We start from the raw sequence: 113,437 nt of genomic DNA on the forward strand, positions 1-113,437 counted from the left end.
TGCCGGTCGCGGGCGAGGCAGGGGCCAGCCTCGGCCCGGAGTGGGGCCGCTTCGACGACCCCAACTCCCAGTGCGCCGTCGGCAAGGTGCACGCGAAGACCGGCACGCTCACCGGTGCCATCGCCCTGAGCGGGGTCACGCAGACCGACGACGGCGACTGGCGCATCTTCTCCTTCATCGAGAACAACTCGACGGCCGACCCGAGCGACATCAAGGACGCCATGGACGGCCTCGCCGCGACCGTGAACGGCTGCTGGGCCTGACGCGTCGCACGTGACGGGGCGTGGAGATCTGGTGAAGGCCCCCGAGGGCAGACGGGTGTGCCCCGTCAGTCCGCCGGGACGACGCACTCGAACCACACGACCTTGCCGGGTCCCCGCTCCGTCACGCCCCACTTGTCCGCCAGCTCCGACACCAGCAGCAGCCCGCGCCCGCCCTCGTCCGACCCGTGGGACTCCAGGGGCACGGCCGGCACACCGTCCCCGCTGTCGTGGACCTCGACGCGTACGCCGTCCCGGCCGGGCAGCAGCCCGAGTTTCAGCAGGAAGCCCCGGCCGGGCGGTACGCCGTGCAGCAGGGCGTTGGTCGCCAGTTCGCTGACGCACAGCACCACGTCGTCCGCGCGTGCGCGCAGTCCCCAGTCGTCGAGCGCCTCCCTCGCGAACGCCCGCGCGGCGGGGACGGACCGGCGCTCGCGGCGGTAGAAACGCTCACGTGGGGACGGGGGTGGAGTTTCGTTGTTCACGTGACGAGGGTCACGCTCCGTGGTCATGATGGGACAGTGCGCATGGCCGTACAGCCGGTCTGTACGGGTGCGCGTTGGTGAACGTACGCGCATGGGTGGGGAGTTCGACCTCATGGCCACGACGACACGGAGGAACGCCTCCGCGATGAAGATGGTGGGCGCGCTGCTCGCCCTCTACCGGCAGGCGGCGGGACACACCCAGCGGTCCCTGGGCGAGCGCTTCGTCATCGGCGAGCAGCAGATCGCCTCGATCGAACAGGGCCGACGGCCACTGAAACCGGACCTCGCCGAGCAGCTCGACGAACTCCTCGGCACCAAGGGGGCGTTGTCGATCGCGCTGAGCAAGATGCCGGAGGTGGATCTGGTCCCGTTGTGGGCGGAGGAGTTCCTGGACCGGGAGCGGGAGGCCATCGCCATCTCCTCGTACGAGAACCAGGTGCTGCCGGGTCTGCTTCAGACGGAGGCGTACGCGTGGGCGGTGTTCCGCAGTCGCGTGCCCTTCTACGACGAGGACACGATCGCCCGACTGGCGGCGGCACGCATCGAGCGGCAGGGGATCCTCCAGGGCAAGGAGCCGCCGATCACGTGCTTCGTGGTCTGGGAGCCCGTCGTTCGGGCACCGATCGGCGGACGGACCGTGTGGCGCGAGCAGCTGCGGCACCTGCGCGCGTGCTCGGAACTGCCGGGGCTCATGCTCCAGGTGCTGCCCTTGGACCGCGCCAGTCACGCGTCCCTGGACGGCCCGTTCGTCCTGCTCGAAACCCCAGAACACCAGCGGCTTGCCTACACGGAGAACCAGCGCGGCAGTCAACTCATCGCCGACCCCGATGAGGTGGCGATCCTCACGCAGAAATGTGCGATGCTGCGGTCTCAGGCCCTCACCCCCGAGGACACGAGGGATCTGCTGGACCGTCTCCTGGGAGAGCAATGAGCAGCACCGCACTTCGGTGGTTCAAGTCGAGCTACAGCGGCAGCGAGGGCGGCAACTGCGTGGAAGTAGCTCACGAGTGGCACAAGTCGACCTACAGCGGCAGCGAAGGCGGCCAGTGCGTAGAGGTCGCCCAAGAACCCACCGCCATCCACATCCGCGACTCCAAAGCCCCGCAGGGACACGTCACCGTCGGACCAGGCGCCTGGGCCGCGTTCCTCGGGGCGTTCGGGGCTCGCTGACGTCGGCCTTCCACAGGTCGTACTCGGCGTCGAGCGGGCCGTGGACCGTGTGCGGGTCGCCGTCGCCGAAGACCCGGACGGGGTGCGTGGCGTCCCAGGGCGCCCAGCCGGGGTCGCCGGACTCCACGAACCGGACCCACGCCCCGTGCATCGCGTCGGCCAACTCCTGCGGAGCGCCCTCGCCCGCGAGCCTGCGCGCGTCGGGGCCGTCGCCGGAGTCGAAGACGAAGCCCAGTTCCAGGGCGTGGCAGGCGCCGAGGTCGGGCAGGTTGGACGGCCAGGCGAACTCGTAGACGTGCGCGGAGGCGGGCCGCGCGTCGGCCAGGCGGTGCATCGGGATGCGCAGCAGGTGGTCGGTGACGAGCTGGCCCACGGTCTCGGCGGCTCCCGCGCCGGGGCGCAGCGCGCGGTAACCGCGTACCACCTCGTTGCCGCAGTGGCAGCGGGCGCGGGCGCCCGCGAGGGCCACGGCGCCCAGCCGGTCGACGCGTTCGACGAGCCCGCCGGGGACCAGCCAGAGCCGGTATTCGTCGCGGGTCCAGCCCATCATGAGGTCGACGCCCGGTGCCGCGTCGCCGTCGACGAGCGCCTCCAGCGGATCGCGGGGCAGCACGTCGCCGTCGACGACGAGGCCGAAGCCGGGGCCGCCCAGTACGGGGCTGCTGAAGCGTCCCACCTCGGCCTGGACCCGTAGCAGCTGGTCGCGGTCGGCGGCGGCGAAGGCCTCGGCGGTGGCGGGGATCTTCAGCCGGGAGGCCATGCGGCGGACCATGCGCCGCACCTTGTCGCGGTCGGCGGCCTCGGGTGCGCCGCTCTGGAGCACGGCCCGCCGGAACAGGCCCCGGGCCCCGGGGGCGGCGAGGAGCGCGCCGGTGCTGATGGCGCCCGCGGACTGGCCGGCGACGGTGACCCGGTCGGGATCGCCGCCGAAGGCGGTGATGGAGTCCCGTACCCACCGCAGGGCGGCGATCTGGTCGCGCAGGCCCGCGTTGGCGGGGGCGTCCGGGAACAGTCCGTAGCCCTCCACACCCAGTCGGTAGTTGATCGACACGCAGACCACGCCGTCGCGGGCGAAGGTGTGGCCGTCGTAGACCGGTACGGCGGAGGATCCCCTGGTCAGGGCGCCGCCGTGCAGCCAGACCAGGACCGGCAGGCGGGCGCCGGGGCCCGGTTCGGGGGTCCAGACGTTGAGGTTGAGGCAGTCGTCGCCGGGGATCGCCGGGTCGGAGAGGTACCGGGCGAAGGCCTCGGAGTAGGGGGGTTTCGGGGCCGTGGGGCCGAAGGAGCCCGCGTCGCGGACGCCGTCCCAGGGCTCGGGCGGGACGGGCGGGCGGAAACGGTTCGGTCCGAAGGGCGGAGCCGCGTAGGGGATCCCCCGGAACACGGCGACACCGTGCTCGTACCTGCCGCGTACCGCGCCGTGAACCGTCCTGACCACGGGGTTCGTCTGGCCTGACCGCATACGCCCACCAGCCCTTCGCCGCACTCTCGTACCGCTCAAGACTCAGCGCCGCGCCGCCGGGATCTATTCCGGGGCGCCGTCGCCGCCACGGTTGGGGGACAATGGAGACCACGCACGCCAGGCACGCACTGGGCCATCGAGGAGGCTGTCGTGACGGACGCACCCGTGAGGATCGCCGAGGCCGACGGTCGGCACGCGGTGCTGGCCTTTTCCGGGGATCTGGACGCCGCCGCCCTGGGCGTGCTGGAGGAGCTGCTGCTCGACCCGCGGCTGCGGGAGCCGGGGGCCTGGACCCTGGACATGAACGGCCTGGACCACATCGACCTGGCCTGCGCCTACGCGCTGCTGCGGACGGTGACCCGGACGCCGGAGCCGGTCACCCTCACCGTGCGCGGTGCCCGCCCGTCCGTCCACCGGACGCTGCGGCAGGCCGGACTGGACACGGTGGCGGCCTTCACGGCGTAACCGGGGCGCCGGGGAGGGCGGCCGGGTCAGCCGCCCACGTCCACGTGATTGTCGGGGGCCCCGTCGCCGAACGGAGGCAGGTCGCCGCGCTCGACCGGCGTGCTGGGCGCGGGCTCGGCCGAGGGCAGGAGTGCGTCGGTCTCGGCGGCGTCGGGGCGGTGGGCGGCGAGGGCGGCCGCGCGCAGGACGCCGCGCGGTACGGCGTCCGTCTCGGCGGACACGCGCACGACGTGCCCCTCCTCGGGCAGCGCGTACTCGTGGCGTCCGGCACCGGTGCGGTACCAGGCGCTGCCGTCGCGCTCGCAGGTGGTGTGCTCGCCGGACATGTCGCCGACGGGCTGCTCGGGGCAGGTGGCGGCGGTGATGGTGCCCCGGTCGACGGCGAGCCGTAGCAGCGCGTTGGTCTCGCCGTCGACCCAGGTGGCGGAGAAGCCGTCGTCGCCGAGGACGCCGACGGACTGCTGGGCGAGGGTGAAGCCGGGGGCCTCGGTGACGTAGACCAGCTCGGGTGCCACGCCCATCGCCTGGGCGCGGGAGGCGAGTTCGCCGGTGCCGGGGGCCGCGGCCGGACCGGCGGCGGAGGCGGACGGGCCGGGGTCGCCCGCCTTCTCGGAGCCGCAGGCGGCGAGCAGCAGCGGGGCCAGCACCAGCACCGGCAGGACACGCGCATGACGAATCATGCGGCCATCCTGCCGTACAGGTGTTCCCCGGGGAGGCGACTTCGGTGGGCGCTGCGGCCGAGGGCGGGGCGAGCCGCAAGTCGAGGCACGGTACAGCCCGTTGAGGATCGTGCCCCTTCGAGGCAGTACGCCGTGGATGCCCGCTTCAGAGGGTGAAGTGGCCATTTTTGTATGACATGTGTTTCCATTGCGCCGCTCAAAGATCATTTGCGGCCCGACCCGCCGGGGGGAACGACATCGGCGGGTCGTGTGCCGAGACCATGAAAGTACGCACATGAGAACCACCTGGCATGCCTCGGGCATAGCCATGCTGGCCGCCACCGCCGTGCTCCTGGCCACGCCCCACGTCGCCGTCGCGGCCGGTGGGACCGGTCCCGGGGACACCGAGGCGGAGCGCGCCGTCTCCGGGCTGCTGGAGGCGGTCGACCAGCTCAGGACACACCCGATCACCGAAGCCGAGAGCGTCGACGCGGCACAGACCGCCGCGCGGATGCAGGACCACCGGGTCGAGGTCCTGCAGATGCGCACCGAGACGGACACCGTCTTCGCCAACCCCGACGGCACCCTCACCCGGGAGACCTCCGTGGCGCCCGTCCGGATGCTCAAGGACGGGCGCTGGACGGACGTCGACGTCGACCTCCGCCGCAAGGCCGACGGTGACATCGTCGCGAAGGCGCACCCACAGGGGCTCGCCCTGGCCGGGGAGGGCGGCACCCCGGCGCCCTCGCTGCGCAGCGCCGCCGCCGCACCGCAGACGCAGGCCCGCGACCTGGTCACCCTCGGCAGCGGCGACGAGCGGATCGCCGTCCAGTGGAAGGGCGGCCTGCCCGCACCGCGGCTGTCCGGCCACACCGCCACCTACGAGAACGCCGTCCCCGGCGGCGACCTGGTCGTCGAGGCCACCCGTACCGGCTTCGAGCAGTTCCTCGAACTGCGGCGGGCGCCGAGCGGCGGCGCACCCCTGGTGCTGCCCGTCGTGCTGCCCGAGGGCATGACCGCCAAGGCGGCCACCGGCGGCGGCGTCGACTTCGTGGACGACTCCGGCGAGACCGTCGCGACGATGCCGGCCCCCACGATGTGGGACAGCCAGGTGGACCCGCGCTCCGGGGAGCACGTCAACCGCAGGCGCGTCGCCATGGACGTCACCCAGTCCGGCACCACCGTGCAGCTCGCCCTGCACCCGGACACCGACTGGCTCGCCGCCCACGGCACCCGGTACCCCGTCACCATCGACCCGGCGACGGACGCCCTCGACACGCTCTTCGACACCTTCGTGCAGGGCGGCGACACCACCGACCAGTCCGCGAGCACCGACCTCAAGGTGGGCTGGCCCGGTGACAAGGAGGGCACGACCAAGCGCGTCGCGCGGTCGTTCCTGACCTTCCGCACCGCGAACTTCGCCGACGCACTGGTGTCCAAGGCGTCGCTGAAGCTGTGGAACTACCACTCCTGGTCGTGCGAGAAGCGGCCCTGGGAGGTGTGGTCGGCGGGAGCCGCCGACACCAGCACCCGGTGGACGAAGCAGCCCGCGATGACGGAGAAGATCGCCACCTCCACCGGGACCAGGTCGGCGAGTTGCAACAACGCGGGCTGGGTCACGGCCGACATCACCGAACTGGCGCAGGCCTGGTCCTCCGCCCGGGCGGAGACCGGCTCCCTGGCGCTGAAAGCCGGCGACGAGTCCGACACGTACGGCTGGAAGCGGTTCCGGTCGGCCAACGCCGTCGACGAGAACCAGATTCCGACCCTGGAGGTGACGTACAACTACCGCCCGTACAACGGGGTGAACCTCCAGGCGGGCGCGCCCTTCATCTCGTCCGGCGGCATCTTCCGGGTGAACACCACCACGCCCGTCCTGCGGTTCTCCACCGTGGACAGCAACGGCGAGGACGAGATCACCGGGACGTACGAGATCACCGACACCGCGACCGGCAAGGTCGTCACGACCGTCAACGCGGCCCCGGTGCCGGCCAACAGCACCTCGCAGGTGAAGGTCCCGGCGGGCAAGCTCGTGTCCGGCCACACCTACAGTTTCCGCACCACCGCCTACGACGGCACGCACTACGCCAACGGCTGGTCCGACCCGGTGCGCTTCACCGTCGACACGGCGTGGAGGCCGACGGCGGCCGAGCACGCCCTCGGCCTGGCGAACACCTACTCCGACGCCGCGGACGTCACCGCCGCCACCTCGTCGGACTCCTCCTACGCCGCCATCGCGGTCACCGAGGACAACGTGGTCTCCGTGCCCTGGGACGGCAGGAACAACGCCATCGACATCCGCAACGACCTGATGCCCAACAGGCTGACCATCCCCGCGGCAGGCACCAAGGGCACCCGGGTCGGCGGCAACGTCGTCTACACGTCGTCCGGGCCGGTCGACACCGTCGTACAGCCCACCGTCGACGGGGGCTCGCGCACGCTGAACATCCTCAAGGACGGCAGCGCGCCGCACGACTACGAGACCGGCTTCACCGTCCCCGCCGGGATGAAGGCCGTGACGCACGACGACGGCTCGGTCTCGCTCTACGCCGCGGGCGACGAGAACGCCGAGAAGGCGCCCTCCTCAGACGCCGCCGGATTCTTCGACGCCCCCTGGGCCAAGGACGCCGCCGGCAACGACGTGCCGACCGCCTACAAGGTCGTGGGCGACAAACTGGTCCAGCACGTCGACTTCGACGCGGACAGCGCCTTCCCGATCGTGATCGACCCCTCCTGGTGGTCCACCACGAAGAAGATCGCCAAGTGCGCGCTGGCGGTGTCGGGGTTCATCTTCACCTTCACGCCGGCGGGCAGCTCCAAGCGGGTCCTGACCGCGGTGAAGCTGGTGAAGAAGATCGGGGTCAAGAAGACCGCGAAGCTGATCCAGACCTACGCCAAGCGCCGCAAGCTGACGTCGGCGCATCGCAAGGCGGTCGCGGCCCTGTTGGGCATCCCGGCCCTGAAGAAGGCATGCAAGTTCTGATCATGGAGGACCAGTGATTGCGATAGCGGCGATCGTCGCGGACATCGTCCTGATCCTGACGCACCGCGTACGCGCCGTGCCGGACCCGGCGAAGTACACGCCGTGGCCGTACATGGCCGTGGGCCTCGCGGGATGCGCGGCGGGCTGGCTCGTCGTCGGCCGGCCGGAGGCGGCCTGGGACGACCTGTTCCTGGCGCTGCTCTGCGGCGTGGTCGTCACCTCCGAGGCCGCGCACGCGGCCCGGGCCCTGTCCGGGCGCCCCTGGGTGGGCTGGGCGACGGCCCTGGTGAGCGGAGCGGCGGCGGCCACCTGGCTCCTGCCGGACCCGCTGCCCTTCACCTGACATCCCACCCCACTCCCGGCCATACGGCTGTACGGCCGGACAAGCCCGCACGGCGGCGGCCGACCACGGAGCACTCCGTGGCCGGCCGCCGCAGGCAAGGGCTCGGGGTCTGGGGGGGTGTCGACGAAGCGGTACTAGGGCTGGTGGGCGGCGGCGTCCTTGGTCAGCTTCACGGCCTGGCGCAGGCTGAGTCCCGGGGCCGCCTCGCGCAGGGTCTTGACCGCCCGGACGGAGTCGACGGGGCCCTCGTGGCCGGCCGCGGCGAGGCGTTCGTGCACCCAGCGGGCGAGCAGTGCGGCGTCGGGCTCCGCGGCGGCCTGCTCGACCAGGGCGGCGGCACGCTCCAGGCCGGGCCGTTCCTCGGGCGTCGCCTCGGCGAGCGCCTGACGGACGCGGTGGGCGACGACGTCCGTGTCGCGCAGGACCAGGACGTTGAGTTCCGGTGGGGCGAGGCGTCCGAACATACGGCCATGATCGTCGGGACACCCCGCCCCGTTCAACCGACTTGAGGAGCTTCTGAGGCGCCCGGCGGTCGGGTGTCCATTTTCTTCAAGACGGGATCGCGCACCCCGCCTACGGTGAGCCCATGACCGCACGATTCGACGCCATCGGCCTCGTCGTCTCCGACATGGCCGCCTCCGTGACCTTCTACCGCCGGCTCGGCTTCGCCTTCCCCGAGGGCTCCGAGGGGCAGCCGCACGCCGAGGCCGTTGTGCCGGGCGGCATCCGACTGCTCCTGGACACCGAGGACTCCGTCCGCTCCTTCACTCCCGGCTGGCAGCCGCCGGCCGGGGGCGGGCGGCACTCCCTCGCCCTGCTGTGCGACACGCCCGAGGAGGTAGACGCCTGCTACGCCGACCTGACCGGTGCCGGGTGCAAGGGCGAGCGCGAGCCCTGGGACGCCCCCTGGGGGCAGCGGTACGCCGTCGTCAACGACCCGGACGGCCACGGCGTCGACCTCTTCGCGCCGCTAGCCGCGCAGTAGCTCGCCCGGCGTCGTACCCGCCAACTCGCGTACTTCACGCGTCAGATGGGCCTGGTCCGCGTAGCCGGTCAGGGCGGCCGTCTCGGCGAGCGGCGTGCCGTCCCTGGCCAGGGCGAGGGCGCGTTGCAGCCGCCGTACGCGGGCCAGCGTCTTGGGGCCGTAGCCGAAGGCGGCCAGCGAGCGGCGGTGCAGCGTGCGGGCTCCGATGCCGAGGGCGTCGGCGGTGGCGGCGACCGGGCGGCCCGCGTCGAGGGCGGCGACGATGCGACCCAGCAGCGGGTCGGGGGGCCCGGCCTCGGCGGCACGGGACAGCGCGGCGTCCTCCAGGCCCGTCGCCGGGTCGGGGGCCGCGTTCACCCGGGCGGTCAGGCGCCGTGCCTGGGTCGCGGGCCAGAGGTCGGCGAGGTCGACGCGCCGGTCGCGCAGTGCGTCGGCGGGGACGCCGAGGAGGGCGGGGGCAGTGCCGGGGTAGAAGCGGACCCCGGCCCAGGGGCCCGGGGCGCCCTCGGTCACGTAGGCGTGGGTGTCGGGGCCCGCGACCAGCAACCGGCCGTCGTACCAGAGCAGATCCATGCACCCGTCGGGCAGCACCCGCCCGGGACCGGACCCGGTCGGGGTGTTGGTCCACACCACCGCACCGGTCAACCGTGACGCCCGCTCCGCATACACGCCTGCCAGGCTACGCCGCAGCCCTATTGCTGCGGGCAGCCGCCGTAGCTGCGGGCAGTCGTGCCTCCCCCAGTGCCTGAACGGCCTGGGAGGTACCCCCAGGCGGCACGGGTGGGCGCAGCGGCACCCCGCACCGCCGGGCAGCGCACCCCTTGCCCGCACCGACCCCGCACCGGAGTCACACCCCGTTCCGGTACTCCTGCGGGCTGACCCCGTACTCCCGCTTGAACGCCGCGGACAGCGCGAACGCGCTGCCGTAGCCGACCCGGCGGGCGATCGCGCCGAGGGTGTCCTCTCCGTCCCGCAGCCGGTCGGCGGCCAGCGCGAGGCGCCAGCCGGTGAGGTAGGCCATGGGCGGTTCGCCGACCAGATCGGTGAAGCGGCGGGCGAGCGCGGCGCGGGAGACGCCGGTCTTGGCGGCGAGGGACGCGACGGTCCACGGGTGCGCCGGATCGTCCTGGAGCAGCCGCAGCGCCCGGCCGACGACCGGGTCGCCCAGGGCCCGGTACCAGGCGGGGGCCTCGGCCGACGGACCGGCGAACCAGGCCCGCAGCGCGGCGATGACCAGCAGGTCCAGGAGCCGGTCCAGGACCACCTCCTGGCCCGGCTCGTCCCGCGTGACCTCCGTCATCAGCAGGGGGGTGAGGGGGTTGTCCCAGTCCTCGGAGGTGAGGGACAGCAGCGGGGGCAGCGCGTCGAGGAGCCGGCCGCCGATCTCGCCGCGGACCAGGTAGGTGCCGATGAGGAGGACCGCCTCGCCGTCGGCGCGGTCGCCCCAGGTGCGTACGCCGAGGTCCATCGAGCCGTTGAGGGGGCGTCCGTCGGGGTAACTGCACGCGCCGCCCGGCAGGATCACCGCCTGCGGGGCGGTGCCGGGGTCGTCGGCGCAGACGTACGGGTCGGGGCCGCGCGCGACGGCCAGATCCCCGGCCCGCAGCCGCAGCCGCTCCCCCGTGTCCGGCACGATCCAGGCGTCGCCGCGGACCATCAGCATCACGGTCAGCGGCGCCTCATCCTCGACGCGCACCGCCCAGGGCGGGTCGAAACAGGCGCGGATCATGAAGGCGCCACGGGCCCGGGGGCCCTCCAGCAGTCCGGCGAGTGCGTCCACGCCGTCAGTGTCCCAGTGTTCCGGCCGACGGCCGCCCGGTGGGTCCGTACGTACCGGCCTCAGGACATGCTGCCCCGGCACACCGTCCCCACGGCCGGGGTGCGGCCCGTGCGGAGGTAGGTGTCGACCGCCTCCGTGACGCAGTCGTTCTGCGGGTACGTGCCGTGGCCCTCCTCCTCGGCCGTCAGGAGCACGCCGACACCGTCGCCCAGAGCGCGGGCCATGCGGCGGGCGCCGGGAAACGGGGTGGTCGGGTCGCCGGTGCCGCCGACCACGAGGATGGGGGCCGCACCGTCGGCGCCCACCTGGGGCGTGGCGCGCTCACCGTCGAACGGCCAGTCGTAGCAGAGGTAGACGCCGGTGGACCAGGCCTCGCCGAAGACGGGTGAGGCGGCCTCGATGCGGGCCGCGTCCCGGTCGAGGCGCTCGAAGCCGGGGCGCAGGCTGGAGTCCGCGCAGGTGATCGCGATCTGGGCGGCACGGCTGTCGTCCTGCGGACTCGACGCGCCGTCGGCGGAGCCGTTGTCGCCCGCGCCCTCGCTCAGCGGACCGGCGTCGTTGTGATCGATCAGCGCGGTCAGGGCCTTGGCGAGCGGCGGCCAGCCGTCCGTGCCGAGGTCGAGATAATCGCTGACGGCGTACGCGAGGTCGTCGGCGTCGAGTTTCCTCCCGCCGCCTGCCGGGGCGGGCTTCTTCGCCAAGCGGTCGGACAGTTGCGCCATGCGTCGCGCGGCCTCCTCGGGCCCGTCGCCGGTCGGGCAGTGGCGGATACGGGCCGCGCAGTGCGCGGCGAACCGGTCGAACGCCGCCTGGACCGCCTTGACCTGCGACAGCTGCTCCTCGCTGAGGTCCTCGGTCGGATCGACGGGCGCTTCGAGGACGAGCCGTCCGACGTGCGACGGGTAGAGGTGGGCGTAGGTCGCGCCGAGCGCCGTTCCGTACGAGACGCCGAAGTAGTGCAGCCGCTCGTCGCCGAGGAGGTAGCGCATCAGGTCGAGGTCGCGCGCGGTGTGCGAGGTGCCGATGTACGGGACGAGCGCCCCGGAGTGCTCGGCGCAGGCCTCGGCCCCGTCGAAGCCGGTGTCGTCCGCGGTCTTCCCGCAGCGCACGGGGATGGTCCCGCCGACACCGCGCGGGTCGAAGGAGACCAGGTCGTAGCGGTCGAGGAGCGGCTCGTACTGGTCGAGGTACTCCGGCAGTCCGCGCACGCCGGACACGCCGGGACCGCCGAAGTTGAGGACGAGCGAGCCGATGCGCCGGGCGTTCGGGCCGGTGGCCTTGCGGCGGATCAGGGCGACGTCGATCGTCCTGCCGGCCGGTTTCCGGTAGTCGAGGGGGGTCTTCATGACGGCGCATTCGTAGGCCGTGCGCGCGGTCGGCGGCGAGGTGCAGCGGGACCAGTGGAGGTGCTGGCCGGTGGTGAGCGCGGCGGGCAGACCGGGGGGCGGGTTGTCCGCGGTGAACTCCGTACGCGGCTGCGCACTCCGGCCGGAGGCGTCGTGCTTGAGCCAGGCGCCGACGGCTCCGATCGCGACGAGGACGAGCACGCTGATGATCCGCACACCGAGCGAGAGACCCGGTCTGCGGCTTCGTATCGGATGCACGTCACTCATGGACACCCCCGTGATCGTCCGATCGTCGAATGAGTGCACAGTACAAGCCGCCTGCACGGTCCGGCCGGGCGCCGGTTGCGGCCCCGCTCCCGCCCTCAGCGTGTCGTGTCCAGCGCCCGCCTCGCCGCCGCGACGACCGTGCCGTCGGTGACGAAGTGGGTGTCGTCCTCGGCGGAGGTGCCGCCCGCGCCGAGGGGGACCCAGCCGGCCGCGCGCCGGGGCGTGGCCCGCGACTTGGCGGACAGGTGCACCGAGCCAGCGCCGTTCGCCAGCAGGCCGGGGATGTCGCCGGGTCGCACCCCGCCCCCGGCGGCCACGTCGACCCCGGGGGCCGCGGCGGCCATCGCGGTGAGCACGGCGGCGCCCTCGATCGCGGTGGGCGCTCCGCCGGAGGTCAGGACGCGGGTGATGCCGAGCCCCGGCAGCGCGGCGACGGCGGCCACCGGATCGCTCGCCTGGTCCACCGCCCGGTGGAGCGTGACCTGTGCGGCGGGATCGGTGTCCCGGGCGGCGGCGACGAGCGCGGCGAGGGCCTTCGTGTCGAGGGCGCCGTCCGGCGTCAGCGCCCCGACGACGACCCCGCGGGCGCCCGCGCGCAGGGCGGCGCGCACCTCCGCGGTCATCAGGGCGACCTCCTCGCCGTCGTACACGAAGTCGCCGGGGCGGCAGCGGACCAGGACGTGGACGGGCGGCCCGGACTCGACGGCCGCCTCGACCGTCGCGGTCGAGGGGGTGAGGCCGCCCAGTTCCAGTCCGGTGCACAGTTCGACCCGGTCCGCGCCGTTCTCGCGGGCGGTGCGGGCTCCGGCCGGGGAGGTGACGGCGATCTCCAGGCTGGGACAGGCGTTCATGGCGCTCATGGCGCTCATGGCATTCGTGGCGCTCATTCGTCGGCTCCGGTCAGCGGCTGGTCGGCCGCGGGGATCAGGCGGGCGGACAGGTCCGGGTCGGCCATGGCGGGGTCGAAGGGGAACATGGGGCGGCGGATGCGGTGGTGGCCGAGGCGGACCAGGTCCTGGTCGACGCCGCCCGGGGTGAGGGCCATCTTCCAGTCGGCGGCCATCGCGAACAGCTCGGGTTCCAGGTAGCCGATCTTCACGATCACGATGTCGGCGCCGCGCGGGTCGAGGTCCAGGTCGGTGAAGTCGTGCTCGTGGTGGTAGGGCTTGCGCAGCTCGGTGAGGATCACGTACGCGCTGCCGACGCGTATCACGACCTCGGTCCGCGCGTCGCGGTCGCCGTGCCGGACGGCGTGCACGACGCCGGTGAGGGTGACGGGACCGGCGTGCCGGTCGTCGACCTCGGCGCCCGCCGTCACCGTGACCGTGGCCCCGACGCCCGCGGCGGCGGCCTGCCGGACGGCCTCCGGCCCCGGCACCGAGGCGTACAGGACGGTCGGCCCGTCCTCCTTCTGGAACTCGGGGCGGGCCAGCAGCCGCGTCAGGCCCCAGGTCACGTCACCGGCGCCGCCCGCGGTGGGGTTGTCGCCGGTGTCGCTGACGTAGTACGGGCGCCGCTCGCCGGCCAGGGCCTCGTCGAGGATGTCGTCGAAGGTGCCGGTCGGGGCGACGAAGTCGAAGTCGTGGCGGGCTGCCCAGAAGCCGCGGGCCAGCTTCTCGGCGCCTTCGGACACCGCCTGCTCGTCGTGTCCGGTGACGACGACCGCGGCCCGGTTGCGGGGTTCGTCCGCCCAGGCGTAGCCGACCCAGATCGCGGCGTCGATCACGCCGTCCTGGGCCTCGACCCCGGCGACGGCTCCGTACACGCTCTTCGCGGGCTCGATGCGGGTGGAGGTCTGCTCACCGGCGAGCAGGACGGGGACCGGCACCCATGCCTTCAGCGGGCGGGGGGCGCCGGAGGCGAGGTGCGTCAGCAGGTTCCGTACGGCCCGTTCCTTGGTCTCCATGTGGTCCTCGTGCGGGGCCATCCGGTAGCAGGTGATCAGGTCGCTGCGGTGGACGAGGGCGCGGGAGACGTTGCCGTGCAGGTCCATGGAGGTGGAGACGATCACGTCGTCGCCGACGACGGCGCGTACCTTCTCCAGGAGCAGGGCCTCGGCGTCGTCGACGCCCTCGACGGTCATGGCGCCGTGGATGTCGAACCAGAGGCCGTCCAGTGCGGGCAGCGCGGCGAGCCGGGTGAGGAGTTCCCCGGTGAGTTCCTCCCAGGCCGCGGCGGTGACGGTGCCGCCCGGCAGCGACTTGCCGACCAGGGCGCCGTGCCAGTCGGCCGCCTCGCGCAGTTCCTCGCCCGCGGCGAGGAAGGGGTAGCGGTCCAGGACCTCCTGGCCGCGGGAGGGGTGGAAGGCGGGCGCCTGGGTGCGGGCGGGCGAGAAGGTGGACGACTCGATGCCGAGACCGGCGATGGCGACGACGGGGCGGCGGGAGCGGGTGGGGGCGGGGGTGCTGGGGTGCGACATGGCTCCTCGTTCGTGCGGATGGTGCGGGAGGGGGTGCGGGTGGCGTCGGTTCAGGGGGCCGGGGTCTGGAACCGGTCCGGGTCCAGCTGGGCGCCGCCGACCTGGCGCAGGGCCTGGGCCAGCGCCCGCTGGAGGGCGAACTGCCCGGCGCCCAGCAGGCCGGCGTCGGCGCCGAGGACGGCGCGTTCGATGGCCAGGTGCTCGGTGACCAACGGGTGGCAGCTCTCGTAGAGCTGGCTGCGGACGGCGGCGACGAACGGTTCGACGGTGGAGAGGATGCCGCCCAGGTAGACGGCGTCCGGGTTGAAGAAGTTGACGTTCGCGGCGAGCACCTGGCCGAGGTAGTCCCCGGCCCTGCGCACCGCCCGGTTGGCCTCCGGGTGCGCGTCGGTGGCCAGCCGCACCACGTCCTCGGCGGTGGTGACGTCGACGCCCTCGTCCCGCAGCACCCGGACGAGGGCGGCGCCGGAGGCGACCGTCTCCAGGCAGTCGGTGTTGCCGCAGGAGCAGGGCATGTGGTCGCCGCGGGCGATGCGGATGTGGGTGATCTCCCCCGCCGCGCCCGTGCCGCCGCGGTAGAGCCGGCCGTCGACGAGGGCGGCGGCGCCGATCGCGGTGCCCATCTTCACCATGATCACCTGCTGGTGGCGTCCCCGGCGGGCGGTGTGCTCGCCCACGGCCATGCAGTTGGCGTCGTTGTCGGCGACGGCCGGGACGGCGAACCGCTCCCGGAGCCAGGACTCGACGGGGAAGCGGTTCCAGCCGGGCATGCGGGAGGGCTGCACGACGCTGCCCGTCGCGGTGTCGACCGGGCCGGGCAGGGAGAGGCCGACGCCGCGCAGCCGTGCCCTGCCGTGCCGTTCGACCAGCTCGTCCAGGGTGGTGGCGAGCCGGGCGAGGGAGGCCTCCGGGCCCTCCGCGATCACCAGGGGCACGGTGGAGACGTCGCGCAGCTCGCCGCCCGGCAAAACCACCCCGACGCGGGCGTGTCTGCCGCCCAGGTCGGCGGCGACGGCGAACTCGTCCTGGCCGCCGAGTCTGAGCACCTTGCGCGGGCGTCCGCCGGTGGAGGACTGGGTCCCTTCCTCGGCGACGAGGCCGTGCTCCACGAGCTGGCCCACGGCCACCGAGACGCTGGAGGCCGCGGCGCCGAGCAGCTCGGCGAGCTGGGCCCGGGAGGTCGCCCGGCCGGAGGCGATCAGTTCGAGGGCTCGCGCCGCCAGCGCCGAGGTGCCCGCCGCCTTCCGGCCCCGCGTACTTATTTCATTCATCTACGTGCTTACTTCCCCATGGTCGGTCCGATGCAGACAGTACGCCTCAATCGCCGCTGCGTGAATGGTGATCCACGCAGGAAATCGCCGTACGGGAGCCGCCCGGACTTTTTTCAGAACCGGAGATACTTACTTGTTACAGAACTTTGTTTGTAACCCGCACCGAGACAGGCGTTAGCTGACCTCCAGCCCACTCACCTGGAGGAGATACATGTCCCCTGCTCGCACAGCGACACGCCGACGCCGGGCGCTCGTCGTCGGCGCATGCGCGGCCGTGGGCGTGCTGCTCAGCGGCTGCACGGGCGGGGTGTCCGCCCCCTCCGGCTCGAAGAACGAGATCAACTACGCCCTCCCGGCGAACTTCACCCCCAACTGGATCGTGCCGATCGGAACGCCCGGTCACCTCAACACCAACAACGCCTCGATATCCCAGGTCCTGTGGGAGCCGCTGATCGCCTACGACGGCTCGGCCGGCAAGATCGGCTGGAACAAGGACAACTCGCTGGCGACGGACGCGAAGTTCGCCGCGGACAACAAGAGCGTCACCATCACCCTCGGCGACCGCCACTGGAGCGACGGCGAGCCGGTCACCTCCCGCGACGTCGAGTTCTGGTTCAACCTGGTCCGTCAGAACAAGAAGTCGTGGGCCAGCTACAGCCCGGGCAAGGCCCCGGACGTCTGGACCTCCTTCAAGACCGTCGACGACCGGCACTTCACGCTCGACTTCGACCGCGCCTACAACCGGCAGTGGATGCTCGCCAACGAGCTGAGCATGATCCGTCCGATGCCGCAGCACGTGTGGGACAAGACCGGCGACTCGGGGGCCGTCTCCGACCTCGACCGCACCCCGGCCGGCGCCGAGAAGGTCTGGACGTACCTGATCGACGCCGGCAAGAAGATCTCCCACTACGCGAGCGACCCGCTGTGGAAGACGGTCAGCGGCCCGTACACGCTCAAGTCCTTCTCCACCTCCGGCCGGGTCGAGCTGATCGAGAACGAGAAGTACGACGGCGGGGGCGCGGCCCACGTCCGGCAGATCAACCTGCTGTCGTTCACCACCGCGGCCGCAGAGGAGAACGCGCTGCGGGCCGGCACGGTCGACTACGGCTACATCAAGGCCTCCGACCTGGGCATCAAGAAGTCCTTCACGGACCTCGGCTACCACGTCGAGCGCTGGTCCGGCTGGGCCGTCACCTACATGCCGTACAACTTCAACAACCCCGAGATGGGCGCGGTCTTCAAGCAGTTGTACGCCCGGCAGGCCATCCAGATGTCCGTGGACCAGAAGACCCTGGCCAAGGTGCTCTACAACGGCACCGCCGTGCCCACCTACGGCCCCGTCCCGCAGGGGCAGGCGTCCGCCTTCCTCTCCGGCGAGCAGAAGGCCGAGCCGTACCCCTTCTCCAACTCCCGGGCGCGCAAGCTGCTGACGGACCACGGCTGGAGCCTGAAGGACGGCACCATGGTGTGCACCTCGCCGGGCGCGGGCGCGGGGCACTGCGGCGAGGGCGTCGAGGAGGGCACCGAGTTCCGGATGCGGGTGCTCTCCCAGTCCGGCTCCACGGAGACGGACAACATGATGAGCGCGCTGCAGTCCTCCTTCGAGGAGACCGGCATCGACTTCGACATCAAGACCGCGCCGGTCAACTCGGTCCTCTCGCAGACCGGTCAGTGCAAGCAGGACGACCCCGCCTGCAAGTGGCAGCTCTCCTTCTTCGGCAGCGCCGGCAGCTGGTACTTCCCCGCCTACCCGAGCGGCGACGCGCTGTTCGCCAGCGGCGGCGGCTCCAACTTCGGCAGCTACTCCAACCCCGAGGTGGACGAGCTGATCGACCGGACCACCACCTCCTCGTCCCCCGACGCCATGCTCGACTACAGCAAGGCGCTCGCCGAGGACCTGCCCGTGATCTGGCTCCCCGAGCCCGACTACCAGGTCTCCGTGATCAGGGACGGACTCGGCGGGTTCGCCCAGGACTCGCTCGCCAACTTCCACCCCGCCATGTGGGCGTGGACGAAGTGAGGCCGCGCCCGGCCCCGCTCATCCGCAGCCTCCCCGTCCGCACCCAGTCACCCGGAAACCCATGAGCACATACTCCTTCCTGATCAGGCGGGTCCTGCAGGCCCTGGCGGTGGTCCTCCTCGTGACCGTCGTGGTGTTCTGCCTGCTGCACGCCCTGCCCGGGGGCCCCGCCCGCGGCATCCTCGGCCCCCAGGCCACCGCCTCGCAGATCACCGCCTTCAACCACGAGCAGGGACTCGACAGGCCGCTGCCGGTCCAGTACGTGTACTACCTGAACCAGCTGATCCACGGCGATCTCGGCATGTCGTACACCCTCAACGAGCCCGTCTCCCAGCTGATCACCGAACGGCTGCCGAAGACGCTGCTGCTGACCGTCCTGTCGGCGGTCGTCGGGCTGCTGGTCGCGGTGCCGCTCGGCGTGTGGCAGGCCGTCCGCCGCAACAAGCCGGTCGACTACGTCATCACCACGCTCAGCTTCATCGCCTACTCCACCCCCGTGTACTTCCTCGGCCTGATCCTGGTCCTGGTCTTCAGCCAGGTCCTGCCCTGGTTCCCGGCCCAGGCGCCGCAGGGCAACAGCGTCTGGGCCGTGCTCTCCCAGCCCCAGGGTCTGGTGCTGCCGGTGGTGGCCGGCGCGGCCACGATGGTCGCCGTCTTCAGCCGCTACATGCGCTCGGCCACCCTGGAGAACCTCACCGAGGACTACGTGCGCACGGCACGGGCCGGCGGCTCCCGCCCCCGGGCCATCCTGACCCGGCACGTCTTCCGCAACTCGCTGACTCCCGTGGTGGCCATGCTCGGCTACTACGTGCCGGTCCTCTTCGGCGGCGCGCTGGTGGTGGAGCAGCTCTTCAACTACCCGGGCATGGGCCTGCTGTTCTGGACCGCCGCCCAGTCCTCCGACTACCCCGTGCTGCTGGGCTGCGTGCTGGTCATCTCGATCGCGACGGTGACCGGCACCCTCCTGGCCGACGTCCTGCAGCGCGTCATCGACCCCCGAGTGAAGGCAGGTCGGTCATGAGCAGTTCCCTCACCTCCCTGGACGGGCTCGCGGCGAAGCCCGAGCGTGCCGCCGCCTCCGGCACCCGGCTCGCGGTCCGCCGCTTCCTGCGCAACCGCCTCGCCGTGGTGGGGCTCGGCGTGGTGGTCTTCTTCGTCCTGTTCTGCTTCGTGGGCCCGCTGATCTACTCCACCGACCAGACGCACACGCTGCTCCAGCAGGTCAACCAGTCGCCCAGCGGCGACCACTGGCTCGGCACCGACGCGGTCGGCCACGACGAGCTGGGCCGGCTGATGTACGGCGGCAAGGTCTCCCTGATCGTCGGTCTGTCGGCCGGTGTCCTCGCCACCGTCATCGGCACCCTGTGGGGCGCCGCGGCCGGCTACGCGGGCGGCTGGATCGACGCGGTCATGATGCGCGTGGTGGACGCGGGCATCGCCATCCCCGCCCTGTTCATCCTGCTGGTGGTCTCCGCGATCACCACCCCCGACCTGACCGGCCTCGTCCTCATCCTCGGCCTCATCTCCTGGCTGGTGCCCTCGCGGCTGGTGCGGGCCGAGACCCTGACGCTGAAGAACCGGGACTTCGTCCTCACTCTGCGCGCGATCGGCGGCACCCACGGGCGCGCCATCGTCCGGCACATCCTGCCGAACTCGGTGTCGACCATCATCGTGGCGGCCACCTTCCAGGTCGCCGACGCGATCCTGCTGGTGGCCTACGTGTCCTACCTCGGGCTGGGCGTGCAGCCCCCGGCCACCGACTGGGGCGGCATGCTCTCGACCGGGATGACCGCCGCCTACTCGGGCTACTGGTGGCTGATCGTGCCACCCGGCCTCGCCATCATCCTGGTGGTGTGGGCGTTCAACGCGATCGGAGACGGACTCCGGGACGCATTCGACGTGAGGGGGCGGGCATGAGCGCCGTTCGACGACCGGCCGCCGACGCCCGCGGCGGGCACATCCTGGACCTCGACGACCTGGGTGTCGTCTTCACCACGGAGACCGGCCCGGTGCAGGCCGTGCGCGGCGTGTCCCTGCACGTGGCGCCCGGCGAGACGCTCGCCCTGGTCGGCGAGTCGGGCTCGGGCAAGTCCACCGTCGCGCTGGCGGCCATGGGGCTGCTCGCCGGCAACGCCCGGGCCACCGGACGGGCCGTCGTGGACGGCACCGACATCGTCGGAGCCGACGAGGAACGGCTGTCCGGGCTGCGCGGATCGACCGTCTCCATGGTCTTCCAGGAACCGGCCACCGCGCTCGACCCGCTCACCCGGGTCGGCAAGCAGATCGCCGAGGTGATCCGCAACCACCGGCGGGTCTCCGCGGCGGACGCCGCCGCCCGCGCCGTCGAACTGCTCCGCCGCGTCGGCATCCCCGAGCCCGAGCAGCGGGCCCGCGCCTACCCGTTCCAGCTCTCCGGCGGCCAGCGCCAGCGCGTGGTCATCGCCATGGCCATCGCCAACGAACCGGCGCTGCTGATCGCCGACGAACCCACCACCGCGCTCGACGTGACCGTGCAGGCCGAGATCCTCGACCTGCTGCGGCGGCTCGCGGCGGAGACCGGCACGGGTGTCCTGCTGGTCACCCACAACATGGGCGTCGTCGCGGACTTCGCCGACCGGGTCGCGGTGATGTACCAGGGCGCCATCGTGGAGACCGGACCCGTCGAGGACGTCCTGCTGCGCCCCTCGCACGACTACACCAAGCGGCTGCTGTCCGCCGTACCGCGGCTCTCGGTCGCCGAGGCGGGCGAGTCCGGCGGGGCCGCGCAGGGGGACGACCGCGGGACCGACGCACCCGCCGGGGAACCGGCGGTGGAGCTGACGGACGTCTCGGTGGTCTTCGGCCGCGGGAAGCAGGCGGTGCACGCCCTCAAGGGCGTCTCGTTCGCCGTCCGCCCCGGCGAGACCCTCGGCCTGGTGGGCGAGTCCGGCTCCGGCAAGTCCACCGCCTCCCGGGTGGCGCTCGGCCTGATCGCGCCCACCTCGGGGTCCGTCACCCTGTTCGGGGCCGACCTGGCCCGTACCCGGGCGCGGGCGCGGCGGGCGCTGCGGGCCGGGATCGGCGTCGTCCTCCAGGACCCGGTCGCCTCGCTCGACGCCCGCATGACGGTCGGCGAGTGCGTCGCCGAACCGCTGCGGATCCACCGCCGCGGGCTGTCCGGCAGGGAACGGGAGGCCCTGGTCGCCGCGGTCCTCGACCGGGTGCGGCTGCCGCGGGAGGTGGCCCGGCGCACGCCGCGCGAGCTGTCCGGCGGCCAGCGCCAGCGGGTGAGCCTGGCGCGCGCCCTGGTCCTGGAGCCGCGGCTGCTGGTGGCGGACGAACCCACCAGCGCCCTGGACGTGAGCGTGCAGGAGGCGGTCCTCGAAGTGATCGGCGAACTGCAGGAGGAGCTGGGCTTCGCCTGCCTCTTCGTCTCCCACGACCTGGCGGTCGTGCAGCAGTTCGCCCGCCGGGTGGTGGTGATGCGCGCCGGGCGGGCCGAGGAGCAGGGGCTCACGTCGGCCACCCTGCTGCACCCGGAGACCGACTACACCCGGCGCCTGCTGGCGGCGGTGCCCGTGCCCGACCCGGTGGTCCAGCGCGGGCGTCGGGCGGAGCGGCTGGCGACCCTCGCCGCCGGGCGGACGGAGGAGCAGGGGTGAGCGGTCCCGACACCCCCGTCTTCGCAGGGGTAGACATCGGGGGCACCACCACCCAGGTGGTGCTCTGCGACGCGGAACTGAAGGTGCTCGACCGCACGGAGGTGGCCACCCCGGCCCGGTCCGGCGGCCGGGCGATGATCGCCGCGACCCTCGACGCGCTCGCCGTCGTGCGGGCCCGCACCCCCGGCCGGCTGGCCGCTGTGGGAGTGGGCGCGGCCGGGGTGGTCGACGCGGCCTCCGGTCACGTCCTGGTGGCGAGCGACTCGTTCACCGACTGGGCCGGTTTCCCGGTGACCGCCGCCCTGCGCACCGCGCTGGGCGTCCCGGCCTTCCTCGACAACGACGTCAACGCTTTCCTGCGCGGCGAGATCGCGTGCGGTGCGGCGGCGGGCGAGGAGGACGTCCTGGGCATGACCCTGGGCACCGGCGTCGGCGGGGCGCTGTGGACGGGGGGCGCGCTGCGCACCGGGGCCCACGGTGCGGCCGGCGAGATCGGCCACATCCCCGGCTTCGGCGACCTGCCGTGCACCTGCGGCGGCCGCGGCCACCTGGAGACGCTGGCCTCGGCCCGTTCCCTGCGGGCCCGCTACGGCGAGCGCACCGGGCGGGAGCTGACCGCCCGCGAGGTGGCCGAGGCGGCGCGGAACGGGGACGCCGACGCGCATGCCGTGTACGCGGCGGCGGGCGCCGGCATCGCCCGCGCGATCGTGATGACCGCGGGCCTGGTCGACATCGCCACGGTCGTGATCGGGGGCGGCGTCAGCGGCGCCTGGCCGCTGCTGGAACCGCTGATCCAGGAGGCTCTGACCGCCGAGCCGCCGATCAGCGGTCATCCCGTCAAGCTGCTGCGGGCCGCCTTGGGCGCCGACGCGGTGCCCCTGGGCGCGGCGGCCCGGGCACACGCCGAACTGACCGCCCGCTGATCCCAGGCCCGGTACGCCCGGCCCGCCGGGGCTCCGGCGGGCCGGGCGGGACGCCTACGGCGCGGGGCGCATGGCCACGCCCTTGTTCAGGGTGCCGGTGCCGGTCCCGGTGTACAGGAGCAGCGTGCCCTGACCGCCGACGGCGGCGATGTCGTCCTTGTTGTCGCCGTTGAAGTCACCGCCGACGATGCGCTTCATGGGGGTCCAGGTGTTGTCGGGCCACAGTTTGCGGGCCGGGTCGAGGCCCCCCGAGGAATTGCCCGCGTACCAGTTCAGACTGCCGTCGTCGCGCACCGCGACCAGGTCGTCGCGGCCGTCGGCGTTGATGTCGGCGGTGCCGGTGAGGCGGGTCTTGCCCCAGGTGGCGTCCGGCCACATCTTGACCTTCTCGCCGGTCAGCACGCCGTCGGCGCCGGTGTAGTAGCCGTAGAGACTGCCGTTGCCCCACTGGGCGATCAGACCGTCACGGCCGTCGAACGTGAACCGGGAGACCTGCTCGATCGTCTTCCAGGACGTGTCGTGCCACATGGGCTTGCTCTTGTTGAGCATGCCGGTGGGGGTGCCCGTGTACAGGTTGAGGGTCCCGTCGCTGCGCACCGCGGCGATGTCGCCGTTGCCGTCGCTGTCGAAGTCGCCGCCGATGATCTGCACCATCGGGCCCCAGGTCTTGTCGTTCCACAGTTCGCGCCCGTACTCCAGCGTCCCGTCGGGCTTGGTGTAGAAGGCGTGCAGGGAACCGTCGTCCAGGACGGCGGCGATGTCCGTGCGGCCGTCGCGGTTGAAGTCGGCGGAGGCCACCAGGTCGCTCAGGTTGCCGGTGCCGAGATCGCGGTTGACGGTCTGTTCGACGAAGTCGGCGTCGCTCGCGGCCGCGACGGCGTCCGTGCTGGTCGACTCCGACCCGAAGCAGCCGCCCTGCATCGAGCGGCTGTTGACGCCCACCAGCTCCAGGGCACCGTCCTGGTTCTGGAGCAGCGGGCCGCCGGCGTCACCGGCACACACCGCGTCGCCGTCCTGACCGGTGACGTCGATCGCGTCGGCGGTGACCGACGTGACCGTGAAGGCGCCCTGGTGACGCTGGGTGGGCACCCATTCGTCCTTCGTCCGTCCGAAGCCCACGGCGGTGAGCGGCGCGCCGGGGGCCGGGGCGGCCGCCGCGAGGGGCACCGGCGCGATGTCGGGGACGGCCTTGTCCAGCCGCGCGAGGAGCATGTCCCGGCCCGGGTGCGGGACGAGTTCGACGACCTCGCGCACATAGCCGTTGGCGATGCCGGAGTCGGCCCGGCCCACGGTGGCCCGGGTCGGTTCCCCGGGCTTGCCGGCTGCGACGGTGTCCGGCCGGCTGGGGTCGTCCGCGAAGCAGCTCGCCGCGGTGAGCACCCACTGAGCGTCCACCAGGGCACCCGAGCATGCGCGGTAGTCGGTGCCTATGGTCAGCCGGACGGCGAAGTCCAGCTTCGCTTCGGTGGCCGGGGCGCCGACGGTGGCATGGGCCGGGCTGGACGCCAGGGCCCCGGCGAGGAGGACGGCGGAGAGAGCGGCGAACCGGGCGGAACGCGGCACAGGAAACATGGAAGTCCTTCGTTCGGGAGTGTGCGGGAGGGTCAGAGAGTGATCATGAACGTGCCCTGGTCCCAATAGGTGCCGTGGTTGGTGCGGACGGCGACCCTCCCGTCCTTGGTGTGGACGAACATGTCGGCCTTGCCGTCTCCGGTGGCGTCGCCGAACTTGAGCGATCCCAGGTCGCTGCCGTCCACGAAGCGGCCCCAGCCGCCGGACCAGTGGGTGCCCTGGTCCCAGTAGGTGCCGCGGTTGAAACGGACCTCGATGTTGCCGTCGCTGGTGTGGACGACCATGTCCGCCTTGCCGTCGCCGTCGACGTCGGCGAAGTACAGCCGGCCCAGGTCCTTCCAGGTCACGAAGCGGCCCCAGCCGCCGGACCAGTGGGTGCCCTGGTCCCAGTAGGTGCCGCGGTTGAAACGGACCTCGATGTTGCCGTCGCTGGTGTGGACGATCATGTCCGCCTTGCGGTCACCGTCGACGTCGGCGAAGTACAGCCGGCCCAGGTCGCTGCCGTCGATGAAGCGGCCCCAGCCGCCGGACCAGTGGGTGCCCTGGTCCCAGTAGGTGCCGCGGTTGAAACGGACCTCGATGTTGCCGTCGCTGGTGTGGACGATCATGTCCGCCTTGCGGTCACCGTCGACGTCGGCGAAGTACAGCCGGCCCAGGTCCTTCCAGGTCACGAAGCGGCCCCAGCCGCCGGACATGACCCGGCCGGGGGCGAAGCTGTCGCCCAGGTTGCGGTGGACGACGACGTCGCCGTTCGAGCGGAGGACGACCAGGTCGGCCTTGCCGTCGCCGTCGACGTCGGCCGAGTGGGTCCGGTCGCGGTTGCGGACGTCCTTCACCCAGTCCGCCAGGCCGTCGACCCTCGCGTCCACCGCGCCGGTCCGGGTCTCGGTCTCGGTCTCGCCGAAGCACCCGCCCTGCCAGGAGCGGCTGTGGACGGCGGCCAGCTCCACCTCACCGCCCGTACCGCGCAGGGCCGGGCCACCGGTGTCGCCCTTGCACACGGACACCCCGTCCTGACCGGTCAGCTCCACGGTGGTGTCGGTGACGGAGTCCACCCGGAACTCACCGGTGTGCAACTGGTCCGGGGCCCACTCCGTCCGGGTCCGCCCGAACCCGGCACCGAGCAGGGTCTCGGCCGCCACGGGGGCGTCCGCGGCCAGTTCCACGGGCGTGACCGTGGTGACGGGTTCGGCGAGCCGGACCATGGCCACGTCCCGGTCGTCGCGCGGCACGACCTCGACTATGTCGAGGGTCTTGCCGCCCAGGGTCGCCGTGGACTTCAGCGCGGGCTTGCCGGACTCGACCTCGCCCCCCGGGGTGGCGGCGAAACAACTGGCGGCGGTCAGCAGCCACTGCTGGTGCACCAGAGCGGCGGAACAGCCGCGCAGGGTATCGCCCTCGCCGATCTGCAGCCGGGCGGTGAAGGCATGGTCGGCTGCGGCCGCGGGCTCGCCGGAAATCGCCTGCGCGGCCGGCACCGCGGTGAGCAGGGCGGCGGCGGCCGTGAGGACCATGCCGCCGGCCAGGGCGCCGCGAGCCCGCCGGGTGCGGATTCCTTCGTTGAGCAACGCACTTCCCTTCTTCGGAATCGTTCCGGCCACAAGAGGACCTTCCGAATTGGCAGTGGAAATATCTGATGCGTGACGCATCGTACACAAGCCGTCCCGAACCGCTGCACAGCAAAGTCACCGGCAACCCGGAATTTCTTCACGAAAACTTGCGTGGTATGTGAATGAAGTGCGGCACTACCACTGGAAGCGGACACAACGCCCAACGAGTTGCGCACTGCCGCATAGAGTATGATCTTGGTCGCCGAATTCCCGGGAACCGCATTCCTCTATCGTCGAGAAATTGGCGTCGAACGAGCCGGCGCGTATTCCTGTTTCCTTTTCCTCAGGAAGCGTCGTCGCGGTGGTTTTGGTTGTGGTTGTGCGCGTGGTTCGCGGGCGGCGCGTCCTTCGGGTGGGTGCGCAGGCGGGCCGTGACGTCCTCGGGGGGCAGGAAGCGGGACCAGCGCTCGGGGAACTCGGAGGGCATGTCGGGGTCGCCCCCGCCGTTCGCGGTGGTCCGGGCGACGTACTCGGCGACCTGGGCCTGGCGCAGCCGCTCGTTGGCCTCGCGGGCGGCGGCGGTGGCGGCGGCCGGCCACACCCGGTCGATGGCCGCGTTGACCGCGGCGCCGACGAGCACCGCGAACGCGGACACGCCGATCCACAGCAGCACGGCGACGGGCGCGGCCAGGGAGCCGTAGATGGTGGGGCCCTCGACGGTGCTGGTGAGGTAGATGCGCAGCAGGAAGCTGCCGAGGACCCACATGGCCAGGGCGACCAGCGCGCCGGGGACGTCCTCGATCCACGGCGAGCGCACCGGCACCGACACGTGGTACAGCGTGGTCAGGAAGGCCACGGAGAGGATGATGACGACCGGCCAGTACAGCACCTGGACGACCGTCGTCGACCAGGGCACGACCCGCACCACGGCGTCCGGCCCCGCCACCATCAGCGGCAGCGCGATCGACCCGATCAGCAGGGCCACGATGAACAGCAGGAAGGCCATCAGGCGGGTCCTGACGATGCCCCGGACGCCGTCGAGGCCGTACATCACGGTGATGGTGTCGATGAAGACGTTCACCGCGCGGGAGCCCGACCACAGGGCGAACAGGAATCCGATGGAGATGACGTCGGGCCGGCCGCCCTTCATCACGTCGTCCAGGATCGGCTCGGTGATCTGCTTGACGCCCTTCTCGGAGAGCACCGCGCGGGAGGCGTCCAGGATGTTGTTGCGCAGGCTCTCGGTGGTGTCGGCACCGATCCAGGAGTCGACGTAGCCGAGCAGTCCGAGCAGGCTCAGCAGCAGGGGCGGCACCGAGAGCAGGGTGAAGAACGCGGCCTCGGCGGCCAGGCCGAGGATGCGGTACTCCATGCACGAGTTGACCGTGTCCTTGAGCAGCAGCCAGGCGGTCCTGCGTTTGGAGACATTCCGGTACAGGACCCGGGCGCGGTGGAGCCGGCCCGAGGGCCGTTCGGGGGAGTCACTTGCTGGCTGCACGCCCTAAAGGTATCCGGCGCCGGGGGTGCCACTCATCCGCGGACGCCCGTCGTTCCCGTCCCGGCCCGCCGGGGTCCCGCGGCACGGTAGGTTCACGTCCATGGCAGGCAGTACCCACACCGTGACGAATCAGGCGCCGCCGCTGACCGGCTACGACGTCTTCACCTCCGACCGGGTTCTGACGGAGGCGGTCGGCCGGCATCTGGCGGACCGGCAGCGCGAGGAGGCGCTCGCCGAGCTGTCGGGGCTGGGCCTCGGCTGCGGGTCCCTCCAGACCCAGGAGTGGGGGGCGCAGGCCAACGACCACCCGCCGGTGCTGCGCACCCACGACCGCTACGGGCACCGGGTCGACGAGGTCGACTTCCACCCGGCCTGGCACCGGCTGCTCGGCAAGGGCGTCTCGGCGGGCCTGACCGACGCCTGGTCGCGGCCGGGCGGTCACGTGCGGCGCGCGGCGGGGTTCGTGATGTGGACCCAGGTGGAGGCGGGCAACTGCTGTCCGCTGTCGATGACCCACGCGGCGGTGCCGGCCCTGCGCGCCGATCCGGAGCTGGCCGCCGAGTGGGAGCCCCGGCTGACCTCCCGGGTCTACGACCGGGAGCTGCGGCCGGCCCACCTGAAGGCCGGGGTGCTGTTCGGGATGGGTATGACGGAGAAGCAGGGCGGCAGCGACGTACGGGCGAACACCACGTCGGCGCGGCCGCTGGCCGAGGACGGGGCGTACGAGCTGACCGGGCACAAGTGGTTCTGCTCGGCGCCGATGTCGGACGGCTTCCTGGTGCTGGCGCGGGCACCCGGGGGGCTGACCTGCTTCCTGGTGCCGCGCGTGCTGGCGGACGGCACCCGCAACGTGTTCCTGATCCAGCGGCTCAAGGACAAGCTGGGCAACCGGTCCAACGCCTCCGCCGAGGTCGAGTTCGCCGGGACCTGGGCGCGCCGGGTCGGTGCGGAGGGGCGCGGGGTGGCCACGATCATCGACATGGTGGCGGCGACCCGGCTGGACTGCGTGCTGGGCTCGGCGGGCCTGATGCGGCAGGCGGTGGCGCAGGCGGTGCACCACTGCGCCCATCGCGAGGCGTTCGGCGGGAAGCTGGTCGACAAGCCGCTGATGCGCAATGTCCTCGCGGACCTGGCGGTCGAGTCGGAGGCGGCCACGACGCTCGGGCTGCGGCTCGCGGCGGCCTGCGACGCCGCCGAGGGCGGTGACGAGCGGGAGCGGGCGCTGCTGCGGCTGGCGGTGCCCGCGGCCAAGTACTGGGTGACCAAGCGGTGTGCGCCGGTGGCGGTGGAGGCGGCCGAGTGCCTGGGCGGCAACGGGTACGTCGAGGAGTCCGGGCTGCCCCGGCTGGTGCGCGAGTCGCCGCTGAACTCGGTCTGGGAGGGCGCCGGGAACGTGCAGGCGCTGGACGTGCTGCGGGCGCTGGGGCGCGAACCGGCGGCGCTGGACGCGTATCTGACGGAGGTGGGCGCGGCGCGCGGGGCCGATCACCGGCTGGACGCGGCGATCCGGGGCGTGCTCACGGACCTGGCCGACCTGGCGGCCGCCGAGGGGCGGGCCCGGCTGCTGGCGGAGCGGCTGGCGCTGGTGCTGCAGGGCGCGCTGCTGGTGCGGTACGCGCCGGCGGAGGTGGCCGACGCGTTCTGCGCCTCGCGGCTGGGCGGCGACGGGGGCGCGGCCTTCGGCACGCTGCCGCCGACCCTGGACCTGGCGGCGGTGGTGGAGCGGGCGCGGCCGGTGGTCTGATTCCGGCCGCGTGGCGCGGGGGTGGTGCTGCGCCGACACGGCACCACCCCCGCCACACGGGCCTGTTCAGGCCGCGTACGCCGCTCGGGACGGCGTGGTTCAAGTTTGGACACCCGCGTAGCCGTCCACCAGGGTTGCAGGGGGTTGCAACTTGCGGTCGGTTGTGTGCGGACTGTGCTCGCGGGGCGCGGGCAACCGGTCAGTATGAGACGAACATTCGGCTTCCGGAAGGACGAGGTCCCGTGGCGCTCTCGCCCATGGACGTGACGCAGTTCGCCGCCGTCGACACGGCGCGTGCGGCCCGGATGCTCAGCGAGGTCCGCACCGCGAGACTCTCGGGCGGGCGGGCCCCGGTGGCGCCGCGCCCGGTGATCGAGCAGTCCTGGGACCGGATGCTGCGCAGCGGGGTCGACCCGGAGCACGACTTCCGCTCCGGGCTGCTGGCCCCGGAGGAGATCCGCCGCCGGCGCGAGGCCTCCGAGCTGCGGCATGTGCTGCCGGTGCTGCGGGAGTCGCTGCTGTCGGTCGCGGACGTGGCCCACCACATCATGGTGGTCGCGGACGAGGACGGGCGGGTGCTGTGGCGGGAGGGCAGCGCGCGGGTGCTGCGCCGGGCCGACGGGCTCGGCTTCGAACTGGGCGCGGACTGGCGGGAGGAGGTGGTCGGCACCAACGGCGTGGGCACACCGGCGGTCACCCGGCGGCCCGTACAGGTCTTCGCCTCCGAGCACTTCGTGCGCTCCCAGGCGACCTGGACCTGCGCCGGGGCCCCGATAACCGACCCGCGCAGCGGGCGGCTGCTGGGGGTGGTCGACGTGAGCGGGCCGCTGGAGACGATGCACCCGGCGACGCTGGCGTGGGTGGACTCGGTGGCCAAGCTGGCCGAGGCCCGGCTGCGGGAGCTGCACTCGCAGTCGCTGGAGCGGCTGCGGGCGGTGGCGGCGCCGGTGCTGGCCCGGCTCGGCGGGCGGGCGCTGGTGGCGGACCGGGACGGCTGGACGGCGGCGGTGACGGGGATGCCGTACCTGGACCGGGTGGTGCTGCCCAAGTCGCCGGAGGCGGGGGCGCGGTGGCTGCCGGCGCTCGGGGCGTGCACGGTGGAGCCGCTGGCCGAGGGCTGGCTGGTGCGGGCCGCGGCCGGGCCGGTGCCGCAGGGCGCCACCCGGATCGTGCTGGACCTCGGGCAGCCGCGCCGCTGGTCGGTCCGGGTGCTGGGCGGCGCGGAGGACTGGGCGCGGGAACTGAGCCCACGGCACGCGGAGTTGCTGTACCTGCTGGCGGTGCACCGGGGCGGCCGCAGTGCTGCCGGGCTGGCCGAGGACATGTTCGGCGACCGGGCCCGCACGGTGACGGTACGGGCCGAGATGTCGCGGGTGCGGAGGTACCTCGGGGCCTACCTGGAACACCGGCCGTATCGTTTCTGCGAAGACGCGGAGATCGAGGTCCTGCTCCCGGCCGACCCCCGCGACCTCCTGCCCCACTCCACGGCACCGGCGGTGACGGAGGCACGGGCGGCGAAGGGGGTGCCGTGACCCGGGGGGCCGGGAGGCTCGCGGGGCCCCGCCCCGGCCGGCGGCGACGAGTAGTACCCGGATGGCCGTAAAGGCAGGTTGTTTTCGCATATTTGCATCGTCTGCGTCCGCCGGACCGCCCGTCTGTCGTAGCATCCTTGGTGGACCGACCCATCCGCTCCTCGGTCAACGCGGGCACCGTCGAGCGCAGTTGGTCCGGGTGTCCGTGGAGGTTCTATGAAGCAGCGCGGCAGACACCGCCGGCGCAGACGGGGCAGGGCGCTGCGCGCGGCCCTGACCGGTGCGGCGCTCGCCCTGACCGGTGCCGCCACGCTGATCAGCGCCTCGCAGGCCACGGTCGCCGACGACCCCGGCGCCCTCAAGCCGCTCACCTCGGCCGCCGAGACCGGCGCACTGCGCCTGACCGAGCACCGCGTGCCGGACGCCTGGCTCGACCGGCTGTCCACCGCGATGGGCGACCCGGTGGGCGTCGACACCGTCCTCGACTCCGCCGACCACACCCTGCGCGACGCCGCCGACTGCACGGCCGGGGAGCGCGAGGCACTGCCGGTCTCCCCCGCCGCCACCCGCGCCTACTGCTGGGACGAGGCCGACACCGACGGCTGGCGCCCCGGCGCGGTCACCACCTCCGGGGACGCCGACGAGGACGGCCGCTGGGGCGCCCACCGCGTCATCCTCTCCGCCTGGTCCCGCGACGACGGCACGCCCCAGGGCGGCCTCGCCCGGGTCTCCTTCGTCGACGCCGACGATCCGGGCCGGCTCGGCTACACCTCGGCGCTGCTCGCCGTCCCGGTCGACGGCGGCCACGACTACCGGGGGCTGGCCTCCCCCGTCACCGGCATGGTCTGGTACCAGGACAAGCTGCTGGTCACCACCGCCGCCGGGGACCGCGACGCGCTCTACGTGTACGACGTGGACCGTATCCAGCGCGCCACCACCGCGGCGGACGCCGTCGGACGGGTGCCCGGCGGCTGGGCGGCGGGCGGCCACCGGTACGTGCTGCCCGCCGTCGCCTCCTACCGGCTCCCCGACACCGACGACGCGGCCCGCCCCGGGGCGATCTCCCTGGACCGCGGCACCTCCCCCGACAGCCTGGTGGCCACCGAGCACGTGGCCGCGGACGGTGACCGGCCCACCCGGCTGTGGCGCTACGCGCTGCGCACGACGACGGACCCGGACCGCACCGGGCTGCCCGTCACCGACTCCGCCGGCCGGGTGGACGCGGTCGAGGCGTACGAGACCGGGGCGGCCGAGGTCGGCGGCGTGCTGTCGTACCGGCCGCCCGGAGCGAGCCGGTCCGACTGGTACCTGGGACGCGCGGCCGGCGGACAGGACGGGCGCGGGAGCCTGTGGCGCCAGGACACCGAGGGTGCCCGGGCCGCGGAGTGCGGGGCGGACCGGTCGCAGCAGTGCTGGAGCGGCCGGGCGGGCTCGATGTCGTACTGGGCGCGGACCGGCGAGGTCTGGTCCCAGTCGGACCGGATGCTGTTCGCGCTGCCGCTGGCGTCGATCGAGGACGCGCTCGACTGACCGCCCCGGCCGCCTCGCTCCGGGCCGGGATCGACAGATCCGCGCGGCGGATGATTCCCTGACCGGCATGACCAACATCGCCGTGACCACGTGGTCCCTGGAGCAGACGGCGCCCACCGATCTGCTGCCGGCCGCCGCCCCGGAGGGGGACGTCCGGATCGTCCGCGCCGAGGTGCCCTCCCCCGAGTTCAGCCGCTTCCTCTACGCCTCGGTCGGCGGCGACATCCGCTGGACGGACCGGCTCGGCTGGAGCCACGCGCGGTGGCGGGAGCACCTGGAGCGGCCGGGCGTGGAGACCTGGGTCGCCTACGACCGCGGCACGCCCGCCGGATACGTGGAGCTGACGCCCGGCGACGACGGCGTGGTGGAGATCGAGTACTTCGGCCTGATCCCGGCCTTCCGCGGCCGCCGCATCGGCGGCCACCTCCTCTCCTGCGGCACCGCCCGCGCCTGGGACCTGGCGGAGCGCTGGCCGGGGCTGGCCACCACCAAGCGGGTGTGGCTGCACACCTGCAGCAAGGACGGCGCGTACGCCATGGACAACTACCAGCGGCGCGGCTTCCGCCTCTTCGACACCAAGGTGGAGGAGGAGCCGGAGGTGGCCACCCCCGGTCCGTGGCCCGGGGCTTTCCCAGCCTGACCTGCGCCGACACGTCTGTTTTCGGCCGACCGGCCGACCGGTCACGGACGGTGTGACCCACGACACCCATGTCTCGCCCTACGAGACAAGGGTGTCCACATTTCGGATTAAGCTGGACCAGTCACAGATCGCCGTGCCACGCTTCCGTCATGCCTGGAACTGGAATTGCCTTGGTGAGTCGGCGCCACGTCGACCTCGGCCGCATGTCCAGCGCCATCTGTCCGGGCCGCTGAGAGCACCCTCCAGCACCTCCGGATTCCCCGCGTTCCCCCTCGCTCCCGCGCAATGACGCGCACGCGTGTCTCACGTATGCCCTACGTAGGCCATGCGCCATGCGCGCAGGTCAGAGCCGCATTTCGCCTGTCTCCAAAAGGACGTGTCAACCATGGCCGCCACCCCGCCGAAGCCCGCTGCCGCGACCCCGCGCCGCAAGGTGAGCCGTCACCGCGGCGAGGGCCAGTGGGCGGCCGGGCACTTCACCCCGCTCAACGGCAACGAGCAGACCAAGAAGGACGACGACGGTCTCAATGTGCGGACACGTATTGAGACGATCTACTCCAAGCGCGGCTTCGACTCGATCGACCCGGGCGACCTGCGCGGCCGTATGCGCTGGTGGGGGCTGTACACCCAGCGCCGCCAGGGCATCGACGGCGGCAAGACGGCGATCCTGGAGCCGGAGGAGCTGGACGACCGGTACTTCATGCTGCGGGTCCGCATCGACGGCGGCGCGCTGACCACCGCGCAGCTGCGGGTCATCGGCGAGATCTCGCAGGAGTTCGCGCGCGGCACGGCCGACATCACCGACCGGCAGAACGTCCAGTACCACTGGATCCGGATCGAGGACGTGCCGGAGATCTGGAACCGCCTGGAGGGCGTCGGCCTGTCCACGGTGACCGCCTGCGGCGACACCCCCCGCGTGATGATCGGCTCCCCGGTGGCGGGCATCGCCGAGGACGAGATCATCGACGGCACACCGGCGCTGGAGGAGATGAAGCGCCGGGTCCTGAACAACCCGGCGTACTCGAACCTCCCCCGCAAGTTCAAGACCGCGATCTCCGGGTCGCCGGTCCTCGACGTGGTGCACGAGATCAATGACGTGGCGTTCGTCGGCGTGGAGCACCCCGAGCACGGGCCCGGCTTCGACCTGTGGGTCGGCGGCGGCCTGTCCACCAACCCCAAGCTGGGCGTGCGGCTGAACGCCTGGGTGCCCATCGAGGACGTGCCCGACGTCTACGAGGGCGTCATCTCCATCTTCCGCGACTACGGCTACCGGCGGCTGCGCAACCGTGCCCGGCTGAAGTTCCTGGTCGCCGACTGGGGCGCGGAGAAGTTCCGCCAGGTCCTGGAGGACGAGTACCTGAAGCGGAAGCTGACCGACGGCCCGGCGCCGGCCGAGCCCACCAGCCGCTGGCGCGACCACATCGGCGTGCACCGGCAGAAGGACGGCCGCTACTACGTCGGCTTCGCCCCGCGCGTGGGCCGCGTCGACGGCACGATCCTCACCAAGGTCGCCGACCTGGCCGAGGCGCACGGCTCGGGCCGGGTGCGCACCACGGTCGAGCAGAAGATGATCGTCCTCGACGTCGAGGAGGCGCGGGTCGACTCGCTGGTCGAGTCCCTGGAAGCGCTGGACCTCACCGCCCGGCCCTCCACCTTCCGGCGGGGCACCATGGCCTGCACCGGCATCGAGTTCTGCAAGCTCGCCATCGTCGAGACCAAGGCGCGCGGCGCCTCGCTCATCGACGAGCTGGAGCGCCGCCTCCCGGACTTCGACGAGCCCCTCACCATCAACCTCAACGGCTGCCCGAACGCCTGCGCCCGCATCCAGACCGCGGACATCGGTCTCAAGGGCCAGCTCGTGCTCGACGAGCACGGCGAGCAGGTCGAGGGCTACCAGGTGCACCTGGGCGGCGCCCTCGGCCTGGAGCCGGGCTTCGGCCGCAAGGTGCGCGGCCTCAAGGTCACGGCCCAGGAACTGCCCGACTACGTGGAGCGCGTCCTCAAGCGGTTCCAGGCCGAGCGCGAGGACGGCGAGCGCTTCGCCTCCTGGGCGGCCCGGGCCTCGGAGGAGGCCCTGTCGTGAGCGAGCGCGCCGCACCCTTCTACTGCCCCTACTGCGGCGACGAGGACCTGCGTCCGGGTGAGCAGGGCCACGGCGCCTGGGAATGCGGGGCGTGCAACCGCGCCTTCCAGCTGAAGTTCCTCGGGCTGCTCGCCCGGGGTCTGCAGCCCGACTCCACCGGAGGGGGACCGACATGACGGCGGTTCAGGAAGAACGTACGACCGACGAACTCAGGGCGCTCGCCGAGCGGGCGGGCCGCGAGCTGGAGGACGCCACCGCGCTGGAGATCCTCCAGTGGGCGGCCGAGACCTTCGGCAACCGGTTCTGCGTGACCTCCTCCATGGAGGACGCGGTCGTCGCCCACCTGGCCTCCCGCGCCCTGCCCGGCGTGGACGTGGTGTTCCTCGACACCGGCTACCACTTCCCGGAGACCATCGGCACCCGCGACGCGGTCGAGGCCGTGATGGACGTGAACGTCATCACGCTCACCCCGCGCCAGACGGTCGCCGAGCAGGACGCCGAGTACGGCCCGCGGCTGCACGACCGCGACCCCGACCTGTGCTGCGCGCTGCGCAAGGTGAAGCCGCTGGAGCAGGGCCTCAAGGGCTACCAGGCCTGGGCGACCGGGCTGCGCCGGGACGAGTCGGAGACCCGGGCAAACACTCCGGTCGTCGGCTGGGACGAGAAGCGGGGCAAGGTGAAGATCTCGCCCATCGCGAAGTGGTCACAGGAAGATGTGCAAACGTACGTCACCGAGCACGGCGTCCTCACCAACCCGCTGCTGATGGACGGCTATGCCTCCGTGGGCTGCGCGCCCTGCACCCGCCGTGTGCTGGAGGGCGAGGACGCCCGCGCCGGACGCTGGGCGGGCCGCTCCAAGACCGAGTGCGGACTGCACGGCTGACATGACGACGACCACCGGACCGGCGACGACCGGACCATCGACATCCAGGGAGAACCACGTGACGACCGGAGCCACCGTCTGGCTCACGGGGCTGCCCAGCGCCGGCAAGACCACCATCGCCCGCGAGCTGGCCGACCGCCTGCGTGAGGAGGGCCGGCGCGTCGAGCTGCTCGACGGCGACGAGATCCGCGAGTTCCTCTCCGCGGGCCTCGGCTTCGACCGCGCGGACCGGCACACCAACGTGCAGCGCATCGGCTTCGTCGCCGAACTGCTGGCCCGCAACGGCGTCACGGCCCTGGTCCCGGTGATCGCGCCGTACGCGGACAGCCGCGACGCGGTGCGCGAGCGTCACGAGGCGAACGGCACGGCGTACGTCGAGGTGCACGTGGCCACGCCCGTCGAGGTGTGCTCGGTGCGCGACGTGAAGGGCCTGTACGCCAAGCAGGCCGCCGGCGAGCTGACGGGGCTCACCGGGGTGGACGACCCGTACGAGGAGCCCGTCAAGCCCGACCTGCGCATCGAGTCGCAGGACCAGACCGTTCAGGAGTCCGCCGCGGCGGTCCACGCCCTGCTCACCGAAAGGGGACTGGCATGACGACGACCGCCGAAGCGGCGCGGGAGGGTACGGCGGGCCCGTACGCCCTCTCCCACCTCGACGCCCTCGAATCGGAGGCCGTGCACATCTTCCGCGAGGTGGCGGGCGAGTTCGAGCGGCCGGTGATCCTCTTCTCCGGCGGCAAGGACTCCATCGTCATGCTGCACCTGGCGCTGAAGGCGTTCGCCCCCGCGCCGGTCCCCTTCTCGCTGCTGCACGTGGACACCGGGCACAACTTCCCCGAGGTGCTGGACTACCGCGACCGCGCGGTGGAGCGGCACGGGCTGCGGCTGCACGTCGCCTCGGTGCAGGACTACATCGACCGCGGGGTGCTCAAGGAGCGCCCGGACGGCACCCGCAACCCCCTCCAGACGCTGCCGCTGACCGAGAAGATCCAGGCGGAGAAGTTCGACGCGGTCTTCGGCGGCGGGCGCCGCGACGAGGAGAAGGCCCGGGCCAAGGAGCGGGTGTTCTCGCTGCGCGACGAGTTCTCCCAGTGGGACCCGCGCCGCCAGCGCCCCGAGCTGTGGAACCTGTACAACGGCCGGCACGCCCCCGGCGAGCACGTCCGCGTCTTCCCGCTGTCCAACTGGACCGAGCTGGACGTGTGGCAGTACATCGCCCGCGAGGACATCGAGCTGCCGCAGATCTACTACGCCCACGAGCGCGAGGTCTTCGCCCGCTCCGGCATGTGGCTGACGGCCGGCGAGTGGGGCGGCCCGAAGGAGGGCGAGACGGTCGAGAAGCGGCGGGTGCGCTACCGCACCGTCGGCGACATGTCCTGCACCGGCGCCGTCGACTCCGACGCCGACACCATCGAGAAGGTCATCGCCGAGATCGCCGTCACCCGGCTCACCGAACGCGGCGCCACCCGCGCCGACGACAAGATGTCCGAGGCGGCGATGGAAGACCGCAAGCGCGAGGGGTACTTCTAGACATGACCAGCACCACGGAACCCGTCGAGCCGCTGTCGGTCTGGCAGCTGTCGGAGACGACCCTGCTGCGCTTCGCCACCGCCGGCTCGGTGGACGACGGCAAGTCCACGCTGGTGGGCCGGCTCCTGCACGACTCCAAGTCGGTCCTCACCGACCAGCTGGAGGCCGTCGAGCGCGCCTCCGCGAGCCGCGGCCAGGACGCCCCGGACCTCGCGCTGCTCACCGACGGCCTCAGGGCCGAGCGCGAGCAGGGCATCACCATCGACGTGGCCTACCGCTACTTCGCCACCCCGCGCCGCCGGTTCATCCTGGCCGACACCCCCGGGCACGTGCAGTACACCCGGAACATGGTCACCGGCGCCTCCACGGCCGAGCTGACGGTGATCCTGGTCGACGCGCGCAACGGCGTCGTCGAGCAGACCCGCCGGCACGCCGCGATCGCCGCCCTGCTGCGCGTCCCGCACGTCGTCCTCGCCGTCAACAAGATGGACCTGGTCGACTACCAGGAGTCCGTGTTCGCGGCGATCGCCGAGGAGTTCACGGCGTACGCCACCGAACTGGGCGTCCCCGAGGTCACCGCGATCCCCATCTCGGCCCTGGAGGGCGACAACGTGGTGGACGCCTCGGCGGTCATGGACTGGTACGGCGGCCCGACCGTCCTGGAGCACCTGGAGACCGTCCCGGTCAGCCACGACCTGGCGCACTGCCACGCCCGGCTGCCCGTGCAGTACGTGATCCGGCCGCAGACCGCCGAGCACCCCGACTACCGGGGCTATGCGGGGCAGATCGCCGCAGGCACCTTCCGGGTGGGCGACGAGGTCACCGTGCTGCCCTCGGGCCGCACCTCGAAGGTGTCCGCCATCGACGTGCTCGGCGAGCCGGCCGACGCCGCCTGGACGCCGCAGTCGGTGACGCTGCTCCTCGAGGACGACATCGACGTCTCGCGCGGCGACCTGATCGTGCCCAGCGAGGACGCCCCGGCCACCAGCCAGGACGTCGAGGCCACCGTCTGCCACGTCGCCGACGCGCCGCTCACCGTGGGCCACCGGGTGCTGCTCAAGCACGGCACCCGCACCGTCAAGGCGATCGTCAAGGACATCCCGGCCCGGCTCACGCTGGACGACCTGTCCCTGCACCCGCACCCCGGGCAGCTCGTCGCCAACGACATCGGCCGGGTGAAGATCCGCACCGCCGAGCCGCTGCCCGCCGACTCCTACGCCGACTCCCGGCGCACCGGCTCGTTCATCCTGATCGACCCCAGCGACGGCACCACGCTCACCGCCGGCATGGTCGGCGAGTCCTTCGCCGCCCCGGAGCCGGTCAAGGACCCGGCCGACGACGACGGGTGGGACTTCTGAGCATGTCCTCCCCCGACTTCTACTCCACGTTCGCCAAGGAGGGCGGCCGCGTCGGCAGCGGCTTCCTCGGCAGCGGGCAGGGCGGAGTGGCGCGATGTGCGCGCTGACGTACGCGCACCGCTCGCGCGCCCTCACCCCCCACCCGCACAGCCGAAGACCTGCCGACCTCCCGGCCACGACCTGACACCTCGGACCATCCGACAGGCGTGCGTGCCGGACCAACGAGAGGAACACCTCCCGTGCCAGCCACCACCGCCCTGCGCCGCACCCTGGCGGTCATAGCCGCCCTTCCGCTCCTGACGTTGGCCGCCTGCGGGTACGGCTCCGAGGCGAAGGACGACGACACCGCCAAGGTCGCCGAGGGCGCCGAGAAGATCGACGGTCTCGACTCCGTCCGGATCGGCTACTTCGGCAACATCACCCACGCCACCCCGCTGGTCGCCAACCAGAAGGGCTTCTTCCAGAAGGCGCTGGGCGCGACCGAGGCCAAGTACGCGGTCTTCAACGCGGGCCCGTCCGAGATCGAGGCGCTGAACTCGGGCTCCATCGACATCGGCTGGATCGGACCGTCCCCGGCGATCAACGGTTACGCCAAGTCCGACGGCAAGAACCTGCGGATCATCGGCGGTTCGGCCTCGGGCGGCGTGAAGCTGGTGGTGAACCCGGACAAGATCAAGTCCCTGAAGGACGTCAAGGGCAAGCGCATCGCCACCCCGCAGCTGGGCAACACGCAGGACGTGGCGTTCCTCAACTGGATCGCCGAGCAGGGCTGGAAGGTCGACGCGCAGAGCGGCAAGGGCGACGTGACGGTCGTCCGCAGCGACAACAAGGTCACCCCCGACGCCTACAAGTCCGGCTCTCTGGACGGCGCCTGGGTGCCCGAGCCCACCGCGTCCAAGCTGGTGGCCGAGGGCGGCAAGGTGCTCCTGGACGAGTCGACGCTGTGGCCCGACGAGAAGTTCGTGATCACGAACATCATCGTGTCGCAGAAGTTCCTCAAGGAGCACCCGAAGGCCGTGGAGGCGGTGCTCGAGGCGTCGGTGGACACCAACGAGTGGATCACGGCCCACCCGGACGAGGCGAAGACCGCGGCGAACGCTCAGTTGGAGAAGGACTCGGGCAAGGCACTGTCCGCCGACGTGCTGGACCCGGCCTGGGAGTCGATCAAGCTGACCGACGACCCGCTGGCCGCCACCCTGGACGCCCAGGCGGAGCACGCCGTCAAGGCCGGTCTGCTGGAGAAGCCCGACCTGAACGGCATCTACGACCTCACGCTGCTGAACAAGGTCCTCAAGGCCAAGGGCAAGCCCGCGGTCGACGACGCCGGGCTCGGCGTCGAGTAGAGCCCGGACACGACCACCCAGGAGGTGACGACCATGGCCACGACCACGACCCTCGCCAAGGCCGCCGAAGGCACCGAGCCGGCCGCGTACGCCGCCCGGATCGAGCACGTCTCGAAGTCCTTCGCGGGCCCCGCCGGGCAGCAGCTCGTCCTGGACGACATCACCCTCGATGTCGCGCCCGGCGAGTTCGTCACCCTCCTGGGCGCCTCCGGCTGCGGCAAGTCCACGCTGCTGAACCTGGTGGCCGGCCTGGACAAGCCCAGCGCCGGCGGCATCAGCACGGACGGGCGGCCCGCCCTGATGTTCCAGGAGCACGCCCTGTTCCCGTGGCTGACCGCGGGCAAGAACATCGAACTGGCCCTCAGGCTGCGGGGCGTGCCCAAGTCCGAGCGCCGCGACAAGGCGGAGGAGCTGCTCGAACTCGTCCGCCTGAAGGGGGCGTACGGCAAGCGGGTGCACGAGCTGTCGGGCGGTATGCGCCAGCGGGTCGCGATGGCGCGGGCGCTGGCCCAGGAGAGCAAGCTGCTGCTGATGGACGAGCCGTTCGCGGCGCTGGACGCCATCACCCGGGACGTGCTGCACGACGAGCTGACCCGCATCTGGCGCGAGACGAAGGTGTCCGTGCTGTTCGTGACGCACAACGTCCGCGAGGCCGTGCGGCTGGCCGAGCGGGTGGTGCTGCTGTCCTCCCGTCCCGGGCGGGTGGCACGCGAGTGGACGGTCGGCATCCCGCAGCCGCGCCGCATCGAGGACACCGCCGTGGCGGAGCTGTCCGTCGAGATCACCGAAGAACTGCGTGGGGAGATCCGCCGACATGGCCAGCACTGACACGAAGCGTCCCGCCGGGGACCGAGACGCGCAGGACGGCGGCGACCTCGCCGGTCTGGAGGCGGGCCTGGACGCACTGGAGTCGGTGCAGCAGGGGCGCAAGCCCTTCCGGCAGACCTTCGTGGAGAAGATCCTGCCCCCGGCCGTCGCCGTGCTGCTGGTGCTGGCGGTGTGGCAGGCGCTGGTCTCCTTCGAGATCGTCGACGACCCGACCAAGCTGCCCGCCCCGTCCGACGTGTGGGACGTGCTGCACCAGGCCTGGCTCCAGGGCGAACTGCTCGGCTACATCTGGACCAGCGTCTCGCGCGGCCTGCTCGGCTTCTGCTTCGCGCTGCTGATCGGCACCCCGCTGGGGCTGCTGGTGGCGCGGGTGAAGTTCGTGCGGGCGGCGATCGGCCCGATCCTGTCCGGCCTCCAGTCGCTGCCGTCGGTGGCCTGGGTGCCCCCGGCCGTGATCTGGCTGGGCCTGAACAACTCGATGATGTACGCCGTCATCCTGCTCGGCGCGGTGCCCTCCATCGCCAACGGCCTGGTCTCCGGCGTCGACCAGGTCTCCCCGATCTTCCTGCGCGCGGGCCGCACGCTGGGCGCGACGGGTCTGAAGGGCACCTGGCACATCGTGCTGCCGGCCGCGCTGCCCGGCTATGTCGCCGGTCTCAAGCAGGGCTGGGCGTTCTCCTGGCGCTCGCTGATGGCCGCCGAGATCATCGCCTCCTTCCCCGACCTCGGGGTGGGGCTGGGGCAGTTGCTGGAGAACGGCCGCAACGCCAGCGACATGGCCATGGTCTTCGAGGCCATCCTGCTCATCCTGGTCGTCGGCATCGCCATCGACCTGCTGATCTTCAGCCCGCTGGAGCGCTGGGTGCTGCGCAGCCGCGGTCTGCTGGTGAAGGGCTGAGGTACATGTCCGCGCCGGTGCTCCTCGTCATCGCCCACGGCAGCCGCGACCCCCGGCACGCCGCGACCGTGCACGCCCTGGTCCGCCGGGTCCGGGCGCTGCGCCCGGACGTGCGGGTGGAGACCGGCTTCCTGGACTTCAACGTCCCCTCGGTGCAGGGGGTCCTGGAGTCCCTGGAGACGGAGGGCGTGCGCGACGTGGTGGCGCTCCCGCTGCTGCTGACCCGCGCCTTCCACGCCAAGGCGGACATCCCCGCGGTGCTCGCGGCGGCGCCGCCGCGCCTCAGGATCCGGCAGGCCGAGGTGCTCGGCCCCTCGCCGCTGCTGCTGTCGGCGCTGGAACGGCGGCTGTACGAGGCGGGTCTCACGCCCGCCGACAAGTCCTCGACCGGGGTCGTGCTGGCCTCGGCGGGGTCCTCCGACCCGGAGGCGATCGCAGTGATCGCTGAAATCGCGCGGGAGTGGCGGCACACCGGCTGGTGCGCCGTGCGGCCTGCGTTCGCCTCCGCATCCCTTCCCCGCACCGAGGACGCGGTGCGGCAGTTGCGCGAGCTGGGCTGTGCGCGCGTCGCCGTCGCCCCGTACGTGCTGGCACCCGGCTTCCTGCCGGACCGCATCGCGCGGGGCGCGGCCGGGGCGGACGTGCTGGCCGACGTGCTGGGCCCCGCACCGGAGGTGGCGCGGGTCCTGCTGGAGCGGTACGACGCGGCGCGGGTGCCGGTGGCGCTGGCGGTCGGGGCCTGAGGGCTTTGACGCCCGTCAGGGGCTGGTCAGCTCCACGAGTTTGGTGACCGTGTTCCAGTTGCGGCTGGTGGCGATCAGGCCCTTGTTGACGCGGGGTCTGGCGAGCGCCTCGGCGAGCTTGGAGCGGCCGAGGCCGTCCGGTGCGTAGAGGTACAGGGCACGGTCGCCGAGGCGGAACTCCTCGGGCCGGAAGGCCGGTGCGTCGATCGCCGCGAAGCGGTCCGCGTCGACGGGCGCGGAGAAGTAGGTGACGTGCAGCTGCCTGGCCGCCAGCTCGGCGGCCGGGAAGGGGCACGCCTCGACGATCCCCTTCAGGTAGGCGTGGTCGCGCACGATCACGTCGACCGGGAAGCCGAACCGCTCCTGGACCGCCTCCGCCAGCTCGGCGGCCAGCACGTCCTCGTCGCCGCGACCGGAGGCGAAGACGGCCTGTCCGCTCTGCAGATGGGTGCGTACGGCGTCGTGGCCGAGGGAGGTCAGCAGCGCGCGCAGGTCGGCCATCGGGACCTTCCGGCTGCCGCCCACGTTGATCCCGCGCAGCAGGGCCGCGTACATCGTCGTCATCCGCACACCATAGGACGGCCGTCGTGCCCCGTGGGGGCGGGCACGACGGCCGGGTCCGCGCCGGGCGGACGTGCGCGCCACTCTCGCCGATCCGGTGCGCGGGGTTCAACCACTACACACGCCTGTGACTTAATCAACAACTTTTCAGAAGCGGCTTCCCAAGAGCGATCAGTGGCCCGGTGTCCCCGGTAGATGTAAGGGGCCGGGGTCCTCCTCAGCGGTGAGTGCGGCGATACGGAGGGATGAGGACGGGCCGCCGCACCTCACCGGGGAGCACGACGCGGCGTCCTTACCCGGCCCATACCTTCGAAGCGCAAGGTGGCGGCAGGGGGCCGGCACCGCTCACGAGGGGGCAGGCCGGTCATGCGGAACCGAGAGACACGGGTACGGGGCATAGCCGCCCGGGCGGGCGGCTGGAGCGCCCGGCACCGATGGGCCGCCGTCGGGATCTGGGTGTTGTTCGTGGTCCTGGCCATGGGGCTCGGTTCGGCGGCCGGCCGGGTCGACGTCAAGGACAGCGACCAGATGGGCGGCGAGACGCACACCGCCGCCCGGATCGTCGAGGACGCCGGGATCGACGAACCGGCCGGTGAGACGGTCCTGGTCCAGACGAGGTCCGGTGGTCTGAAGGCCACGGACGCCGAGTTCCGGGCCGCGGTCGACGCGGTCGTCCAGGCGGTGGAGGGCACCGGGAAGGTCACCGGCGTGACCTCGCCGTACGACTCGAAGACGATCTCGAAGGACGGCCGCAGCGCGCTGGTGCAGTTCGACATGCGCGGCGAGGCGGACACCGCGGGCGAGCGGGTCGAGCCGGTGCTGAAGGCCGTCGAGGGGGTCCAGCAGGAGCACGGGTCGCTGCGGATCGAGGAGATCGGCGGCGCCAGCATGATGAAGACCTTCGACGACGCGTTCGGCGACGACTTCAAGAAGGCCGAGTACTCGGCGGTGCCGGTGGCCCTCGGCATCCTGCTGGTCGCGTTCGGCGCACTGGTGGCGGCGCTGGTCCCGGTGGCGCTGGCGATCACCGCGATCATCGCGACGATGGGTCTGATGGGCCTGGTCAGCCACTTCCAGCCGATGAGCGAGACCGCCAACTCGGTGATGCTGCTGGTCGGTCTGGCCGTCGGCGTCGACTACTGCCTGTTCTACCTGCGCCGCGAGCGCGAGGAGCGGGCCGCCGGACGGGACGCGCAGACGGCGCTCGGGATCGCCGCCGCCACCAGTGGCCGGGCGATCGTGGTCTCCGGCGTCACGGTGTGCGTGGCGATGGCGGGCATGCTGTTCACCGGCATCGCCGAGTTCGAGGCGATGGGCCTGGCCTCGCTGATGGTGGTCGCGGTCGCCATGGTCGGCTCGGTGACGGTGCTGCCGGCGCTGCTGTCCCTGCTGGGCGAGCGGGTGGAGAAGGGGCGCGTGCCGTTCCTGCGCCGGCGCCGGCCGAGCGGCTCCGCGGGTGAGGGCAGCCGGTTCTGGACGGCCGTGCTGAAGCGGGTGCTGGCCCGGCCGACGCTGGCCGCGGTGGTGGCCGTCGGCGGGCTGCTGGCGGTGGCCGCGCCCGCCCTGGGCATGAAGACGCAGAACCTCACGCTGGACCAGGAGTTCGGCGACTCGCTGCCCATCGTGCAGACCTACAACCGGGTCAACGAGGCCTTCCCCGGCGGGTCCGACCCGGCCGAGGTGGTGGTCAAGGCCGCCGACATCAACGCGCCCGAGGTGCGGGCCGCGCTCGCCGACTTCCGCGAGCGGGCGATCAGTTCCGGGGCCTCGCGCGGTCCCGTGGACATCACGATGCACGACGAGCAGAACGTCGCCCTGGTGTACGTCCCGCTGGTCGGCGGCTCCGACCAGGACAGGGCGGGCGAGAGCCTGGACAAGCTGCGGGACGACGTGCGTCCCGCGACGCTGGGCAAGGTCGACGGCGTCGAGGCCCCGATCACCGGTCAGGTGGCCGGCAACAAGGACTTCAACGACCAGCTCGTCGGATCGGTCCTGCCGGTCTTCGCCTTCGTCGTGGTCTTCGCCTTCCTGCTGATGCTGCTGTCCTTCCGCTCGCTGACGATCGCGCTCACCTCGATCGTGCTCAACCTGCTGTCGGTGGGCGCGGCGTACGGCATCCTGGTCGCCGTCTTCCAGCACGGCTGGGGCGCCTCGCTGGTGGGCGCGGAGGGCGTGGGCGCCATCATCACGTGGCTGCCGCTGTTCCTCTTCGTGATCCTGTTCGGCCTGTCGATGGACTACCACGTGTTCGTGGTCTCCCGGATCCGCGAGGCCCGGCTGCGCGGGCGCTCCACCCGGGACGCGATCCAGCACGGCGTGGTCACCACGGCGGGGGTCGTCACCAGCGCCGCCGTCATCATGGTCGCGGTGTTCGCCATCTTCGGCACGCTGTCCATGCAGTCCATGAAGCAGATGGGCGTGGGCCTGGCGGCGGCGGTGCTGATCGACGCCACGATCATCCGGGGCGTCCTGCTGCCGGCCGTGATGTCGCTGCTCGGCGAGCGCAACTGGTACCTGCCGAAGTGGCTGCACCGGCTGCCGGACCTGACCCACGACGAGTCGCCCGAGGCGATCGCGCCGACGGAGCGGGACGGCGAGCGCGGCGAGCGGGGAGAGCCGGTCGGCGTCTGACCGGTCCCGGCCGGCACGCCACCGAGGCAGCAGGGCCCGTCGGTTCCGGGGGAACCGGCGGGCCCTTCGCCGTGCCGTGCCGGGGCGTGCGCCGGTCCGGCCGCGGGTGGCCCGGGTCAGCCGCGCGCCGCGGCCAGTTCGGCCTCGATGAGGTCGGCGGCCCGCCGGGTGCCGCCCTCCTGGGCCATCTGCGCCTGGATCTCCGTCAGCCGCCCGGCCACCTCCGGGTCGTCGACCAGGGCGAGGGCCGCGGTGCGCAGCGCCTCGGCGGTGGCCTCCTCGGTCGCGAGGGTACGGGCGACGCCGAGGCCCTGGAGCATGCCGGCGTTGCCGAACTGGTCCGCGGCCTGGGGTACGGCGATCATCGGCGTGGCGGTGGCCAGGCCCTCCTGGCTGCCGCCCGCGCCCGCGTGGGTGACGAACAGGTCGGCCTGCTGGAGGATCGCCAACTGCGGCACCCAGCTGCGCACTTCCACGGTGTCCGGTACGTCGCCCAGCTCGGCCGGGTCGACGTGCCGGCCGACCTGGAGCACGGTGTGCCAGCCGGGCAGCCCGCCGAAGGCCTCGACGCACTCCCGGTAGAACGCGGGCTGCTTGGTGAAGGCGGACCCGAGGGAGACGAGGACGACCTTCTCCGCGCCCTCGGGGCGGGTCCACTCGCCCTCGGCGCTGCGGTCCCCCTGGCAGGCGCCGACGAAGGTGTACGCCTTCTCGTCCACCCGGTCGGCGTTGGGCTGCAGCGCCTTGGGGATCAGCACCAGGGAGCGGTCGGGGCGGCCGACGAACGGGTCGGGGTGGTCGGTGATCCCGTTCTCCTCCAGCCAGGCGTGGAAGCGGGCGTAGTACGCCTGTCCGCGCTCGGTCTTCAGCGGCTCCTCCCACATCGGCTCGCCGACCTCCTTCTCGTACCCCTCCCAGGCGACCATGCAGGGCGACAGGGAGATCACCGGCACGTCCCAGCGGCGGCCCAGGACACGGGCGGCGTAGGAGGCGATGTCGTGCAGGACCAGGTCCGGCTCGTCCCCGGCGTAGGCCTCGGCGAGCTGCGGGAGCGACTGGATCGCGTCGTCGAGGAAGGGCTCCACGTTGTCGAGGAGGGTGCTCCCCCACGCCTCCGGGTCGGCGTCGGGGCCGGGCAGGGTGCTGTCCCACAGCTTGGGCTCGGCGCCGGCCCCGGCGACCTTGTCCGCGAGGAGCGGCGGGATCGCGTACGTCACCCGGTGCCCCCGCGCGACGAGCTCGCGGATCACCTCCAGGCTGGGGTTCACGTGGCCGTGGGCGGCGATGGAGAACATGGCGATGTGCGCGGGGCGACTGGTCATGCGACGACCGTATGCGAGACGAGACGTCTCGTGCAACTGATTTCGCTTCATGCCGCCAGCTCCTCGTACAACCGCAGCCAGCGCTCGGGCGCGACCTCGCCGACGAGGACACCGGGGTCGAGCCGCGCGGCCCGGAACGCCGCGTCCACCCGGCGCCGCGGGTGAGCGCGGCGCAGGGAGGCGTGCAGCGAGCCGCCGACTCCGGAGAAGCCCAGCTCGACCAGGCCGGCCCAGCCACGGCGGGCACCGGTGCCGGTGAGCAGCGGGGTAGGGCGCCGTGCGATGCGCAGGATGCCGGCGTCGACGCGCGGCGCCGGGCGGAAGCGGTGGCGGCCCACCCGGCCCAGCAGCCGCCACTCGTGGTGCGGCCAGGTCAGGACCGTGAGCAGGGTCCAGCGGCCGTAGTCGCCGGTGCGTTTGCGGGCGTACTCCAGCTGAGTGATGAGGGTGGCGTCGGTGAGGCCGGGTGCGGACAGGCACCAGCCGACGATGTCGGCGGTGCGCGAGAAGGGCACGTTCCCGGCGACCGAGAACGGTGTGCGCGGGGGCCGGGCGGCGAGGAAGTCACCGGCGACGACGTGGACGTGCGGGCTGCGGGCGAAGCGGGCCCGGAGCCCGGGGACCAGCCGGGGGTCGATCTCGTAGGCGTGCAGCTCACGGCTGCGGCGGGCGAGCGGCTCGGTCAGGGCGCCGTGGCCGGCGCCCACTTCGAGCAGCAGGGGCGGGCGCCGTCGGTCGGGGGCGGCGAGGCGCGCGACGTGCTCGGCGGTGGCGCGGTCGGCGAGGAAGTTCTGCGAGAGCGTGCGGGCACGCTGGGTGGGGCGGGCCATGGCCTGCGGTCCTTGTCTTCCGTGACTGGAGGGGAAAAGGGCAGCCGAAGGCCCTGACCGGAAGACGAAGGCGAAAAAGGGGATGCGGAGGCTCAGCCCCGCCGCACACGCGTCGGGCGTGTCGAACGCGTCGGGCGCGTCAGCGGCGGGGGGACCCCGGGCCGGTCAGGGCTCCGGGGCCACGACGCATCCTGATGGCGTACGTGCAGCCCCGGCCGAGACCGGAGTTGAAGATCGCGTTGAAAGCTGCCACGGGGCGACGCTAGGCGGGCGGGCGCCCGGCGGGCAAACCGTTTTCGCGCGGTCGCCGCCCGTGCGTGGCGGCGTCAGCGCATGGCGGCGTCAGCGCGTGGCGGCCGTCAGCGCTGGTAGCGGGCGAGTACCAGGTTGCCGTCCTCCTCCAGTCTGTGGCGCAGTTCGTCCATGCCGATCGCTCCGCTGTAGTACTCCTGGAGCGCCGGTGTCGCCACCTTGTCCTTCCACTCGGCGTAGCCCCGCACGGACTGCGCGGGCGCCGAGCGCAGGTGGGCGGCGAGTGCGGTGCCGGTGGCCCAGCCGTGCTCGGCGGTGTGCAGGGCGGGGTCCTGCAGGGCCTGCTCGCCGGTGGGCAGCATCCAGTCGCCGAGGGCCAGGCGCACCATGTTGTCCGGCTGGAGGAGGAAGTCGACGAAGGCCGCCGCCTCCTTCTTGTGCGGGCTGTCCTCGGCGACGGACAGGGTCTGCGGGCTGACCCCCTGGGCGAGCCCGTCGGCGCCGGCCGGGGCGGGCAGCACCTGCCAGTCGAAGCCCTCGGGTGCCTGCTGCTCGATCTGCTGGCGGTAGGAGAAGCCGAGCGGCACCATCGCGTACTTGCCCGCGAAGAAGCCGGGCAGGGTGTCGGAGCCGCCGCTGCCCAGGGTGGTCGGCGAGGCGCTGCGGTCGGTGTCGACCTGGTCGTGGACGGTGCGCGGCACCACCTGGTCGCCCTCCTCGAAGCGGACCGTCACCTTGCCGTCGGCGCCCCGGTGGAACAGCTTGCCGCCGGTGGACAGGGAGAGGTTGAGGGTGGCGGAGACGGGCTCCTTGAGCGGCCAGGCCACCCCGTACGTACCCGCCCCGCTCAGCTCCTTGGTCACCTGCCGGAACTCCGCCCAGGTCCAGGGGTGTTCCGGCGTCGGAATGCGGACGCCGGCCTTCTCCAGCAGGGTGGCGTTGGCGATCAGCACCCGCGGTTCCTGGAGGAACGGCACTCCGTAGACGCCGTCGCCGAAGGTGACCGTCTCCCAGCTGCGTTGCGGTATGTCCGACTTCAGCCGCGCGGGCAGCAGTTCGGTGAGGTCGGCGAGGTAGCCGCCGTAGGCGAAGTCGGCGAGGTCGTCGGAGGCGTCGTGGATGATGTCGGGCGCCTCGCCGCCCTCGAAGGAGGTGAGGAGCTGGTCGTGGACGCTGTCCCAGCTGCCCTGGACGTACTCGACGCGCACGTCCGGGTGGGTGGCGTTCCACTCCCGCACCAGCTCCTTGTTGACCTTGACCGACTCGTCCTGCCAGGCCAGGGACTGGAAGCGCAGGGTGATCCGGCCGTCGTCCGCCCCGTCGCCGCCGCCCGAGCAGCCCGCGATCAGCAGGACGGCACAGGCGAACAGGGTGAGGATCCGCGCAGGCGTCCGCGTCATCAGCTCTTCACCGCCCCGGCGAGCATGCCGCCCGTGATCCGCCGCTGGATGAGGGCGAAGACCACCAGCGAGGGCAGGGTGGCGAGGAAGGCCGCCGCGGCGAGCGGTCCGAGGTCGGCGACGCCCTCGGCGCCGATGAAGTGGGTGAGGATCACGGGCAGCGTCTGTCTCTCCGGTGTCTTCAGCAGCACCAGCGCGAAGAAGAACTCGTTCCACGCGGTGATGAACGCGAACAGGGCCGTGGCCACGATCCCCGGCGCGAGCAGCGGCGCGGTCACCGAGACCAGGGTCCGCAGCCGCCCGGCGCCGTCGACGGCGGCCGCCTCCTCCAGCTCGCGCGGTACGGCGCGGACGTACCCGGCGAGCATCCACAGCGCGAACGGCAGCGACCACACGACGTACACCATCACGAGGCCGGGCACGGAGTTGATCAGGCCGAGGTTCTTGAGGACCAGGAACAGCGGGATGATCAGCAGCACGAAGGGGAAGGCCTGGCTGACCACGACCCACCCGGTGGCCGCCTTGGCGAGCCGGCCGCGGCGGCGGGCCATGACGTACGCCATGGGGGTGGCGATGAGCACCGCGATCACGGCGGCGCCGAGCGCGGCGAGCAGGGAGTTGAGCCCGGCGCGCAGCAGCGGCTGTTCGTCGAAGGCCTGCCGGAAGTTGTCGAGGGTGGGGTCCTGCGGGATCCAGGTGGGGTGCAGACTCGCCAGCTCGCGCGGGGGTTTGAAGGCGATGGAGATCAGCCACAGGAACGGGAAGGCCAGGAAGACCAGATAGGCGAGCAGCGCCGCGTACTGGCCGGTGCGGGCCGCGGTCGAGGTCCTCACGCCGCGTCACCTCCCTTGGCCTCGCCCCGGAGTCGGCCGACCAGAAAGACCGCCAGCAGGATCGAGATCAGGGCGACCATGACGCAGCCCATCGCCGCCGCGTAGCCGAACTGGCCGTAGCGGAAGGCCTCCTCGTAGGCGAAGAGCATGGGCAGCCGGGTGCGGCCGCCGGGGCCGCCGTTGGTCAGCACGTAGACCAGGGCGAAGGAGTTGAAGTTCCAGATGAGGTTGAGCGCGGTGATGGCGAGCGCGACCGGCCTGAGGGCCGGCCAGGTGACCGTGCGGAAGCGGCGCCAGGCTCCCGCGCCGTCCACCGCTGCCGCCTCGTGCAGCTCGCGCGGGGTGTTCTGGAGTCCGGCGAGCAGCGCGACCGTCGTCTGCGGCATCCCGGCCCAGACGCCGACGACGATGACGGCGGGCAGGGCGGTGCCCAGGCCGCTGAGCCAGTCGCGGCCGTCGCCGAGGCCGAGGTCGCGCAGGGTCTCGTTGAGGATGCCCGCGTCCGTGTTGTAGACCAGCCGCCACATGATGCCGACGACGACCTCGGGCATCGCCCAGGGGATGATCGCCAGGGCCCGGGCCAGCCAGCGCATCCGGAGGTTCTGGTTGAGCAGCAGGGCGAGACCGAGGGCGAGCAGGAACTGCGGCACGGTCACCCCGACGGCCCACACCAGGCCGATCCGGAACGACTCCCAGAACAGCGTGTCGTGCAGCAGGTCCTGGAAGTTCAGGGTGCCGATCCACCGGGTGGGCTCGGTGCGGCCCGACTGGGCGTCGGTGAAGGCCAGCAGGATGCCGTAGAGCAGCGGCCCCACGCTGAGGACCAGGATCGGGATCAGCGCGGGCAGAACCAGGAACCAGGCGCCGTGGTCCGGCGCGCCCCGCGGGGCGTCCGGGCCGGGCGCACGGCGCGCCGGTCTGCTCGACTCGGTCACCGATGTCACGTAATCAACCCCTGTGCGCGGCTCGGACGGGCCTGGTCATGGTCGTGAAGTGACCGCGTCCCGTCAAGGGCCCCGGACATGCTCCCACCTGTGCGAATGGGACACTGACCGACGGATGGCGGGAACCGCACGGACACGGAGGCACGGGACGATGGACGAGGCACGGGCGCGGGAGGTGCTGGCCGCGGCGGGGGTGCTGCCCGGCCCGGCGTCGGAGGCGCGGCTGCTGGCGCTCGGCGAGAACGCGGTGTTCGCCGCCGGTGACCTGGCGGTCAAGGTGGGCCGCGACGCCGAACTCCTGGAGCGGGCGCGCCGGGAGCTGGCCGTCGCGCTCTGGCTGGAGGATGCGGGCGTCCCCGCGGTGCGGGCGGCCGAGCCGGCGGCGCTGTTCGTCGACGGGCACCCGGTGACCGTGTGGCGGCGGCTGCCCGAACCGGTGCGGCCCACCGAGCCCCGGGACGTGGCGGTGCTGCTCCGTCTCGTGCACGAGCTGTCCCTCCCCTCCTCCTTCGAGCTGCCGCCCCGCGAGCTGCTGGGCGGGGTGGAACGCTGGCTGCGTCTGGCGGGCGACGTGATCGACCCGGCGGACGCCGCGTATCTGCGCGAGCGCCGGGACGGCTTCGCGTCGGCCGCCGCCGCGCTCACCCCGCACCTGGCGCCGGGCCCGATCCACGGGGACGCGCTGCCCCGCAACGTGCACGTCGGTCCCGACGGGCCGGTCCTGATCGACCTGGAGACCTTCTCCGCCGACCTGCGCGAGCACGACCTCGTGGTGATGGCGCTCAGCCGGGACCGCTACGGGCTGCCCGCCGAGGCGTACGACGCCTTCACCGCGGCCTACGGCTGGGACGTGCGGGAGTGGGACGGCTGCGCGGTGCTGCGCGGCGCCCGGGAGACCGCGAGCTGCGCCTGGGTGGCCCAGCACGCGCCGAGCAACCCCAAGGCACTGGCCGAGTTCGAACGCCGGGTGGCGTCGCTGCGGGACGGGGACCCGACCGTGCGGTGGTATCCCTTCTGACGTGAGGTCCCTCGGCCCGGGAGGGCTGCTCCCGGGAAGGGCGGCTCAGACCCGCTCGTCGGCCGGCTCCCGCAGCGGCCAGGTCCCGTCGACGACGGCCGTGGCGTCGCCCTTGCGGCGCAGGAAGCTCTGGAAGTCCGCCGCCCACTCGGCGTACCACTCGATCTGACGGCGGTGCAGGTCCGCCGGGCCGAGGGCCGCGACCTTGGGGTGGCGGCCGGCTATCGCGCAGGCCAGGCGGGCCGCGGCGAGGGCGTCGGCCGCGGCGTCGTGGGCGGCGTCGAGCGGCACCCCGTACTCCCGGCAGACCGCTTCGAGATTGCGCTTGCCCCGGCGGTAGCGGTCGACGGAGCGGTCGATGGTGTACGGGTCGACGACCGGGGCGGGGTCCGTGCCGCCCAGGCGCTCGCGCAGGGAAGGCAGTCCGTGGCGCCGCAGCTCGGCGGAGAGCAGGGTGAGGTCGAAGGCCGCGTTGTAGGCGACGACCGGGACGCCCGCCTTCCAGTGGTCCACCAGGACTGCGGCGATGGCGTCCGCGACCCGGTCGGCGGGCCGGCCCTCGCTCGCCGCGCGCTCGTTGCTGATGCCGTGCACCGCGACCGCGTCCGCCGGGATCGGCACGCCGGGGTCGGCCAGCCACTCCCGCCGCCCGAGCGGCTCTCCGGCCCTGACCTCGATCACGGCTCCCGTGACGATGCGCGCCTCGCGCGGATCGGTGCCCGTCGTCTCCAGGTCGAAGCCGATCAGAAGCTCCCGGTGCCAGCCCATGGGCGGTCCCCCTTCTTGGTGGTGCTTTCCCCCAGTGGTCTCCACCTTCCCACGGGCCACTGACAATCAGAGGATCGCATTCCGCTTACCCCCGCACCGGCCCCGGGGGGTGACGCTTTCACGGCCTTTCACGACACCGGACGCGAATCCGCCCACATCAGCTCGAACTCCTCACGGTAGGTGGGGAAGAGTCCGCCTTCGTCGAGCCGGTCCCCCTTCACGACCTTTCCTCCGTTGCGCCCGTTGCGCAGGACCAGGACCGGTGCCTCCATGCCCCGCGTGCGGCGCAGGTAGGACTGCACGACCGCGATGCCGTCGGCGCCGTCCCCGTCGACGAGGTAGGCCGTGAAGCGGGGCGTCTCGTCGAAGACCTGGATCTCGAAGGCGCCCGGGTCCCGCAGCCGGGCCCGCACCCGGCGCATGTGCAGGATGTTCATCTCCACGGCGCGGCTCAGCTCGCCACGCTTGATGCCCAGTTCCCGCTCGCGGCGTTTGATGGCGCTGGAGGCCGGGTTCAGGAAGAGCAGCCGCACCCGGCCGCCCGCCTCGGCCATCCGCAGCAGGCGGCGGCCGGAGAAGTTCTGCACCAGCAGGTTGAGGCCGATGCCGAGGGCGTCCACCCGGCGGGCGCTGCCGAACAGGTCCTCGGCGGGGAACTGGCGCAGCAGCCGCACCCGGTCCGGGTGCACGGCGACCACGTCGGCGTAGCGGTCCCCGACCAGGTCCTCCACCGCGTCCACGGGCAGCCGGCGGGCGGACGGCACGTCGCTGCCGGCGCCGAGCACCTCGAGCAGCCGCGCCGAGGCGCGCTCGGCCTGGTTCAGGACCGCCTCGGACAGCGCGCGGTTGCGGGAGACGACGTTGCGGGTGACCTCCAGCTCGTCCAGGGCGAGTTCGACGTCGCGGCGCTCGTCCACGTAGGGCTCGAAGCAGGGCCAGTGCTGCACCATCAGCTCGCGCAACTGGGGCAGGGTGAGGAAGCTGAGGACGTTGTCGTCGGCCGGGTCGAGCAGATAGCCCTTGCGGCGGCTGACCTCGCGCACCGCGACGGCGCGCTGCACCCACTCCTGGCCGGCCGGTCCGGCCGCCGCGACCACCCAGTCGTCGCCGTGGACCGGTTCGTACACCGGCCGCAGCACGGCGGCCACGACCGCGCGCAGCCGCTGCTCGACCAGGTTCAGCCAGATGTAGGCCCGGCCCGCCCGCTGCGCCCGCGTGCGCACCTCGTGCCAGGCGCCGGCGTCCCAGTCCAGCTCCGGACCGATCGCGCCCGCGTTCATGGGCCGCGCCAGGGACACCGCACCGGGCGGGACGTCCGTGGAGTTCCCCTGGTGACCGTCGTCACCAGGAGGCAGCTCCAGCCCTCCCGAGCCCACCCGAGTACCGCCTTCCGCTCCCCCGGACCCTGCCGGGGACACCCCGTCCCAACGATCAAGGAAGGGTACTCCGCGAGCGGTCCGCGGTGCAGCCCGATGGACCGGCCGGTTTTGCCAACCTCCTTGATCCGCGCGGGCGTTCCGGTCACGCTCACACCGGGGAGTGAGCGGTTTCACGGCGGTGACGTGGCCGGGTGCCGCGAGCACGGCCCCGCACCCCTCCCGGAGTCCGGTACGGAGACAACGCCGCCGGGGTGGGTAGGAGGACGTACGTGCTAGGTGGTCGCCTCACTTTCGGGGAGACTTCCGGGGGACTCGGAGCCAAGGCGTCCGCACCGGCGCCCCACACCTGAAAGAGTCGTGTTCATGCAGGTCTGGCCTGGAGAGGCGTATCCACTGGGTGCCACGTACGACGGCGCCGGCACCAACTTCGCGGTCTTCACGGAGGCCGCCGACCGAGTAGAGCTGTGTCTGCTGCACGACGACGGCTCGGAGACCGCGATCGAGCTGCGGGAGAGCGACGCGTTCGTGCGGCACGCGTACGTGCCGGGCGTGATGCCGGGGCAGCGGTACGGCTACCGCGTACACGGCCCGTACGCCCCCGAGCGCGGGCTGCGCTGCAACAGCGCCAAGCTGCTCCTCGATCCGTACGCGCGTGCGATCAGCGGGGAGGTCCAGTGGGGCGAGGAGGTGTACGGCTACCACTTCGGCCAACCCGAACGGCGCAACGACCTCGACTCGGCCCCGCACACGATGACGTCGGTCGTGGTCAACCCGTACTTCGACTGGGGCGACGACCGGCGCCCCCGCACGGAGTACCACCACACGGTGATCTACGAGGCCCATGTGAAGGGCCTGACCATGCGGCACCCGGGCCTGCCGGAGGAGCTGCGCGGCACCTACGCGGCCCTCGCGCACCCGGCGCTCATCGAGCACCTCACCGGACTGGGGGTGACCGCGCTGGAGCTGATGCCGGTCCATCAGTTCGTCAACGACCACCGCCTGGTGGACATGGGCCTGGCCAACTACTGGGGCTACAACACGGTCGGCTTCTTCGCCCCGCACAACGCCTACGCCTCCTGGGGCGACCGCGGCCAGCAGGTGCTGGAGTTCAAGTCGGCGGTCAAGGCGCTGCACGAGGCGGGGATCGAGGTGATCCTGGACGTCGTCTACAACCACACCGCCGAGGGCAACCACCTGGGCCCGACCCTGTCCTTCAAGGGGCTGGACAACCCCTCCTACTACCGGCTGGCCGACGACCCCCGCTACTACATGGACACCACGGGGACCGGGAACTCGCTGCTCATGCGGTCCCCGCACGTCCTCCAGATGATCATGGACTCGCTGCGGTACTGGGTCACCGAGATGCACGTCGACGGCTTCCGCTTCGACCTCGCGGCCACCCTGGCCCGGCAGTTCCACGAGGTGGACCGGCTGTCGTCGTTCTTCGACCTGGTGCAGCAGGACCCGGTGGTCTCGCAGGTGAAGCTGATCGCCGAGCCCTGGGACGTGGGCGAGGGCGGCTACCAGGTGGGCAACTTCCCGCCGCTGTGGACCGAGTGGAACGGCAAGTACCGGGACACGGTCCGGGACCTGTGGCGCGGCGAGCCGCGCACGCTGGCCGAGTTCGCCTCCCGGCTGACCGGTTCCTCCGATCTCTACCAGGACGACGGGCGCCGCCCGCTGGCCTCGATCAACTTCGTGACCTGCCACGACGGCTTCACCCTGCACGACATGGTGGCCTACAACGACAAGCACAACCACGCCAACGGCGAGGACAACCGCGACGGCGAGAGCCACAACCGCTCCTGGAACTGCGGCGTCGAGGGCGACACCGACGACCCGGCGGTGCTGGAGCTGCGGGCGCGGCAGATGCGCAATTTCATCGCCACCCTGCTGCTCTCCCAGGGCGTCCCGATGATCAGCCACGGGGACGAGTTCGCCCGCACCCAGCGGGGCAACAACAACGCCTACTGCCAGGACAACGAGCTGGCGTGGGTGGCGTGGCCCGAGGACGACCCCGACCTGCTGCGGTTCACCCGCGCGATGGTGTGGCTGCGCAAGGACCACCCGGTCTTCCGCAGGCGCCGCTTCTTCCACGGGCGCCCGGTGCAGGGCACCCACGACGAGCTGTCGGACATCGCCTGGTTCACCCCGGAGGGCAACGAGATGACCCAGCGCGACTGGAACTCGGCGCGGGCCTCCGCGCTCACGGTGTTCCTGAACGGCAACGCGATCTCCGAGCCCGGCACGCGCGGGGAGCGCATCGCCGACGATTCGTTCCTGCTGATGTTCAACGCCTCGCCGAAGCCGCTCGACTTCGTGGTGCCGGTCGACCACGGCCGGCAGTGGGAGGTGGTCGTCGACACCGCCCTGACGGAGGGGGTGCCCGCGGGCACGGGCCCGAAGGTGCAGGCCGGGGACCGGCTGACCCTGGTGGACCGCAGCCTGACGGTGTTGCAGCGGCCGGTGTAGGGCGGTCGGGCCGGTGAGGCCCGTCCCCCTGCACCCGTCAGGGGGACGGTGACAGGAAAGGCGGCGGGACGGGTACGTAGGTTTCCATGACCCCTGAGCGCGCCGCCTCCCCCGCCTCCGTCCCCACGGCCACCTACCGGCTCCAGCTGCAGCCGTCGTTCCCCTTCAAGGCCGCGGCGGCGGCCGTGCCGTACCTGGCCGCGCTCGGCGTGTCGCACCTGCACCTGTCCCCCGTCCTGGAGGCGGTGCCGGGCTCGCCGCACGGCTACGACGTCGTCGACCACGCGCGCGTACGCGCCGAACTGGGCGGCGAGGAGGGGCTGCGGGCGCTGTCGCGCACCGCGCGGGAGCACGGTCTGGGCCTGGTGGTGGACATCGTGCCCAACCACATGGCGATGTCCCCGCGCCACAACCGGGCCCTGTGGGAGGTACTGCGCGAGGGGCCCCACTCGCCCTTCGCGCGGTGGTTCGACATCGACTGGCAGGCGCAGGACGGCCGCCTGCTGCTGCCGGTGCTGGGCGCCCCGGTCGGCGAGGTGCTGGCCGACCTCCGGGTCGACGGCGACGTGCTGCGCTACCACGAGCACGCCTTCCCGCTGCGGCACGGCACCGCGGACCTGCCGCTGCCGCGGCTCCTGGACGCGCAGTGGTACCGCCCGGTGTGGTGGCGGCTGGCCCGCACCGAGCTGAACTACCGGCGCTTCTTCAGCATCTCGGAGCTGATCGGCGTGCGCGTGGAGGACCCGGAGGTGTTCGAGGCGACGCACGGCACCATCCTGCGGCTGCTGGACGAGGGCGTGGTCGACGGACTGCGCGTCGACCATCCCGACGGCCTCGCCGACCCCGGCGCGTACCTGGAACGGCTGCACCGGGCGAGCGGCGGCCGGTGGACGGTGGTGGAGAAGATCCTCGCCGACGGGGAGCGGCTGCCCGCCGCCTGGCCGGTGGCCGGCACCACCGGCTACGACGCCCTGCGGCACGTCGACGGGCTCTTCACGGACCCGGCGGGGTACGGGGAACTGCTCGAACTCTACCGCCGGTTCGCCGCCCCGCGGGCGGACCTGGGCGGGGACTGGGCGGCGACGGTGCGGCGCGCCGCGTACGAGGTGCTCACGCACGAGCTGGCCGCCGAGCTGGACCGGCTGACCCGGGTGGCGCACCGCCTGTGCGTCGGCGCGCCGGACCCGGCGCTGCGCGACCGGGCGCCCTGGGCGCTGCGCACGGCGTTGCGGGAGCTGCTGGTGCGGCTGGAGGTGTACCGGCCGTACACGACGGCGGACGCGGCGGCGGTCGTCACTGAGGAGGCGGCGGCCGAGGCCCGGCTCGCCTTCGCGGTGCCGGAGGAGGCCGGCGCGGTGGACGTGGTACGGGGACTGGTCCTGGGGCGGTACGGGGACGGTCCGGAGCACGTGGAGTTCCGCACCCGGTTCGCGCAGACCGCGTCGGCGCTGCGCGCCAAGTCCGTCGAGGACACGGCCTTCTACCGCTGGGTGCCGCTGCTGTCGGCGACCGAGGTGGGCGGCGAGCCCGGCCGTCCGGCGGTGGGGCCCGAGGAGTTCCACGCCTACTGCGCGCGCGTGCAGCGCGACTGGCCCGCCACCGGCACGGTCGTCTCGACCCACGACACCAAGCGCAGCGCCGACGTGCGCGCCGCGCTCGCGGTGCTCACCGAGTGCCCCGCGCGGTGGGCGGACGTACTGGCGGAGGTCATGGAGGTCACTGAGGCCGCCGGCACGGGCGAGGGGCTGCCGGACGGGCAGCTGGTGTGGGCCGCCTGGCAGACGGTGTTCGGTCTGGGCCCGGCGGACGGGGAGCGGGTGCGGGAGGCGCTGCTGAAGCATGCGCGCGAGGCCGGGACGCACACCAGCTGGACGGAGCAGGAGCCCGGGTACGAGGAGGCGGTGGCGCGGTTCGTGGCGGCGGGGCCGTGCGGCGCGCCGGGCGGGCGGGTGGCCGCCCTCCGGGAGGCGCTGGCGCCGCACGTCCGGGCCAACGTCCTCGGTACGGCCCTGGTCCACCTGACGATGCCGGGCGTACCGGACCTCTACCAGGGCACCGAGCGCGAGTACCGGGCGCTGGTGGACCCGGACAACCGCCGCGCGGTGGACTTCCCCGCCGCCGGGGACGAGGGCTGGGCCGGGGGCGCCGGAGAGAAGGCGGCGGTGACCCGGGCGGCGCTGGCCCTGCGGGCCCGGCGGCCCGGCGCCTTCGGCGTGGCGGGGGCGTACGAGCCGCTGCCCGCCGAGGGTCCGGCGGCGGGGCACTGCGCGGCGTTCGTCCGCTCCGGCCGGGCGGTGACCGCCGTGACCCGGCTGTCGGTGCGGCTGGCGGAGGAGGGGGGCTGGCGCGGCACGACGCTGCCGCTGCCGCCCGGCCGGTGGGCCGACGCGCTGGCGCCCGGCCGGGAATTCACGGGGCACGCGCGCGTGGCGGACCTGTTCGCGGACACGCCGGTGGCCCTGCTGGAGCGGGTGGAGACGGCGGGGCGGGCGGGGACCACGGAGACGGCGGGTGACGGAGGCTGATCGGGGGTCAGTCGCGGTGCATCGGCACCGCGGCCTGGGAGCCGCGGCCGGGCTCCCCCGCGCGGGCGTCCGCGCCGGACCGCCGTCCGGCCAGTTCGAACGCGGCGAGCACGACCCGGGTCTGGTACTCCACCTGGCGCCCGACCGGTATCCAGTGCGCCGCGCAGCCGTCGCGGTAGTCGGCGCAGCCCTCGTCGACGAGCCGGTCCAGCTCGGACAGGACGCCCGCCGGATCGCCCCCGGTACGGGTGACCAGCTGGTGCAGCAGCCCCGCGGTGCGCAGCGACAGGCGCCGTCCGGCCAGCCGCAGCGCGACCAGGTGGGAGGTGTTCATCGGCGGCAGTGAGCGACCCGTCCCGTCGTCGGTGTCCGGGTCCCACGCGTCGGCGAGCCGGGGACAGACCAGCAGGTAGTCGTCGACCGGTGCGAGCAGGTGCGCCGCCTCCGGCACATCGGCGAGATGGGGCCGGAGCCGGGCGAGGACGCGGTGCAGCCGCCGGGTGTCGTGGCGCAGGGTGCGGCTCACCGCGCGCAGCACCCCGTCGCGGTCGGCCGGGGGCGAGGCGTCCGCCACGGCCGCCACTCCCCACATGGGCGCCTCCACGACCGCGGTGACGGTGCCGTGGCGCCGCGGGTGGCACCAGGTCGAGTCGACGGCCGCCTCGGTGATGGCGGCGGTGAGGTCGCCGCGGCGGGGCGGCGGGATGCGGTAGACCGCGGGTCCGAGGTCGGGCCAGTACAGGGTGTCGTAGGCGCCGAGTTCGCGGGGTATGCCGAGCCGGGCCGCGGTGTGGGCGATGCGCTGGGCGAGGCCGGGCAGGTCGTGGGTCAGCTCGACGAAGCCGCCGCCGACGTCCACGCCGTGCAGGGAGCACTGCAGGAAGGGCCGCAGTTCGTCCTGGAGCGCGACCAGGGCGCGGGTCTCGGGCAGGGTGGCGCGGTCCGGACCGTCGGGCAGCCACTCGGGCTGCTCCAGGAAGCCGGGCCGGAAGAAGTTCCGGGCGTAGCGGCCCAGAGTGTACGGGCCGGTGAGCCAGCCCTCGTTGCGGCGCAGGCCGTCGGGGTCGACGCACAGCAGCAGGTTCCAGGTGGCGTCGGCGCCCTCGGTGAGCCGGGGGTCGGCGAGGGCCCGCTCGGCGAGCCGCAGGGCGGTGGCGCCGCCCACGGGCTCGTTCGCGTGCGGTCCGGCGACGACGAGGACCTGGCGGCTGCCGTGGCCGACGGAGAGCAGCAGCAGCGGGGCGCCGGCGCGGGAGGTGCCCACGCGACGCAGCCGGGCGTGTCGGGGATGCCGGGCGGCGAGGGCGGCGGCCCGGGCGCCCAGCTCGTCCACGGTCGGGTAGCGCAGGAGGGGCGGCAGGGCACACCTCCACGAAGCGAGCCGTCGATTCACCTGGTGTGCGCGGTGTACGCACAGTCAGTCACGACTTGCGGGGTACGTCAACACCACGAGGAGCAAAGGGGTTTGCGCCACCGGACCGGGCACGGCTCCGCCACCGTCCGCCCATGGTTCCGCCACGGACCAGCCATGAGCCCCGAGTGAAGCGCGGGCCATGGATCTCCCCGGGGAGCGGCCTCCGGTCGGGTCAGTTCGCCGCCAGGCGGAAGGTCATCTGGCCGAAGCCGATCTGGTCGCCCTCGCGGACGACGGCCGCGCCGATCACCCGCCGGCCGTTGACCGTGGTGCCGTTGGTGGAGCCCAGGTCGCGCAGCACCCACATACCGCCCTGGAGGGTGAGTTCCGCGTGCACCCGGGAGACCGTCTCGTGGCTCAGCCGCAGCCCGCTCGCCGGGTCGCGCCCTATGCGCAGCGCCGGACCGGCACCGGGGTGGGGCAGCAGCAGCTTGGGCAGCCGCTCGGCCCGCCACGCCCGGCCGAGCCGTACGCCGAAGCCGGACACCGCCTCGACGGTGCCGAACACCAGCCGGGACAACCGGCTCTCGGTGGGCAGGTCGGCGGTGAGCGCGGCCAGCTCCTCCAGGCGGCGGGCGGCGAGTGCCAGCTCCATCCGGCGGACGAACGTGTCGTGCGACAGGCGCCCCATGGCGACGCCGTCCCGGAGCACGCTCAGCGCCTTGTCGCGCTCCGCGTCGGACAGCCGCGCGGGGTACGTGTGGAACTCGAAGGACGACGTCACGCAGCTGATTGTCGGTCAGCGCGGCCGGGGTGTCCAGAAAACGGGGAAACGGCGGCCGCCCCGCGCGCGAGCGCCACGACACCGGCGACGAGCGGGGGCAATCCCCGGCGGAATGATCCCCGCGTGCTGGAACATGGAGCTGCTACATCACGGTGAGCAGACGAAGGGGAACCGTCCGTGCAGTTCGAGGTGTGGGCACCGCAGGCCGGCCGAGTGACGTTGGAGTGCGACGGCGCCACGCGCGCGCTGGAGCGCGATCCGGAGCGGCGGGGGTGGTGGTGCGGCCAGGCTCAGGCGCGGGACGGTTCGCGCTACGGCTTCGCGGTGGACGACGGGCCGGTGCTGCCGGACCCGCGCTCGCGCCGCCAGCCGGACGGCCCCGACGGGCTGAGCGCGGTCGTCGACCACGGGCGGTACGCCTGGCGTGCCCCGTGGGCGGGGCGTCCGCTGCCCGGCGGGGTCCTGTACGAGCTGCACGTGGGCACGTACACGCCCGAGGGCACGCTCGACGCCGCGGCCGAACGCCTCGAACACCTGGTGGAACTGGGCGTCACCCACGTCGAGTTGATGCCGCTGTGCCCCTTCCCCGGGCGGCACGGCTGGGGGTACGAGGGGGTGTCGCTGTGGGCGGTGCACGAGCCGTACGGCGGGCCCGAGGCGCTGAAACGGTTCGTCGACCGGGCCCACGAACTGGGTCTGGGCGTGGTCCTGGACGTGGTGCACAACCACCTGGGCCCGTCCGGCAACTACCTGCCCGCCTTCGGCCCGTACTTCACCGACACCCACCACACGCCCTGGGGCGTCGCCGTGAACCTGGACGCGCCCGGCTCGGACGAGGTGCGGGCGTACCTGGTGTACAGCGCGCTGGCGTGGCTGCGGGACTACCGGATCGACGGGCTGCGCCTGGACGCGGTGCACGCGCTGGCCGACACGCGCGCGTGCCACTTCCTGGAGCAGTTGTCGACCGCCGTGGACGACCTCGCGGCCGCGCTGGACCGGCCGCTCTTCCTGATCGCCGAGTCCGACCTGAACGATCCCCGGATCATCACCCCGCGCGCGGAGGGCGGCCTGGGGGTGCACGCGCAGTGGAACGACGACTTCCACCACGCGCTGCACGCCGCGCTGACCGGGGAGTCGCAGGGCTACTACGCCGACTTCGCGCGCGATCCGCTGGCCGCGCTCGCCAAGACGCTGACCCGGGGGTACTTCCACGACGGCACCTACTCCAGCTTCCGGGGCCGCTCGCACGGCCGTGCGCTGGACCGCGGCCGGGTCGCCGCGCACCGGCTGACCGGTTACAGCCAGACCCACGACCAGGTCGGCAACCGCGCCCGGGGGGACCGTCTGGCGTCCCTGGTCTCCCCCGGGCTCGCCGCCTGCGCGGCCACCCTGACGCTGACCGCACCGTTCACGCCGATGCTGTTCATGGGCGAGGAGTGGGCGGCGGGCACCCCGTGGCAGTTCTTCACCGACCACACCGATCCGCAGCTCGCCGAGGCGGTACGCAGCGGCAGGCGGCGGGAGTTCGCGGCGCACGGCTGGCGGGCGGAGGACGTGCCCGACCCGCAGGACCCGGCGACGCGCGAGCGCTCCTGCCTCGACTGGTCGGAGCCGGAACGCGAGCCGCACGCGCGCGTACTGGACTGGTACCGGCGGCTGATCGCCCTGCGCGCCGAGCAGCCGGACCTCACCGACCCGGACCTGGGCGACACCAGGGTGGCGTACGACGGCACGGCGCGCTGGCTGGCCTTCCGGCGGGGCGACATCCGGGTGGCCGTCAACCTGGGCTCCGAACCGGCGGCCATCCCCCTGGGCACCCGCCCCGCGCGCGTGCTCGCGGCCTGGGAACCGGTCGAGGGTCCGGGCCCGGACGGCATGCTGCGGGTGCCGGGCGAGTCGAGCGTGGTGCTGGTGCAGGAGTGAGTGCCGGGCCCGCGCGGGCCGAGGCCGCTCCGGTGCCTGGCGCGGGCTCAGGTGGCGTCGTCCGGGTCGTCCTCGCGCAGTTCCGTCACGCGTTCCAGCAGGATCGGTTCCCAGGCGCGTCGCAGTCGTGTCCTGAGCAGCGACGGGGGCGGGGCCGGCGGCGCGCCGGAGCGGGCGGCGAGCGCCTCCGCGAGGTGCACGACCGCGTCGCACCGGGCCAGCCACAGGCCGCGCAGGCAGGGCCGGGCACCGTATCCGGCGAGGGTGGCCGCGCGGACGGCGGCCGGTGCGCCCACGGAGAGGGCGAGCCCGGCGATGTCCTCGGCCGGGTCGCCGAGGACCGCGTCGCTCCAGCCGAGGACGCCGCGCACCCGCCCGTCGGCGCTGACCACGAGGTGCCCGCCGGTCAGCCCGTGGTGGACGAGGACCGCCGCGCCCGGCTGGGCGCCGAGCTGGGCCGTCGCCTCCCGGGTGAGCCGCTCCGGACGCGCGGCGTCGAACTCGTCGGCCGCGGCGAGGCCGTGGACGGCACGCTCGGCCGACTGCCGCAGGTTCTCCAGGGAGCGCGGGGCCACCCGCGGCACACCGAGCGTCTCGGCCTGCCGGACCGGCACCTCGCGCAGACCGGTGAGCAGCGCCGCGAGGTCCGCCTCGCCCAGTGCGGACACGTCGTGGTCCTCGCCCGACCCGCCGGCCAGCCGGGCGTCCAGCGTGTAGCCGAGGCCGGGTGCCCACTCGCCGTGCGCCACGCTGGTCGGCAGCGTGACCGGGACGTGCGGCCGCACCAGTTCCCGCAGGCGCAGTTCCCGGCGTCTGCGCACCGCGCTCTCCCGGTCGGTGGCCAGCCGCAGCACGTGCCGGGTGCCGACCCACCAGGTGCCGGGGTCGACGCCCTCGGCCACCGGCCGGACCTCGGGTTCCGTGCTCCCGCCCAGCAGGGAGCGGACCAGTCGGCGGACGGTGTCCGCGGTGGGTGTCGGTGCCTGGGTCATGTCGCGCCGTCGTCTTCCGGGTCTGCCGGGGCGTGCGGGGGCCGTGCGTCACCGGTCACTCGACGACGACCATCTCCCGGGTGGTGTCGTTGAGGCGTCGGCCGCCGTCCGCGGTGACGGTGACGATGTCCTCGATGCGTACCCCGAACCGGCCGGGCAGATAGACGCCGGGCTCGACCGAGAAGCACATGCCGGGCACCAGGGGCTGCTCCTCGCCCTCGATCATGTACGGCGGCTCGTGGGTGGTGACGCCGATGCCGTGCCCGGTGCGGTGGATGAAGTACTCGCCGTACCCGGCTTCGGCGATGACCGCGCGGGCGGCCCGGTCGACGTCCTGGCAGGCGGCGCCGGGCCGCACCGCGCCGAAGCCGGCCTCCTGCGCCTCGCGGACCAGGTCGTGCACCCGGCGCTCCTCGTCGGTCGCCTCGCCCACGTGCACGGTGCGGGAGGTGTCGGAGCCGTAGCCGTCCTTGAGCCCGCCGAAGTCGAGGACGATCATGTCGCCGTCCTCGATGACGCGGTCGCCGACCTCGTGGTGCGGATTGGCGCCGTTGGGGCCCGAGGCGACGATGGTGAAGTCGACCTGGGAGTGCCCGAACCGGCGCAGCAGATCGGCGAGGTCGGCGGCGACCTCGGACTCCCGGCGGCCGCCGAAGCGGACCTTCCGGATCTCCTCGAAGGCGGCGTCCGCGGCCGCGCCCGCCGCCGCCAGCAGCTCCAGCTCCGCGGCGTCCTTCACCGCGCGGAGCATCGGCAGCGCCTCGGTGAGGGAGGCGTACGAGGTGTCGGGCAGGGTGCGCTGGAGCGCCAGCAGGTGCATGGCCCAGGCGTTGTCGCTGATGCCGAAGCGTCCGGTGCCGTCGAGGAGGGCGGCGGTGGCCGCGTAGGGGTCCTTGCCGTCGGTCCAGTCCCGCAGGGTCAGCACCGGCGCGCCGGCCGCCTTCGCGGCGTCGGGGGCCTCCAGGGCCGGGACGACGAGCACGGGGTCGCGGTCCGGGGCGAGGACGAGCAGGGTGAGCCGTTCGGTGTCCGCCGTGGGCGCGTAGCCGGTGAGCCACACCAGGTCGGGGCCCGGGGCCACCAGCAGACCGGCCAGCCCGGCGTCGGCGGCCGCACGCGCGGCGCGCTCCATCCGGGTCCGGTAGTCGTCGGCGGTGAACGCAGCGGCGGGCCTGCTGCCGGTCATCCGAACCTCCCAGGGCGCAAGGGTGAAGGGACCACGGGCAGCATCCTGCCCCCAGCGCGGGGGCGACGCGAGCCGATTGGCGTGGAGCGACCCCGGCTACTAATGATTGGATGCCTTCCAAGCATTAGCATCGGGGGTGTCCGGGTACCGGGCGCCCGGAGGAGGCCGACACCGTGCTCGTACTCGCGCACATCAGCGATCTGCACCTGGACGGAAGCCCGCGGGCCACCGAGCGCGCCGAGCGGGTGCGCGACCGGCTGTGGCGGCTGCCGGGCCGGGTGGACGCGCTCCTGGTCACCGGGGACGTCGCGGACCACGGGACGGAGGCGGAGTACGAGGAGGCGGCCCGCATCCTGGGGCTGCGCGACGGTTCCGCGCCGTTTCCCGTGCTCACCTGTCCGGGCAACCACGACAGCCGGGCGCCCTACCGCAAGGCGCTGCTCGGCCGCCCGGCCGCCGACGGCCCGGTCAACGAGCTGCACGTCCTCGACGGCGGCGCGGTGCTGATGTGCGACTCCAGCATCCCGGGCAGCGACGAGGGCGAGCTGGACGAGGAGACGTACGGCTGGATCGAGGAGTCGCTCGACGGACTCGACGGCGACCGCCCGGCCCTGCTCGCCTTCCACCACCCGCCCACGGCCGTGCACCACCCGCTGCCCGACTCCTGCCGGCTGCGCCGCCCCGAGCGCCTCGCGGCACTGCTGGAACGCAGGCCTGCGGTGGCCGGGCTGATCACGGGTCACGCCCACTCGCCCGCCGCCACGGTGTTCGCCGGACGGCCGCTGGTGGTCGGCCCCGGGGTGACGTGGACGCTGCGGCTGCCCTGGGAGGGCGAGGAGATCGCGGACCGGGACGCGCCGGTCGGGCTCGCCTTCCACGTGCTGGACGACGCCGGACGGCTCACCAGCCACTTCCGCACGGTCACGTGACGACGCCCGGTACGGCCGTCAGCTGCTGGTAGCCGCCGCTGCGGTGGCGCACCGTGAGCTTGACCTCCTTGCCGGGGCGGGCGCGGGCCACGGCGTGTGCGAGGTCGGCGGCCGAGTCGACGCGGGTCCGGCCGACGGCCAGCAGTACGTCGCCCCGCACCAGGCCCGCCGCGTACCCGGGCCCCGGCACGTGGACGCCCACGATCCGGGCCCCGGGCCTCTCGTCGTCCACGGCCTCCACGCCGAGCGTCGCGCCGGCCGGTGCCGGGGAGGGGGACGCAGCGGCCGAGGAACCGGCCGACGGGTGCGCGGGGGCGGCCCGGGTGCCCGTCGCCGCTCCGGCGCCCCCGCCCGCTCCTCCCGCCCCGCCCGGTCCCGCCGCCCCGGCCTGCTGCTGCATCTCGGCCAGCTTGCTCATGCCGATCACCGTGGCGCCGACCGTGCCCAGCCCCACGCCCGCGAGGAGCAGGACCGCCGCGGCGAGCACGCCGAGCAGCACGGTGGTGAGCCGCCTGCGGCGCCGGCGCCCGGGGTACGGACGCCGGACGCCGTCGGACTCGGTGTGGGACTCGGTGCCGGGTCCCGGGTCCCGGCCGGGCATCGGCTTGGGACGCAACGCTGTCTGTTCCATGGATCGCCTCCGGCAAGTGCTCTACCCGGCGCACCGGCGCGTGACGAGCCACGAAAGAGTGAGACTGAACTTCGGTCAGGGCGTTTCGGGAGTTCAGGGCGTCAGGGCGGGACTGCTCCTGGGCGCGGCGAGCGGCGCGGCGATCGACGTGGGCACGGGCGCGGCCGGGATCCGGTCCGGGAGGAAGCCGTGGGTGCGGCCCGCCAGGTACTCGGCCTTGTAGCGCGGGACGTTGCGGTGCCAGTTGAGGATCCCGGCCATCCAGTTCTGCAGGTCGGTGACGTAGCCGTGCATGATGCTCCGCGCCTCTTCGGACAGCTGGAAGTCGTCGTAGACCACGGGGAGTTCGTGCGCCACGACGTGTTCGAACTGGCGCATGCGCTGGTTCATCAGGTCCTGCACCACATGGAGTGCGGCCGGGTAGTCGACGCCGAAGAAGTTCTGCACGACGAGGACGGCGTTGTGGATCTCGCCCTCGTACTCGATCTCCTTCTGATACGAGAAGACGTCGTTGAGCAGGCAGGCGTAGTCGATCGCCGCGTTCTCCAGGGAGCGGACGGGGCCGCTGCGGTAGACCTCGGGCGGCACCGCCGGGCCGTGCCCGGCCCGGCACAGGCCGAGGGTGAGGTCGGAGCCGAAGGTGGCCCGCCGCATCTCCAGGTAGTCCACCGGGTCCGGGACGCGGTTCTGGATCTGGTTGGACAGCTCCCACACCCAGGACTCGGTCATGTCGTCGATGGCCTTCCTCAGCGGGCGCCGCTCCTCGGGCGTCATGCCGGCCGTCGTGCGCACCCACAGGTCGATCAGGGAGCGTTCCATGGCGTTGACGGGCGGTGGGGCGGGCTCGCCGTCGAGCGGCATGCAGGCCGACAGCCGGGCGGTGGTGAGCCGGGCGGCGGCGAGGTCCCGGCGGTGGCCGTAGACCAGCGGGTAGTAGTCGTCGCCGTAGGTGCCGAAGGCCAGCCAGCCGGAGGCGAGGTCGAGCTGGTCCTGGGTGGCGTCCGGGTCGAGGCCAGCCGCGCACAGGGGCAGGTCGCAGCTCTCCAGCTTGTCCTCGTCCCAGACGCCCTCGCTCAGGATGCCCATCCTCGCGCACCACTCGGACAGGTGCCGCCGGGCGCCTTCGAGGGCCGGGCTCAGCTCCAGCCGGTAGGGCATGCGGATGTCGGGGATGACGGAGGGGCCGACCTTCTGGAAGGGCACGTGGGTGTAAGGCCGGGCCCGCTGGGCGGCCGCCGCGGCGAGCAGCGCGCCGACGTCCGCGGCGGAGGTGCCGGGGCCGGTCAGCGCCTGCCAGCCGGCCAGGGGCCGCTCGCCCTTGTTCATGTAGCGGCTGGAGCGCATGTGCCACTCGTGGCCGCCGGACTGCCAGTCCTGCAGTCCCTTCGTGTACGCGCCGACGGCGGCGACCTCGGGCGGGGTCAGGCCGTTCTCCAGGGCGACGGCGGGCACCTCGGTGAACGCGGTGTGCTCGAACTGGTGCAGCCGGGAGGTGAGTACGTCGTTGACCAGCTCGGCGGCCTCCTGGGTGGTGCAGCCGAAGAAGGTCTCCAGGACCAGCACCCCGTTGCTCAGCTCGCCCTCGTCCTCGACCTCCCGCTGGTAGGAGAAGAGGTCGTTGCGCAGGTGGACGGCGTCGGAGAAGGTCTCCATGAGCACCCTGAGCGGCCTGGTCCCGGCGACGGCGGCGGGCACCTCGGCGGTCGCGTACTCCACCAGCCCGGCGGACCAGGGGGCGCCGCCGACCTTGCGGCGCATCTCGATGTACTCGACGGGGTTGGCGACGCGCCCCTCGTTGATGTTGGACAGCTCCCACATGGACTCGTTGAGCAGGTGCTCGGTGGCGACCGCGAAGCGGCGGCGCCAGTCGGCCGACATCGCGGGCACCGTGCGGGTCCACAGGTCGGCGAGACCGGCCTCGACCGGATTCTCCGGCTCGGGCATCTCGGCGGCGTCGTCGAGCGGCATGAACAGGGGGAGCCGGTCCAGGTGGGCCTTGCCGGCGAGACGGTCCTGGCTGCGTTTGAACTTCTCCAGGAAGTGGTCGTCGAAGAAGAAGACCCACACGTACCAGTCGGTGATGAGGGAGAGCGCCGGCCCGTCGCAGTCGGGGTGGGTGTAGGCGCAGAGCAGGCCGTAGTCGTGGGCGTCGAGGTCGGACTGCTCCCAGACCCCTGAGCCCTCCAGCATGCCCATCTCGCGCGCCCACGTCGTCGAGTGGGCGCGGGCCTCGTCGAGATGCGGGTTCAGCCGGGCGGGATGCGGCAGGTAGAAGTGCGGGAGTTGGAAGGGCTGTTGCGTCATGGCCGGGCACTACCCACGGCCCTTCGGACGCATCCGCCGGGCGACACATGATCACACCATCGCGTGAATCAGCCCGGAATGCGGGAACTTCTCCCCCGGTGCTCCCTCAGCACCTGACCTGGACCAGGGCGTGCGTCCCGCTGGTGCGCCAGCCGCGCTCGCCGCTCGCCTCCAGCGCGGCCTCGGTCTTCGCGTCGAGTCCGGTGACCACGTCGGACTTCAGGGTGCGCAGCGCGGCGACGGCGCCGGGGAAGTACCCGGTGACGTCCGCGAAGGAGGTGGTCGGCGGCCACCACCGGTCGCCCACCAGGCGCCGGTAGTTGAGGTCGCCCTTGAGGACGGTGACGGTGGCCGCGGCGAAGTCCGCGCGCAGGTCGCCGGGCATGTCCGCGTACGGCAGCGGGGCGCAGGAGAAGGGGTGGGCGCGGACGGTGACCCGGCCGTCGGTCAGCGCCGCCCAGAGCCGCTCGCCGTGGGCCGCCGCCGCGCCGCCCGCCGTGACCAGCCGCCGCAGGGCGTCGAGCACGTCGGTGGGCGTGGCGTCCGAGACGTAGTACGGGTACGGCTTGACGTGCAGGACGGCCCGGTCCACGCGGCCCTCGGCGAGGAGGTGCGAGACCAGGAGCAGGTCCGGGACGAGTTCCCGGCCGGCGTTGTCCGCGACGAGGCACAGGGTGGCCGGGCCCCCGTCCGGGGTGCCCGCCCCGGGGACCGGGAGCAGGGACCACAGGGCGTCGCTGTCGTCGGCGACGAGCGCCGCCGCCTCGTCCCCGGTGCCGGTGCCCCGGTCGGAGAGGCGGAAGCCGAGGTCGGCGCGGTTGCCCCAGAGCGAGCCGTGCAGCAGTGCCCGCCCCCGCTCGTCGGCCGGCATCCGGTCCAGGTCTTCGAGGGCGGCGAGTTCCTGGTCCGTCTCCGGCGCGTCGAGTTCGGCGAGCTTGGCGGGCCGGAAGGGGTCGACGCCCTGCCATGCGCCGGGGCCGAAGTAGCCGACGGCGTCGAGGAGCCGGCGGTAGAAGTGGCTCTCGGCCCACAGCCAGGGCACGTCGTACCAGGAGCGGCCGGCGTACGCGTCCATGCCCCACCGCGCCCAGCGGTCCCGGTCCCGCCCGGTGGGGTCCGCGTCGGCGGGCAGCGGCTCGACCACGCCGTCGGCGCAGCTCGCGAGCAGCGCGTCCAGCGCGTGGCGCCGCGGCGGATCGAGGGGGAAGGCGTCCCGCACCTGTCGCACGATGGCGGGGTGCCGCTCGGCCAGCACGCCGTGCGGGAAGGAGCCGGGCTCGTCGCCGACGATGACGGGCGCGGGCACGAACGGGGTGTCGGGCATGCCCGTCACCGTACCGGTCGGTGCGGGTCCGCCACCGTACCGGTCAGGGCGTGCCCGTCTCCCGTTCCAGGCGGGCCGCGAGGGTGAGATAGCGGGCGCGGCGGGTCACCGGGACCATGCCGCGGATCAGGATGTACCACATCTCGGCGAGGCGGCGCGGCTGGCGCCCGGCCGGTTCGAGAGTGCCGCTCACCACGCGGGTGCCGACGACGGAGCAGACGAGGGTGTGGGCGACCGAGTCGACGTCGATGTCCGGATGCACGTCGGACTGGCGTACGGCGTTCAGCAGCCGGGACGTGGCTATCTCCCGCCACTCGGTGAAGGGGTGCGGCAGCGGCGGCCGCACCGGCACCCCCGCGGTGGCGAGCCGCAGCCCGGCCCGCAGCACCGGCCCCTCCTCGCAGAGCCGGGCCATGCCGAAGGTGAGGCGCATCAGCGCCTCCAGCGAGGAGTAGCCCCGCCCGTCCAGGTCCTGCGCCAGCCGCCGCGAGGTACGGGACTGGATCTCCATGATGGCGTGCGCCAGGTCTTCCTTCGCCGCGAAGTGGAAGTACAGGGCGCCCTTGGTGACCCCGGCGTGGGCGACGATCTCGCTCAGGCTGGTCGACTCGTAGCCGTACCGGTCGAACAGGTCGGCCGCCGCACCGACGATCGTCGCGCGGGTCTGCTCGGCGCGTAGCTGCCTCGCCATCGGCTGAACTCTCCTGGGCTGGAACTCGACAGACCGTGTCGCCTGCTCACCCCCTGTACACGATAACTCACGGACTAACTGCCCATCAGATCAACCCCCGTGGAACCGCCGCACACCGCCGGGCATACCGCCCGGCATTCCGCTTCGGCCCGCTTTCGCCGTCCCGTTCATCACGATGCGGCACCGACAACTCACAGCAGTTCGCTGGTCACTTGACTACCAGCGGTCACACACGGTTTGCTCCGGCCAGGCGAGTTTCACCCGGTTGGCGCACTGACCCGCGGCTCCGGGCCGTCCCGCCCCGTTCCTCCTGCTCGGCCGCACAGCGAGGTGCCCCCGCCCCCATGAGTACAGCTCCCCCGCCCACCCACTCCCCCGGCCCCCTGCGCACCGCGGCCCTCGCCGCGGCCGTCTGTCTGCTGGTGGCCGGCTGCTCCGCCCTCGGCGGGGACGAGGACGGCTCGGCGGCGGACGCCGCGGGCGGGTCCGGCGGCGACCGGATGAAGATCGTCATGGTGACCCACGGCGGTGAGGGCGACGCCTTCTGGGACCGGGTGCGCAAGGGCGCCGAGGCGGCGGCCGCCAAGGACGGCGTCGACCTGACCTACGCCGGTGACGCCGACACCGCCGACCAGGCCGACCTGGTGCGGGACGCGGTCCGCGACAAGGCCGACGGCATCGCCGTGACCCTGGCCAAACCGCAGGCGATGAAGGCGCCGGTCGCCGAGGCCAAGGCGGCCGGGATCCCCGTGGTCGGCCTCAACTCCGGCATGGACGCCTGGCGTTCCACCGGGCTCCTGGAGTACTTCGGGCAGGACGAGAGCGTCGCGGGCCGGGCCGTCGGCGACAAGCTGAACGCCCTCAAGGCCAAGCACGCCCTGTGCGTCATCCACGAGCGCGGCAACGTCGCCCTGGAGGCCCGCTGCGCCGGCGTGAAGAAGACCTTCGGGGGCGAGACCGAGATGCTCTACGTCGAGGGCACCGACATGAAGGCGGTCGGCGCGGCCGTCACGGCGCGACTGCGGCAGGACCCCGGGATCGACGAAGTCGTCATGAACGGCGCGGCGTTCGCCCTCACCGCGGTCGAGTCGGTCGACGAGGCGGGCAGCAGCGCACACGTCGCCACCTTCGACCTCGACAACGACCTCGTCGCCGCCGTCAAACGCGGGGACGTCCAGTTCGCGGTCGACCAGCAGCCGTATCTGCAGGGCTACCTCGCCGTGGACGCGCTCTGGCTGTACCGCACCAACGGCAACGTCAGCGGCGGCGGGGTGGCCCCCGTGCTGACCGGTCCCGCGTTCGTGACCCGGACCAACGCCGACTCGGTCGCGAAGTTCGCCGCGGGCGGCACCCGGTGACCGGACGACCCGGCGGCCGTCGGCGTCCCCGCACTCCTGCCGCCCTCTCCCGCTGACCGCCTAGGACGACGATGTCTGCTCGCAAGACACGCAAGACGGACCAGACAAGCAGGACAAGCACGACAGACGGCATAAGCAGCACAGGCAGTACAGCAAGGACGGGCAGGACCCGGACGGCACGGCGGACGGGTGGTACCCGGCGCCGCCTCGGCTCCATACGCCTGTCGCTGATCCTCCTGGCCCTGGTGCCCGGCGTCACCCTCGCGGCCGTGTGGGGCGTCACCACGATCCAGATGTTCTCGGAGGGCCTGCGGCTGCGGGCGCAGACGGAGTTGAGCCGCGACACCGGCGCCATGGGCACCGAGACGGCGCTCGCCCTGCAGAAGGAGCGCAGCCTGTCCGCCGCCCGGCTGGCCGACCCGGACGGCGACCGGTCGGCACTGGACGCGCAGCGCAGGAAGACGGACCAGGCGGTCGCCCAGCTCGCGGACCAGTCCGGCGCCATCGAGAGCGCGCCCGACCGGGTCTCGGACCGGATGTACTCGGTGCTCGGCTCGGTGGGCAGCCTGGAGTACTACCGCAACCAGGTGGACGACCCCAGCGACATCACCCCCGAGCAGGCGCTCGACCAGTACACCGCGATCGTCGACGACCAGATCCACGCCTTCCAGGAGCTGTCCCAGGTCGACGACGGCGACCTCACCTCGCAGGCCGGTCCGCTGGTCGCCCTCGAACACGCCGCCGAGCTGGTCTCCCAGGAGGACGCGCGGCTCACCCTGGCCTGGCCGTCCGACCGGATGGACGAGGCGGCGTGGGAGCAGTTCGCCCAGCTGGTCCACACCCGGCGCTGGCTCGTCCAGGACCAGATCATCCCCTCGGTGAGCGGCAGCGCCAAGACGCAGACCGAACGCATCCTCGCCAGCCCCGAGTGGAAGACCCTCCAGAGCGTCGAGGACCAGGTGCTGGCGGCCCGTGCGGCGGACGGAGAGGACCGGATCGACCTGCCGGACCTGCGACAGCGGTGGGCCCCGGCCATGGCGAAGGTCTCCGAGCAGTACGCGCAGCTGATCCGGCAGCAGACGGACGGGCTGCTGGACCGCAGCGCGGACGAGGCGAGCGGGCTGCTGCTGAAGGCGGCCGTCCTCAGTGCGGGCGGACTGATCGCCCTGCTGCTGTGCATCGTGATGTCCTGGCGCATCACCCGCTCGCTCTCCCGGCGGCTGCGCGGACTGCGGCTGGCCACCCTGAGCCTGGCCGAGGAGCGGCTGCCCGACGTGGTGGCCCGGCTGGAGCGGGGCGAGACGGTCGACGTGGAGTCCGCGACCCCGCCGCTGGACTACGGGCGGGACGAACTCGGCCAGGTGGCGCAGGCGTTCAACACGGCGCAGCGCACCGCCGTGCACACCGCCGTCGAACTCGCCGACACCCGGCGCGGTTTCCAGAAGGTCATCCTGGGCATCGCGCGGCAGAGCCAGAACCTCGTCAACATGCAGCTCGGCAAGCTGGACGCACTGGAGCGCGAGCACACGGACCCCGAGATCCTCAAGGGCCTGTACGAACTGGACTCCACGGCCAGCCAGTTGCGGCGCTACGAGGAGAACCTCGTCATCATCAGCGGTGAGCAGCCCCGGCGCACCTGGCGGGAGCCCGTGTCGCTGGTCGACATCCTGCGCAGCGCCGTGGGCGAGGTCGCCGAGTACCAGCGGGTGGAGCTGCACGCCGACGAGGACGTGGCCCTCGCCCCGCCCGCGGTGGCCGACGTGATCCACCTGCTGGCCGAGCTGATCGACAACGCGACCGCGTACTCCCCCGCGCCCAACCCGGTCGGGGTGCGGGCGGCGCTGGTGGCCAAGGGCCTGGCCGTCGAGATCGAGGACCGCGGGCTCGGCATGTCGGAGGAGGACTACGCGTCGTTCAACGCACAACTGGCGGTGGCTCCGCAGTTCGACGTGGTGGCGCTCGCCGACGACCTGCGGCTCGGCATGTTCGTCGTCGCCCGCCTCGCGCACCGGCACGGCATCACCGTCACGCTGCGCTCCTCGCCGTACGGCGGGACCACGGCGATCGTGCTGATCCCGCACGACATCGTGGTGCGCGAGCCGGTCGGCGGCGCGGACGGCACCGGCGTCACCGCGGCCGGCGTGCCGGCCCGCCGGGTGGCCGGGGCATCCGGAGCCAACGGGGCCACGGCACGCACCTCTGCCGACCGGGCCGTGCCCGTCGCCCCCGCCGGTCCCGGCCCCTCGGCCGACCCGGCCACCGCCGCCCCGTCCGGCCGGTCCGACCCGGCCGCCTCCGCCACGCCGGCCGCCCCGTCCGGGCAGTCCGCCGCGGCCTCGGGGCCGGAAGGGGGTCCGTCCGGCGGGCCGGAGGGGCCGTCGCGGCCCGTGCGGTCGTCCCGGCCCGCGCCTCCGAGCCGCTCCGCGGTCGCGGCGGGCACCTCCGCCGGCACCGCGCCCGACCGGCCCTCCGGCGAGCGCGGCGGCCTGGCGCCGCTGCCCCGCCGGGTGCCGCAGACCAGCCTCGCCGCCGAGCTGCGCGACGAGGACCCGGGCGGCCGCCGGGACGGCTCGGCGGGCGCGTCCGACGACGACTACGCCGACTTCACGGCGGAGCGCGCCGCCTCGTCCCTCGCCGGTTTCCAGCGCGGCACGCTGCGAGCCCAAGCCGATGAGGACACCGGCGACGCGGAGAACGCCGACACGGGCACCGACGGGCACGTGTTCACCTCCGCCGCCCCCACGACCCCGACCGCCGACCGCCGACCGCCGACGAAGGACACGCGATGACCCGACCCTCCCCCGCCACCCACACCGAGCTGGACCAGTTGCTCACCGGACTCGTGGAGCGGGTCGCCGACGTGAACCAGGCGGTGGTGCTCTCCGAGGACGGACTGGTCGTCAGCAAGTCCACCGGGTTCCTGCGGGACGACGCCGAGCGGCTGGCGGCGACCGCGTCGGGCCTGATGAGCCTGAGCAAGGGCGTCAGCATGGACTTCCGGGGCGGCCCGGTGCGCCAGGCGCTCATCGAGATGGCCAACAGCTATCTGATACTCACCTCCGCGGGCCCCGGCGCGCACCTGGTCGTGCTCACCGGGCCGAACGCCGACGTCGGCGTGGTCGCGTACCAGATGAACATGCTGGTGAAGAAGATCGGCGAGCACCTGAGCGCGGCACCGCGGGCCACCGCCGGCCCCGGCGAGTGACGTGACCGGAGGCGACGCGGGGGGCCGGCTGGTGCGGCCGTTCACCCTGACCGGCGGCCGGACCCGGCCCAGCCGCGCCGACTTCACCCTCATCACGACGGTGACCGCCGTCGACCCGCAGCCCGCCCGGGCGGCCCGGCCGCAGCCCGAGCACCTGCGGATCCTGCGGCTGTGCGCCCGGCCGGTCGCCGTGGCGGAGATCGCGGCCCGGCTCGACCTTCCGGTGAGCGTGGTCGTCATCCTGCTCTCGGACCTGCTGGAGGCCGGCCGTGTCACCGCGCGGGCGCCGCACCCCGTCTCCCGCGCCACCGACGACCTGGACCTGCTGCAGAAAGTGAGGGACGGCCTTGGCCGGCTCTGAGCGCGTCGCCGAGACGGCGCCCACGGCATCCGCACGCTCCACCGCGCCCGAGGCGGTGAAGATCCTCATCGCCGGCGGCTTCGGCGTCGGCAAGACCACCATGGTCGGGTCGGTCAGCGAGATCGCCCCGCTGCGCACCGAGGAGCCGCTGACCGCGGCGGGCCTGGACGTGGACGACCTCGCCGGCATCGAGGAGAAGCGGGCCACGACCGTGGCCCTGGACTTCGGCCGGATCACCATCGGCGGGGACGTGGTGCTGTACCTCTTCGGCACCCCCGGTCAGCAGCGCTTCTGGTTCATGTGGAACGACCTGGCGATCGGGGCGCTCGGCGCGGTGGTCCTGGTCGACGTGCGCAGGCCCGAGTCGAGCTTCGCCGCGATCGACTTCTTCGAGCGGCGGGGCATTCCGTTCGTCGTCGCGGTCAACGGCTTCCACGGCCGGCACCCGTACCCGGCCGCGGAGATCCGCGAGGCCCTGGCGCTGCCGGAGCACGTCCAGGTGCTGCTGTGCGACGCGCGGGAGCGGACCTCCAGCCGGGACGTCCTCATCGCCCTGATCGACCAGCTGATCGACGCCGCGACCGGGGCCGCGGCGTCCTGACGGCGGCTTCGGTCAGCCGAGGCCCGCGGACTTCAGCCACGCCTTGGCGACGTCCAGCGGGTCCTTCTTGTCCAGCTGGACCTGCGCGTCCAGGTCGAGGAGCGTCTCGGTGTCCAGTTTGGCGGAGACCGCGTTGAGCGTGGCCACGCCCTCCTCGTTCAGCCCGTCCTTGGTGACCAGCGGGGTCACGTTCGCGTGGCCGAAGAGGTTCTCCGGGTCCTTCAGGACGACGAACTTCTCCTTGACGATGGTCGGGTCGGTGGTGAAGACGTCCGCCGCCTGCACGTCGTTCTTGGTCAGCGCCGCCTGGGTCAGCGGGCCGCCCGCGTCGAGCGCCTTGAAGGACTTGAACTTCAGGCCGTACACCGACTCCAGGCCCTTGAGCCCCTGCTGGCGCGTCTGGAACTCGGGCGAGCCGCCGATCACCAGCTCGGGCGCGACGTCCTTGAGGTCGGCGAGCGTCGACTCGGCGGTGAGGCCGTGCTTCTTCGCCGTCTCGGCGTTGACGCTCACCGAGTCCTTGTTCTCGGCCGGTGACGACTCCAGCAGCGTCAGCTTCTTGTCGAGCTTGGCCTTCGCCGCCGCGTTCACCTCCTCGACGGACTTCTGCTCGGCCTTCGGGTCGAGGTAGGCGAGCAGCGAGCCGTTGTACTCGGGCAGCACGGTGACGGAACCGTTCTTCATCATGCCGTACGTCGTCTCGCGGCTGCCGATGTTGTGCTTGTAGGTGACCTTGAGGCCCTTGGCCTTGAGCGCCTCTCCGTAGATGTCGGCGAGCAGGGTGCTCTCGGCGAAGTTGTTCGAGCCGACGACGACCGTGCCGGCCTCCGCCTTGTCACCCGCGAGGGGGTTGTCGGAGGTGTCGTCGGAGTCGGAGGAACAGCCCGCGAGCAGCGCCGCGGCGGCGGTGAGCGCGACGGCCGCCGCGCCGGTGTGCCTCGTCCTGGACCTGCTGCTCTTGGCGGTGGAAGTCATCCGTCGATCCAAACGATCCGGTCGCCGGTCAGTCAAGAACGGCCTGGTTACGGTTTCTTGGCCGCCGTGTGGCGTCAACGCCTGCGCACCCCCGGCGACACGGCCAGCCTTCCGGCCGCCCAGAAGACGGCGAGGGTGACGAGCGCCATCAGGGCGACCAGCGTGGCGCCGCCGACCACCTTCTCGTAGTCGCGCTGGTAGAGCCCGTCGATGATGTACCGGCCGAGCCCGCCGAGGCTGACGTACGCGGCGATGGTGGCCGTCGACACGACCTGGATGGCGGCCGAGCGCAGCCCGCTGAGGACCAGCGGGAGGGCGACGGGCAGTTCGACCCGGAAGAGGATGCCGCTCTCCCGCATGCCCATGCCCCGCGCGGCGTCCACCGGGGAGGGGTCGACGGAGCGGACGGCCTCGTAGGTGGTCACCAGGATCGGCGGGATCGCGAGCACGACCAGCGGGATCATCACGGGCAGCAGTCCGATGCCGACGGCGACGGCGATCAGCACCAGCAGTCCGAAGCTGGGCAGGGCGCGGGCCGCGGTGGCGACGAAGGCGACGGCGTTGCCGCCGCGCCCGGTGTGCCCGGTGAGCAGCCCGACGGGCAGCCCGACGGCGGCGGCGAGGCCGAGGGCCATCAGCGTGTACTGGACGTGCTCAAGGAGGCGTCCGGGGATGCCGTCGTAGCCGTGCCAGTGGGCGCTGTCGCTGAAGAAGGCGTTGACGAAGTGGAGCACGTTCACCGGGCCGCCGCCTCCTTGGGCGCGGGCCGCGCGGCGGCTTCCTTCGGGCGTTGCCGCTTGCCCCGCGGCAGCCACGGGGTGAGCAGGTTGCGGGCCAGGACGAGGAGCGCGTCGCACAGCACGGCCAGGACGGCGGTGGTGAGGACAGAGTTCACCGCCAGCTCCGGCCGGCCGTACTTCTGGGCGTCCGCGAGCAGGTTGCCGAGGGCGCCCTGGTTGCCGATCAGGGCGCCGACGCTGACCAGGGAGATGCTCGCCGACACGGCCACCCGCAGCCCGGCGAGAATGGCGGGCACGGCGATCGGCAACTGCACCTGGAGGTAGCGCCGTACGGGCCCGAAGCCCATGGCCGTGGACGCGGCCAGCGTCTCCTCGGGCACCGACCGCACTCCGTCGACGATCGCCGGGACGAGCACCACCAGGCTGTACACGGCCAGCGGGATCATCACGGTCAGTTCGGTCTGGCCGGTGTAGTCGATGAGGACCACGAAGACGGCCAGCGACGGGATGGCGTAGAAGACGGTCGTGACGCCGAGCACCGGCGGGTACAGCCAGCGGAAGCGTACGCACAGCTGGGCGAGGGGCAGCGCGGCGAGCAGTCCGGCCAGGACCGGCAGCAGCGCCTCGCGCAGATGCAGGCCGATCAGGCCGAAGTAGGTGTTGTCGAGGTCGCTCGGTATGTCGAAGAAGCCGTTCACGGGGCGACCTTGGTGACGTCGGCGGGCTCCTCGGTCCGCGCGTCGCCGGAGTCCGCCGCGCCGTGGGCGGAGCGGATCGCCTCGCCGATGGTCTGCTGGGAGACGACGCCGGTCACCCGGCCGTCGGCGTCCACGGCGACGGCCCAGCCGGTGGGCGAGAGCACGGCGCAGTCGAGGGCGGCCCGCAGCGAGTCGGTACCGGGCACGAACGGCCGCCCGTAGGAGAGCAGCCGCCCGGCCGCGAGGTCCCCGGCGGTCAGGTCGCCCGGCGCGGCCCAGCCCAGCGGCCGGTCGTCCGCGTCGGTCACCAGCAGGTGGGCGGCGCCGTCGGCGGCGGCGAGCCGCTCGGCGCCGGCGTCGGCGCGCACGACCGGGCGGGTGGTCAGCTCCAGGTCGGCGGAGGAGAAGAAGGAGAGCCGCCGGATGCCGCGGTCGGCGCCGAGGAAGTCCTCGACGAAGTCGTCCGCGGGGTCGGACAGCAGCTCGGCGGGCGGTGCGAACTGGGCGAGCCGGCCGCCGGTGCGCATCACCGCGACCATGGTGCCGAGTTTGATGGCCTCGTCGATGTCGTGGGTGACGAAGACGATGGTCTTGCCCAGTTCGTCCTGGATGCGCAGGAGTTCGTCCTGGAGCCCCTTGCGGACGACGGGGTCGACGGCGGAGAAGGGCTCGTCCATCAGCAGCACCGGCGGATCGGCGGCCAGTGCCCGGGCCACGCCGACGCGCTGCTGCTGGCCGCCGGAGAGCTGGTACGGGTACCGCTTGCCGAGGGAGGCGTCGAGCCCCACCCGGTCCATCAGCTCCGCCGCCCGCTCACGAGACTTCTGCTTGCCCCAGCCGATCATGCGGGGCACGGTGGCGATGTTGTCGAGGATCGTGCGGTGCTGGAAGAGCCCGGCGTTCTGGATGACGTACCCCATCGACCGGCGCAGCGTGGTGACGGGCTGCTGCTGGACGTCCTCGCCGTCGAGCAGGATCGTTCCCTCGGTGGGCTCGACCATTCTGTTGATCATCCGCAGGGTAGTCGTCTTGCCGCAGCCCGAGGGTCCGACCAGGACCGTGATCGAGCGGTCGGGTATGTCCAGCGTCAGCCGGTCGACCGCGACGGTGCCGTCCGGGTACCGCTTGGTGACTGAGTCCATCCGTATCAAAACGCCGAATACCCTTCGGGTCTGGCAGAAGCTGCCCGCTCCGGCCGCGGTCGGTGGGGCCGTCGCCGGTCGAGTGTAGACGGCTGATCCGCGGGGCCCCCGTTGCTCCGGGGCGACTCCTTCCCGCTGCTCGGGCGTTCACACCGGAAATCTGTCCGACCGGACGACGGCGGCCGGGAGCGACGGTGTCCACCGTGCCGCTCCCGGCCGCCGTTCGCGGACCGGTGGGGGCTCAGCCCGCCGTCGGCTCCAGCCGCAGCGAGATGCTGTTGATGCAGTACCGCTGGTCGGTCGGGGTCGGGTAGCCCTCGCCCTCGAAGACGTGTCCGAGGTGCGAACCGCACCGGGCGCAGCGCACCTCGGTGCGCACCATCCCGTGGGAGCGGTCCTCGATCAGCTCGACCGCGTCGGTGTCCTTCGGGTCGTAGAAGGACGGCCAGCCGCAGTGCGACTCGAACTTGGTCGTGGAGGTGAACAGCTCCGCACCGCAGGCGCGGCAGGAGTAGACGCCCTCGGTCTTGGTGTCGGTGTACTCACCGGTGAAGGCCGGCTCGGTGGCGGCCTGGCGCAGCACGGCGTACTCGGCCGGGGCCAGCTCCGCCCGCCACTGCTCGTCCGGCTTCTCGACGTCGTACGACATGAGTCCTCAGCCCCTTACTTCGCCTTGCTCGACAGCTCGTCCAGGATGCGCGGTCCGAGGTCGGTGACGTCGCCCGCGCCCATGGTGAGAACGAGATCGCCCGCCTTCGCCATTCCCGCGACCAGCGCGGGCGCGGCGTCCTTGTCGTGGACCGGCGTGACGTCCGCGCCGGCGGCCCGGGCCGCCTCGATGATCAGCTCGCTGGTGACGCCCGGGATCGGGTCCTCGCGGGCCGGGTAGATGTCGAGGACGGCCGAGGCGTCGGCGAGGGCCAGGGCCTGGCCCATCTCCTTGCCCAGTTCCTGGGTGCGGGAGAAGAGGTGCGGCTGGAAGAGGACCAGGATGCGGGCGTCGCCGACCGCGGCGCGCATGGCCTCCAGGTCGGCGGTCATCTCGGTGGGGTGGTGCGCGTAGGAGTCGACGACCTGGACACCGGCCGCCTCGCCCTTGAGCTGGAGGCGCCGCTTGACGCCGGTGTAGGCGGCGAGCGCCGGGGCCAGCTCGGCGGCGGGGACGCCGAGGGCCGCGCCCGCGGCGAGGGCGGCGACGGCGTTGTGGGCGTAGTGCCGGCCGGGGACGGAGACGGTGAAGGTCAGCTCGGTGCCGTCCAGGACGACGGTGACCTCGCTCCTGAGGCCCTGCGGGACGACGGAGAGGATGCGCACGTCGGCGTCGTCGGACTCCCCGTACGTCACGGTACGCACCGATCCGGCCAGCCGCCGGGTCAGCTCCCGGGAGCCCTCGTGGTCGGCGGCGATCACCAGGGTGCCGCCGGGGACGATCTTCGCGGCGAAGGTCTCGAAGGACTCGTAGATCTCGTCCATCGAGGCGTAGTTGGCGTGGTGGTCCAGCTCGACGTTGAGGACGATGGCGACCTCGGGGGCGTACTTGTGGAAGCTGCGGTCGCTTTCGTCCGCCTCGGCGACGAAGATCTCCCCGCCGCCGTGCAGGGCGTTGGAGCCGGGCGCGTCCAGGTCGCCGCCGATCGCGTACGACGGGTCCAGGCCCAGCTCGGAAAGGGAGACCGCCAGCATCGAGGTGGTGGTGGTCTTGCCGTGGGTGCCGGCCACGGCGATCGGGCGCAGGCCGTTCATCAGGGCGGCGAGGGCGTCGGAGCGGTGCACGACCGGAACGCCCAGCTCGGCGGCGCGCACCAGCTCGGGGTTGTCCTCGCGGATGGCCGAGGACACGACCACGCAGCTCGCGTCGTCGGCGAGGTGCTCGGCCGCGTGCCCGATGTGCACGGTGGCGCCCAGGGCGCGCAGTGCGTCGGCGGTCGCGGACTCCTTGGCGTCGCTGCCCGCCACCTCGGCGCCGCGCTGGGCGAGGATCTTGGCGATGCCCGACATTCCGGCGCCGCCGATGCCGATGAAGTGCGGTCGGTCCATGGCGGTAGGAAGGCCGGGTGCCATGCGCTGTTCTCCCAGAGTGGTCCGTCGGTGGCCGCGCCCCCTGGGCGGGGGCGCGGCACCAGCCTATGCCTTGCTGTGGGAGAAGAGTTTCAGGACCGGCACGCCGACCTTGTGCCGGGCCCGGGAGGCCCAGTCCCGGTGGAAGAACTCCTCCACGTAGTGGGGGTCGGTCAGGACGATCACCTCGTCCGCGGCGATCTCCATGACCAGGGCCTTCAGCTCGTCCAGCGGGTGGTCCTCGATCAGCCGCCCCTCGGCCTGGGCACCGGAGGCGCGCAGGGCCGTGAGGGACACCTCCAGCGCCCGCTCCCCCACGCTCTGCGCCTCCTGGCCCTCCGGCGTCTCCCCCTCCCGCACGGCGTCGTCCAGCTCGCCGAGGGCGACGTCGTCGATGGCCCGCAGCAGCCGGTCCGCCTGATCGCCGCGCGGCTGGAGCAGCACGTGGAAGCCGACCTGCTCCTCCCCGTGCAAGGTGGTGACGAACTCCACGTCGGCGGACGTCAGGGCCTTCTCGATCATCAAAACGCTTGTGAACACCAGGCGCCCCTTCTCCTTCGAGGGCCCGTGGGCCCACCCTCCGTAGGCCGTACCGGACCCTGCGGAAACCATCCTGCCCCGTGATCGCACGGGTACTGCCGGAATCAGTGTGCCCGGCGAGGACTAAACGGAACGGAGGATTCCGCCGATTACCGGATGTGCGGTAACGACCGAACCCCTGTCCGGTCGCGGCCGCCCGTCCGGGCCCGGGATCTGCCTAGTCGCGCCGGTACCGGCCGAAGAGGAAACCTTCCTCCTCCAACAGGGACACCAGTGCGAACCGCCGCGGGACCTCGACCGCCGGTCCGCCCGCGATCCGCTGCGCGTCTCCCGCGGTGAGCGTCGGGGAGACGGTCAGGCACAGCTCGTCGAGCACCCCCGCCGTGACGAACTGCCCCAGCAGCCGGGGACCGCCCTCGGTCAGCAGCCGGGTGTGCCCCAGCTCCGCGAGCGCCCCGAGGGCCCGGGCCGGGTCCACGCCGACGCCGTCGCCCGCGATCACCACCCGGGCCCCGGCCCGCTCGGCGGCCGCGATCCGGTCCGGGGCCGCGGCGGCGCCGGTCAGGATGAGGGTGGGCACGAGCGGGGAGGTGAACAGCGGCAGGGAGAAGTCCAGCTCCAGGCTCGCGCTGACCACCGCGATGGCCGGTACGGGGGCCTGACCGGCCGCCCGCCGCGCCTCGGCGAAGTCCGCCCGCGCGCGTGCCGGCCGGTACCCCTCCTGCCGTACGGTCTCGGCGCCGGCGATCACCACGTCCGCCAGTGCGCGCAGGGTGCCGAAGACCCGCATGTCGGCCGCGCTGGAGATGGGCTGGGAGCGGCCGTCGTGCTGGGCGGCGCCGTCGAGGGTGGAGACCATGTTGGCCCGCAGCCACGTCTGCCGGTGCCCGTCCGGCTCGGGGTACGCGTAGGCGGCGGCCAGCTCGGCCAGGCTCCACTCCCGGTCGGCCTCGGAGCCGCCCGGCCCGGCGTCCGGATCGATCACGGGGGACACGGGGGGCACGGGGAACAGGCGTCGCATGTCCTGCAGTGTTCCACGCCCCCGACCCCCCAACCGCCCGGGCCACCACCCCCAGCCCGGCCCCCGCACCGGGGCACGGCACCCGAGCCGCGACCAGCACCCCGGGCCCCGCCCGACACCGCCAGCCTGCCGCCCCGCCCCGCCCCGCAACGAGGCACCGCCCACCCCGGCCCCGCACCTCGCGGGCCCCTGGCCCCGCCGCCACCCGGACCTGCCCGGCCCCGCACCTCGCGGGCCCCCGTCCTGCCCCGCACCCGGCGCCGGGGCACCGGTACCGTGCCCGGCCGGGCCGTGCGCCGGGCCGCCGTCCGGGTGACGCCGAGGCCCTCAGGGCAGGCCCTACCATTGAGTACCGTGTCGTCCTCCTCCCCCGCCTCCGTGCCCGCCCCGATAACCGGGACGGCTCCGGGCCCGCTCTCGCTGTGCGCCCGTGAGCCCCATGTCCCCGCGGACCGTCTGGTCGCCGAGATGGTGCCCCCGCCGCGGTTCGACTCGGTCCGCTTCAGCACGTACCTCCCGGACCCGAACCAGCCCAGCCAGAGCGAGGCCGTACGGGTCCTGGAGGACTTCGCGGGCGGGCTGGGCGAGGCGCCCGGCGCGGCCGCCGGCAGGCGCGGGTTCTTCGGGTTCGGTCGCGCCAGGGCTCCGAAGGCCCCGGCCGGGCCCCGCGGCGTGTACCTCGACGGCGGCTACGGCGTCGGCAAGACCCACCTGCTGGCCTCCCTGTGGCACGCCACCCCGGCGGAGCCGTCCCGCAAGGCCTTCGGCACCTTCGTGGAGCTGACCAACCTGGTCGGCGCCCTCGGCTTCCAGCAGACCGTGCAGACCCTGTCCGGGCACCGGCTGCTGTGCATCGACGAATTCGAGCTGGACGACCCCGGCGACACCGTCCTCGTCTCCAGCCTGCTCGCCCGGCTGGTGGAGGCCGGCGTGGCACTCGCCGCCACCTCCAACACACTGCCCGGCAAGCTCGGCGAGGGCCGGTTCGCCGCGGTCGACTTCCTGCGCGAGATCCAGGGCCTGTCCGCCCACTTCCGCACCCTGCGCATCGACGGCGAGGACTACCGCCACCGCGGTCTGCCCGAGGCCCCGGCGCCGTACTCCGACGAGCAGGTGACCCGTGCGGCGCGGGCCACCGAGGGTGCCTCCCTGGACGACTTCCCCGCCCTCCTCGGCCACCTCGCCCGCGTCCACCCCAGCCGCTACGGCGCCCTGACCGACGGCCTGACGGCCGTGTGCCTCACCGGGGTGCGCCCGGTGCCGGACCAGTCGACGGCGCTGCGGCTCGTGGTGCTCGCGGACCGGCTCTACGACCGCGAGGTGCCCGTCCTGGCCTCCGGGCTGCCCTTCGACCGGCTGTTCAGCGAGGAGATGCTCAAGGGCGGCTACCGCAAGAAGTACTTCCGGGCGATCTCCCGGCTCACCGCGCTGGCCCGGGACGCCGGTCACCTGGTCGACACGCCGTGAGGAACGGTCGGTTCCCGCCAACCGACCCGCCATTTTGAGGCTCTCTCGGGCCCGTAACTCCCCGTTAACCCTGCAAAGTCCTTTGCAGGGTTAACGTGTTTCTTGACCGCGCATTGACCATGCTTTTGCCGGGCGTTGACCCGTTCCCCGGCATATACCAGCGGCAGGAACTGCCTGGAGGGGGGCCGCGTGCAGCGACGTACGACGGTCCGGACCGTGCTCGCGGTCCTCGCCCCCGTCCTGTTCGCGCTCCAGCTCTTCGCTCCCACGGCATCCTTCGCATCCGCGCATACAAGCGGTGAAGCCGTGGCCCACGCCGGTCCCGGAACCATCCCCTCCGGCACGGCGCCGCACGACGAGACCGTCACCTGCCACGAGGGCGGCCGCCCGGGCACGCCCACCACCGCGCCGCGCGTCCGCGACCGCCACCGCACCACCGCCGCACCGCAGTCCGGCCCCGCTCACCACGCGCTGCCGCGGCAGGCCGCCCCGGAGGCGCACGCATCCGTCCCGTCCGGCCGCGCCACCGAGCACCGGCCGAGATCCACGACGGACCACGACCCCGCGGCGCTCCAGGTCTTCCGCTGCTGACGGACCGGACGGACCACCGGTACAACCCCCACCTCTGTCCCACCCGTCCGACGCGCACCCCACCGCGCGCCAGGAGGAAAACCGCATCATGCAGCCCCTCATCGACAACGCCCGTATGTTCGGACAGCGCCCTGAGGAGTTCGCCGGGCACGCCGAAGGCCAGTCGCCCGAAGTCCTGTTCATCACCTGCTCCGACTCCCGGGTCGTACCGGCCCTGATCACGGGCGCCCGCCCCGGCCAGCTCTTCGAGCTGCGCACGGCCGGCAACATCGTCCCGCCCCACACCTCCGAGCACCCCTGCGCCGAGGCGGCCACCGTCGAGTACGCCGTCCAGGTCCTCGGCGTCGCCGACATCGTCGTCTGCGGCCACTCGCACTGCGGCGCCGTCGGCGCGCTGGTCCGCGGCGACGACCTGACCGCCGTACCCGCCGTGCGCGACTGGCTGGCGCACGCGGCGGACGAGCCGAAGCCCTGCGACCCCGCCGACCCGACCGTCGCCGAGGCCGTGCAGCACCACGTACTCGCGCAACTGCTGCGGCTGCGCTCCTACCCCTGCGTCGAGCAGCGGCTGGCGGACGGCCGGCTGCGGCTGCACGGCTGGTACTACGAGGTACACACCGGCCTCGTGCGCGCGCACCGCGCGGACACCGACGCGTTCGAGACCCTGTGAGCGCCGGCATGTCCCTGATATCCAGCCGGCACCGGAGGTTCCCGCACTGGCGGCAGGACCTCACCGCGTCCCTCGTCGTGTTCCTGGTCGCGCTGCCGCTGTGCGTGGGCGTGGCCGTCGCCTCCGGGGTCCCGGCCGAACTCGGCCTGGTCACCGGCATCGTGGGCGGCCTGGTCACCGGATTCCTGCCGGGCAGCAGCCTCCAGGTCTCCGGCCCGGCCGCCGGGCTGACCGTGCTGGTCTTCGGCGCGGTCGACCAGTACGGACTGCCCGCGCTCGGCGTGATCGTGCTCGCCACCGGGCTCGCCCAGCTCGTGATGGGCGCCCTGAAGCTGGGCCGCTGGTTCCGGGCGATCTCGCTGTCGGTGGTCGAGGGCATGCTGGCCGGCATCGGCCTGGTGCTCATCGCCGGCCAGCTCTACTCGGCCGCCGGTCTCCAGGCGCCCGCCTCCGGCATCGACAAGCTCACCGGGCTCCCCGGGGCCGCCGCCGACGCGCTGGGCAGTACCGGGGCGCTGACCTCGCTCGCCCTGGGCGCGGGCACCGTCGCGGTGATGGTGCTGTGGAAGCGGCTGCCGGGCCGGGCGCAGACCGTGCCGGGCGCGCTGGCCGCGGTCGGCCTGGCCACGGCGGTCACGGCGGCCTTCGGACTGTCGGTCGCGACCGTCGAGGTGAGCGGCCTGCTGGAGGTGATCCAGCCGCCCGGCGCCGACGCCTTCGGCGAGCTGGCGAACGTGGGCCTGCTCGGCACGATCGTCGCCTTCACGCTGATCGCCTCGGCGGAGAGCCTGTTCAGCGCCGCGGCGGTGGACCGGCTGCACAGCGGGCCGCGCACCCAGTACGACAAGGAGCTGATGGCGCAGGGCGCGGGCAACACCGTGTGCGGCGTCCTGGGCGCGCTGCCGATGACCGCGGTCATCGTGCGCAGCTCCGCCAACGTCGCCGCGGGAGCACGCACCAAGGCGTCCCGGGTGCTGCACGGGGTGTGGCTGCTGCTGTTCGCGGCGCTGCTGCCGTCCGTACTGGGCCTGATCCCGCTGCCCGCGCTGGCGGGCATCCTGGTCCACGCGGGCTGGAAGCTGATCCCGTTCCGCAGCATCCTGCCGCTGTGGCGCGACCACCGGGGCGAGGCGCTGATCCTGGTGGTCACGGCCGTCTCGATCGTCGCGGTCAACATGTTCGAGGGCGTGCTGATCGGTCTGGCCCTGTCCGTGGTCAAGACCGCCTGGGAGGCCTCGCACCTCAGGCTGGAGATCGTCGACAAGGGCGCGGGCCCCGTCCAGGCGCACCTGACCGGCAACGCGACCTTCCTGCGGCTCCCGAAGATCCTGGAGGGCCTGGAGGCGCTGCCGCAGGACCGCCCGGTCGAGCTGGACCTGTCCGGGCTGCACCACCTGGACCACGCCTGCCGCACGGCCCTGGAGAACTGGGCGGAACGGCACAGCGCCACCGGCACGGACCCGGTCAAGGTCACGGAACCGGAGAAGGCCGGGGTGTAGGAGACCGGAGTGCGGAAGACCGGCGGGTAACGGGAAGCCCGCCGCCGGGTCCCGGGCATGGCCCCGGACCCGGCGGCGGGCCTATCGTGACAGGAAGGGTGAAAACCGTCCTCCGAGTGAGGAGGTCGCCATGGTCCAGGAGCTTCTGACCGCGGCCGCCGCCGTCGGCAGCGCGGGCGTCCTCTACGTCGCCGCGGCCGCGCGGGTCGTCCGGCAGTACGAACGCGGCGTGGTCTTCCGGCTCGGCCGGCTCGCGGGTGAGGTGCGCGGCCCCGGGTTCACCATGATCGTGCCGTTCGTGGACCGGCTGCACAAGGTGAACCTGCAGATCGTCACGCTGCCCGTGCCCGCGCAGGAGGGCATCACCCGCGACAACGTCACGGTGCGGGTGGACGCGGTGGTGTACTTCAAGGTCGTGGACGCGGCCAACGCGCTGGTCCGGGTCGAGGACTACCGGTTCGCGGTCTCGCAGATGGCCCAGACCTCGCTGCGCTCCATCATCGGCAAGAGCGACCTGGACGACCTGCTGTCCGACCGGGAGAAGCTGAACCAGGGGCTGGAGCTGATGATCGACAGCCCCGCGGTCGGCTGGGGCGTGCAGATCGACCGGGTCGAGATCAAGGACGTCTCGCTGCCGGACACCATGAAGCGCTCGATGGCCCGCCAGGCCGAGGCCGACCGGGAGCGGCGGGCCCGGGTGATCAACGCGGACGCCGAGCTGCAGGCGTCGAAGGTGCTCGCGGAGGCGGCCCGGGAGATGTCCGAGACGCCCGCGGCCCTGCAACTGCGGCTGCTGCAGACGGTGGTGGCGGTGGCCGCCGAGAAGAACTCCACCCTGGTGCTGCCCTTCCCGGTGGAGCTGCTGCGGTTCCTGGAAAAGGCACAGGAGCACCCGGTCGACCACTCGGCCGGGCATCCGGTCGAGCGGTGACACGAGCTACGCGCGTGGTTCCCGGGACTCCTGGCAGGTGATAGACACGGCGGGGTCACAGTCCTGTCCGCCAGCAGGAAGGTTTCCCCATGTCCACGTCCCACAGCGCGGCGACCCGCCGCCAGGTGCTCGCCCGTACCGGAGCCCTGGGCGCAGGCATCGCCTTCACCGGCGCCCTGTCCGAACTCTTCGCCGGCACCGCCGCCGCCCAGCCCCTGGGCCACACCGGCTACGGCCCGCTCGTCCCCGACCCCGACGGACTGCTGGACCTGCCCAAGGGGTTCCGCTACCGGGTGCTGTCCCGCGAGGGCGACCGGCTGCGCTCCGGGGAGGGCCCGGTGCCGTCCAACCACGACGGCATGTCGGCCTTCCCGGGGCGTTCCTCCGGCAGACACGGCCGCACCACCCACCTGGTCCGCAACCACGAGAACCGAGCCGACGGCCGCGTCCCCGTCCCCACCGTCGAGGGCCTGACGTACGACCCGGAGGGCAAGGGCGGCTGCACGGCGCTGGAGCTGGACTCCCGCAACCACGTCCTGTCCGAGCGCGTCGCCATCGCCGGTACGGCCGTCAACTGCGCGGGCGGGCCGACGCCCTGGCACACGTGGCTGACCTGCGAGGAGACCGAGGACCGGGCCGGGACCAACGGCTACACCAAGGACCACGGCTTCATCTTCGAGGTCGACCCCGTCGACCCGCACCGCACCGGCGCGGTGCCGCTGACCGCGATGGGCCGCTTCCAGCACGAGGCGATCGCCGTGGACCCGCGGCGCGGGGTCGTGTACGAGACGGAGGACGCCTTCGAGCGGCCGTTCGGTCTCTTCTACCGCTTCCTGCCCGAGAAGCCGCTGGGCGGCCGGGGCTCGCTGCGGGCGGGCGGCAGGCTCCAGGCGATGCGGGTGCCCGGCGTGCCCGACCTGTCCTCGATCCAGGAGACGGGCGCCACCTTCGACCGTATCGAGTGGGTGGACGTCCCCGACCCGCTGGCCGACGGGACGCCGATCCGCTTCCAGGACTTCGGCCGGGGCGGCATCACCCACGCCCAGAAGCTGGAGGGCTGCTACTGGGGCGGGAGCAGCGTGTACTTCGTGTCGTCCTTCGCGCACAGCGCCGAGGGCTCGGCCGCCGACCACTACGGCCAGATCTGGCGCTACGACCCCGAGCGGCGCCGCCTGACCCTGGTGATCGTCTTCGGCCCGGACACCGACGTGCAGCTGCCGGGCGAGTCCCCGGACAACATCTGCCTGGCGCCCAGCGGCGGCCTCATGGTCTGCGAGGACGGCAACGGCGCGCAGCACGTCTTCGGCGTGACCCGGCGCGGCGAGGTGTACGCCATGGCCCGCGGCGCGCAGAACATCGGCACCGAGGAGGAGCCCGAGTGGGGTGAGTTCGCCGGTGTCACCTTCTCCCCGGACGGCGACACGATGTACGTCAACTGCTACACCCCCGGCACCACCTTCGCGGTGACGGGTCCCTGGCGCAGGTAGCGGCCGGGGTCCGAGGCGGGGCGCACCGTCCGGTCACTGAAGCCGCGGCCACGGGGTACCCGGGCCGCATGACTCAGAACGTGCAGGTCAACGGCTCGTACTGGCTTCAGACGGCACCGGGCGGCGCGCCCCGTCCGGCGCTCGCGGAGGATCTCGACGTCGATGTCGCCGTGATCGGGGCCGGTGTCGCGGGGCTCAGCACGGCCTGGGAGCTGGCGCGGGCCGGGCGGAGCGTGGCGGTCCTGGAGGCCGGGCGGGTCGCCGCCGGGGTCACCGGGTACACCAGCGCCAAGCTGACCGTCCAGCACACCCTGGTCTACGACAAGCTGCGGCGCACCCGCGGCCCCGAGGGCGCCCGGCTGTACGCCCGCTCGCAGTCCGAGGCGATCGAGCACGCCGCCGGGATCGTCGCCGAGCTGGGCATCGACTGCGACTGGGAGACCCGCGACGCGTACACGTACGTCCGCGACCCGGGCCGGGTGGACGAGGTGCGGGCGGAGGCGGCCGCCGCGAAGGAGGCGGGGCTGCCGGCGTCGTTCGTGACGGAGACCGGGCTGCCGTTCCCGGTGGCGGGCGCCGTGAAGGTGACCGGGCAGGCCCAGTTCCACCCGCTCAAGTACCTGCGGGCGCTCGCCGCGGACCTGGAGGCGCACGGCGGGCGGATCTTCGAGGACACCACCGTCCAGGGCCTGGACGAGGGCGAGCCGTGCCGGGTGAAGACGGAGGCGGGAGCGACGGTCACCGCCCGGGACGTCGTGGTCGCCACCCACTACCCCATCTTCGACCGTGCCCTGCTCTTCGCCCGTCTCTCCCCGCGCCGGGAACTGGTGGTCGCCGGGACGATCGAGGCGGACCGCGACGTGGACGGCATGTACATCACGCCGGAGGAGAACACCCGCTCGGTGCGTACCGCGCCCCTGGACGAGCCGGGCCGCCGGCTGCTCCTGGTCACCGGGGAGCACTTCACGCCGGGCACGGGCGACACCCGCGAGCGCTTCGAGCGGCTGGCCGTCTGGGCGGACGAGCACTTCCCGGGCGTCGACCGCACCCACGCCTGGGCCACCCAGGACATCGACCCCACCGACACCGTGCCGATGGCGGGCCCGCTGCACCCGGGCGCGCACCACACCTACGTCGCCACCGGCTTCGGCGGCTGGGGACTGAGCGGCGGCATGATGGCGGGCCGGCTGCTCACCGCGCAGATCACCGGCGAGGAGTGCGCCTGGAGCGGGCTGTACGACCCGCGCCGGCTGCGCACGGCGGTGCGTGAGGCGCCCGCGCTGCTCAAGACGCAGGCCGAGGTGGCCCGGCACTTCGTCGGCGACCGGCTGCGGCCCGCGCCGCCGGTGGACGCGCTGCCGCCGGGCGAGGGCGCGGTGGTGCGGGCGGGCGGCGACCGGCTCGCGGTCTACCGGGACGAGGCGGGCGCCCTGCACGCCGTCTCGCCGCGCTGCACCCACCTGGGCTGCCTGGTCGACTTCAACGCGGCCGAGCGGGCCTGGGAGTGCCCCTGCCACGGCTCCCGCTTCGCCACGGACGGCACGGTCCTGGAGGGCCCGGCCACCAAGCCGCTGGAGCAGCGGGACATCTGACGGCGGCTGGACCGGCCGGGTGAGAGCGGCGGCACGTCGACGGACGTAGTCATACAAACCGAACATCCCACTCCTACGTTCGTACGGTGATCTCTCTCGTACGACGCGCCGCCGCGCTCTGTGTCCTGGGCGCCGCCCTCACCGCCTGCGGAACCACCGGGACCGAGGTGGCCCCCCGCCCGGCACCCTCGGCCCCCGCCCCGTCCCCGTCCCCGTCCCCCTCCCGGACGCCCACGCCCACCCTCGCCCCCGGCCCCGCGGGCCTGACCCCCGTCTTCGAACACGGCCCGCGCACGGGCGGCACGAAGGGCGGCGCGCAGGACGGCAAGCTGGTCGCCCTCACCTTCGACGCCGACATGACCGCCGACCAGGGGCCGCGGGCGGCCTCGGGCGAGCGGTTCGACAACCCGGGGCTGATCGCGGCGCTGCGGGAGCTGAAGGTGCCGGCCACGGTGTTCATGACCGGCCGCTGGGCCGAGGAGTACCCGGACCAGGCCCGCTCCCTCGGCCGTGACCCGCGGTTCGAGATCGCCAACCACTCCTACAGCCACTACGCCTACACCGACGACTGCTACGGCCTGCCCACCGTGTCCGGGGACCGCATGCGCTCGGACCTGGAGCGGGCGTACACCGCCTTCGAGAAGGCCGGGGTGCCGCACCCGATGCCGTACTTCCGCTTCCCCGGCGGCTGTTACGACCAGGCGGCCCTCAAGGAGCTGTCGGCCACCGGGGTCACCGCCGTGCAGTGGGACGTGGTCAGCGGGGACGCCTTCGCCACCGACGCCGACGCGGTGACCCGGCAGGTGCTCGACGGGGTGCGGCCGGGTTCGGTGGTCGTCATGCACTGCACGCGCAGCGCCGCCCCGGTGACCGAGGAGGTGGTGCGGGCGGTGGTGCCACAGCTGCGCCGCCAGGGGTACCGCTTCGTGAAGGTCTCGGAACTGATCGGCGCCGCGAACGGGCGCGCCTGACGTCCTACGCTGGAGACATGACCAGCGACCACGACCAGGACCCGGACGGCCCCGGCTGCGAGCCCGGCGGCTACTGCCTGATCGACGCGTCCCGACCGCCGAAGGCCGAGGGCCCGCCGTATGCGGAGTGCGTGCAGTGCCGGGAGCCCACGGAGTATCCGGAGTCGTACAAGGGCATCACGCTCTGCCCGGTCTGCGAGTGGCAGGAGGCGCAGCGCACCGCCTGCTCAGGCTGACGGCCCGCGCGAGCCGAGCGCACAGGCCGCGGCGACCGCGGCCACGGCGACGACCGCCGCCCCGGCCAACGGCAGCAGCGGCAGCGGGACATCGCCCGACCTCGACCCGGCGACCAGGTCGCTCACCGCCGCCCGCGCCGGGGAGCCCGACGCCACCAGCGCGAGCAGGGCCGCCAGCAGCAGGGCGGGGACCGCGCGCCCGGGCGAGCGCAGCACCGGCCAGGCGGTGAGCGCGCCGACGGCGGTGCCGAGCAGGGCGCACGCCAGCGCGGCGAGCAGCCCGGCGCCGGCCGCCGGGAGCGGGGGCACGCGCGTTCCGTGACCGGTGCTGACGGGATCACTGATCAGCGTCACCGCGACGGTCGCCGTCGCGCCCAGGACGATCGCGGCGGCCAGTGCGACGAGCACGGGGGCCAGGTGGGCCCGCACGGGACCGCGCGCCGCCGACACACACCCGCGCGCGGCGGCCGGCTCGGACGTGACGCAGATCCGCACCAGCCAGGCCGCGACCGGGAGCAGCACGGCCGCCGCCCAGCCCAGCGAGTCGAGCACCGGCTGCCCGCCCTGGACGCCGATGCCGAGCGCGGCGGCGTACAGGACGACGGGCGGCAGCCAGCGCTGGGAGCGCAGCAGGAGGGCCGTCTGGTAGCGCAGGAGGGCGGTCATCGGTGGTCCTCGGGGGTGTGCACGCGCACCACGTGCCAGGGCGGCCGGGCGGTCAGGAGGGTGCGCAGCAGGACGTCGGAGTGCGAGGCCGCGACGGTGAGCGTGTGGGAACCGGGGCCGGTCTCCTCCGCCGAGGCGGCCACCCGGCGGGCGTCGGCGGGCAGGGCGGCACCGGGCGGTCCCTGCACCCCGACCACGACCCGCGGCCCGTCCGGAACCGGGGTGGCCGGCCCGGTACGGCGGTGCAGGGTGCCCTCGCGCACGGTGTACACGGCGTCCGGCGCCCCGGCCAGGCGGCCCGGATCGTGGTCCACGAAGACGACGGCGCCGCCGGCCCCCGTGCGCTCGGCGACCGCCCGTTCCAGTTCCGCCCGTGCGTCGGCGTCCAGCCCGGTCCAGGCCTCGTCGAGGACCAGCAGCTCCGGCTCGGCGAGCAGCGCCTGCGCCACCGCCACCTTCTGGCTGCTGCCCTTGGACAGCCGGGTCAGCGGCGTGTCGGCGTACCCGGCGGCGCCCAGCCGCTCCAGCCACTCCCCGGCGGCACGGGCCGCCGCCCGGCGGGTCAGCCCGTGGACGGTGCCGAGGTGGGTGAGGTACCGCGCGGCGGTGAAGGGCAGGGCGGGCGGGAAGCGTTCGGGGACGTAGGCCGTGCGCGGGCGGCCGGTGACGCGGCCCTCGGTGGGGGCGTCGATCCCGGCGAGCAGGCGCAGCAGGGTCGACTTGCCGGTGCCGTTGGCGCCCTCGACGCGGACGAGGGAACCGGGTTCCACGCCCAGGTCGACCCCGCGCAGCACCCAGGGGCCGCGGAGGCCGTAGCGGCGGCCCACGCCGTCCAGCCGTAGCTCGGGTTGCATGGGGGTCATACTCTCGCGGCCGGGAGGCCCGGCGGGTCCGGGCCGGGAACTTGGCAGACTGTAGGGCGTGAGCAACGATCCGACGACGCCCGTCCCCGCCCCCACCCCCGACGCACCCGTGCCCGACAGTCCCTTCCGTCCCGAGCCCGGCGACCGCGACCTCGCGCCGCAGTTCGTGCTCCCGCTGGTGGTGCGCATCGAACGGGCGGCGCCGCCGTCCCGTACCGACGCGCTGGAGACCGCGGCCCGGGCGGTGCTGGTGATGCTGGGCGACGAGCGCTCGACCGGTGACGGCGAGTGGGCGCGGGCGATGCGGGACTGGCAGGACGCCCGCATCCGCAAGGTCGTGCGGCGGGCCCGCGGCGCGGAGTGGCGGCGCGCCGAGGCGCTGCCCGGCATCACGGTCACCGGCAAGAGCGCCGAGGTGCGGGTCTTCCCGCCGGTCCCGCTGGACGGCTGGCCCAAGGACCTGGCCCGTCTCCAGGTCTCCGGCACCGACCTCGACGACCCCGAGCCGCCGGCCGGTGCCGACCCCGGCGCGCCGGTGCTCTGGCTGAACCCGGACCTGGAGATGTCGGCGGGCAAGGCGATGGCCCAGGCCGGTCACGGCGCTCAGCTCGCCTGGTGGGAGCTGTCCGAGGACGAGCGCACGGCCTGGCGCGACGCGGGCTTCCCGCTGTCGGTGCGCACCGCGGACCCGGCCCGCTGGACCGGCCTCACCACCGGCGGCCTGCCGGTGGTGCGCGACGCGGGGTTCACGGAGATCGCCCCGGGCTCGTGCACGGTGGTGGCGGACCACCCGGCGCTGCGGCGGTAGGAACCCCGGGGTGCCGAAAGCTCAGATGTTGCTCTGAACAAGCCGCCTCGGGGGTTCGCCCCGGGCGGGGTGGGCGATACCCCCGACATGTGCGCTGGAGGGGAGGCAACCATGGAGCGCTTGGCACCGCTGGGCACCGGTATCGGGTGGCGGCCGGAGATCGCGGACGTCGTCGAGGGGATGCCCGGCATCGACTGGGTCGAGGCCGTGTCCGAGAACCTGTGTCCCGGGCACCTGCCGGACTCGCTGCTGCGGCTGCGCGAGCGCGGGGTGACCGTCGTGCCGCACGGGGTCTCGCTCGGGCTCGGCGGCGCGGACCGGCCGGACCCGGGGCGGCTGGCGGCGCTGGCCGAACGCGCGCAGGTCCTGGGGTCGCCGCTGGTCACCGAGCACATCGCGTTCGTGCGGGCGGGCGGCCCGCTGACCGCGTCGCCGCGGATGGAGGCGGGACATCTGCTGCCCGTGCCGCGCACCCGGGACGCCCTCGACGTGCTGTGCGAGAACGTCCGCATCGCCCAGGACGCGCTGCCCGTGCCGCTCGCCGTGGAGAACATCGCCGCGCTGGTCTCCTGGCCGGACGAGGAGCTGACGGAGGGGCAGTTCCTGTACGAGCTGGCCGACCGGACCGGCGTGCGGCTGCTGATCGACGTGGCGAACCTGCACACCAACCACGTCAATCTGGGCGAGGACCCGGCCCGGGCGCTCGGCGAACTGCCCCTGGAGGCCCTCGCCTACGTCCATGTCGCGGGCGGTTTCGAGCGGGACGGCGTCTGGCACGACAGCCACGCCCACCCCGTTCCGCGGCCGGTGCTCGACATCCTGACCGACCTGGCCTCGCGCGTCGCACCGCCGGGCGTGCTGCTGGAGCGGGACGAGAACTTCCCCGGCGGCGACGAGTTGCACGGCGAGGTGGAGGCGATCCGCACCGCCGTGCAGCAGGGGCGGGCGGCCCGTACGGCGGCGGCCGGCAGCGGGATCGCCGCCCGCACCTCGCCCGCCGGCAACGACGCAGGCTCCGGCGCCGACGACGCCGTACGGCAGCGGCTCGGGCTGGCGCAGGCCGCGCTGCTGTCGGCGCTGGTCGCGGGGACACCGGCGCCCGAGGGGTTCGACCGGGTGCGGCTGGGGGTGCAGGCCCGGGCGCTGGCCGGGAAGCGGGCCGACGTGGTCGCGAAGGTCGCGCCCGAACTGCCGGTGATCCTGGGGACGCGGTACCGGCCGGCCTTCCTCGCCTACGCCCAGACCCGCCCGATGACCGGGGGCTACCGCCGGGACGCCCTCGACTTCGTCGCGCACGTGCTGCGGACGGCGGCCCGGGACGAGGAGCCGGTTGCGCGGCGGGAGTTGCGGGAGTGGTGGCTGGAACGGTCGGGTCCGGTGCCGCGGTCGACGCGTCCCGGGGTCCGTCTGGCCCGTGCGACCAGGCGCGTTCTGCTGCGCCGCTGAACCGCGGGCGCACCCGGGCGGACATCCTCAAACGGAACGTCACATACCCACAACGCTACGTCCCGGAATGTGAACAGGGCATGGCGCAGGCGAAAGCGCTTGGCATAGAAGTACGGCATGTTCTGGGTCCTTTTCCTCCTGTCGGCCTGGGCCGTCGCCGGCCTCGCGTGCCTGCGGCTGTGCCTGGCCGCCGTGCGCGCGGCGGCCGTCGAACCGCGCGCCGCCGTCGCTGACCACACGCTGACGCTGTACGAGGCGGCGTTCCTGTCCGGCGGCCCGCGGCGGGTGGCCGACCTGACGCTGGTCTCGATGGCACGCCAGCGCCGGCTGCTGCTCGCCCACACCGGCTGGGCGACCGTCGTCGACCCCTGCGGCCGGGACGACATGGAGCGCTCGGTCATCGGGGCGATAGGGCCCGGGGGGCAGTCGCGGATAGCGCCGGTACGGGCCGCCGCGGCCGCCGCCGACGCGGTACGGAGCCTGGCCGACCGGCTGGTCGGAGCGGGTCTCGCGCTGCCCGAGGGCGGCGCCGGTGGCGTCGCGGCCGGGGTGCGGCGGGTGCGGGTCGCCGCGGTGAGCGTGTGCGCGCTGGGCCTGGTCGCCCTGGCGCTGCCGCTGCCCGCCACCGAGCCGCGGCTGCTCATCGCCCTCTGGTTCGCGCTGCCGCTCGCCCTGACGCTCGGGTGCCTCGCCATCACCCGGATGGAGATCCACCCGTACTCGCGCTGGGCCTCCCCCGCCGGGCAGCGGCTGGTCGGCGCCCTCGTCCGGCAGGCCGACGGCACGGCGGACGACCGGACCTTCCTCACCTCCGTCGCGGTGCGCGGCGTGCACGCGATCGGCGAACCGGACCTGCGCGCGGCCTTCGCCCACCGCGAGAAGCATGCCGGGGACCACTGGGAGCGCCAGGCCTGAGACGCCGGGGGCGCACGGAGGCACTCGGCGGCGACACCCGCGGGCGGTGCTTGCCCCGCCCGGCCGGTGAACGAAACATCCCTTGTGTCACTCCCCGTGCCACCGAAGGGATACGCGATGCGAGCTGCCGCCCTCTACTCGGCCGCCGGGTCCTTGCTGCTGCTGACCGCCCTCGCCGTCGCCCCGGCCCGGGCGGCGCACGAGGCCGGGCCCGGGTCCGCCGAGGCGCGCGGTACCGAGGTGGCCGCCCGGCGCGCGGCGGCGGCCGGGATCGAGTTCGGCAGCTGCCCGAAGGCGGCGGAGCTGCCGGCCGGCCTGCGCTGCGGCACCGTGTCCGTGCCGCTGGACTACGCCCAGCCCGACGGGAAGCGGATCGAGCTGACCGTCAGCCGGATGCGGGCCACCCACAAGGACCCGGAGGACGCCGGGCGCGAGGTCCCCGGCCGGGGCGCCCTGCTCTACAACCCCGGCGGCCCCGGCGCGTCCGGGCTGTACTTCCCGCTGGTGGGCATGGTGCCCGAGTGGAAGCGCATCGCCGCCGCCTACGACCTCGTCGGGTACGCCCCGCGCGGGGTCGCCCCCTCCGCCCCGCTGTCCTGCCAGGACCCCGGGGACTTCTTCAAGGGGCCCCGGCCGGCGCCGGCGCGGCCCTCGGACGCGTACAAAAAGCAGCGCGCCGCCGAGGCCGAGGCGTACGCACGCGGCTGCGCGGAGCGCGGCGGGGACGGCCTGCGGCACTACCACTCGCTCAACAACGCCCGCGACCTGGAGGTCCTCCGCGCCGCGCTGGGCGAGCGGCGGCTCACGTTCATGGGCGCGTCGTACGGCACCTATCTCGGCGCGCTGTACGCCGAGCTGTTCCCCTCGCACGTGCGGCGGATGGTGTTCGACGCGGTGGTCGACCCCGACCCCGAGCGGATCTGGTACCGCAACAACCTGGAGCAGTCGGAGGCGTTCGAGGACCGCTGGGACGACTTCAAGGAGTGGGTCGCCGGGCACGACGACGTGTACGGGCTCGGGGACCGGCCGCGGAAGGTGCAGGACGCCTACGAGGAGGCGAGCGCGCGGCTGGCGGCGGAGCCCGCGGGCGGGACGGTGGGGCCCGCGCAGTTGCAGGGCGCGATGCTGAAGGCCGGGTACTACGACGACTACTGGCCGCACCGCGCCGAGGCGCTGTCGGCGTACCTGAAGGGCGATCCGCAGCCGCTGATCGACCAGGCGGGGACGCGGACCGCGGAGGGCGCGGCGGGGGCGGAGAACTCCAACGCCGTGTACACCGCCGTCGAGTGCAACGACGCGCCCTGGCCGACGGACTTCGCGGTCTGGGACCGGGACAACACCCGGCTGGCCCGGCGGGCGCCGTTCGAGACCTGGGACAACGTGTGGACGAATCTGCCGTGCGCCTACTGGCGGGCGCCGCGGCAGCGGCCCCTGGACGTGCGCACGGCGCCGGGTGAGCTGCCGCCGACGCTGATCCTGGCCGCCGAGCGGGACGCGGCGACGCCGTACGAGGGCGCGCGGGAGCTGCGGCGGCGGCTGGCGGGCTCGGTGCTGGTGACCGAGCGGGACGCGGGGACGCACGGCATCGCGGGCGGCCCCAACGCCTGCGTCAACGGCCACCTGGAGGCGTACCTGCTGGAGGACCGCCTCCCGGCGCGGGACACGTCGTGCGCCCCGCGCCCGGAGCCGAAGCCGAGGCAAGCCACGGCACCGAAGGCCTGACTAAGCCAGCCCGGCGACCAGCTCGCCGATGTCCTTGCGGCGCCCCGTGAAGAACGGGATCTCCTCGCGGACGTGGCGGCGGGCCTCGGAGCCGCGCAGGTGGCGCATGAGGTCGACGATGCGGTGCAGTTCGTCGGCCTCGAAGGCGAGGATCCACTCGTAGTCGCCCAGCGAGAAGGAGGCGACCGTGTTGGCGCGCACGTCCGGGTAGCCGCGGGCCATCTTGCCGTGGTCGGCGAGCATGCGGCGGCGGTCCTCGTCGGGCAGCAGGTACCAGTCGTAGGAGCGCACGAACGGGTAGACGCTGATGTAGTCGCGCGGCGTCTCGTCGGCCAGGAAGGCCGGGATGTGCGAGCGGTTGAACTCGGCGGGGCGGTGCAGCGCCATGTTCGACCAGACCGGCTCCAGCGCGCGGCCGAGCTTGGTGCGGCGGAAGAGGTTGTACGCCTCCTGGAGCTGGTCGGCGGTCTCGGCGTGCCACCAGATCATCAGGTCGGCGTCGGCGCGCAGACCGGACAGGTCGTAGGTGCCGCGGATCGTCACGTCCTTGGCGGCGAGCTGGTCGAACAGCTCCTGGACCTCGTCGGCGTACCCGGCACGGTCCTCGGGGAGGGTGTCCTTGAGCTTGAACACGGACCAGAGGGTGTAGCGGATGACCTCGTTGAGGTCCTTGGCCAGCTTGCCCTTGTTCGGGATCCGCTCGGCGGCGGGGGTGGAGGCGTCGTCACTCATGGCCCTATTCTCCCGCTCCGCCGTGCAGGCTCTGCACCGGGTGGGCGGTGAGCTGCTCCACACCGCGCAGGTCGCCCCGGATCTGGTCGGCGGCGGCGTAGGCGCTGGCGATGCTCGCCGGGATGCCGACGCCGTCGTAGGCCGCGCCGCACACCGCGAGCCCGGGGAGTTTCGCGACGTGCTCGCGGACCCGGGCCACGCGCGCGTGGTGACCGACGGGGTACTGCGGCAGGCCGTCCTGCCAGCGGGTGACGCGGGTGGCGACCGGCTCGGCGGTCAGCCCGGTGGCCTCGGCGAGGTCGTGCCGGGAGACGGCGACGAGGCCCGCGTCGTCGCGGCCGAGGATCTCCGTGTCGCCGTACCGGCCGACCGAGGCGCGCAGGACGACCAGGTCCGGGTCCTCGTCGGCGATCCAGCCCCACTTGCGGGAGGCGAAGGTGGACGCCTTGATGGTGTGCCCGTCGACCGGCGGCACGAGGAAGCCGCTGCCCTCGGGGAGCGCGGCGGCCTCCGAGCGGCGGTAGGCGAGGGTGATCAGGGCCATCGAGGCGTACTCCACCGCGGACAGCTCGGCCGCGGCGGCGGGCGCCTCGGCGCGCAGCAGCCCGGCGGCGGGCCCGGCCGGGACGGCGACGACGACCGCGTCGGCGTGCAGCACCCGGTCGCCGGCGACGATCCGCCAGCCGTCGGACGCGGTGCGGCGCAGCTCGGTGACGGGCGCGCGGGTGACGATCTCGCCGCCGCGCGCGCGGACCGAGTCGGCGACGGCGGGCGGCAGGGTGCCGATGCCGCCCTCGATGCCCATGAACACCGGGCCGCTGGGCGGTGAGGTGGCCGTGCGGCCCTGGAGGGCGCGGACCGCCTCGGTGAGGGAGGTGTGGGTGCGGGCGGCCTCGAAGAGCTGGGGTACGGCCGAGCGCAGGGAGATGCGGTAGGCGTCGCCCGCGTAGACGCCGCCCAGCAGGGGTTCGACGAGGCGGTCGACGACCTCGCGGCCCAGCCGCGCGGCGACGTACTCCCCCACCGCCACGTCGTCGCCGACCTCGGTGCGGGGCAGCTCGGCGTCGCGCTCGATGCGGGCGAGCCCTTCCTCGGAGAGCACGCCGGACAGGGCGGCCGCGGTGCCGGGGACGCCCATGACGTGGCCCTTGGGCATGGGGCGCAGGGCGCCGCGGGTCCACAGCGAGGCCGACGCGGTGGACGGCGGCTGGAGGCGGCCGGCGAGTCCGGCGGCGCGGGCCAGGCCGACGGCCTCGGGGCGGCGGGCCAGCATCGACTCGGCGCCGAGGTCGACGCGTACTCCGGCGATCTCGCCGGGCAGCAGCTTGCCGCCGACGCGGTCGGACGCCTCCAGGACGGTCACCCGGGCGCCGCCCTCCAGGAGGCGGTGGGCGGCGGCCAGTCCGGCGATGCCGGCTCCGACGACGACTACGTGTCCGGGTCCCGCTTCCGGTGGGAACTCACCCGTTGGGGTCTCGCTTGCGCTCATGACCCCAGCGTCTCAGACGTCACCGACGGTCCCGCGAGTCCGGACCGTGATCTCTTCGGAACCGTTCCGCGCCGTCGTGCGGGCCCCCGCGCGCGTCGTAGTGACATCAGTCGCTACGACCCCGGGGGGTACCCACGATGCAGACACGACGGGCAACGACGAGAAAGTGCCTGCCGCCCGCCCGCGCCCTGGCCGGCCTGCTGCTGGTCACGGCGCTCGCGCTCACCGGCTGCAGCGCGTCGGACTCCGGGTCGGACGCGGGCGGCGGAGCCAAGGCGGCCGCGCCGCAGGAGGGGGCGCGGGCGGAGGGCTCGCAGGCCGACGGCAAGGCGGGCGCGGCCGGTGAGGCCGGCACCGGCGCGAGCGCCCCGCCGAAGCTCGCCCCGGCCCACATCATCCGCACCGTCTCGCTGAGCGTCCAGGTCGAGGACACGCCCAAGGCGCTCGCCGCGGCCCGCACGGCCACCGAGGACGCGGGCGGTTACGTCGGTGACGAGTCCACCACCCGGGACGCGGAGGGCCACGAGCGGACCGAGGTGACGCTGCGGGTGCCCGTGGAACGGTACGAGGACGTGCTCGACGAGCTGGCGGGCGCCGGGAAGCTGCTCAGCCGCAAGGCGAAGGCCGAGGACGTCACCGACCAGGTGGTGGACGTGGACAGCCGGGTGAAGTCGCAGCGCGCCAGCGTGGCCCGGGTGCGCGAGCTGATGGACCGGGCGACGGAGCTGGACGACGTGGTGACCCTGGAGGGCGAGCTGAGCACCCGCCAGGCGGAGCTGGAGGCGCTGCTGGCCCGGCAGGCGGCCCTGAAGGACCGCACCAGCCTGGCCACCATCACCCTGTCGCTGTCGGAGACGCCGATCAAGCACGTCGAGAAGAAGGACGACGAGGACCCCGGGTTCCTGGACGCCCTGGCCGGGGGCTGGGACGCCTTCGTGACGATGCTGCGCTGGCTTGCGGTGGTGCTCGGCGCCGTGCTGCCGTTCGCCGCGGTGGCGGCGCTGCTCGTGCTGCTGTGGCTGCGGGTCGTACGCCCCCGGCTGCCGCGCCGCCCGGCACCGGCGGCGGCACCGCGCGGGGCGGCGGCGCCCGGTGCGGAGGGCGGCGGCGAGGACTGAAGTGCCCCGCCCGCGTAGCGTGTTCGCATGAGCATGGGCAAGAGCACCGGCACCGATACCGGCACGGGCGCCGCGGGCGGTACGAGGGAGCGGCTGGTCGTCGTCGGCGGCGACGCGGCGGGGATGTCCGCGGCGTCCCAGGCGCGCCGGCTGCGGGGCCCGGACGAGCTGGAGATCGTGGCGTTCGAACGCGGCCACTTCAGCTCGTTCTCGGCCTGCGGCATCCCGTACTGGGTCGGCGGCGACGTGACCGGCCGGGACGCGCTGATCGCGCGCACGCCCGAGGAGCACCGGGCCCGGGACATCGACCTCAGGATGCGCACCGAGGTCACGGAGATCGACGTGGCCGCAGGGCGGGTCCGCGCGCGCGACGTCGATTCGGGGACGGAGTCCTGGACGTCGTACGACAAGCTGGTGATCGGGACCGGGGCGCGGCCGGTCCGGCCGGAGCTGCCGGGCATCGACGCGCCCGGGGTGCACGGGGTGCAGACGCTGGACGACGGGCAGGCCCTGCTGGACACGCTGGCCGGCACGGGTGGCCGGCACGCGGTGGTCGTCGGCGCCGGGTACATCGGCGTGGAGATGGCCGAGGCGCTGATCAACCGGGGCTACGAGGTGACGGTCGTCAACCGCGGCCGGGAGCCGATGGCCACGCTCGATCCCGACATGGGCCGCCTGGTGCACACGGCCATGACGGGCCTCGGCATCACCATGGTGAACGACGCCGCGGTCACCACGGTGCTGACCGGGGACGACGGCCGGGTCCGGGCGGTGGCGACGGAGGACGCCGAGTTCCCGGCGGACGTGGTGGTGCTCGGCATCGGCGTACGGCCCGAGACGGGGCTCGCCCGGGCCGCGGGGCTGCCGCTCGGCGCGCACGGCGGACTGCTGACCGATCTGGCGATGCGGGTGCGCGGCCACGAGAACATCTGGGCGGGCGGCGACTGCGTGGAGGTGCTCGACCTGGTCTCCGGACAGGAGCGGCACATTCCGCTGGGCACCCACGCCAACAAGCACGGGCAGGTCATCGGCACCAACGTGGGCGGCGGCTACGCCACCTTCCCGGGTGTGGTCGGCACGGCGGTCAGCAAGGTCTGCGACCTGGAGATCGCGCGGACCGGCCTCAGGGAGAAGGACGCGCTGCGGGCCGGGCTGCGGTTCGTGACGGCGACCATCGAGTCCACCAGCCGCGCGGGCTACTACCCGAACGCCTCCCCCATGACCGTGAAGATGCTGGCCGAGCGGCGCACCGGGCGGCTGCTGGGGGTGCAGATCGTCGGCCGTGAGGGCGCGGGCAAGCGGGTCGACATCGCCGCGGTGGCCCTCACGGCCGGGATGACGGTCGAGCAGATGACCGCGCTGGACCTCGGCTACGCGCCGCCCTTCTCGCCGGTGTGGGACCCGGTGCTGGTGGCCGCGCGCAAGGCGGCCAGGGAGGTCGAGCGGCAGCGCTGAGGGGGCGCCGCCGGTCAGCCCGTTCCGTTGATGCGGTCGATGGCCTGCCGCGCCTGCTCGGCCGGGGGCCGGGACGGCAGGGAGGACACCGAGGCCGGACCGGTCGCCGGCACCGGGGCGGTCACCGCGGGCGGCTGCTCGCCGGCCGGCCTGGCGTGCGACGCGGCCCGCGCGGAGCGCAGCCGGTGGCTCACCGCCTCGTCCAGCGTCACCGGGCGCTGTGTCTGCGCGGCCAGCCGTCCCGCCTCCTGGCCGAGCCGGGCGACGTCCTCCCAGGGCAGCCGCAGGACGAGGGCGACCTCGGCCTCGCCGTCGGGCAGGGCGTGCATCGCCGGAGCCGGTGTGACCCGTTCGTTCATCGCCTGATCCTCACGTCGTCCCCGCGCCCCGCCTTCCCCGGGCCGCGGGCGGTTGAGAGGGCATACGTACACACGGACGGGGGTGTTCAACGGGGCGGACCGGTTCATGGTGCGCCGGGCGGGCAGTAGTGTCTCGTGGTCATCCCCGTCCATGACGTGAACCCGGCGCGCCGCACCCCGTGGGTGACGTACGCCCTGATCCTCGCCAACGTCCTGGTGTTCCTGTTCACGCCCGGCATGACCGGGTCCGCGTCGGGCGACGGCAGCCTGGTGCAGATGTGCGACCTCCAGGCGTTCCTGGACCACTGGGCGGCGGTGCCGCAGGAGCTGCTCCAGCACCGGATGCCCCGCCTGGTGCCCACCGGCGCCGTCGGGGTCGGCCCGCAGGGGCCCGGCTGCGTGGTCGCGCCGCCGGGCTACGACAAGTCGCCGGAGCTGAGCGTGCTGACGGCGATGTTCCTGCACGGCGGCTGGCTGCACCTGCTGGGCAACATGCTCTTCCTGTGGATCTTCGGCAACAACGTCGAGGACCGGATGGGCCACGTCCCCTTCCTGCTGTTCTACGGCGTCTGCGGCTATGCGGCGACCTACGGCTTCGCGCTCCTCAACGCCGACTCGGCCGCCCCGCTGATCGGCGCGTCCGGGGCGATCGCCGGGGTGCTGGGCGCCTATCTGGTGCTGTATCCGAGGGCCCGGGTCTGGGTGCTCGTGCCCTTCCTGATCTTCCTGCCGCTGCGGCTGCCGGCCTGGCTGGTGCTGGGCTTCTGGTTCGGCCTCCAGGCGGTCTACTCCTCCGGCGGTGCCGTGTCCGACGCGGGCACCGTGGCGTACGTCGCCCATGTCGTCGGCTTCGTCGTCGGCATGCTGATCGCCTGGCCGCTGCGGCGGGGCACCCCGCCCCCGCCCGAGCCGCGCGGGCTGCTGTTCGGCCGGCGGGCGCGGCCCGGGTGGTGAGCGGCGGGCGGGGTGGGCTCAGGCGGGCGTCGCCTCGCTCTGCGCGACGGGGGCCGGGGCGGTCCAGCGGATGCGGGTGCTGCACAGCGCGACGGCGCCCGCCGACGCGGCCACGGCGCCCATGCCCCACGCCAGGCTGCTCGCCCCGGCGATGAAGCCGATGAGCGGCGGCCCGGCCAGCAGCCCCGTGGTGCCCATGGCGGCGACCAGCGTCAGCGCGTCCGAGCCCTGCCGGGCGGCGGCGGCGTAGACGCAGGGGGTCACGGCGGCGATGCCCAGGCCCATGCAGGCGAAGCCGGCGAGCGCGGGTGCGACGCCGCCGCTGACCAGGGCGACGGCGAGACCGGCACCGGCCACGGCGCTGCCCAGCAGGACGACCCGGCCGTCGCCCCAGCGGCCGCGCCAGCCGTCGGCGAAGAGGCGGGCGACGACCATCATCCCGGACACCACGGCGATGCCGAGCGGGGCGAGTTCCGCCGACGCCTCGGCGACGTCCTTCAGGTAGAGGGCGGACCAGTCGTTCATGGCGCCCTCGGCGACCGTGCCGAAGACCATGGCGCAGCACATCCACAGGGTCAGGCGCGAGGGGACGGTCCAGCGGCGGCGGGCCGGCTCCGGCGCGGCGGGGGCCGGTGCGCTGCCCGGGGCCTCCGGGTCGGCGGCGGCTTCCGCGTCGGCGGGGTCCGGCCGGTCGGCCGGGGCGTCCTCGTCGAGGAGTCCGGTGCGTGCCGTGACGCCGAGTGCGGCGAGGAGGACGACGGCGGCACCGAAGTGCGCCGGGACGGATTCGGTGGCGGCGGTCATGCCGGAGGCGAGCAGGGCCGCGAGCAGGGAGCCGGCGCTGAAGACGGCGTGCAGCCTGGCCATCGTGTTGCGTTCGTGCCGTGCCTCCAGGGCCGCGCCCTGTGCGTTCATGGCCACGTTCAGACAGCCCACGAGGACCCCGTCGGCGCACATCACCAGCAGGGCCACCGGGTAGTTCGGGGCCGCCGCCAGGGCGAGCAGCAGCAGCGCCAGGCCCAGCTGGGACAGCAGGGCCAGCCGCCGCGAGCCCATCCGCCGCATCAGCCAGGCCACCGCCGGGAAGGACACCGCCGCGCCGACCCCCGCGGCCATCAGGAGCACCCCCACCTCGGCCGCGCTCAGGTCGAGGTCGGTCTTGATGGCGGGGATCCGCGCGGCCCAGGTGGCGTACTGGAAGCCGAGGGACAGGAACAGCGCGGCGATCGCCAGCTGGCCGCGCCGGAAGGGGTCGTGGAGACGGGACACGCGCAATCAGCTCACTTCGCGCAGGGTGCGGGCGGGCGGGGAGAGGGACGGGCGGGCACCGGTCTGCCGGGCGGCCGTCACCGGCCTGGACATGTAGACGGCGCCGCCGCCGTACGCACCGGCGGGCACCACTCCCGGTTCGGCGACGAAGCCGCGCGCCGACCAGAACGGCTCGGTGCCGCCCACGGCGACCAGGGAGATCCGTTCGTCCCCGCGCGCCCGTGCGGTGGCGGTGAGGTGGTGCAGGAGGCGCCGCGCGACTCCCCTGCGGCGCAGCCCCGGTGCGACGACGATGTCGTGGAGGTGGAGGTTCCCGGGCCCGGACGCGGGCGGCCCGCCCGGCGGCCCCTCCGTCCGCGTCAGGTCCGGGTAGCGGTGCGGCGGATAGGGCAGCGCGAGCAGGTAACCGGCCGTACGGGCGCCGACGTCCGCCACGAAGCAGGTGTCCGGTGACGCCGCCGCCCGGGACTGGAGCGCGGCCCGGCCCTCCGACAGGCCGAGGCCGGTGTAGGCGTCCCGCTCCAGCGCCACGACCGCGTCCCAGTCCCCGGCGGCGAGGGGGCGCACGCGCACGGTCTCAGTCATCGGCGGCGCTCCCCTCCGGGCGGCCCGCGAAGGCGTACGGGAGCGGGGCGAAGCCGTTGAAGCCCTGGGTGGTGTAGCTGGTCGCGTAGGCGCCGCTGGACAGCACCCAGACCGGGTCGCCGGACGCCAGCGCCTCGGGCACCGGGACCAGCCCCTCCTCGTGGGAGTAGGCGTCGTCGCTGTCGCAGCTGGGTCCGGCGACGACGGCCGGGACGTACGGGCCGTCCGGGTGGCCGGGGAAGACCAGCCGGTACTGCAGGGCGTCCATCTCGTACAGGCCGTTGAACTTGCCGCAGCTCAGGTAGAGCCAGTGCTGCCGTTCGCCGTTCGCGGCCCGGCGCCGGGTGAGGCGGGCGACGTGGGCGCGGATCGCGCCGTGGTCGGCGACCAGGTGCCGCCCGGGTTCGACGACGAACTCCAGGGGGCCGCCGTGGATCCGGCGCAGTTCGTCCATGCCCTCCCTGATCACCGCGAAGATCTTGTCCAGCGGCGGGTCGAGCGGGATGCCGCGCCGGTCGCGGTAGCCGAGCGCGGGCAGGCCGCCGCCGAGGTTGACGTGGTCGACGCGGATGCCGCGCCGGCCGAGGGCGCGCAGCACCTCGCCCAGGTCCTCCACGGCGCCGTGCCAGGCCTCGCCGGTCATCTGCTGGGAGCCGACGTGCACGGACAGGCCTGCCGGTACCAGCCCGGCGTCCCGGGCCGCGGCCAGCACCTGGACGGCGTCGCCGGGCGGGCAGCCGAACTTGTTGCTCAGTCCCCACACCGCGCCCGCCCCGCCGGTCGCCACCCGGCAGAACACGCGGGCGCCGGGGGCGTGGGCGGCGAGGGCGGCCACGTCCTGGAGGCTGTCGGTGGCGAAGGTGCGCACGCCGAGCCGGTACGCCTCGGCGATGTTCCGGTCGGACTTGACGGTGTTGCCGTAGTGCACGCGCCCGGCGGGCACCCCGGCCCGCAGCGCCTGCTCGATCTCGCCGGGGCTGGCCGCGTCGGCGCCGGCGCCCCGGCGGGCGAGGGCGGCGATCACCTCGTCGACCGGGCAGGCCTTCGTCGCGAACCGCACCTGTACGCCGGGCAGTTCGCGGCGCAGCGTGTCGTGGCGCCGCTCGATGCCGGCCAGGTCGTACACGAGCCGGTCCTCGGTGGCGGCGGCGAGGGCGGCGGCCAGGGGTGCGCTGAGGTCCGCGGCCGTCACCGCGCTCACCGGGGCTGTCCCGCGGGCGGCGGGACGGGGGTGGCCCGGGCCGCGGCCACCATCGGCTCCCACGCCTCCGTCAGCAGCGCGAAGTCGGTCATGTCGCCGCGCGCCTCGTCGAGCAGCCGGGCGCGGCGGCCGGCCAGGAGGTCGGCGAACTCGGCGTACCGGCCGCCGAGCCGGCGGTACGCGGTGTCGAGGGCGTCGAGCCGGCGGACGTTCTCCGCGGTGTCCAGGCCGGTGCTCTCGCGGGCCAGGGCGGCGACGGCGGCGGGCCGGGCCCGGCCGTGCTCGTCCAGCAGCGTGTCGCCCGCCTCGGCCATGCGGTCGTAGACGTGGTGGAAGTAGAGCATCGACAGCAGGAACTTGGCCCAGCGCGTCTGGTAGGCGAGGAAGCCGGGGCCCGTCCGGCGTTCGCCGGTGTAGTAGTTGACGATGTTCCGGTTGTGCAGCACGCCCGGCAGCCGGGCGTCGTGCACGAGGTGGATGAGGAAGTAGTCGCTGCCGATGGTGTCCCGGGCGGGCGGCAGCGGCACGCGTTCGCTGACCGTCGGGCCGTGGAAGGCGATGTTGCACATGTCCACGCGCATCGGGTCGACCACCGTCAGCAGCGAGCGGTCCGCCGCGAAGGGCTCGGTGCCCGCGCCGGTGAAGGACTCCTCGACCAGTGCGCGCTTCTGCTCGGCGGACCAGCCCTCGGGCGCCCACAGGGAGACGACGTCGTGGTAGACAGCGGGGTCGGCGTCCCGTATCTGCGCGATGTCGACGGACAGTTCGCCCACGAAGGAGCTGCCGACCATGGCGACCCGCCGCCGCAGGAGGTCGTCCGGGAGGGCGACCGGCTCGGTGACGCGTGCCGCGGCGTCCGCGGCGCGTTCGCCCAGCGACAGCAGCTCGTGGTGGACGGGGAAGACCGTACGGCCGTCCACGCGCTGGTAGCGGCTGTCGGAGTCCCTGCGGTGGACGGACTCGCAGCCGAGCGCGGCCGCGATCAGGAAGGCGCGGTTGGTGCAGGCGCCGTAGGACAGTCCGTCGGGGAGCATCAGGTCGAGGAGCAGTTCGGGCTTGGCGCTGCCGGAGCGTGCCGTGACCCGGGCCAGGAAGTCGCGCTGGGCGGCCTCGTCGAGGTGGTGGGCGGTGATCCGGGGGTGCGCCGGCAGGCGCCGTAACGCGGCGGCGTGGGCGGCGCGGTCCGCGGGCGGGCAGGAGTCGAGCACCAGCAGGTGGACATCGATGTCGAAGTGGTCGGCGGCGTAGGCGGCTTCCGCGCCGAGGGCCGCGACGGTGTCCGGGCAGTGCCGGTTGGTGGGCAGGGTCAGGCAGATGCTGCGCATGCGCCGTCCCCGGTGGCCTCGTGTCCGTCGCTGCCGTCGGTGCCGGGGTGCCAGGACTTCAGGCCCAGCAGCTTGGCGCCGAGTTCGGTCAGTTCGGCGGGGCCGTAGCGCTCGGACTCGTGCCGGTGGGCGTCGCCGAGGAGGGTGGCGTTCCAGTCGGGGGTGGCCAGGGTGCGCCAGGAGTCGATCCGGGAGTCGCGCAGGGTGCGGTGGGTCTCCAGCGCGGGCATCATCGACAGGTACTGCACCGCGCGCACGCCCTCGCCGGAGACGTTGGGGGCGACGCCGTGGGCCAGCAGGCCGTTCCAGATGAGCAGGTCGCCGGCCTCCAGGTCGGGCCGTACGACGGGCATGTCCTCGCGGTCGATCGCGGGCCGGATGGGGTCGCGGTCGTCGGGCTGGAGGGCCTTCCAGCGGTCGAAGCGCCGGAACAGCTCGGGGCAGCACTGGAAGCCGCCGTGGTCGGGCTTGGTGTCGTTGAGCGCGATGATGCCCTGGACGCGCTGCGGCAGGACACCGAGGGAGGTGTCGACGTCCCAGTGCAGCTCGATGTCGAAGCCGCGGTCGGGCTTGTCGATGAGCGCGCGGTCGCGGTTGCCCACGTTGGGCGGGTTAAGGTTGAGCCGGTCCAGGGTGACCCACAGCTCCTCGCAGTCCCACACGTCGACGAAGGCGTCGTAGACGCGCTGCGTCTGGCGGCTGTCCCAGATGAGCTGGTGGTGGTAGGCCTCGACGAAGCCGTAGATGTGCAGTTCCCGGTCGAGGTCGGAGCGGTACTCGCGGTCCTGGTACCAGGTGTCGGGGCGTTCGGGGTCCAGGCCCTGGAACTCCCAGGCGAAGTCGAGCAGTCGGCGTGCGGAGTCGGCGGGTATCGCCTCCTTCACGACGACGTAGCCGTACGTCTGCCAGTGGGCGAAGTCCTCCTCGGACAGCACCCGCAGCGGACGTGTCTTGTCGAGGTCGCGCAGCTGGGTGCGGGCCAGGTAGGTGTCGGCGTCCGCACTGAAGTAGGGCAGGTCCGACGGGGCTCGGTGGAGGTAGGAATCGGGCGTCGCCATGTGGTGCTCCAGCTCCTCGCCGTCCCCCGGGCGGGCAACGGCGGTGTGTACGACGGTGGTCGGGCCGTCGCACATGAGGTCGGGTGGTGGCAGCGGGGCCCGCTCGCGGCACGGGGCGGCGGCGGGGCGAGGTCCGGGGTGGTCGTCACGGATGTCGTCGTACGGAAGTCGTCGCCACGGCGGGGGACTTCGCAGTCCGGCCGCGGCAGGTGCCCGGCGCGGAAACCGACGTCACATCCGTCCCTCGCCGAACTTGCGCCTCACAATGGACTAGACCAAGGTGGGGTGTCAACACCCGCCCCGACGAGGCGAGTTGTTACTTCCCAGTCATGAAAGGCGCCCTTGACACGTCTGGTTAACCTGAACGCGCACCCCCTTGGTCTATACCAGGAAGTCACCCGAAAGGCGCGCCCGATGTCCTCCAACCAGCACAGCAGCGAGTTGCGTCGGCTCGCGCTCTCCGTCCTGCAGCCGGGTTTCGTGGGCACCGAGGCCCCCGACTGGATCCTGCGCGACATCGGCGACGGACTGGCCTCCGTCGTGCTCTTCTCCCGCAACATCGTCTCCACCGAACAGGTCGCCCGGCTGACCGCGCAACTGCGCGCCGAGAACCCCGACCTGATCGTCGCGATCGACGAGGAGGCGGGTGACGTCACCCGCATCGAGTCCGCCACCGGGTCCTCCCGGCCGGGCAACTTCGCCCTCGGCACCGTCGACGACGCGGAGCTGACCGAAGCGGTCGCCGCCGACCTCGGCCGGCAGCTGCGCGCCGCCGGGGTGAGCCTCGACTACGCGCCGAGCGCCGACGTCAACTCCAACCCGGACAACCCGATCATCGGCGTGCGCTCCTTCGGCTCGGACCCCGAGGTGGTCTCCCGGCACACCGCCGCGTGGATCCGCGGGCTCCAGTCGTCCGGCGTCGCCGCCTGCGCCAAGCACTTCCCCGGCCACGGGGACGTCGCCGTCGACTCCCACCACGACCTGCCCGCCTACCCGGCCGGGGCCGACGAGATCGCCGCCCAGGCGCTGCCCCCGTTCCGGGCCGCCGTCGCGGCCGGCGTGCGCGCGGTCATGAGCGGCCACCTGCTGGTGCCCGCCTACGACCCCGACCTGCCGGCCACGCTGAGCCGGCGGATCCTGCACGGGCTGCTGCGCGAGGAGTTGGGCTTCGACGGCCTGGTCGTCAGCGACGCCATCGAGATGGGCGCCGTCACCCGCCGGTACGGCATCGACGGCGCCACCGTGAAGGCGGTCGCCGCCGGGGTGGACGCCGTCTGCGTGGGCGGCGAGAGCGCCGAGGAGGCCACCGTCGCGCTCCTGGTCAAGGCGCTGACCGCCGCGGTGACGGGCGGGGAGCTGGCCGAGGAGCGGCTGGCCGAGGCGGCGGACCGGGTACGGGAGTTCGCCCGCTGGTCGGCCGGGCTGCGGGCGGCCGGGGCCGCGCAGGACGCGACCGGGGACGGCATCGGGCATGTCGCCGCCCGCCGGGCGCTGCGGCTCACCGGCGCCGCACGGGCCGCCCTGCCGCTGACCGCCGCGCCGCACGTGGTCGAGCTGGCCCCGGTGACCAACATGGCCATCGGCAAGGAGACCCCGTGGGGCGTGGCCGGACCGCTCGCGGAGCGGCTGCCCGGCACGACCTCCGTACGGGTGCGCGGGCAGGAGCTGGAGGAGGGGACGGTCGCGCTGGAGAGCTGCGCCCTCGAACCGGCCGTGGGACGCCCGCTGGTGATCGTCGCCCGCGACGCCGCCCGGCACGCCTGGATGAGCCGCGCCGTGACCGGCCTGACCGCCGCCCGCCCGGACGCGATCGTGGTCGAGATGGGCCTGCCGGGCACCGCCACCGCCGCGGCCGCCCAGATCTTCACCCACGGCGCGAGCGCCGCCTCGGGGATGGCCGCGGCGGAGGTCCTGACGGACACGCAGGCGCGCTGAGGCGGAACCTCCGGGACGGAGTGCGTCAGCGGGCGGTCTGGGTGTGGACGTACTCCACGAGGCGGGTCAGGGCGTCCGGGTCGGTGGTCGGCAGGACGCCGTGGCCGAGGTTGAAGACGTGGCCCTCCAG

General features: G+C 73.4%; 103 protein-coding genes (2 of these 103 only partly in view). 55 read left to right on the top strand and 48 right to left on the bottom strand.

Features of this window, described 5'->3' with window-relative positions:
• On the top strand, positions 1-263 hold the 3' end of the coding sequence (dacB, locus tag K7854_RS06100) for a D-alanyl-D-alanine carboxypeptidase/D-alanyl-D-alanine endopeptidase (protein WP_226025316.1). It extends 1,093 nt beyond the left edge of the window; only the last 263 of its 1,356 coding nucleotides appear in the window; its start codon lies off the left edge, out of view; the stop codon is at positions 261-263.
• 65 nt (positions 264-328) lie between these two features.
• Here the strand turns inward: dacB and K7854_RS06105 are convergent, their stop codons facing one another.
• Entirely contained in the window at positions 329-772 is a 444-nt protein-coding gene (locus K7854_RS06105) for an ATP-binding protein (RefSeq protein WP_226025317.1), read from the bottom strand.
• A gap of 85 nt (positions 773-857) precedes the next feature.
• Between K7854_RS06105 and K7854_RS06110 the strand changes: the two genes are divergently transcribed.
• Both K7854_RS06110 and K7854_RS06115 read left to right on the top strand, forming a co-directional pair.
• Positions 858-1,676, top strand: a complete 819-nt coding sequence (locus K7854_RS06110) for a helix-turn-helix domain-containing protein (RefSeq protein WP_226025318.1) — start codon at positions 858-860, stop codon at positions 1,674-1,676.
• Positions 1,673-1,915, top strand: a complete 243-nt coding sequence (locus K7854_RS06115) for a DUF397 domain-containing protein (RefSeq protein ID WP_226025319.1) — start codon at positions 1,673-1,675, stop codon at positions 1,913-1,915. The genes K7854_RS06110 and K7854_RS06115 overlap by 4 nt, the downstream gene beginning before the upstream one ends.
• Here the strand turns inward: K7854_RS06115 and K7854_RS06120 are convergent.
• Positions 1,860-3,377, bottom strand: a complete 1,518-nt coding sequence (locus K7854_RS06120; protein ID WP_226025320.1) for a carboxylesterase/lipase family protein — start codon at positions 3,375-3,377, stop codon at positions 1,860-1,862. The genes K7854_RS06115 and K7854_RS06120 overlap by 56 nt on opposite strands.
• Positions 3,378-3,527: 150 nt before the next feature.
• On the opposite strand from K7854_RS06120, the gene K7854_RS06125 reads away from it, so the two are divergent.
• A complete protein-coding gene (locus K7854_RS06125; protein WP_226025321.1) occupies positions 3,528-3,842 on the top strand; it encodes an STAS domain-containing protein in 315 nt (104 codons plus the stop codon).
• Positions 3,843-3,868: 26 nt separating this feature from the next.
• On the opposite strand, the gene K7854_RS06130 is transcribed toward K7854_RS06125, so the two are convergent.
• Positions 3,869-4,522, bottom strand: a complete 654-nt coding sequence (locus tag K7854_RS06130; protein ID WP_226025322.1) for a hypothetical protein — start codon at positions 4,520-4,522, stop codon at positions 3,869-3,871.
• Between the two features lie 274 nt (positions 4,523-4,796).
• Here K7854_RS06130 and K7854_RS06135 point away from each other — a divergent pair, with 274 nt between their 5' ends.
• Both K7854_RS06135 and K7854_RS06140 read left to right on the top strand, forming a co-directional pair.
• The gene (locus K7854_RS06135; protein ID WP_226025323.1) at positions 4,797-7,484 is read left to right on the top strand and encodes a DNRLRE domain-containing protein; all 2,688 of its coding nucleotides are present in this window, start codon (positions 4,797-4,799) and stop codon (positions 7,482-7,484) included.
• Between the two features lie 13 nt (positions 7,485-7,497).
• The gene (locus tag K7854_RS06140; RefSeq protein ID WP_226025324.1) at positions 7,498-7,827 is read left to right on the top strand and encodes a hypothetical protein; all 330 of its coding nucleotides are present in this window, start codon (positions 7,498-7,500) and stop codon (positions 7,825-7,827) included.
• A 134-nt stretch (positions 7,828-7,961) separates the two neighbouring features.
• Here the strand turns inward: K7854_RS06140 and K7854_RS06145 are convergent, their stop codons facing one another.
• Entirely contained in the window at positions 7,962-8,291 is a 330-nt protein-coding gene (locus tag K7854_RS06145; protein ID WP_226025325.1) for a hypothetical protein, read from the bottom strand.
• Positions 8,292-8,413: 122 nt separating this feature from the next.
• Between K7854_RS06145 and K7854_RS06150 the strand changes: the two genes are divergently transcribed.
• Positions 8,414-8,812, top strand: coding sequence for a VOC family protein (locus tag K7854_RS06150; protein WP_226025326.1), 399 nt, complete (start codon positions 8,414-8,416; stop codon positions 8,810-8,812).
• Here the strand turns inward: K7854_RS06150 and K7854_RS06155 are convergent.
• The 6 genes from K7854_RS06155 to K7854_RS06180 all read right to left on the bottom strand — a co-directional run bounded on the left by K7854_RS06155 (position 8,798) and on the right by K7854_RS06180 (position 15,895).
• Positions 8,798-9,481, bottom strand: coding sequence for a helix-turn-helix transcriptional regulator (locus K7854_RS06155; RefSeq protein ID WP_226025327.1), 684 nt, complete (start codon positions 9,479-9,481; stop codon positions 8,798-8,800). The two genes, K7854_RS06150 and K7854_RS06155, sit on opposite strands and share 15 nt — an antisense overlap.
• A 178-nt stretch (positions 9,482-9,659) precedes the next feature.
• Positions 9,660-10,592, bottom strand: a complete 933-nt coding sequence (locus tag K7854_RS06160; protein WP_226025328.1) for an AraC family transcriptional regulator — start codon at positions 10,590-10,592, stop codon at positions 9,660-9,662.
• A 59-nt stretch (positions 10,593-10,651) separates the two neighbouring features.
• Positions 10,652-12,205 carry an alpha/beta hydrolase gene (locus tag K7854_RS06165; protein WP_226025329.1) on the bottom strand — a complete coding sequence of 518 codons (1,554 nt, stop codon included), beginning with the start codon at positions 12,203-12,205 and terminating at the stop codon, positions 10,652-10,654.
• 95 nt (positions 12,206-12,300) lie between these two features.
• Positions 12,301-13,056, bottom strand: coding sequence for a copper homeostasis protein CutC (locus K7854_RS06170; protein ID WP_226025442.1), 756 nt, complete (start codon positions 13,054-13,056; stop codon positions 12,301-12,303).
• Positions 13,057-13,088: 32 nt separating this feature from the next.
• Complete coding sequence (locus K7854_RS06175; RefSeq protein ID WP_226025330.1) at positions 13,089-14,624, bottom strand: M81 family metallopeptidase; 1,536 nt, start codon at positions 14,622-14,624, stop codon at positions 13,089-13,091.
• 50 nt (positions 14,625-14,674) lie between these two features.
• Positions 14,675-15,895: an ROK family protein gene (locus K7854_RS06180; protein WP_226025331.1), complete on the bottom strand. Its 1,221-nt coding sequence runs from the start codon at positions 15,893-15,895 to the stop codon at positions 14,675-14,677.
• A gap of 211 nt (positions 15,896-16,106) precedes the next feature.
• Between K7854_RS06180 and K7854_RS06185 the strand changes: the two genes are divergently transcribed.
• The 5 genes from K7854_RS06185 to K7854_RS06205 all read left to right on the top strand — a co-directional run bounded on the left by K7854_RS06185 (position 16,107) and on the right by K7854_RS06205 (position 22,479).
• A complete protein-coding gene (locus tag K7854_RS06185) occupies positions 16,107-17,915 on the top strand; it encodes a peptide ABC transporter substrate-binding protein (RefSeq protein ID WP_226025332.1) in 1,809 nt (602 codons plus the stop codon).
• Between the two features lie 61 nt (positions 17,916-17,976).
• Positions 17,977-18,936 (top strand): ABC transporter permease, encoded by a 960-nt coding sequence (locus K7854_RS06190; protein WP_226025333.1) that lies wholly within the window; start codon positions 17,977-17,979, stop codon positions 18,934-18,936.
• Positions 18,933-19,832 carry an ABC transporter permease gene (locus tag K7854_RS06195; protein WP_226025334.1) on the top strand — a complete coding sequence of 300 codons (900 nt, stop codon included), beginning with the start codon at positions 18,933-18,935 and terminating at the stop codon, positions 19,830-19,832. The genes K7854_RS06190 and K7854_RS06195 overlap by 4 nt, the downstream gene beginning before the upstream one ends.
• Positions 19,829-21,556 carry a dipeptide ABC transporter ATP-binding protein gene (locus tag K7854_RS06200; RefSeq protein ID WP_226025335.1) on the top strand — a complete coding sequence of 576 codons (1,728 nt, stop codon included), beginning with the start codon at positions 19,829-19,831 and terminating at the stop codon, positions 21,554-21,556. Before K7854_RS06195 ends, K7854_RS06200 begins: the two co-directional genes overlap by 4 nt.
• Positions 21,553-22,479: an ROK family protein gene (locus tag K7854_RS06205; protein WP_226025336.1), complete on the top strand. Its 927-nt coding sequence runs from the start codon at positions 21,553-21,555 to the stop codon at positions 22,477-22,479. Before K7854_RS06200 ends, K7854_RS06205 begins: the two co-directional genes overlap by 4 nt.
• 54 nt (positions 22,480-22,533) lie before the next feature.
• Here the strand turns inward: K7854_RS06205 and K7854_RS06210 are convergent, their stop codons facing one another.
• The 3 genes from K7854_RS06210 to K7854_RS06220 all read right to left on the bottom strand — a co-directional run bounded on the left by K7854_RS06210 (position 22,534) and on the right by K7854_RS06220 (position 27,099).
• Positions 22,534-24,051 carry a trypsin-like serine protease gene (locus tag K7854_RS06210; protein WP_226025337.1) on the bottom strand — a complete coding sequence of 506 codons (1,518 nt, stop codon included), beginning with the start codon at positions 24,049-24,051 and terminating at the stop codon, positions 22,534-22,536.
• 32 nt (positions 24,052-24,083) lie between these two features.
• Positions 24,084-25,700 carry a fusidic acid esterase FusH gene (fusH, locus tag K7854_RS06215; protein WP_226025338.1) on the bottom strand — a complete coding sequence of 539 codons (1,617 nt, stop codon included), beginning with the start codon at positions 25,698-25,700 and terminating at the stop codon, positions 24,084-24,086.
• A 244-nt stretch (positions 25,701-25,944) separates the two neighbouring features.
• Complete coding sequence (locus K7854_RS06220) at positions 25,945-27,099, bottom strand: YihY/virulence factor BrkB family protein (RefSeq protein WP_226025339.1); 1,155 nt, start codon at positions 27,097-27,099, stop codon at positions 25,945-25,947.
• 100 nt (positions 27,100-27,199) lie between these two features.
• Here K7854_RS06220 and K7854_RS06225 point away from each other — a divergent pair, with 100 nt between their 5' ends.
• From K7854_RS06225 to K7854_RS06295, 15 genes are all read left to right on the top strand, one after another.
• Positions 27,200-28,843, top strand: a complete 1,644-nt coding sequence (locus K7854_RS06225) for an acyl-CoA dehydrogenase family protein (protein WP_226025340.1) — start codon at positions 27,200-27,202, stop codon at positions 28,841-28,843.
• Positions 28,844-29,085: 242 nt separating this feature from the next.
• Positions 29,086-30,375 carry a GAF domain-containing protein gene (locus K7854_RS06230; protein WP_226025341.1) on the top strand — a complete coding sequence of 430 codons (1,290 nt, stop codon included), beginning with the start codon at positions 29,086-29,088 and terminating at the stop codon, positions 30,373-30,375.
• 216 nt (positions 30,376-30,591) lie between these two features.
• Positions 30,592-31,905, top strand: coding sequence for a hypothetical protein (locus K7854_RS06235; protein WP_226025342.1), 1,314 nt, complete (start codon positions 30,592-30,594; stop codon positions 31,903-31,905).
• A gap of 67 nt (positions 31,906-31,972) precedes the next feature.
• Positions 31,973-32,545, top strand: a complete 573-nt coding sequence (locus K7854_RS06240) for a GNAT family N-acetyltransferase (protein WP_226025343.1) — start codon at positions 31,973-31,975, stop codon at positions 32,543-32,545.
• Positions 32,546-32,694: 149 nt separating this feature from the next.
• On the top strand, positions 32,695-32,778 hold the full coding sequence (locus K7854_RS37790; RefSeq protein ID WP_309475039.1) for a putative leader peptide: 84 nt from the start codon (positions 32,695-32,697) through the stop codon (positions 32,776-32,778).
• Positions 32,779-32,930: 152 nt separating this feature from the next.
• Complete coding sequence (gene sirA / locus K7854_RS06245) at positions 32,931-34,628, top strand: nitrite/sulfite reductase (RefSeq protein WP_226025344.1); 1,698 nt, start codon at positions 32,931-32,933, stop codon at positions 34,626-34,628.
• Positions 34,625-34,804 carry a hypothetical protein gene (locus K7854_RS06250; protein WP_226025345.1) on the top strand — a complete coding sequence of 60 codons (180 nt, stop codon included), beginning with the start codon at positions 34,625-34,627 and terminating at the stop codon, positions 34,802-34,804. The genes sirA and K7854_RS06250 overlap by 4 nt, the downstream gene beginning before the upstream one ends.
• On the top strand, positions 34,801-35,511 hold the full coding sequence (locus tag K7854_RS06255; RefSeq protein WP_226025346.1) for a phosphoadenylyl-sulfate reductase: 711 nt from the start codon (positions 34,801-34,803) through the stop codon (positions 35,509-35,511). The genes K7854_RS06250 and K7854_RS06255 overlap by 4 nt, the downstream gene beginning before the upstream one ends.
• Before the next feature lies 1 nt (position 35,512).
• Complete coding sequence (gene cysC / locus K7854_RS06260) at positions 35,513-36,106, top strand: adenylyl-sulfate kinase (protein WP_226025347.1); 594 nt, start codon at positions 35,513-35,515, stop codon at positions 36,104-36,106.
• Positions 36,103-37,041, top strand: coding sequence for a sulfate adenylyltransferase subunit CysD (cysD, locus tag K7854_RS06265; RefSeq protein ID WP_226025348.1), 939 nt, complete (start codon positions 36,103-36,105; stop codon positions 37,039-37,041). Before cysC ends, cysD begins: the two co-directional genes overlap by 4 nt.
• 2 nt (positions 37,042-37,043) lie before the next feature.
• Positions 37,044-38,399, top strand: coding sequence for a sulfate adenylyltransferase subunit 1 (locus K7854_RS06270; RefSeq protein ID WP_226025349.1), 1,356 nt, complete (start codon positions 37,044-37,046; stop codon positions 38,397-38,399).
• Positions 38,400-38,638: 239 nt separating this feature from the next.
• Entirely contained in the window at positions 38,639-39,742 is a 1,104-nt protein-coding gene (locus tag K7854_RS06280) for an aliphatic sulfonate ABC transporter substrate-binding protein (RefSeq protein WP_226025350.1), read from the top strand.
• Between the two features lie 33 nt (positions 39,743-39,775).
• The gene (locus K7854_RS06285; protein WP_226025351.1) at positions 39,776-40,570 is read left to right on the top strand and encodes an ABC transporter ATP-binding protein; all 795 of its coding nucleotides are present in this window, start codon (positions 39,776-39,778) and stop codon (positions 40,568-40,570) included.
• Positions 40,557-41,468, top strand: a complete 912-nt coding sequence (locus K7854_RS06290) for an ABC transporter permease (RefSeq protein WP_226025352.1) — start codon at positions 40,557-40,559, stop codon at positions 41,466-41,468. Before K7854_RS06285 ends, K7854_RS06290 begins: the two co-directional genes overlap by 14 nt.
• 5 nt (positions 41,469-41,473) lie before the next feature.
• Positions 41,474-42,211 (top strand): sirohydrochlorin chelatase, encoded by a 738-nt coding sequence (locus K7854_RS06295; RefSeq protein WP_226025353.1) that lies wholly within the window; start codon positions 41,474-41,476, stop codon positions 42,209-42,211.
• A 15-nt stretch (positions 42,212-42,226) separates the two neighbouring features.
• On the opposite strand, the gene K7854_RS06300 is transcribed toward K7854_RS06295, so the two are convergent.
• Positions 42,227-42,775 carry a DUF1697 domain-containing protein gene (locus K7854_RS06300; protein WP_226025354.1) on the bottom strand — a complete coding sequence of 183 codons (549 nt, stop codon included), beginning with the start codon at positions 42,773-42,775 and terminating at the stop codon, positions 42,227-42,229.
• Positions 42,776-43,138: 363 nt separating this feature from the next.
• Here K7854_RS06300 and K7854_RS06305 point away from each other — a divergent pair, with 363 nt between their 5' ends.
• Positions 43,139-45,403, top strand: a complete 2,265-nt coding sequence (locus K7854_RS06305; RefSeq protein WP_226025355.1) for an MMPL family transporter — start codon at positions 43,139-43,141, stop codon at positions 45,401-45,403.
• Between the two features lie 116 nt (positions 45,404-45,519).
• On the opposite strand, the gene K7854_RS06310 is transcribed toward K7854_RS06305, so the two are convergent.
• The 5 genes from K7854_RS06310 to K7854_RS06330 form a co-directional block, all read right to left on the bottom strand.
• Positions 45,520-46,776 carry a glycosyltransferase gene (locus K7854_RS06310; RefSeq protein WP_226025356.1) on the bottom strand — a complete coding sequence of 419 codons (1,257 nt, stop codon included), beginning with the start codon at positions 46,774-46,776 and terminating at the stop codon, positions 45,520-45,522.
• Entirely contained in the window at positions 46,773-47,555 is a 783-nt protein-coding gene (gene erm(O), locus K7854_RS06315) for a 23S rRNA (adenine(2058)-N(6))-methyltransferase Erm(O) (protein ID WP_226025357.1), read from the bottom strand. Before erm(O) ends, K7854_RS06310 begins: the two co-directional genes overlap by 4 nt.
• Positions 47,556-47,914: 359 nt before the next feature.
• Positions 47,915-49,207, bottom strand: a complete 1,293-nt coding sequence (locus tag K7854_RS06320; protein WP_226025358.1) for an ABC transporter substrate-binding protein — start codon at positions 49,205-49,207, stop codon at positions 47,915-47,917.
• On the bottom strand, positions 49,207-50,040 hold the full coding sequence (locus tag K7854_RS06325) for a carbohydrate ABC transporter permease (protein ID WP_226025359.1): 834 nt from the start codon (positions 50,038-50,040) through the stop codon (positions 49,207-49,209). Before K7854_RS06325 ends, K7854_RS06320 begins: the two co-directional genes overlap by 1 nt.
• Positions 50,037-50,984, bottom strand: coding sequence for a carbohydrate ABC transporter permease (locus K7854_RS06330; protein ID WP_226025360.1), 948 nt, complete (start codon positions 50,982-50,984; stop codon positions 50,037-50,039). Before K7854_RS06330 ends, K7854_RS06325 begins: the two co-directional genes overlap by 4 nt.
• Positions 50,985-51,135: 151 nt before the next feature.
• Here K7854_RS06330 and K7854_RS06335 point away from each other — a divergent pair, with 151 nt between their 5' ends.
• Positions 51,136-52,002 carry a phosphotransferase enzyme family protein gene (locus tag K7854_RS06335; RefSeq protein WP_226025361.1) on the top strand — a complete coding sequence of 289 codons (867 nt, stop codon included), beginning with the start codon at positions 51,136-51,138 and terminating at the stop codon, positions 52,000-52,002.
• A gap of 45 nt (positions 52,003-52,047) precedes the next feature.
• Here the strand turns inward: K7854_RS06335 and K7854_RS06340 are convergent, their stop codons facing one another.
• Both K7854_RS06340 and K7854_RS06345 read right to left on the bottom strand, forming a co-directional pair.
• Positions 52,048-52,770 carry a 3'-5' exonuclease gene (locus K7854_RS06340; protein WP_226025362.1) on the bottom strand — a complete coding sequence of 241 codons (723 nt, stop codon included), beginning with the start codon at positions 52,768-52,770 and terminating at the stop codon, positions 52,048-52,050.
• Positions 52,771-52,898: 128 nt separating this feature from the next.
• A complete protein-coding gene (locus K7854_RS06345) occupies positions 52,899-54,146 on the bottom strand; it encodes a DUF5919 domain-containing protein (protein ID WP_226025363.1) in 1,248 nt (415 codons plus the stop codon).
• Between the two features lie 366 nt (positions 54,147-54,512).
• Here K7854_RS06345 and glgX point away from each other — a divergent pair, with 366 nt between their 5' ends.
• Together glgX and treY are read left to right on the top strand one after the other, a co-directional pair.
• Positions 54,513-56,621, top strand: coding sequence for a glycogen debranching protein GlgX (gene glgX / locus K7854_RS06350; RefSeq protein ID WP_226025364.1), 2,109 nt, complete (start codon positions 54,513-54,515; stop codon positions 56,619-56,621).
• Positions 56,622-56,707: 86 nt separating this feature from the next.
• Entirely contained in the window at positions 56,708-59,146 is a 2,439-nt protein-coding gene (treY, locus tag K7854_RS06355; protein WP_226025365.1) for a malto-oligosyltrehalose synthase, read from the top strand.
• A gap of 7 nt (positions 59,147-59,153) precedes the next feature.
• Here treY and K7854_RS06360 read toward each other — a convergent pair whose 3' ends face one another.
• On the bottom strand, positions 59,154-60,479 hold the full coding sequence (locus K7854_RS06360) for a M14 family zinc carboxypeptidase (RefSeq protein WP_226025366.1): 1,326 nt from the start codon (positions 60,477-60,479) through the stop codon (positions 59,154-59,156).
• Positions 60,480-60,732: 253 nt separating this feature from the next.
• Positions 60,733-61,284 (bottom strand): FHA domain-containing protein, encoded by a 552-nt coding sequence (locus K7854_RS06365; protein ID WP_226025367.1) that lies wholly within the window; start codon positions 61,282-61,284, stop codon positions 60,733-60,735.
• A 177-nt stretch (positions 61,285-61,461) separates the two neighbouring features.
• Between K7854_RS06365 and treZ the strand changes: the two genes are divergently transcribed.
• A complete protein-coding gene (gene treZ / locus K7854_RS06370) occupies positions 61,462-63,207 on the top strand; it encodes a malto-oligosyltrehalose trehalohydrolase (RefSeq protein ID WP_226025368.1) in 1,746 nt (581 codons plus the stop codon).
• 47 nt (positions 63,208-63,254) lie between these two features.
• Here the strand turns inward: treZ and K7854_RS06375 are convergent, their stop codons facing one another.
• Complete coding sequence (locus K7854_RS06375; RefSeq protein ID WP_226025369.1) at positions 63,255-64,199, bottom strand: aminoglycoside phosphotransferase family protein; 945 nt, start codon at positions 64,197-64,199, stop codon at positions 63,255-63,257.
• A 55-nt stretch (positions 64,200-64,254) separates the two neighbouring features.
• On the bottom strand, positions 64,255-65,385 hold the full coding sequence (locus K7854_RS06380) for an aminopeptidase P family protein (RefSeq protein ID WP_226025370.1): 1,131 nt from the start codon (positions 65,383-65,385) through the stop codon (positions 64,255-64,257).
• 173 nt (positions 65,386-65,558) lie between these two features.
• On the opposite strand from K7854_RS06380, the gene K7854_RS06385 reads away from it, so the two are divergent.
• Positions 65,559-66,314, top strand: coding sequence for a phosphodiesterase (locus K7854_RS06385; protein WP_226025371.1), 756 nt, complete (start codon positions 65,559-65,561; stop codon positions 66,312-66,314).
• Here the strand turns inward: K7854_RS06385 and K7854_RS06390 are convergent.
• The 4 genes from K7854_RS06390 to K7854_RS06405 all read right to left on the bottom strand — a co-directional run bounded on the left by K7854_RS06390 (position 66,307) and on the right by K7854_RS06405 (position 71,264).
• Positions 66,307-66,945 carry a PDZ domain-containing protein gene (locus K7854_RS06390; protein WP_226025372.1) on the bottom strand — a complete coding sequence of 213 codons (639 nt, stop codon included), beginning with the start codon at positions 66,943-66,945 and terminating at the stop codon, positions 66,307-66,309. The genes K7854_RS06385 and K7854_RS06390 overlap by 8 nt on opposite strands.
• A gap of 93 nt (positions 66,946-67,038) precedes the next feature.
• On the bottom strand, positions 67,039-69,249 hold the full coding sequence (cyc2, locus tag K7854_RS06395; RefSeq protein ID WP_226025373.1) for a germacradienol/geosmin synthase Cyc2: 2,211 nt from the start codon (positions 69,247-69,249) through the stop codon (positions 67,039-67,041).
• A gap of 106 nt (positions 69,250-69,355) precedes the next feature.
• Positions 69,356-70,573 (bottom strand): damage-control phosphatase ARMT1 family protein, encoded by a 1,218-nt coding sequence (locus tag K7854_RS06400; RefSeq protein WP_226025374.1) that lies wholly within the window; start codon positions 70,571-70,573, stop codon positions 69,356-69,358.
• Between the two features lie 43 nt (positions 70,574-70,616).
• Positions 70,617-71,264, bottom strand: coding sequence for a ScbR family autoregulator-binding transcription factor (locus K7854_RS06405; RefSeq protein WP_226025375.1), 648 nt, complete (start codon positions 71,262-71,264; stop codon positions 70,617-70,619).
• 344 nt (positions 71,265-71,608) lie between these two features.
• Between K7854_RS06405 and K7854_RS06410 the strand changes: the two genes are divergently transcribed.
• From K7854_RS06410 to K7854_RS06430, 5 genes are all read left to right on the top strand, one after another.
• Positions 71,609-72,622 carry a substrate-binding domain-containing protein gene (locus K7854_RS06410; RefSeq protein WP_226025376.1) on the top strand — a complete coding sequence of 338 codons (1,014 nt, stop codon included), beginning with the start codon at positions 71,609-71,611 and terminating at the stop codon, positions 72,620-72,622.
• A 293-nt stretch (positions 72,623-72,915) separates the two neighbouring features.
• The gene (locus K7854_RS06415) at positions 72,916-75,411 is read left to right on the top strand and encodes a sensor histidine kinase (protein ID WP_226025443.1); all 2,496 of its coding nucleotides are present in this window, start codon (positions 72,916-72,918) and stop codon (positions 75,409-75,411) included.
• The gene (locus tag K7854_RS06420; protein WP_003972853.1) at positions 75,408-75,827 is read left to right on the top strand and encodes a roadblock/LC7 domain-containing protein; all 420 of its coding nucleotides are present in this window, start codon (positions 75,408-75,410) and stop codon (positions 75,825-75,827) included. Before K7854_RS06415 ends, K7854_RS06420 begins: the two co-directional genes overlap by 4 nt.
• Before the next feature lies 1 nt (position 75,828).
• Complete coding sequence (locus tag K7854_RS06425; protein WP_226025377.1) at positions 75,829-76,188, top strand: DUF742 domain-containing protein; 360 nt, start codon at positions 75,829-75,831, stop codon at positions 76,186-76,188.
• Entirely contained in the window at positions 76,175-76,789 is a 615-nt protein-coding gene (locus K7854_RS06430; RefSeq protein WP_226025378.1) for a GTP-binding protein, read from the top strand. The genes K7854_RS06425 and K7854_RS06430 overlap by 14 nt, the downstream gene beginning before the upstream one ends.
• Before the next feature lie 12 nt (positions 76,790-76,801).
• On the opposite strand, the gene K7854_RS06435 is transcribed toward K7854_RS06430, so the two are convergent.
• The 8 genes from K7854_RS06435 to K7854_RS06470 form a co-directional block, all read right to left on the bottom strand.
• Positions 76,802-77,764: an ABC transporter substrate-binding protein gene (locus tag K7854_RS06435; RefSeq protein WP_226025379.1), complete on the bottom strand. Its 963-nt coding sequence runs from the start codon at positions 77,762-77,764 to the stop codon at positions 76,802-76,804.
• Positions 77,765-77,838: 74 nt separating this feature from the next.
• Positions 77,839-78,504 (bottom strand): ABC transporter permease, encoded by a 666-nt coding sequence (locus K7854_RS06440; RefSeq protein WP_226025380.1) that lies wholly within the window; start codon positions 78,502-78,504, stop codon positions 77,839-77,841.
• Positions 78,501-79,202: an ABC transporter permease gene (locus K7854_RS06445; RefSeq protein WP_226025381.1), complete on the bottom strand. Its 702-nt coding sequence runs from the start codon at positions 79,200-79,202 to the stop codon at positions 78,501-78,503. Before K7854_RS06445 ends, K7854_RS06440 begins: the two co-directional genes overlap by 4 nt.
• Positions 79,199-80,353, bottom strand: a complete 1,155-nt coding sequence (locus K7854_RS06450) for an ABC transporter ATP-binding protein (protein ID WP_226025382.1) — start codon at positions 80,351-80,353, stop codon at positions 79,199-79,201. The genes K7854_RS06445 and K7854_RS06450 overlap by 4 nt, the downstream gene beginning before the upstream one ends.
• 232 nt (positions 80,354-80,585) lie before the next feature.
• Entirely contained in the window at positions 80,586-80,993 is a 408-nt protein-coding gene (gene msrB, locus K7854_RS06455; RefSeq protein WP_226025383.1) for a peptide-methionine (R)-S-oxide reductase MsrB, read from the bottom strand.
• Between the two features lie 14 nt (positions 80,994-81,007).
• Entirely contained in the window at positions 81,008-82,405 is a 1,398-nt protein-coding gene (murC, locus tag K7854_RS06460) for a UDP-N-acetylmuramate--L-alanine ligase (RefSeq protein WP_226025384.1), read from the bottom strand.
• A 63-nt stretch (positions 82,406-82,468) separates the two neighbouring features.
• On the bottom strand, positions 82,469-82,942 hold the full coding sequence (locus K7854_RS06465) for an indole-3-glycerol phosphate synthase (protein ID WP_226025385.1): 474 nt from the start codon (positions 82,940-82,942) through the stop codon (positions 82,469-82,471).
• 217 nt (positions 82,943-83,159) lie between these two features.
• The gene (locus tag K7854_RS06470) at positions 83,160-83,963 is read right to left on the bottom strand and encodes a pyrimidine reductase family protein (protein ID WP_226025444.1); all 804 of its coding nucleotides are present in this window, start codon (positions 83,961-83,963) and stop codon (positions 83,160-83,162) included.
• Positions 83,964-84,317: 354 nt separating this feature from the next.
• Between K7854_RS06470 and zapE the strand changes: the two genes are divergently transcribed.
• The 9 genes from zapE (at position 84,318) to K7854_RS06515 (ending at position 93,407) form a co-directional block, all read left to right on the top strand.
• Complete coding sequence (gene zapE, locus K7854_RS06475; protein ID WP_226025386.1) at positions 84,318-85,430, top strand: cell division protein ZapE; 1,113 nt, start codon at positions 84,318-84,320, stop codon at positions 85,428-85,430.
• 189 nt (positions 85,431-85,619) lie between these two features.
• Positions 85,620-86,021 carry a hypothetical protein gene (locus tag K7854_RS06480; RefSeq protein WP_226025387.1) on the top strand — a complete coding sequence of 134 codons (402 nt, stop codon included), beginning with the start codon at positions 85,620-85,622 and terminating at the stop codon, positions 86,019-86,021.
• 88 nt (positions 86,022-86,109) lie between these two features.
• The gene (locus K7854_RS06485; protein ID WP_226025388.1) at positions 86,110-86,691 is read left to right on the top strand and encodes a carbonic anhydrase; all 582 of its coding nucleotides are present in this window, start codon (positions 86,110-86,112) and stop codon (positions 86,689-86,691) included.
• 8 nt (positions 86,692-86,699) lie between these two features.
• Positions 86,700-88,190 (top strand): SulP family inorganic anion transporter, encoded by a 1,491-nt coding sequence (locus K7854_RS06490; protein ID WP_226025389.1) that lies wholly within the window; start codon positions 86,700-86,702, stop codon positions 88,188-88,190.
• A gap of 130 nt (positions 88,191-88,320) precedes the next feature.
• Positions 88,321-89,121 carry a slipin family protein gene (locus tag K7854_RS06495; RefSeq protein WP_226025390.1) on the top strand — a complete coding sequence of 267 codons (801 nt, stop codon included), beginning with the start codon at positions 88,321-88,323 and terminating at the stop codon, positions 89,119-89,121.
• Positions 89,122-89,210: 89 nt separating this feature from the next.
• Positions 89,211-90,608 carry a PhoX family protein gene (locus K7854_RS06500; RefSeq protein WP_226025391.1) on the top strand — a complete coding sequence of 466 codons (1,398 nt, stop codon included), beginning with the start codon at positions 89,211-89,213 and terminating at the stop codon, positions 90,606-90,608.
• A 68-nt stretch (positions 90,609-90,676) separates the two neighbouring features.
• Positions 90,677-92,200, top strand: coding sequence for an FAD-dependent oxidoreductase (locus K7854_RS06505; protein WP_226025392.1), 1,524 nt, complete (start codon positions 90,677-90,679; stop codon positions 92,198-92,200).
• An 86-nt stretch (positions 92,201-92,286) separates the two neighbouring features.
• The gene (locus K7854_RS06510; protein ID WP_226025393.1) at positions 92,287-93,171 is read left to right on the top strand and encodes a polysaccharide deacetylase family protein; all 885 of its coding nucleotides are present in this window, start codon (positions 92,287-92,289) and stop codon (positions 93,169-93,171) included.
• Between the two features lie 17 nt (positions 93,172-93,188).
• Positions 93,189-93,407 carry a hypothetical protein gene (locus K7854_RS06515; protein WP_226025394.1) on the top strand — a complete coding sequence of 73 codons (219 nt, stop codon included), beginning with the start codon at positions 93,189-93,191 and terminating at the stop codon, positions 93,405-93,407.
• Here the strand turns inward: K7854_RS06515 and K7854_RS06520 are convergent.
• Together K7854_RS06520 and K7854_RS06525 are read right to left on the bottom strand one after the other, a co-directional pair.
• Positions 93,399-94,073: an ABC transporter gene (locus K7854_RS06520; protein WP_226025395.1), complete on the bottom strand. Its 675-nt coding sequence runs from the start codon at positions 94,071-94,073 to the stop codon at positions 93,399-93,401. The two genes, K7854_RS06515 and K7854_RS06520, sit on opposite strands and share 9 nt — an antisense overlap.
• Complete coding sequence (locus tag K7854_RS06525) at positions 94,070-94,927, bottom strand: ABC transporter ATP-binding protein (protein WP_226025396.1); 858 nt, start codon at positions 94,925-94,927, stop codon at positions 94,070-94,072. Before K7854_RS06525 ends, K7854_RS06520 begins: the two co-directional genes overlap by 4 nt.
• A 67-nt stretch (positions 94,928-94,994) precedes the next feature.
• Here K7854_RS06525 and K7854_RS06530 point away from each other — a divergent pair, with 67 nt between their 5' ends.
• The 4 genes from K7854_RS06530 (at position 94,995) to K7854_RS06545 (ending at position 99,827) form a co-directional block, all read left to right on the top strand.
• A complete protein-coding gene (locus K7854_RS06530) occupies positions 94,995-95,744 on the top strand; it encodes a peptidyl-tRNA hydrolase (RefSeq protein WP_226025397.1) in 750 nt (249 codons plus the stop codon).
• Positions 95,745-95,864: 120 nt separating this feature from the next.
• Positions 95,865-97,190: an MbnB/TglH/ChrH family RiPP precursor modification enzyme gene (locus K7854_RS06535; protein WP_372481004.1), complete on the top strand. Its 1,326-nt coding sequence runs from the start codon at positions 95,865-95,867 to the stop codon at positions 97,188-97,190.
• 117 nt (positions 97,191-97,307) lie between these two features.
• Positions 97,308-98,105, top strand: coding sequence for a TIGR04222 domain-containing membrane protein (locus K7854_RS06540; protein WP_226025399.1), 798 nt, complete (start codon positions 97,308-97,310; stop codon positions 98,103-98,105).
• A gap of 117 nt (positions 98,106-98,222) precedes the next feature.
• On the top strand, positions 98,223-99,827 hold the full coding sequence (locus K7854_RS06545) for an alpha/beta hydrolase (RefSeq protein WP_226025400.1): 1,605 nt from the start codon (positions 98,223-98,225) through the stop codon (positions 99,825-99,827).
• On the opposite strand, the gene hemQ is transcribed toward K7854_RS06545, so the two are convergent.
• Together hemQ and hemG are read right to left on the bottom strand one after the other, a co-directional pair.
• Positions 99,828-100,559 carry a hydrogen peroxide-dependent heme synthase gene (gene hemQ / locus K7854_RS06550; RefSeq protein ID WP_226025401.1) on the bottom strand — a complete coding sequence of 244 codons (732 nt, stop codon included), beginning with the start codon at positions 100,557-100,559 and terminating at the stop codon, positions 99,828-99,830.
• Between the two features lie 4 nt (positions 100,560-100,563).
• The gene (gene hemG / locus K7854_RS06555; RefSeq protein WP_226025402.1) at positions 100,564-102,048 is read right to left on the bottom strand and encodes a protoporphyrinogen oxidase; all 1,485 of its coding nucleotides are present in this window, start codon (positions 102,046-102,048) and stop codon (positions 100,564-100,566) included.
• A 137-nt stretch (positions 102,049-102,185) separates the two neighbouring features.
• Between hemG and K7854_RS06560 the strand changes: the two genes are divergently transcribed.
• The gene (locus K7854_RS06560; protein WP_226025403.1) at positions 102,186-103,166 is read left to right on the top strand and encodes a DUF4349 domain-containing protein; all 981 of its coding nucleotides are present in this window, start codon (positions 102,186-102,188) and stop codon (positions 103,164-103,166) included.
• A gap of 27 nt (positions 103,167-103,193) precedes the next feature.
• Complete coding sequence (locus tag K7854_RS06565) at positions 103,194-104,621, top strand: FAD-dependent oxidoreductase (RefSeq protein ID WP_226025404.1); 1,428 nt, start codon at positions 103,194-103,196, stop codon at positions 104,619-104,621.
• Between the two features lie 14 nt (positions 104,622-104,635).
• On the opposite strand, the gene K7854_RS06570 is transcribed toward K7854_RS06565, so the two are convergent.
• Positions 104,636-104,980, bottom strand: coding sequence for a hypothetical protein (locus tag K7854_RS06570; RefSeq protein ID WP_226025405.1), 345 nt, complete (start codon positions 104,978-104,980; stop codon positions 104,636-104,638).
• A 135-nt stretch (positions 104,981-105,115) separates the two neighbouring features.
• Between K7854_RS06570 and K7854_RS06575 the strand changes: the two genes are divergently transcribed.
• Positions 105,116-105,934 (top strand): rhomboid family intramembrane serine protease, encoded by an 819-nt coding sequence (locus tag K7854_RS06575; RefSeq protein ID WP_226025406.1) that lies wholly within the window; start codon positions 105,116-105,118, stop codon positions 105,932-105,934.
• Between the two features lie 18 nt (positions 105,935-105,952).
• On the opposite strand, the gene K7854_RS06580 is transcribed toward K7854_RS06575, so the two are convergent.
• Genes K7854_RS06580 through K7854_RS06600 form a run of 5 tightly spaced genes read right to left on the bottom strand, consistent with a single transcriptional unit; the run spans position 105,953 to position 111,372 of the window.
• Positions 105,953-107,203: an MFS transporter gene (locus tag K7854_RS06580; protein ID WP_226025407.1), complete on the bottom strand. Its 1,251-nt coding sequence runs from the start codon at positions 107,201-107,203 to the stop codon at positions 105,953-105,955.
• 6 nt (positions 107,204-107,209) lie between these two features.
• Positions 107,210-107,788, bottom strand: coding sequence for a GNAT family N-acetyltransferase (locus K7854_RS06585; RefSeq protein ID WP_226025408.1), 579 nt, complete (start codon positions 107,786-107,788; stop codon positions 107,210-107,212).
• The gene (locus K7854_RS06590; protein ID WP_226025409.1) at positions 107,781-108,989 is read right to left on the bottom strand and encodes a type III PLP-dependent enzyme domain-containing protein; all 1,209 of its coding nucleotides are present in this window, start codon (positions 108,987-108,989) and stop codon (positions 107,781-107,783) included. Before K7854_RS06590 ends, K7854_RS06585 begins: the two co-directional genes overlap by 8 nt.
• On the bottom strand, positions 108,986-110,314 hold the full coding sequence (locus tag K7854_RS06595) for a DUF6271 family protein (protein ID WP_226025410.1): 1,329 nt from the start codon (positions 110,312-110,314) through the stop codon (positions 108,986-108,988). The genes K7854_RS06590 and K7854_RS06595 overlap by 4 nt, the downstream gene beginning before the upstream one ends.
• Positions 110,296-111,372, bottom strand: coding sequence for a phytanoyl-CoA dioxygenase family protein (locus K7854_RS06600; RefSeq protein ID WP_226025411.1), 1,077 nt, complete (start codon positions 111,370-111,372; stop codon positions 110,296-110,298). The genes K7854_RS06595 and K7854_RS06600 overlap by 19 nt, the downstream gene beginning before the upstream one ends.
• 414 nt (positions 111,373-111,786) lie before the next feature.
• Here K7854_RS06600 and K7854_RS06605 point away from each other — a divergent pair, with 414 nt between their 5' ends.
• Positions 111,787-113,307 (top strand): glycoside hydrolase family 3 protein, encoded by a 1,521-nt coding sequence (locus tag K7854_RS06605; RefSeq protein ID WP_226025412.1) that lies wholly within the window; start codon positions 111,787-111,789, stop codon positions 113,305-113,307.
• Between the two features lie 25 nt (positions 113,308-113,332).
• Here the strand turns inward: K7854_RS06605 and hemE are convergent, their stop codons facing one another.
• Positions 113,333-113,437, bottom strand: the final stretch of a protein-coding gene (hemE, locus tag K7854_RS06610; protein ID WP_226025413.1) for a uroporphyrinogen decarboxylase. 963 nt of this gene lie beyond the right edge of the window; only the last 105 of its 1,068 coding nucleotides appear in the window; the start codon falls outside the window, past its right edge; the stop codon is at positions 113,333-113,335.

Origin of the sequence: Streptomyces hyderabadensis (genome assembly GCF_020404845.1) — a bacterium.
In the GTDB taxonomy this organism is placed as follows: domain Bacteria; phylum Actinomycetota; class Actinomycetes; order Streptomycetales; family Streptomycetaceae; genus Streptomyces; species Streptomyces hyderabadensis.

Bases quoted from the DNA above. Each gene is read 5' to 3' on its own strand.
- K7854_RS06270 (WP_226025349.1), top strand. From the start codon at position 37,044: ATGACCAGCACCACGGAACCCGTCGAGCCGCTGTCGGTCTGGCAGCTG.
- K7854_RS06290 (WP_226025352.1), top strand. From the start codon at position 40,557: ATGGCCAGCACTGACACGAAGCGTCCCGCCGGGGACCGAGACGCGCAG.
- msrB (WP_226025383.1), bottom strand. From the start codon at position 80,993: ATGTCGTACGACGTCGAGAAGCCGGACGAGCAGTGGCGGGCGGAGCTG.
- K7854_RS06420 (WP_003972853.1), top strand. From the start codon at position 75,408: ATGACCCGACCCTCCCCCGCCACCCACACCGAGCTGGACCAGTTGCTC.
- K7854_RS06170 (WP_226025442.1), bottom strand. From the start codon at position 13,056: ATGAACGCCTGTCCCAGCCTGGAGATCGCCGTCACCTCCCCGGCCGGA.
- K7854_RS06470 (WP_226025444.1), bottom strand. From the start codon at position 83,963: ATGCGACGCCTGTTCCCCGTGCCCCCCGTGTCCCCCGTGATCGATCCG.
- K7854_RS06595 (WP_226025410.1), bottom strand. From the start codon at position 110,314: ATGCGCAGCATCTGCCTGACCCTGCCCACCAACCGGCACTGCCCGGAC.
- K7854_RS06225 (WP_226025340.1), top strand. From the start codon at position 27,200: ATGGCAGGCAGTACCCACACCGTGACGAATCAGGCGCCGCCGCTGACC.
- K7854_RS06180 (WP_226025331.1), bottom strand. From the start codon at position 15,895: ATGAATGAAATAAGTACGCGGGGCCGGAAGGCGGCGGGCACCTCGGCG.
- K7854_RS06335 (WP_226025361.1), top strand. From the start codon at position 51,136: ATGGACGAGGCACGGGCGCGGGAGGTGCTGGCCGCGGCGGGGGTGCTG.
- K7854_RS06175 (WP_226025330.1), bottom strand. From the start codon at position 14,624: ATGTCGCACCCCAGCACCCCCGCCCCCACCCGCTCCCGCCGCCCCGTC.
- K7854_RS06380 (WP_226025370.1), bottom strand. From the start codon at position 65,385: ATGACCGGCAGCAGGCCCGCCGCTGCGTTCACCGCCGACGACTACCGG.
- K7854_RS06115 (WP_226025319.1), top strand. From the start codon at position 1,673: ATGAGCAGCACCGCACTTCGGTGGTTCAAGTCGAGCTACAGCGGCAGC.
- K7854_RS06195 (WP_226025334.1), top strand. From the start codon at position 18,933: ATGAGCAGTTCCCTCACCTCCCTGGACGGGCTCGCGGCGAAGCCCGAG.
- K7854_RS06560 (WP_226025403.1), top strand. From the start codon at position 102,186: ATGCAGACACGACGGGCAACGACGAGAAAGTGCCTGCCGCCCGCCCGC.
- K7854_RS06490 (WP_226025389.1), top strand. From the start codon at position 86,700: ATGTCCCTGATATCCAGCCGGCACCGGAGGTTCCCGCACTGGCGGCAG.
- K7854_RS06185 (WP_226025332.1), top strand. From the start codon at position 16,107: ATGTCCCCTGCTCGCACAGCGACACGCCGACGCCGGGCGCTCGTCGTC.
- K7854_RS06435 (WP_226025379.1), bottom strand. From the start codon at position 77,764: ATGACTTCCACCGCCAAGAGCAGCAGGTCCAGGACGAGGCACACCGGC.
- glgX (WP_226025364.1), top strand. From the start codon at position 54,513: ATGCAGGTCTGGCCTGGAGAGGCGTATCCACTGGGTGCCACGTACGAC.
- K7854_RS06255 (WP_226025346.1), top strand. From the start codon at position 34,801: ATGACGGCGGTTCAGGAAGAACGTACGACCGACGAACTCAGGGCGCTC.
- K7854_RS06105 (WP_226025317.1), bottom strand. From the start codon at position 772: ATGACCACGGAGCGTGACCCTCGTCACGTGAACAACGAAACTCCACCC.
- K7854_RS06405 (WP_226025375.1), bottom strand. From the start codon at position 71,264: ATGGCGAGGCAGCTACGCGCCGAGCAGACCCGCGCGACGATCGTCGGT.
- K7854_RS06200 (WP_226025335.1), top strand. From the start codon at position 19,829: ATGAGCGCCGTTCGACGACCGGCCGCCGACGCCCGCGGCGGGCACATC.
- K7854_RS06340 (WP_226025362.1), bottom strand. From the start codon at position 52,770: ATGGGCTGGCACCGGGAGCTTCTGATCGGCTTCGACCTGGAGACGACG.
- K7854_RS06500 (WP_226025391.1), top strand. From the start codon at position 89,211: ATGTCCACGTCCCACAGCGCGGCGACCCGCCGCCAGGTGCTCGCCCGT.
- K7854_RS06305 (WP_226025355.1), top strand. From the start codon at position 43,139: ATGCGGAACCGAGAGACACGGGTACGGGGCATAGCCGCCCGGGCGGGC.
- K7854_RS06295 (WP_226025353.1), top strand. From the start codon at position 41,474: ATGTCCGCGCCGGTGCTCCTCGTCATCGCCCACGGCAGCCGCGACCCC.
- sirA (WP_226025344.1), top strand. From the start codon at position 32,931: ATGGCCGCCACCCCGCCGAAGCCCGCTGCCGCGACCCCGCGCCGCAAG.
- fusH (WP_226025338.1), bottom strand. From the start codon at position 25,700: ATGCGTCACGCATCAGATATTTCCACTGCCAATTCGGAAGGTCCTCTT.
- K7854_RS06165 (WP_226025329.1), bottom strand. From the start codon at position 12,205: ATGAGTGACGTGCATCCGATACGAAGCCGCAGACCGGGTCTCTCGCTC.
- K7854_RS06110 (WP_226025318.1), top strand. From the start codon at position 858: ATGGCCACGACGACACGGAGGAACGCCTCCGCGATGAAGATGGTGGGC.
- K7854_RS06310 (WP_226025356.1), bottom strand. From the start codon at position 46,776: ATGAAGCGAAATCAGTTGCACGAGACGTCTCGTCTCGCATACGGTCGT.
- hemQ (WP_226025401.1), bottom strand. From the start codon at position 100,559: ATGAGTGACGACGCCTCCACCCCCGCCGCCGAGCGGATCCCGAACAAG.
- cysD (WP_226025348.1), top strand. From the start codon at position 36,103: ATGACGACGACCGCCGAAGCGGCGCGGGAGGGTACGGCGGGCCCGTAC.
- K7854_RS06375 (WP_226025369.1), bottom strand. From the start codon at position 64,199: ATGACCCAGGCACCGACACCCACCGCGGACACCGTCCGCCGACTGGTC.
- cysC (WP_226025347.1), top strand. From the start codon at position 35,513: ATGACGACGACCACCGGACCGGCGACGACCGGACCATCGACATCCAGG.
- K7854_RS06150 (WP_226025326.1), top strand. From the start codon at position 8,414: ATGACCGCACGATTCGACGCCATCGGCCTCGTCGTCTCCGACATGGCC.
- K7854_RS06600 (WP_226025411.1), bottom strand. From the start codon at position 111,372: ATGGCGACGCCCGATTCCTACCTCCACCGAGCCCCGTCGGACCTGCCC.
- K7854_RS06130 (WP_226025322.1), bottom strand. From the start codon at position 4,522: ATGATTCGTCATGCGCGTGTCCTGCCGGTGCTGGTGCTGGCCCCGCTG.
- K7854_RS06565 (WP_226025404.1), top strand. From the start codon at position 103,194: ATGAGCATGGGCAAGAGCACCGGCACCGATACCGGCACGGGCGCCGCG.
- K7854_RS06515 (WP_226025394.1), top strand. From the start codon at position 93,189: ATGACCAGCGACCACGACCAGGACCCGGACGGCCCCGGCTGCGAGCCC.
- treY (WP_226025365.1), top strand. From the start codon at position 56,708: ATGACCCCTGAGCGCGCCGCCTCCCCCGCCTCCGTCCCCACGGCCACC.
- K7854_RS06570 (WP_226025405.1), bottom strand. From the start codon at position 104,980: ATGAACGAACGGGTCACACCGGCTCCGGCGATGCACGCCCTGCCCGAC.
- K7854_RS06585 (WP_226025408.1), bottom strand. From the start codon at position 107,788: ATGACTGAGACCGTGCGCGTGCGCCCCCTCGCCGCCGGGGACTGGGAC.
- K7854_RS06400 (WP_226025374.1), bottom strand. From the start codon at position 70,573: ATGCCCGACACCCCGTTCGTGCCCGCGCCCGTCATCGTCGGCGACGAG.
- K7854_RS06285 (WP_226025351.1), top strand. From the start codon at position 39,776: ATGGCCACGACCACGACCCTCGCCAAGGCCGCCGAAGGCACCGAGCCG.
- hemG (WP_226025402.1), bottom strand. From the start codon at position 102,048: ATGAGCGCAAGCGAGACCCCAACGGGTGAGTTCCCACCGGAAGCGGGA.
- K7854_RS06545 (WP_226025400.1), top strand. From the start codon at position 98,223: ATGCGAGCTGCCGCCCTCTACTCGGCCGCCGGGTCCTTGCTGCTGCTG.
- K7854_RS06495 (WP_226025390.1), top strand. From the start codon at position 88,321: ATGGTCCAGGAGCTTCTGACCGCGGCCGCCGCCGTCGGCAGCGCGGGC.
- K7854_RS06300 (WP_226025354.1), bottom strand. From the start codon at position 42,775: ATGACGACGATGTACGCGGCCCTGCTGCGCGGGATCAACGTGGGCGGC.
- K7854_RS06135 (WP_226025323.1), top strand. From the start codon at position 4,797: ATGAGAACCACCTGGCATGCCTCGGGCATAGCCATGCTGGCCGCCACC.
- K7854_RS37790 (WP_309475039.1), top strand. From the start codon at position 32,695: ATGCCTGGAACTGGAATTGCCTTGGTGAGTCGGCGCCACGTCGACCTC.
- K7854_RS06520 (WP_226025395.1), bottom strand. From the start codon at position 94,073: ATGACCGCCCTCCTGCGCTACCAGACGGCCCTCCTGCTGCGCTCCCAG.
- K7854_RS06415 (WP_226025443.1), top strand. From the start codon at position 72,916: ATGTTCTCGGAGGGCCTGCGGCTGCGGGCGCAGACGGAGTTGAGCCGC.
- K7854_RS06120 (WP_226025320.1), bottom strand. From the start codon at position 3,377: ATGCGGTCAGGCCAGACGAACCCCGTGGTCAGGACGGTTCACGGCGCG.
- murC (WP_226025384.1), bottom strand. From the start codon at position 82,405: ATGGCACCCGGCCTTCCTACCGCCATGGACCGACCGCACTTCATCGGC.
- K7854_RS06210 (WP_226025337.1), bottom strand. From the start codon at position 24,051: ATGTTTCCTGTGCCGCGTTCCGCCCGGTTCGCCGCTCTCTCCGCCGTC.
- K7854_RS06485 (WP_226025388.1), top strand. From the start codon at position 86,110: ATGCAGCCCCTCATCGACAACGCCCGTATGTTCGGACAGCGCCCTGAG.
- K7854_RS06190 (WP_226025333.1), top strand. From the start codon at position 17,977: ATGAGCACATACTCCTTCCTGATCAGGCGGGTCCTGCAGGCCCTGGCG.
- K7854_RS06410 (WP_226025376.1), top strand. From the start codon at position 71,609: ATGAGTACAGCTCCCCCGCCCACCCACTCCCCCGGCCCCCTGCGCACC.
- K7854_RS06320 (WP_226025358.1), bottom strand. From the start codon at position 49,207: ATGACGCGGACGCCTGCGCGGATCCTCACCCTGTTCGCCTGTGCCGTC.
- K7854_RS06525 (WP_226025396.1), bottom strand. From the start codon at position 94,927: ATGCAACCCGAGCTACGGCTGGACGGCGTGGGCCGCCGCTACGGCCTC.
- cyc2 (WP_226025373.1), bottom strand. From the start codon at position 69,249: ATGACGCAACAGCCCTTCCAACTCCCGCACTTCTACCTGCCGCATCCC.
- K7854_RS06505 (WP_226025392.1), top strand. From the start codon at position 90,677: ATGACTCAGAACGTGCAGGTCAACGGCTCGTACTGGCTTCAGACGGCA.
- K7854_RS06235 (WP_226025342.1), top strand. From the start codon at position 30,592: ATGAAGCAGCGCGGCAGACACCGCCGGCGCAGACGGGGCAGGGCGCTG.
- K7854_RS06390 (WP_226025372.1), bottom strand. From the start codon at position 66,945: ATGGAACAGACAGCGTTGCGTCCCAAGCCGATGCCCGGCCGGGACCCG.
- K7854_RS06605 (WP_226025412.1), top strand. From the start codon at position 111,787: ATGTCCTCCAACCAGCACAGCAGCGAGTTGCGTCGGCTCGCGCTCTCC.
- K7854_RS06145 (WP_226025325.1), bottom strand. From the start codon at position 8,291: ATGTTCGGACGCCTCGCCCCACCGGAACTCAACGTCCTGGTCCTGCGC.
- K7854_RS06240 (WP_226025343.1), top strand. From the start codon at position 31,973: ATGACCAACATCGCCGTGACCACGTGGTCCCTGGAGCAGACGGCGCCC.
- K7854_RS06540 (WP_226025399.1), top strand. From the start codon at position 97,308: ATGTTCTGGGTCCTTTTCCTCCTGTCGGCCTGGGCCGTCGCCGGCCTC.